The organism is Nocardia sp. NPDC001965 (assembly GCF_053594175.1).
This window is the reverse complement of sequence record NZ_JBSFDZ010000010.1, coordinates 56,132-170,531: the sequence shown is the minus strand read 5'-3', so window position 1 is coordinate 170,531 and position 114,400 is coordinate 56,132. Positions and strand designations below refer to the sequence as shown.

The following is a 114,400-nucleotide window of genomic DNA, read 5'->3' as shown; positions in this document are numbered from 1 at the left end:
TTGCCGACGGCCGAGTCGAAATGACCCACCGGCGAGGTGTCCCGCACGATGAGCCAGGCCGGAATCGCCACGGCGACCACAACGGTGAGGACCCGGAGCATGCTGCGGAACCGCGACCGGCCGGTCCAACGGGCGCCGACGTCACCAGCGGGTCCGGCGCCGGGATCCGCACTTCGGCCGGATTCGCCTTCGGTACGCCCATCGGACGCGCCGGTGGTCACTTCTGCTGTACGACGAGTAGACATCGGTCCAGGTATTCCTTCGTTCGATGATGCAGGACACGATCTTCCGGTGGCCAGCGGCGCTCGGACCGTTCCGTCGCGCGGTACAGTTCACCGGTTCCGGCGGGTTGATCCAGGAGCGCGTACTCCGTGGTCGCCTGCCATTCCCGGCCGAGGCGACGACCCGAGCGCGAATCGGCCGGTATGTCGTTCTCCACCAGCAGCAGTGCCTGGACAGCGTGTGCTTTCCAATTGAAGTAGGTGGTGATCACCCGCTCCACGTCGATATCGAGGCCGACCGGCGCGCCGGCACCCCCACTACTCACCCCCGGGTGCCGCAGCAGGGTGCGGTCGAGACTCATGGTGGCGGCCACGACCCCGGCCGGCACCCGGGCAGCCGGATGTTCCCGCAGTACCTGCGTCACCGCGGCCAGCACTGTCCGCTGGCACCGCAGCCGCAACTCCGCGATCTCGAGCAGCCGAACCTGTTCACTGTAGGTCTCGACCAGCGGCAGGCCGGCCTGCCGGTCGAGCGCCGCACCGACCTCGTCCAGCCGCAGGCCTGCGCTGGTCAGCAGCTGGATCCGGCGGAGCCGATCCAGCTGCTCCGGGCCGTAGCGCCGGCGTCCGCTCTCGTCCCGCTCCGCGACCAGCAGCTCGATGCGGTCGTAGTACTGCAGCGTGCGCACCGTGGTCTCGCACCGCCGCGCGGCTTCCCCCACGGAGATCCGTTCCGCCGCGTCTCGACCAGGCATGACAGCGAGCCTGGCATATGACGTAACGTCACCTGCAAGACCCGGCCGACGACGCCGTACCGGAAGAGGCGGTCCGCCGACCACCCGAGCTCACGAACGGTGCGGTGCGGTGCGATCAGGGAACGAACACTTCGGCCGTGGCCGGAATGCCCGGGCGGTCGGTGCGCACGGTGAGCGCGACCCGCCCCGGACCCGAGTCCACGTGTACGTAGAAGGGCCGGGAACCGGTGTTGCCCGCCGGGATGAAATGACTCACCGAGCCGCTGCGGCCGGTGTCGAGGTTCCGCCAGTCGACAATCGCCGTGACGTCGCAGGCCAGGACGGTCGGCGCCCAATTGCCCAGCGGGGAGAAGCCCTGCGTGATCCGCAGTTCTATGGAGTGGGCGGTTCCCGGGAAGGCGTGGTACTGGGACAGCGGGCCGTCATAGGCGACTCCGGCCGCATTGAGCATGCCGACGCAGATACCGTTGCCCATCGTCCACGCCGGGGCCGTCCGGACCTCGGTCGTTGCGCAGGTCCGTGGTCCGACATTCGATGCCCCGAGCTGACAGGGATCGGCGGCGGCGGCGATCCCCGGCCCTGTCACAGCCATCGCCGCACCGACGAGTCCGGTAGCTGCTGTCGTGGCCAATTTCCGTGCGATCGTCATGCGCGGATGATCGTGTGCCCCTTGGCATTCATTACATTGCGCATCGCCGCCACATTGCGCATCGCCGCCGATCGCGATCGAAGATGCTCGCCTCGGGTATCTTCGCCGGTCGTGGACATAGATCCCGGGCAGTTGTGGAGGCCGGAATCGAACCTGCTGTTCCCAGTGGTGACACCGTAGAATTACGGTATCGAACCGCGCATTCTACCGGCCATCCGGAAGGTAGGTAAACCGATGACGCATCACAACGACCCCCTGGCCGCCGGCATGCACACCGCACACACCTGGTTGCGGACCGTCGCCGACGCTCTGGGTACCGAAGATCTCACGTTCACATTGCGCGTACTGCGCGCGTGGATGCATACCGTCCGGGATCGGATCGGCGTGCCCAACTCCGCACATCTCAGCGCCCAGCTCCCCGATTTCCTGCGTGGCATCTGGTACGAGGGCTGGGTACCGAGCCGGGTGCCGGGAAACCACAGCGTCGCCGAATTCGTCGACGAGTTCGCGGAGCGCGCCGGGATCTCGGCGGGTGATGTCGCGTTCACCGCCGGCTGCGTCACCTCCGCCCTGGACGAGATGATGTCTCCCGGCCAGCTGGATCACGTGTTCGCCGTATTCCCGGAGCGCCTCGGCCTCGTGCTGCGCGGCGCCACGCCGATGGCCGAAGCCTGACCCACGCCGCCGGCCCCTGCGAGCGAGCGACCGCTCGACCACCGGGCACATCCAGTATCGAGTGGTCGCGTTCGGCACCTACCGGAACGGCCTGTGCTCGCGCCGTCCGACGAGCTACAGGCATGTTCCCCCGCCGTCAGGACTTGCCAGCCATCTCTCTCCTGTACAGCAGATATTCCCGGGGTAGCAGCTTTCGCCGGCTGCACAGCACTTGTCACCACATTTTCCGCGTGGTGGCACACAGCAATCCGACGAGGTCGCCAGCCTCGGCAAGCAGCATCCGGCAGGTGTACAGACATTTCCTCGTGGGCACAGGACGCCGTTACAGATCACCGCATCGGCCGGGATACACCCGTACTGGGGATGACATCTCTCCCCGACTTCGCAGCATTCACTTCCGCAAACCGTCTGGTCCAGGGTGCACAACGCATATTGTGAGCAGTTCATTTCACCGGGGACATAACAACCGTTGCCGTGGCAACATGTCTTTCCGGGCGGACAGCACACATTCCGGCTGGGTACGGTTCCGGTCCAATCGAAAACCGTGCAGCATTCGTTGTCCTCGGGGCAACACTCCGGCTGCCCAGTATTCAAGCGACGGCACAGCTTGTTCCCGGGACCGCATTGCGGCAAGTGCTGTTCGCGGCAGTACTGCACACACATCGGCTTGCACTCACGCTCCAGGAGCGAGGTCGGGGTATCCCAGCCGTCCGCGTTTTTCACGCAATCACGAATACACTCGTTCACGCAGGAATCGGCAGGACGGACCACTCCGGCATACCCGCGGAACGGAGACCCGACGGTGCGGTACTGCTGGTCCGACCGGTACAGCGAGAATTCGGCTGTTGGACTCGGAACGGACATATCGATTCCTTCCGGCTCACTATCTATCGTAATATGGCGAAAGTTTCGTCACCAGGAACGGAAATTCCTCTGTTACGTCTACCCGGACAAAGAATTTTTCCGTCACATCCGTGGCCCGATTCGTGTAGGAAAATATGACGTCGAGGATGTTCCGCACGGTGCCGAGGCGTGAGGGCCGGGTCTCGATAGCCGTCACCGAGGAGCCGGAGGCAAAGGACTCCGCGCTCTTTGCGTAGATACTCGGATACCTTGCGACAAGATAATTTAGCGCGCGATGTTCGTCGGACGAACCGGCATTGTCGGCCAATTGCATCACTCGATCGAAAATCTCCTGTGCCGCCGTACGAAACCGCTCCTCCTCGACAGCTTCCGGCTTGGGTAGAGCTTGTACGAGTGTCGTGGTGTCGAACGCATATATCTGATCGAATGCCACGACCGGGAGGACCAGCCCGTTGCAGTAGCTCTCCGGCGCCAAGCCCCCGAGCAAGCCGATCAGGAGATGAAGATCTGTCGGGTGCGAAGCTTCACTGAGAGCATCTATAAGCAAAGTCAATTCGGTGGGATCCCGGGGCCGAACAATATAGGTTTCAAGTCCTTGAATGGTGAAAACATAGCAGGCCAGCCGTGCCAGATATCTGTTCTGCGGGTCGGAGAGCACGGCATGCAGAGCCTCTCGATCGGTCAAGTTCGTAGTCGCCGCCCGTCCGGTTGCCTGCGCGAATTCTTTTTCGATGCCCAGGCTTCCCAGCCGGGGCTCGATCCGGCCCAGTGCGTACACATAGGGTGAAGAAAACCCGGGGTGCGCTTCCGAGGATTCGGCAGTCGAGCTCTCGCGGTCACCGCAAGACCCGCATCCACAGGTAGCCGCTGCGCGCGCGGACACGGGATCTGCCGCTGCGGCAGGTTGCCGCGCCGGTGTGGTCTCGCCGCCTCGGCGACCGGATGAGAATTCCGCCGAATCCTGCTTCGACACATCACTTTCCTCCATGCGTACGTTCCCTTCTCGATCGCTGAACCGAACAGGGTTCCTGCCTGGATTCGGCTCATCGTTTCCGGTTACGTCTCCCCGAGATCACGACCCAGCGATTGAGCACCTCGGCGCGCCGCTCGCACCCTCGGCACGGCCGGATTCCGGCGGTGCCGCTCACCCGCTTCACCAGATCGCCGAAACCGATGTCCTCGTCGTTGACGAACCCGGGAAGGCGCAGACCCGATCGCGGCTGTGTTCCTTCGGCTGCATAATCGAAGTCGGCTCCCTGCCGGTCAGCCATTTCGATATCCTCGATCGCTTCGTATCACCTGTAACGTCTCGAATGCCAGCCAAGCGTCCAATAGTGGTGGAATCACCGAAACACGGCTACCCTTCGATCGGCGGAGCGCGAATTTCACTTCTGCCGGTGAAGCCTCCGGGAATTCCGAGCACAACAGCGCGATCGCCCCGGTTACCACCGCCGCCGCGACACTCGTTCCACCAAACGGCCTCGAGCCGCCTGCCGGAGCGAGACTCGATATCCCCACGGCCGGAGCGCCGATCCCCCGGCGGCCGATCGAATGCCCGAAATTGCAGTGATCGGAAGGCTTGCCGTGGAAATCGTAGCCCACGACCGGGACGACGGAGCTGTGCCGGGTCAGGAACGAACCGGCCACCGTGTTCTGGTTGCCTGCTGCCGCCACGATGATCGCCCCGCTGCGGTGCACATGATCCAACGCCTCTTGTAATGCCCGGTGCTCGGGAACAGTTTGCCGATCCACCGCCAGGCTCATATCGATGATCCGGGCACCGGCGTCGGCAAGCTCCACGATCGCCGAGGCGAGTTCATCGAATGTGGCAGTGGCCGGCCCCTGAGATGCTGTATCGGAAAAGACCGAGCGGATCAGGAGAGTGGCCCCTGGACAGATCGCGGGTGCACCCGATCCACGCCTGGCCACCAGCACCCCGGCCACCGACGTCGCATGAATCGCCCCTTCGCCATCTGCTTGCGAAAGCAGTCCGTCGTCCTCGTGCAGAAACACCATGCTGGCGTCGGCGAGCTCCCGGTGATCGGCGTCGACGCGTCCATCGACGAGTCCGACTCGGACGCCCCGCCGGCCGGACGTATGGGACATCAGACGGGGAAGTGCTACCGAGGCCAGAGGATCCACCTCGGCCTCTCCATTTCTCGTGGCCATACCGCGACTCACTTCACGGTGACGATGCTGCCGACGGATTGTGTCCAATTGTCGTGTTTCCGCGCCGGATACCGGACCGGCCCGCCCCACTCGAGCCCGGTCTACGGATCGAAGTCTCCACGCCCGGTGAAGGCAGCGCGGTCCGCACTGCTGTCGTTGGGATTCGTATCGGGGTCGGGGCCCAGATCAGGTTGGCCCGGGTTGTTGGATGAGCGCAGGTATATCCGGCCGTACAGCCGCTCATGCCCCGACTCGGTATCCGCCATATCCCTGGGCACGACGATCTGAAATGTCCGGGGCACGATCTCCTGGCCCGGAACGAATGTGGTCGGGGCGAACTGTGCCGTGATCTGGTCGTCGTCGCCCCCGAAAGGCTCGTCGTCGTCGCTTTCCCAGATCTCGACGACCTCGCTGAAGGTATCCGTTCTTTCCGGCGGATCGAAAATCGCCCTGTACGTAACCTTCAAGTAGTACTTGTTTTCCGGATCGGGTCCGAAAGGACCGCCCTCTATCTTCGCATTCTTGATATCGACCATGATCTTCCCCTCTTCTCCGTCAACCGTGCCGTCGGCTTCGACCAGCGAAACTCAGAGCCCGGCCGACCGAGGCCGACGCCCCGGCAACGACCGCCGAGCGAATCCGAATTCGATCATGTGCGCGATAGCACCCCTGCGCATACCTGACACCCCTGCCGTAGCGGCACGCCGGATATCTTGTCGTCGAAGATATCCGAGGCCGCATATTCGGGACGTCGCCGACACAGCGGCGCGGCTGCCCCGAGTACCTTCAGCACATCCCGCGGAGATCGTCATATCTTCGTTTCCAGCGGCGGACCGATGATCCACCGCTGAACTACTCGTTCTCGAAGACGTTCGTCGCGACCGGTCCCTCTCATCGTCCTCCTCCCGGCGTCCCGTGTCACTGATCGTTAGGGCACGAAAATGCTTGGGTATCAACGGTGCACGGACCGCCGGCGGAGCGGTGGACGCGTGAATCCGGGCATCGAACCGGGCGGCCGCCCGAGCATCAGGTGCGTCCGATCGTCTTCCGGTCGATGCGGAATCCGGCAGCCGTGCCGATCTCGGCGGGCGGAAAGGGCCCGCATCCGACCGATACGGGCCCTTCCATCCGGCGCTGTCACCCTTCGATCAGCCTGCGGCGCAGGCCCTCGGTGGCCACGACCAGAGCGGGGACCAGCGTCAGGTGCGTGATCGACAGCGCGATGGTGGACGCGGTATCGAAATCTGCGTTCACGGTCAGACCGATGGTGGCGACGGCGAGCACCGAACCGATCACCGCCGCCACGCGCAGCACACCGATCCACCTGTAGGACAGCAGCGCAGCGGCGCCGAGACCGATCGCCATCGGGACCACCGTCATCGTGATGATTCCCCCGGGGGCCACGCTCTGCACCCGCCCCGCGTCGGTCATTTCGAATGTGCCACCGGCGGCGGCGCCGACCAGCCAGACGACGAGGTTGGCCAGTAGAGCGGCGCCGATCGCGCCGACAAGAGCAGCGGGACGATTCAGTGCGGGGATGCGGACAGCGGTGCCGAGGGCAGGGGTCGCGGTGCTCATGATGATCTCCTGAAGCTGTGCGGTTCGTATGAGATCATCATGAAACCTAAACTATTGTTTAGGTCAATACGTATGCCGCAGGTCACCCGGCACACGCGTCGGCCCACCCAGCAGATTCCGTCCGCCCGTTCAACCCATGGACGTAACAGTCCATATCGCCGACTCGGCCTCGGGAGAAGGAGTCCCGTTCCACGGATGGTTCCGGAATTCCTGATCGCGGAGGTATTCCAGATACCCGACGGGGTATGAGTTGACGACCCTCAGTTCGTCCGTCCGCTGCCCGAGCTCGCTCGCCTTCCACAATTGCGCGATGATCGTGGCAACCGGGCGCAGATCATCCGGCCGCACCGCCGCGGGGGCGTCGACGCCGATGAAGAACGCCAGGTAACCGTCCGGTACACCGACGCTCTCCACCGGACTCACCACGGATACGCACGCTCCACCCGGAAGATCCGCGGTTGTCACCGCAATCTTCAGGTCATCGAAACCCGGGGCACCGACAATCCCGGACATTCGGCGCCGGAAAGTCTTCGGGCTCGACTGCCGTCGCGGTCGCGGTCGCATTCGGTACCGACGAAGATACCGATGTCCCGACCGGCTCCGCCACTTCGCCCACCGGATCCCCGGAACCGCACCCCACCAGCACAGCGATTCCGGCGACGGCAACCATCGCACGGGACCCGGCACGAACCATCGACATCGTCGCACTCCCCTGTTCCCGGCCGGCCCGTCCACGACAGCAGACCGCCGCACCGAAGGCACTGACAGCGGCCGGGCCGCCGCAAGCCCCGCTCCCGGCGGCCCCGAAAAGGCCGGTGGCCGACTGTCGCCCACCGACAGACCGGCACGCAAACCGTTCCCGGGCCAATGGGTTCCACCGTAGCGACCGCGGGCACCCGGATGTACCCACCACTTTCGGGGGCCGCACCGGAGAGCCCCGCAGGCCACCGCGAAATACCGGCGTGACAGCAGGCGATACCGGCCGGCGGCTCACCGGGCGAGTCGAGGAGGGCGGTCCTGGAGTCCCGGAGCCCCAGAAGACGGTCGGCTCGATCTTTGCGCGCGGCGCGTTGCTACGGCTGCCGAACGGCAGCGAAGGCAGGCAGGGTGAGTGCCGAATGCGCGGCTCGACCCTCGGCGGCCGGTAGCGTGACGAGATCGCGCAGGGCGGCATTCCGCTGCTCCAGCGCCTCGGCGGTATTCGGGAACAGGCTCGCCGAGCCCTCGGTGACCAGCGCCTGGTTCATCCGCACGAATTCCCGCATCCCGCGTTCGTACGCGGCGAATGCGGCCGAGTGACCGGCATTCGTGGCGAGTTCACCGGCCAGCATGTACGCGCCGACCAGTGCCACGCTCGATCCTTGACCGGTGAGGAACGACGGCGCGTAAGCGGCGTCCCCGACCAGCCCGACCCGCCCCGACGACCAGCGCGGCAGATGGATCTGGCTGACGACGTCGAAGAAGAGGTCGTCGGCCCCGCGCATATCGGCGATCATCCGTGGGATCTCCCACCCGTCGTCGGCGAATACCGCGGCCACGAGGTCACGCTGGGCCTCCGGATCCCGGAACGCAGCGAATGGAGGTTCGGGGAGAGCGAAATTCAGGAAGCCGTGCAACTGTGGGCGACGGCCCACGGCATAGAGGGCCGCGGACCGGCCGGGAGCATTCCACAGCACGCCCTCGTGCGCGAGGCCGAAGTCGTTGGGCATGGTGAACCCGGCGAAGCAGTATCCGAGGTAGCGGTGGAACTGCTCCTCCGGACCGAAGACGAGGCTCCTGGTATTCGAGTGCAGACCGTCGGCACCGATGACCAGATCGAAGGTGCGCCTGGTCCCGCTGCGAAAGGTCACGTCCACTCCACGCTCGTGCTCGCGGAGGGCGAGGACGGAATCCTCGAAGAGGAATTCGACCTCGTCGCGCACAGTGCTGTAGAGGATTTCGGTGAGGTCGCCGCGGCGCACCTCCAGATCACGCCCCTCGACGCCGCCGACCAGGGCGTCGGGCCGGACCGAGGCGATCGGGCTGCCGTCCGGGTTCAGGAAGGTGATCCGATGGGTGTCGATATGAGCGGTTCGGAGCTGCGGCAGGATCCCCATCCGTTCGACCACTCCCAGGGCAGTGCCACGAATGTCGATGGGGTATCCGCCGCCGCGGGGCGCGCTCGCCCGCTCGACCACCGTGACATGGAATCCGTACCGATGCAGCCAATACGCCGTCGCGGGACCGGCGATGCTCGCTCCGGAGATCAGGACCGTGCGTCCCATGGAGACTCCTAGATAGCTAAGTTAGGTAGATGTATTGCGAATACGATGGGTCTCCGTCGATATTCGGCAATACGACAACTATATACCTAACTTAGGTACTTAATGGAGCGTGATGGACGACACATCCGACCGCGGGGTCGACCCGCTGGTGGTCCTGCCCCGCCTGACCCAGCTCGGCGCGGTACTGAACCGCAGCCGTCTGGCCGAGCGAGCAATCGAGCAGATCGGGATCCCACTGGATCGACCGGCAGTGTCCGTCCTGGTCACCGTGCAGATGGCCGGGCAGCCGCTACGCGTCGGGGATATCGCCAAACGGATGCAGGTCGTGGGTCCGCACGTCACCCGGCTGCTGCACGATCTGGAGCGGCGCGGACTCGTCCGCCGGATCGCCGACCCGCACGATCAGCGGGCCCGCTTGATCGAACTCACTCCGGACGGCACGGCCGCAGCGGACCGCTACCTGCAGGGGATGCTCGGATGGTTCACCGGGGCGATGGCCGACTGGTCCGAGGAAGACAGGCACACTTTCGGCGTGCTGCTCGGCCGATTCGTCGACGATCTCACCGAGCATCTGAAGGTCGTCGAAGACGGTCCGTAGACCGTGGATCCATCGACCGAACACATCGCACCGCGGCCCGGCATTTCGCACACCGCCGGCACCGGACGCAGGCGGGCGGGCGGCACCACAATGCTCTCCCCCACTCGTATCGACGAAGGGCCGGGAGACGACCACCGGAGCATATTCGCTCGACGTGGCTCGCGCGGGCGCGTTGTCTCCGGTGACCTTTCAGCCGGGCCGGAAGAACTCGAGCATTCTCCGAGCGGGGTCCGGGCCCATCAGCATTTCCTGCAGGCGGGCCGACATCCGGGCGGCGGCGCTGGTGCGGTCGAACATCTCCCGCTCGTATTCTTCGACGGCGGCGGGAAAGTCGTCCGGGTTCGCGGCCAGCGCGAGACCGAGCAGGGCACCGTCGAGCAGCGCCATATTGGCGCCCTCGCCCACCGGTGGCATCAGGTGCGCGGCATCGCCGAGCAGCGTGACGCCCGGCGTCGACGGCCAGGTCAGACCGACCGGGAGGGTGGTGATCGACCGCGGCACGATCGTCTCGTCGCAGGCCGCGATCAGCGCGGTGAACCGTGGGTGCCAGCCGGGGAGCAGTTCGATCAACCGCGCCCGGGCGGCAGCCGGGTCGTCGAACGGGATCCCGCTGGTGGTGAACCAGTCCGCGGCTGTGTTGTAGAAGCTGATACCGATCCGGACGCGGCCGTCGCCGTTGCGCTGCGCGGCCAGGGACAGTCCGTTGCCGAGCACCCAGTAGTTGCCGCGGCCGACCATCGCCGCGAGCTCGGGGTGCGTGCGGTCGATATCGGGAATGCCGAGTTCGACGACGTTCTGGCCGATATGCGCGGGGCGGGCGTCGGTGAGCAGCGCGCGAACCCGGGACTGCGCGCCGTCCGCACCGACGAGCAGGTCATATGTCGCACTGCTGCCGTCGGCGAAGCACAGCAGGCCGTTACCTGCGAATTCGACCGCGTGCCCCCAGCGCACCGCGTCCCCGGGGAGGGAGTCCAGCAGCAGGTCGCGCAGATCGGCGCGGTCGACTTCCGGCCGGTCCAGCGGGGCATCGTCGGGTGTGTCCTCTCGGAGCAACAGGGTGCCGCCGGGTTCCAGTAGCCGCATGTCCTGGCCTTGGCCGCGGGCGATCGCGTGGAATCCGTCGATCAGCCCGGCCGCACGCAGTGCTCGCTGCCCGGAATGTATGTCGAGCATGCCGCCTTGGCTGCGCGCGTCGCGCGAGGGTTCGCGTTCGTAGACGACCGAGGCGATGCCGTGCACGTGCAGCACGCGAGCCAGGGCCAGCCCGCCCGGTCCCGCCCCGACGATGGCGATGTCCACATCTCTCCCTTGATACAGCGTATTTATCGATACAGTGTATCGATATATGCGATGTACTGTCAGCGGCATGTTGGTGTGGGAGCGGCCGGAGCCGCCGGATCGACCGACGCCCGCCCCGCTGAGCCGGGAACGCATCGTGACGGCGGCGATCCACCTGGCCGACGCGGACGGCTTGGCGGCGGTATCGCTGCGCAAGGTCGCCGCCGCACTCGACGTCGGACCGATGCGGCTCTACGGCTACATCGCCACCAAGGAAGAATTGCTCGACCTGATGGTCGATGCGGTCTACTCCGAGATCCGGCCGACCGGAGACGACTGGCGTGCGGTGCTGCACTCTCTCGCCGAAACCACCCGGTACGCCGCCCATCAGCACGAATGGCTCGCCGATCTGATCGGCGGGCGACCCCAGCTCGGGCCGCACGCGCTCGCCAGGGGCGAAGCGGTGATGGCCGCGATGGCCGAAATCGACGTGGACCTCATCACGCCGGTGGTCGACGCGGTCAACGCGTACGTGGTCGGCGCGGTCCGCCGCGAGATCACCGAACTGCGCGCCGAACGGGCCACCGGACTGGACAAACGGCGGTGGCAGGAGACCTACGGGCCCTATCTGGTGCGAGCATTCGCCACCGGCCGATACCCCGCACTGGCCAGGGTCGTCCACGACGGCGCCCACCTGGACGCCGACCGGACCTTCCGGGTCGGCCTCGACTTCCTCCTGGACGGTATCGGAGCCCATCTCCCGGGCTGATACCCAGCGAGATCCGCCGTGCTACGACTGCCACGAGTCCACCACGGCGGCAACCGGCTTCGCGGCACCGGGAAATGCTCGCCATGATTCTGGACCTGGGTCTCCGGCCGGACATGCCATACGGTTCGGTCGCCCTGCCTGTCGCCGGCTACCGGACCTGAGGGACCGCCTCGTCGTCGCGGCGGTCCCTCGTCGCCGACCGGGTGGTGCGTTTCGCAGTTCGAAATCGTCGCCGGCACCGCGCCACACATCGCACGCCCGATGACGAAACCCCAGAAGGAGTCCGATGTCATCAGTGCGTGGCCCCGCAATCGGGTGGTCCGTCTTCGGCGTCGTGGCAGTGTGCTGCCTGAGCCTCGTCCTGACCATGGTGCGCGAACCGGCCGCCGAGGTCGACACCCGGTACGCCGCGATCTTCAGCGATACCTCCGGACTCACCTCCGGAAGCGGTGTTCAGCTGGCCGGGGCCAGGATAGGAGCCGTCACCTCCGTCGACGTCGCAGCAGGCGCCACGTCCCGGGTGGAGTTCTCCGTCGGACACGACCGGCCGGTCCTGGATACCACCCGCGCCGCGATCCGCTATCAGAGCGTGCTCGGCCAGTACTACCTGGAACTGTTCGAAACCCGGCCCGGCGGAACACCACTCGCCGCTGGGGCGACGATCCCGCGCGAACGGACCGTACCCGGTTTCGACCCGTCACGGCTCTTCGACGGATTCGAACCGCTGTTCACCGCGCTCGATGTCGAAGAGCTGGGTCGCTTGGCGGAGAACGTGATTCGCGTCCTCCAGGGTGACGGTGCGGCTGTCGGTCCCGTACTGACCGGCCTGGGCGACCTGCTGCAATACGCGACGAACGAGCACGCGGCTGTCGCGGTACTCATCCACAATCTGGGCAAGATCGCCGCCGAGATCGGCGGCATAGTCGAGCAGGTAGCGGTGCTTATCGAACGGATAGCCGGCCTGGTCGGGCTCTTCGACCACGCCACCGACCTGGTGAACTGGCTGTTCTCCGAGGATTCGACGATCGAGGGCAGCCTTCTCGCCGAACCGGAATCGCGCACCGAACGCACCTATCCATCGCTGCACGAGCAATTGCGCATCCTCGCTTCCCGTCCCGACCAGCTCGTGGAAGTCCTATCGCTGAAACCGGAGCTCATCCACGGATTGAACACGACCGTTCCCGCGGATGGCCGGGTATCGGCTTCCACCTGTTCGGCCTGGCCGTTCACCCCGGCAGGCCTCACCGGAACGAAGAACCGGGCGGTGTGCCGATGAAGCCCAGCCGGACACAGCAGAGCGGACTCCGCGCCATGTTCCTGTCCGCCTGCGGCACAGTCACTCCCGGAACGAGCGAGGGCCCACAGTGAGCGAGACAGCAGAGCACAGCGACGAACGCGAGCCCGGCCGGCAGCGTGCGGCCGGGCCGTGGGCCACACTGTCGGCGTGGGGACTCGCCGCAGTGTCGGTCGTGGCGTTGGCGGTTCTGCTCGGTTGGCGCTGGTATTCCGCCGAGAACGAACTGGACGAACTGCGCGGTCGCATCACCGACGGCGACCGGGTGGCCGCCGTCGCGGCCGACTACGCGAAACGTTCGCTGACCTACGACTTCCGGAGTCTCGATACTTTCTTCGCCGGTATCCGACAGGGCACCACCGCGGGACTGTCCCATCGCTACGACACCGTCAGCGCCACACTCGCCGATGTCATGACCGAGGCCGAAGTCGTCGCCCAGGCCGAGGTCGTGAGCACGGCCGTCGACGCTGTCGACGGCGACAACTACATCGTCACCGTCTTCGCGAACCAGCAGACCCGCAACGTCCGGCATCCGGAACCGGTCGGCGCGGCGACATTGGTGACCGTCAGTGTGCAGCGGGTCGGCGGTGAATGGCTCGTCGCCGACTATCGTCCGCGCTGAGCACTTCCGGCGCGGATCCCGGGTCCCGGACCGCACACGGCTTCCACCGGGTTACACCTTCGCCCCGATGAGCTGCTGATAGTCCGCATTGTGGGCAACCAGATCGTCGTGCGGACCGCTGTCGACGATCAACCCGTCTTTGAGATATACGACGGTATCCGCTTCACGGATGGTGGACAGCCGATGAGCGATGACCAGAAGGGCGCATTCTTGTCGCACCGTACGAATGGTCGCGTGCAACGCCTGCTCGGTCTCGGCGTCGAGCATCGCCGTGGGTTCGTCCAGCATCAACAGCACCGGACGGCGTATCAACGCCCGTGCCAGCGCGACACGCTGACGTTCGCCCCCCGAGAGCAACACACCGTGTTCGCCCACCGGAGTATCGAGACCGTGCGGAAGTCGTGCGACGAGATCGTCCAGACCCGCGAGTTCGGTCGCTCGGCGCAGGTCGGCCTCGGCGAGACCGGGCTGCCGGTAGGTCAGATTGTCCCGAAGACTGCCGAACAGCAGTGGCGCGTTCTGTTCCAGCAGGCTGACTTCGGAACGCCAGGCCCGGCGCGGACGGCCGGTGTAGGACCGGCCGCCCAGCAGAATATCGCCGTGGTCCGGATCGTAGAACCGGCTCGCCAGCGAGAACACCGTGGACTTTCCGGCACCCGACTGCCCGACCAGGGCAATATGCCCGCGCGCCGGAACCGAAAACGACACGCCACCGAGCACCGGCCGGTCGGCATAGGAGAAATGCACATCCCGGAACTCCAGCGCGAAGTCTCCGGCTCCCGTGCGATCGGGTTCACCGGACGTCGGGCTCCCCGGCCCGCCACCTGGTTCGACGCCGTTGCGCCGGCCGTCCTCGACGTCCTCACCGGGCAATTCGAGTGTCGACCGTATCCGGCTGAGGGCCCCCAGGGCCTGCTGGAGCCCGACGAAGCCGTTGAAGAGATCGCCGACCGGAATCAACAGATTCATCGCCAGGAGCATCATCGAAACGAGGCTGCTCAACTCCATCTGATGATTCGCCACCCGGACTCCGCCGACGACCAGGGAGACGACGAACGAACCGGTGACCGCGAGATGCATCGCCGGATTTCCCAGCGCCCGCAACCGGGCGGCACGAACCCCGACGCGATACGCTTCGCCGGCCAACTCGGTCAACCGCTCGTGCTCACGGCCTTCGGCATTGTTCACCTTCACCGTCCGCACCCCGGCGAGTGCCCGTTCGATATCCGCGGAAAGCGCTCCGACACTCTCCTGCAGTTCGGTGGAGGCTCGTTCGATCCTCGTCATCACCAGCAGCATTGCGGCCGCGGCGATTCCGACGGTCACGAAGACGATGGAGAACAGGAGCCAGTCGAGATAGAGCATCACCGCGACCGTCCCGACCAGGGTCACCGCTCCGGTCAACAGCTGGACGAGGGTGGATCCGACAACGTTTCGGATCACCGTCGGATCGACGGTCACCCGTGAGATCAGGTCCCCGATTCTCAGCGAATCGAGGGTGGGGATGCTCAGTTTCAGCAGATGTCCGGACAAGCGGTTGCGCACCGTCAAGAGCACGGATTCACCGGAGCGCTCGAGAATGTAGAGCCCGCAGGTGTCGGTGACGGCATGCAAGAGGTAGGCGGCTACCAACGCGGCAAGGGACCACGCGATCGCGTCACCCGCGCTCGCATCCCGGATCACCTGCCCGGCGAGGAGCGGCTGCACCAGCGAAAGCGCCGTACCGACCAGCAGCAGCGCCGTCGCTCCCAGCAGGGCTTTCCGGTGTGGTGCGATCAGCCGGAGCAGAGCCTCGACCCGGCGCGGCCACGAATCACCGGACCGGAGTTCACCGTTGCCCACGGACAACCTCACCCACGTTCGCATGACTGCCGACGACGATCAGTCGACTGAAAGTGTTCATATCTCCCGCCTCACCGACGAGTCCGCCTTCCGCTTCGACCCACGCGTGCGCGGCGAACGGGAGTTCGTTGCGCACCCCGACACACCACGTGGTCCACGCACCGTATCGCCGACTCAACAGGACGGTGGCCACCGACCTCGGCAGACACCCGAATCGGCCCGCTGCGGCGGGGCTCACCGCCACCACCTGCCGGCGCCATCTCTCGGCCTCTTCGAACGAGGCGGGACGGCTTCCCCGGTGTAGCTGTACCAGTAACCATTCGATCCGGCGTGGGGACAGTCCGACCACGAGTCCCGCGATTCGCACCGCCCACCGGGCGGAGAACCGCTCCCACCTTCCGCCCGCGGCGGGGAATCCGGTCCCGAGCGACATGTGGTAGCTCATGCGACCACCAGCCCGAGATCCCGAAGGCGATCCAGGAGCTCGTCTATATCGCGCCGAGCCGTCGTCACGTCGATCTCGAACTGCGTGGTGATCGCGGCAACCGGATCGGCGCCGCCGTCGGCGACGAGCGCGGCGACCACCGCCGCACCTACCGGGTTCAACCGCCAGTAGTCGCCCCGCCGCATATCGAGAATCACGCCCCCGTATGCCGTTTCCGCGAAGGACAACCCCCGTCGCAGTGTCAGCTCACCCATGATCCTGCTGTCCCCCGCCCTATCCGTACTGCCGTGCCGGTTCGACGAAATCACGTTCCAGGTCGCGTAGCCAGAGCTCACACGCGATCGTCGTATACATCGTTCCCTCTTCCAGCTCGAACGAACTGGGACGCGCGCAGAGCTCTTTCAGTTTCGCCGAGTCGATGAGGCCGATTTCGCCCAGCCGCGAACCTTCCCACAGTGCGACGAGTTCGTCTCGGTGCATACGCAATCCGGCCTCGACGTCGTGCGAACCGTCGTCCTTGGTCTGTCGTTGTAGCACCGGATCGGGAACGAGCCCCCGTACCGATGCACCGAGCAGTGGTTTGTATGTCCACGCGCTGACCCGATGCTCCACAGCTACCGACAAGGCAGCGGTTATCACCCCGTCATCGAAATAGGGCGCCGTCGACGGGGGCCCACCCGAGGCCGACGACAGACGATTCAGTACGGCCACCGTTCTGGCACCCTCGATGATGGTCTCCAGTTCGACGTGGCCGCCGCGCTCCGGCGCCAACGGTTCGGTAGCCGACGCCATCCAGGAGATGCCCTCGCCGATCGCCCCGAAGGCCGCCTCGGTTGTCCATACCGGCACCGATGGCGGAATCGCCCAGCCCAGCATCGGTTTACGTTTGACCGGTCGGCCCACGATCGGCCTGGTGTTCCTCCTCCACCACGAATGGAAACCGGTGGGATCGACGGAGTCGCGCACCACATCTCGCAGGCGCCATCCACCGAGGGCCGCGAAACCCCGCAGCCCCCGCCACGCGGTGAACGGCCGTTGCCACAGCAGATCGCGAAAGCGGGTGGGCAGGCCACCGAAGACATGGTCGCCGCCATGTCCGGTCAGATGCACGGCCGGACCGGATTCCGACGCCAGCCGTGCCAGCGCACCGACGCGACTTCTGCCGACGATCAGTGGTGAAGGCTCGTTCAACCAGGTCGGTCCGTCCCATAACCCGGCGTAAGTGTGCGGTAGGTCGGCGGCCGGGAGAATCACGTGCGCCACGTCCGGTAGGTACCGGGCCGCCCGCGTGGCCCATGCGAGGTCCTCGTTGGCGGAATCGCGTCCTTGCGCGGTGACCACCTCGACCTGCGCCGGGCCCCGCGCGGCGAGGAACCCGAGCGCTGTGGAGTCGTACCCGCCCGAGAACTCCGACGTCACGGTATCGCCCGCTGTGGTACGCGCCGATACGGCGGCCACGAGCCGGGCCCGGACCTCGCTCGCCCCCTCGGTGAGATCCCGGACCGCGGCCGGTGCCCGGACACCACCGATCGGCCGGGAGGCGCCGCTCGGCGCGATCACCAGCCCGGACCCCACCGGGACCGGCTCGATGCCGGCGAGCAATGGACGTTGGGCGAGGTGATGGGGTATCGGCTCGAGCAGATGCGCGGCGAGGGCGCCGGGATCGAGTTTCGTCCCGGCGAGATGCCGAAGCGGATGCACCGTATCCGCGGCGATATCGATTCCGCCGACCCGGGCCCGGTACAGGCCGCAGGAGCCGTAATCCGCACCGCGGATGAGGGTTTCGTCGTTCACGTCGACGACGGCGTGGAAGCATCCGTCGATTGATTCCAGTATCGTTCGCCAGCGGGCGACCGAATCGATCGACATCACATGATCGAGAAGGGTGTCCTCGTCGACCAGGGCATATCCGAGCAGCACCACTCGCGCCGCGCGGCCGACCTTGTATCTGATCGGCCGGTCTCGGCAATCGCCGACCACCAGCGGTCGTTGCGAAGGATGCTCGGCCAGCACCCGCCCCCAGGGGAGGAGACGCCTGGCGATGCCCACACCCGCACCGTTGTCGGGCAGTACGACAAATCCTGTCCGCGCATCACCAGGCATCCGTGGTCCCCCTAGTCCTCGAGCTCGGGTACGAGCCGGATCAGATCATTCCCCGGCGTCCGACCAGAAGGTCGGAGGAAGTCGTGAAAACTCCGCCGGTAAAAGTTCGGAAGTCACCGGAAGCGGCGATTTCCGGCTTCTCGTACAACTTCTTCTCAGGGTTCTTCCCCATGTGATTTCCTTTCTTCTCCCCGCTCCCCTCGGAGGGGTGTCTTTCCTGGCCGATCAGGGTGAGAAACCAGGTATGAATCCGAATTGCCCGATTGCGATCGCCACAGCACGAACGGCTCGCGAATCGCCGGACCGATGGCGCAGTGGCATATACTCCCTGCTCATCGCACATCAAGGACTGCACCGACACTGACACCGAACATCCCACCGAACTTGCCGGTGAAATTACCCCACCCGTCCCGAAATGATTTTTCGGCGTTTTTCGGGCACACGGCATCATTTATCGACGTCGCGTAATCCGCCGATCTCCGTGAAAACCGCTGTTTCGCCCACCGGCGATCCGAAACCCCCTTACCCCGACTTCATGTTGCGCTACGGGCATGCCACCCGTCAAGTGGATTTCGATCCGAATTCCGCCGCCGGCCGCCGGGTCCCGGAATCACCGGTGGCGGCCAGGGCGGACCGGCCGCGCGGCGCCGACCGCCGAGCCGATCGGCACGATCGCTGGCCGCCGGATCGGTGTTCGGTGAGAGCTCACAAACCCGACGCATCGTTACTCCGGGTACGGTATCTAGCGCCCCCGATCACGGTGTGGTGTTCCTGCGGATCAACATGGAAGTAATAGATGAGTTCTACCGCCGAAAAACTTGCCGACCTGCGTAAGAAGCTGGAGATCGCGCAGGAACCGGCCGGCGAGGCGGGAGCCGCCAAACGAGCGCGTAAGGGCATACCCTCCGCGCGGGACCGCATCGGGATGCTGCTGGATCCGGGCACCTTCGTCGAGGTCGGTGCCCTGGTACGCAACCCCGCCGACAAAGACGCTCTCTACGGCGACGGCGTGGTCACCGGACGCGGTCTGGTCGACGGCCGTCCGGTCGCGGTGTTCTCCCACGATCAGACCGTGTACGGCGGCACCATCGGCGAGATGTTCGGCCGCAAGGTCGCCGCCATCATGGATCTGGCCGGAAAGATGGGCTGTCCGCTGATCGGTATCAACGACTCCGGTGGCGCGCGCGTCCAGGAGGCTGTGACCTCGCTGCGCTGGTACGGCGAACTGGCGACCATGATGGAACCGCTCTCGGGTGCGGTGCCGATGGTGTCGCTCATCCTGGGCAACTGCGCGGCCGGAGCCGTGTACCAGCCGATCTGCACCGATGTCGTGGTGGCCACCGAGAGCGCGCATATGTTCGTCACCGGCCCCAAGATCATCGAGGACGCCATCGGCGAGAAAGTGGATATGGAGGAGCTGGGCGGCGCCTACAACCAGGCCGGATACGGCAATATCCACCATGTCGCCGCCGACGAGCAGGCCGCGTTCGCCTGGGTCCGCAACTATCTGAGCTATCTGCCGTCGAGTGCGGTCGAGCTCCCGCCGGTCGTGAACCCCGGCCTCGAGCCAGAAGTCACCGAATCCGATCTGATGCTGAACACGCTGGTCCCGGACTCCGACAATGCCGTCTATGATATGCACGAAGTGCTGTTGCGGATCTTCGACGACGGCGAATTCCACGAGATCGGTGCGGCAGCCACCCAAAATCTGATCACCGGCTTCGCCCGGGTCGACGGCAGGCCGGTAGGCGTTGTCGCCAACCAACCGACGGTGCTGGCCGGGGCGCTCGACGCCAAGGCCAGCGACAAGGCCGCGCATTTCATCCACATCTGCAATGCCTTCGAGATCCCGCTGGTGCTGGTCGTCGACACTCCCGGTTTCCTGCCCGGCGTGGAGCAGGAGAAAGTCGGCGTCATCAAGCGCGGCGGCCGGTTCCTGTTCGCCTACGTGGAGGCCACCGTCCCGAAGGTGACCGTGGTGGTCCGCAAGGCCTACGGCGGCGGCTGGGCAGTTATGGGCGCGAAGGCCCTCGGCTGCGATATCTATCTGGCCTGGCCCACCGCCCGGATCGCGGTCATGGGCGCCGAGAGCGCTGTCGGGCTCACCCAGCGCAAGGTTCTCGACGCCACCCCCGAGGATCAGCGTGGCGCGCTGCGGCAGCAGATGATCGATTTCTACAACGCGACCGTCGCTACGCCGTGGATCGCGGCCGAGCGCGGCTACATCGACAGCGTGATCGAGCCGTCGGCCACCCGGCTGGAACTCCGGCGCGCCCTGCGGCTCCTGCGCGACAAGAAGGTCATCCGCTACCCGCGTAAACATCACCTGCTGCCGCTGTGACGCCGTTCCACCGGCGCGCCCGGACTATCCGGTCACGCCGGTGAACGCTCGCGGCACGGATCGGCGGTCCGGCGCGGCGATGTAACACTCCGGCGGCGTCGAACGAAAGTCGTAGCAGCGCACCCGTTCACGGGTGTCGCGAGAATCGACGGGCACATCATGTGCCGATGCCGTCGACGCTCGAGATCGACAACGAGAGAGATCGATATGCCTGGCTTTCTGAAGTACATCATTTTCCTGAACATGCTGAGCATGCTGGCAGGCGCCTACAACTACTGATCGGCCCGTAGTCGGGGCCGGGAGGCCTCGCGAATGGGCGCTCCGACCCGATGCAGGTGTTGCAAGGCCTCTCGGTACGAGGAGATCAGCCCGGTCTCGTGGTAGGGCACGCCGATCTCGGCGCAGTAATCGCGGACGATCACCTGGGCATGCCGCAGGTTCGGCGTCGGCATACTCGGGAACAAGTGGTGTTCGATCTGGTAGTTGAGGCCACCGAGAGCGAAATCCGTCAGCGCCCCGCCGCGTACGTTGCGGGAGGTCGATACCTGCCTGCGGAGGAAATCGGGGCGGTCGTCGCCGGTCAGGGTCGGCATCCCCTTGTGGTTGGGTGCGAAGATGCAGCCCATGTACAGGCCGAACAGCGCCTGGTGCACCGCCAGGAAAGCGAGGGCCTTGTCCGCCGGCAGGACCGCGAACACCACGGCCAGATAGGCGGCGAAATGGCCGAAGAGCAGCGCACCTTCGGATACGCGATGCTTCAGCGATCGATTCCCGAGCGCCCGCACACCCGCCAGGTGAAGGTTCAGGCCCTCCAATAGCAGAAGCGGGAAGAACAGAAAAGCCTGTACCCGCCCGACGAGACGGGGCAGGCCCCGGCCGGCCCGGGCCTGCCGTTGCGACCACAGCAGAATATCGGGCGCGACATCGGGATCGAGTTCCTCATGGTTCGGGTTGGCGTGATGCCGGGTGTGTTTGTCCTGCCACCAGCCGTAACCCAAACCTATTCCGGCGTTGCCGGCGATCCGGCCCATGATCTCGGTGGGCCGCCGCAGCCGGAAGACCTGGCGGTGCGCGACATCGTGCATGACGAGGGCGATCTGGGCGAACGTCACGGCCAGGAACGCCGCGACCGCGAGCGTCCACCACGAGTCACCGACGAGCACGAAGGCAGCCCAGCCGCCCGCGAACGCGATCCCGGCCAGGCCGAGCCGGACGGTGTAATAGACGGGCCGCCGCTCCATGAGTCCGGCCGCGGAGATCCGGCGGAGCAGGCGAGCGTAGTCACCGTCGGCGCCGCTGCGCCGTGGTGACCGGGGAGGTGATCCGGGGACCGAGGCCGTTGTCGTCATGGGTCCTCCTGAGGGTCGAGGCGGGATCCCCGCCCCCGCTCGTCCGGGCTGCCGGCGGATCGGCCTCGAACGGAGATCCGGTCCGGCGGGTGCTGCCCGGAGTGCGGGGGCGGGCTGAAGTATTCGATGAAACCGAAGCTATCGGCCGGTTTCTCGACGCAGGTAATCCCCTGGTATGACATCGAATCGAACTGCAGTACCGGATCTCCGCCGCGGCATCCGCGCTCCGGGACCAGACCGATGACACCGTGACCCGGCCGGGCAGCACCACGCCGGCGGGGCTCGACCGCGAGCGACCACTCAGGCCGAGGTCCCGATATCGACCACTCGCGCCCACGACGGTGGCCTGTCCGGAACGTAATCGGGATCGTGCTCGCTCCACGCGACTGTCCGGCGGAACAACCCGACCACCGTCCGGCAGCGCGGTGGGCTGCTGGGCCAGGGTGTCTGACCGTCGGTCATCACCACGAGCACATCGGGGGCGGGCCAGCTGCGCAGTGCGCGGGTGAATCCGGTGCGCAGATCCGTACCCCCACCACCCACCAGCGGTATCTTCTCCGCCCGGCACAGCGGATGCACGACCCGGGCCGCCGCATCACACGACAGCACGCTCACCAGGTCGCGGCGACCGCCCACCGCACGGGAGATGGCCGCAACCTCGAGCAGTGCGCTACCCAGTTCGGCGTCGCTGACCGACCCCGAGGTATCGATGATCACGCTCACCCTGGGCGGTGTGCGCCGGAGGCTGGGCAGTACAGCGCCGGGCACCCCGGCGCCGCGGCGGGCCGGGCGGCCGTAGCTGTAGTCCTCGCCGACCCCGGGCGCGGAGGCCGCCGAGCGGATGGCCGCTCCCAGCAGGTCCCGCCACGGCTGCGGCGGGTGCACCGCCTCGGATGCCCAGCGCCGCCAGCCTTCCGGCGCGTTGCCCGGACGGCCGATTATCCCCTGCGCCACCCGGAATCGGACCGCGTCGCGTTCCTGTTCGGTGAGCCCGTTCGCGCCATCGGGCCCGAGCTCCCATTCCCGGTCCAGTCCGTCGGCGCCGCTACCGCAGTCGAGCCAGGCCAGATCGCCGCGGAAGTTCCCGAGCCGGAACTGCCGCAGATAGTCCTCCATGAGCTCACCGTCGGACAATCCCAGCGTCGCCGGCAGCACCGCGTCGGCGGGCCGGACCAGCCCGTCACCGAAGGCATCGTCGTTGATCTCGGCGTCGGCGGCGATATTCATTCGCAGCCGTTCCGCTGGGTCGGTGAGGCCGTGTGCGCGGGCGAACCGGTCACTGCGACCGTGATGGTCGCGCAACAGATGCGACACCTCGTGCACCAGCACCGAGGCCAGTTCTTCCACCGGTGTGCAGTCCACGAAGGCCGGCGAGACGTAGCACCGCCAATATCTGTCCACGCCCATTGTCGGTACTCGTCGTGATTCGACGATATGCAGTGCGTACAGCGCGGTGGCCAGGTATGGCCGGGCCCGGGCCGCCTGCAGGCGGGCGGTGCAGAGTTTGCCGGAGTCGAGCTCCGGGTCGCCGTTCATCGCCCCGCCTGCGCGGTGACGCGGGCCGCGGCGCGATCGGCGCCCTGGGATATCGAGACCATTGCGGCGAGTTCTTCGATCGATGCCGGCACCTGCCAATCGTCGCGCCGCAGGGTAGCGAGTGTGGTCGCGGGCACCACCACCAGATCCGGCGCACCCGTTTCCACCGCCCGGACGAGTACCGCCCACGCCGCCTCCCAGCGCGACTTCTCCGGGCGCCGGCGGACGGCCGCCACCACCCCGTCGAGCACGGCCTGACGCAGATCGCCGCGTTCGGGCAGGTCGGCGGCGGCCGGGTCGGCCAGCAGTGTTTCGGGATCCGCCAGGTCCATCCGGTCGATACTGCTCAGCAGTTCGAAGCCGGGGCCGTCGCCCACGGTGCCGCGGACCAGCAGTGAGAGCACGTCTCGGGACGCGCCGGTCGCGGTGGCGAAGGCGATCAGCCGCAGTGTCATATCCCAGCTGCGTGGTGACGGCCAGGCACCGCCGCGCCGGGTTTCGCTGCTGGGTATCCGATGGACGAGGTCGGGGCGGGCCGCGAGGAGTCCACACACCGCGTCACGGGCGAAAGTGACCGCGCCGGAAAGCTTTTCCGGATCGAGCCGGGGCAAGGTCGCACGCGGCCAGGTACCGCCGAGCCCGCGCACGACCACCTCGTGGTCGTGGGTCCATTGCAGATGTACGAACCGGTTGGCCAGCGGCGGGCTCAGCTCCCAGCCGTCGGCCGCCGAGGACCGCGGGTTGGCGGCGGCCACGATACGCACCTCGGGCGGCAGTCGCAGCGCGCCGATCCGTCGTTCGAGGACGACACGGAGCAGGGCGGCCTGCACGGCGGGCGGCGCCGTCGACAGTTCGTCCAGGAACAGCAGTCCCCGGCCCGCCCGGACCAGCCGGACGGCCCAATCCGGCGGAGCCATCGGGACTCCCTGTTCCGCGGGATCGTCACCGACGATGGGCAGCCCGGAGAAGTCCGACGGTTCGTGCACACTCGCGATCACCGTGGTCAGTGGAAGATCCAGAGAGTCGGCGAGCTGGGTGAGCGCCGCGGTCTTGCCGATTCCCGGTTCTCCCCACAGCAGCACCGGCAGATCGGCGGCCACAGCGAGTGCCAGGGCCTCCAACTGGATGTCGGGGCGCGGTTCGGTGGTCGACTCGTTCAACAGAGTCAGCAGGTCGGCGGCGATATCGAGGTGGGAGATATGAGCTCGGTCCGAGACAGGAGCGCATTCGAGGTATGCGGGCATGACTGAATCACCTTTGGGTAGAGGAGGAATCGGGTGGGCGCTGGACGCGCTACTCGGTCAGTGCGAGGTCGCGTGGCGCGGGTGCGCCCGACGGTCCCGGGGGCGCCGCTCGGTTTCGTTACGGGTGGGCGAGGTTCCGGCCAAACCTGCCCGGAACAGTCCGTAGGTGATCCGCCGCCGCGCGGATGCTTCCAACTCGTCCCGGAGCGGACCGTCACGCAGGACGGCCCCGGGGCCGAGCAGACCTTCGACGACGGCCAGCGCACCGGCGGTATCACCGTGGTCGAGGCGTTCCCGGACGCCGGCCAGGCAGTCCGGGCGACGATGAGCTCGATCGATGGCCCGCAGACACGGCAGCGGCGTACCGGACAGGGCGATCAGCAGTTCCTCCCGCCGGATCTCGGCCGGGTCGTGATCGAGCGCGACCAGCACACCGTCGACCAGACCGATCCGGTGCCGCTCCCCCCGGCACTCCACCAGATGCGGCTGATCCGGCCGGGCCGGAGTCCGGTATGGATCGGTGCGCGAACAGTCCGGTGCCAGCGCGGCGGCTACCAGTGGATGCAGTCTGTCGGCTGCGATCGCACCGGCGCGGAGCAGGCCCAGATCCGGCGCCGACCAGGTCGCCGCATTCGGCAGCACGGGTAGCGTCGGCACCGCACCACGCGGGTACGACGCGGCGATCCGGACCGTGGGCATATCGTCTCTGCCCGCGGCGAGTTCCAGTACGAGGCCACGACGTGCGCCGCACCGCACCCGGAAGAGCCCGTCTCCGCGCTTCTCGGCGCGCAGCAGTATCCCCGCCTCGGCGGCCCACCGGCCGACAGCGCAGCCATCGGGTACCGCCGCCGGGAGTGCCGGGTGCGCATCCGAATCATCCGCTGATTCGTCTGCGCCACAGCGCATCCGGAGTTCACCGGCCCGGCTCGCGTCCCACAGGTGACGGTGGAGATCCAACCGGAAACGCCTGTCGGGGCGAGGATGCGGATGCAGACCGGCACCGGATCCGTCCCACAGCGCGAGTCCGATCCGCTGACCGGCATCCGCCCATGCCGGGGCGGTTCGAGCCACCAGGTGGACAGCGCCTGCTCCGCTGCCCGGCGGTCCGTATCGTGCCAGCGAGACGGTCAGCCCCGGCCGCAGCAACCCGTCGGGAGCGATTCTGGGCAGATGCCAGCGCAACAGGTCGGGAGCCAGTCGGCCGAGATCGGCCCGGATCCGATCGGCGAGGTCGCGGCCGTAGCCGCGGACCATCGACCGCATATCGATATCGACATCGAAACCCGCGGCGGCACAAGCCCCCGCCCAATCGCCGGCGAGGCGGCGGACAGTCGCGGTTTCGATCATGGAGGGCGGTACGGCGAATCGGCGCACGCGCCGCCAGAAGGAAAGACGGGAATCGTCCCTGTACGTGATCGGAGTGCGCATCAGCACTCACCTTGCACGGACAGGACCTCCGATCTCTGTTCGAAGAGAGTCATCACGGAGACGATCATAACGCCCTGCCCGGGTCACGGCCGTGTGGTCCACGGAAGATCCCGTGAATACGTTGTCGACCAATGTATTTCGTCGCACTCCCGTGAATTGCCGGGCACGCTGGCGTCAGCGGGCGCCGAGCGCGTCGAGAATCATCGGCCGGGCGGTGGCGATCGCCTGCCCCCAGTAGGGCCAGGTATGCGTACCGGCGACGATATCGACACGAGCCGGGATGCCCAGCGAGGCCACTCGATCCCGGAAAATTCCGGCGGCGGCCGCTGCCATCGATTCCAGGGCCACCGCGTTCACCGTGTTACCGACCCCGTAGGGCACGTCCGGAGCACCCGGCAGACCGTTTCCGGCCGAGACGTACATCGGCAGACCGCGCAGCAATTCGGCCTGCGCGGTCGGATCGTTGCGATGCCAGGCAGGATCACCGGCCGGGCCCCACATATCGTCCACATTGAACCGGCCCTCGTCCCAGAGCGCGGCGCGGACCGCCTCGTTCCACAGCGGGAACGTCGGATTCACGAAACCGGAGAACGATCCGGCGAAGGTGAACTGGTCACGGTGGTGCGCGGCCAGGGTCAGGGCCGCACCGCCGCCCATCGACGCACCCACGATCGCGTTGTTGGTCCGCGAGACCCCGTATCTCGCCAAGTAGGCGGGAAGTTCCCGGGTGAGGAAAGTTTCCCATTTGTACGTCGTGGCCTGACCGTTGGTACTGCTCGGCCGGTACCAGTCGGCATAGAAACTGGAATGTCCACCGACGGGGAACACCAGGGTCACATCGTCGTCGGCGAACTGCCGCAATACATCGGTGTCGGTGGTCCACTGGCTGTGATCGTGTGGTGCGCGCAGTCCGTCGAGCACGTACAGCGCCGATCGGCCACCACGCGCCGCCCACTGCACCTGGACCTCGATCGGCCCCATCTGCGACGGCACGACGAGTTCCTGGAACCCGCCGGCGGGAGCCCGCAGGGCCGGGGTGGTGATCGGCATCGCACCGGCCACTGCCCCACCCGCCAGCATCGGCAGCGCTACTGCCGCGACAACCGCGCCGGCTCTCCGTAGCCGCGCCGACCAAGCTCGCCGATTCCCTATTCGCACCCCGTACCCCGTCGTCAGTTTCGTATCGTGCCCGTCCGAGTACGCTACCGATCGATTCGGATGCTACGTGCCCACGGTATTTCCACTGCTGACGAACGGCACATGGACCGTTTGCGATCCGCGCGCCGATACATCGCCGGGCGGCACTTCGCCTCGCGTCGGCAGCCTCCCGGCCCGGCCGACCGTTTCCGTCAGCGGCGGACGCGATACCTGAGGTGCAGCACCCGGTCGCCCTGGACAACCACATCGGGATCCTCGAGCAGGTGCCGGCTGTCGACCGGACCGAAAAATTTCTTACCCGAGCCGAATACGACCGGCACCACATCCATCGCGACCTCGTCGACCAGTCCGAGCGTGAGAGCCTGCCCGCCGACGGCACCGGCGCAGACACCCACCACACGATCACCGGCCCGACGTTTCGCCTCCGCCACCGCCGCGGCGATATCGTCGAAGAACGGTACATCGGCCTCGGGATGCCAGCCGTCGGGTTTGGGCCGGTGTGATACTACGAGCAGATGCTCGCCCGCGGGCGGCGTCGCCTCCCAGCCGTTGGTCAAATCGAACAGGTGCCGACCCTGGATCGTAGCTCCGATGCTGTCCCAGAACGGGCCGACGTAGGCATGGGAACGCCGGGTGAGACGGAACGGGGGGTGGTTGCGCTCGAGCTCCGCATCCGCGCCGAGCGGCACGTCACCGTTGAAATACCAATCGAACAGCGGGCCCACCTCGTCGTTGTCGTCGGCGATGAAGCCGTCGACCGATACCACTGCGTGCATGATCACGGTCGCCATGTCCGGTAGACGCCGGCCACCACCCGAACTCATCGGCCTGCGGGTAGATCGCGGCCCGCTGGAGGCGGGCGCGGATAATCGTTCGGTCGTGTCCGCGCGGGGGAGGATACTGCCGGCATGATCGACCGTGAGGTTGCCGTCGAACTGGTGGAGGCGCAGTTGACGGTCGAGTTGCCGGGGCAGGAGCTGGTGACGTATGTCGAAGAGCACGAATTGGTCTGGATCGTCTCCTACCAGTCCGCGGAATTCGCGCGAACGGGCGACCATTCTCGGGCGCTGGTCGGCAACGGCCCGTTTCTCGTCGATCGCGTGGACGGCGGACTGCACTCGATCGGAGTGGTGTCGGCGGTCACCGGCGCATGGGAATCGGACTACCGGACCCGCATCCGGGGAATGATCACGCGGACGGCGGTCGACGAACTGCACGACGAACTGCGCCGGACAGCGGCAACCCGCGGTCGGGTCTTCGCGATGCGCGCGCTGCGACAGCAGGTTCCGGCACTCACGCTCGCGGAGGTCGTCGAATACGTCGATGCGCTGGGACGCGGCCCGGCACCGGCTCATCTCATGGCGATCGCCGCCGAGATTCTCGTTCCCGAACCGGACCCCGTCCTCCGCGTCCACACCATTCGGCCGGGAGGGCATACCGTCACCGGCTGAACTCGCGTCGTGGTCCGGGTGGATCGGTGGCACCACGCGACGCCGTCACGCCCTAGTGGAACGCGCGCCCTTGCTCCCGATCGAGTGCCGTCTCGGTCTTGTTCTTCAGGACGAAGAGGTAGACCAGCAGCGAGGCGAAGATGACGGCGGTGACGTACACGATGAACCAGGTCACCTGTCCCCCGTTCTTCGCGGCCTGATAGATCATCGGCGCGGTGCCACCGAAAATCGAATTGGCCAGGGCATAGCCGACGCCCACACCCAGCGCCCGGATGTAGGACGGGAACAGTTCGGCTTTGACGATGGCGTTGATGGACGTGTAGCCGGTGAGCAGGATGTAGCCGACGCAGGTCACCAGCAGGGCCGCCGACACCGAGGTCGCGTTCTGGAGCGAGGTGATGAGGAACCAGGTGTAGAGGACGCCGCCGACACCGAAGAACACCAGGACCGGTTTGCGGCCCACCCGGTCGCTGATCAATCCACCGACCGGCTGCAGGACCATGAGGAAGATCAGTCCGGCCAGGTTGATCCAGGTGGCCGTCATCCCCCGGCCCTCGAACGCGGTCTTGATCATCGCCGGGGCATTCACGCTGTAGGTGTAGAACGCGAGGGTGCCGCCCATGGTGACCAGGAAGCACACCAGCAGCGGGCGCCAGTGGTCACGCAGCAGTACCCGCAGCGAGCCCGATTCGGAATCCTCGCCCCGGCGCACCGCGTCGAGCTGTTCGTCGGTGAGCGATTCGTCCATGCTCCGGCGCAACCAGAACACCACGACAGCGGCCACGCCGCCGATGAAGAAGGCTATGCGCCAGCCGAAATCGGAGATCTCCTGTTTGTCCAGGAACACCTGCAACACCAGCAGGGTGAGCTGCGCGAGCACATGGCCGCCGACGAGGGTCACGTACTGGAACGAGGAGAAGAACCCGCGGCGTTCCCGGGTGGCCGCCTCGGACATATAGGTCGCCGAGGCGCCGTACTCGCCACCGGTCGCGAACCCCTGCACCAGCCTGCACAGGACCAGGATCACGGCGGCACCCACGCCGATCGTCTCCCGACCCGGTACGAGCGCGATCACCAGCGAACAGGCGGCCATGAGCGAGACGCTGAAGGTCAGAGCCGCGCGCCGGCCGCGCCGGTCGGCATAGCGGCCGAAGAACCACGAGCCGACCGGACGCATCAGGAATGTGACGGCGAAGATCGCGTACACGTAGACGGTGGAATTCTTGTCCGCCGAATCGAAGAAATGGCTCTCGAAGTACGAGGCGAACACGGTGTAGACGTATACGTCGTACCACTCGACGAGATTGCCCGAAGACCCGCGCAGCGTATTCCAGACAGCGCGCCGGGTCGCCGCGCGGGCGGAAATGGGCTCGGTAGCCGCTGCCCGCCCGGCGGACAGGTCGGGGTCGGGGGTGGTGATCTCCGACATTCGTGATCCCTCTCGTTCACTCGTGCACAGAGTGCGCGGTGACCGGAGTCACGCGCCGCTCGCCACTCAGTGTGCAGGGCGGAACGGCTTCGTGGTGGCGAGGTCCGACATATCGGGACCGGCCGAAGTCCTCACCAGCGGTTCCGTGTCTCCTCCGCCCAACCGACCACACCCTCGAGATCCAGCCATCGACCGTCGTCGGCGCGGACCCGGCCGGAGAATTCGCCGAAGCACTGGTGCGTGTCATTGGCCACCAGCAGGAGCTCGGTCTGCGCAGTGCGGACATGGAAGGGCCGGAATTCTGCCTCGACTCGCTCCCCGGTGATCTGCCAGGGGCGCAGCCAGTCCGCCCGGTCGTATACCCAGCGCAGTTCGTCGCTCAGTTTGTGGATCCGCCCGTCCACGATCAGGGCGTTCTCGGTACTGCCGGTGCCCTCGGTCCACTTGCCGCCGAACTGGACGCCCAGTCCGGGCCGGCTCCCGGCGGCCCAGTTCCAGGTGATCGCGTAGGGCCATTTGCCGCGGCCGTGATCCAGCACCGCGAACGCGTCGTCGAAAACGTACTCCCGGGTTCCCAGTGTGAGCGTCCCGGCAGCCGGTCTCCCCACATCCTTGACCGTGTACTGGAAACGCCGCGCGCTCCACGGCACGACCACGCCCAACGATTCGTGCCCGGGTGGCCGAGCGACCAGGACCGACAGTCGCACCCCGGGCGCCGCGGCCTCGATACGGGTTCCGGACGCGTCGTCGGTCGATTCGATCTCGATCCCGCCGCCGCGCACCGCATCGACCCCTACACCGCTGCGCTCGCTGAACACCGCGCCGCGCGCGAACGGCACCACCGCGTCCCGGGTGACCTCTTCGCCGGTCACCCGGTCGAGCACGTAGATCCCGTGCACTCCGGCGTAGTCGAGCGAAGACGCCACGATCCCGACGATATGGCGCGGTGTGACGATGCCCCAGTACTCCCAGCGCTTACGCCGACCCCAGCCGCGTAGCGCGGTGTGATGCAGCGGCCGCCGGGTCCAGCCGACCGCCTCCGGGTTCAGCCGCCCATCGGAGTGGCACAACTCCACGGGCGCGGTGATCTCACGTTCCGTTGTCATCTCCGTAGTCAGCCACTCCGGCCCGCGGCGGAAACTACCGGGGTACGTCCGGCCGTCCGACGAACGGTCGCGCAGGGCGTCCCAGCCTGTGCGAGTCGTCGGGGCCCTGACCGCCGATTACATCGATGCCCTGCCGCAGGTACAGGTCCCGTCCCTGATCATCAATCCCCGGGCACGACGAACTCATCGGCGCGAACACCGCGACGATCATGCACGACGGAATCCCCGACTCGCGCGAAGTGGTACTGCCACGCGCTCAGTTTCGAGGTTCGCAGTAGGAGTTGACAAATACGCAGTAATGTAAACTGATCGAGGATCCGGCTCCACGGTCTGCGCGTCGAATCAGCAACCACCGCCGGGCGTTCCACCCGAGCACCGTGAACGAGCCGGCAGACAACACAAGGGGAGAACATGTCGTTCGTCGTCGAGGTGAGCTGCCGCGACTCCCGTTGGCTGCTACGCGCGCCCGCGTTCGGGGTCTCCCGGTTCGTCGACAACGTGGAGTCGATCCGGGAGGGAGCGCATACGATGATCGCGCAATGCGGCTCTGCCCCGAAGGATTTCGATATCGAGCTCGAATTCGGTAGCCCGCGCGACGACACCGACGCCCGGAACCTCCCAGCGAACTCACCCGCGCTTTCGGCAGCACCGACCGACCCGATGGCACGGAGCCGATACCGAACCGTCAGCGCCCTCTTCCGCGGGCCCACGGCCGATGCGGCTACGCGGCCTGTCCGCGGCCAGGATCGCTGACACGGTCCGGTCGTACGGCCACCGCCGGTCGCGCCTGCCGGCCGCTGGAATCATGCGGACCGGCAGAACCGTCGTGGCCACCGCAAGCACGCGCCGCCGTTCGATCCTCGGTTCCGTTGAGCAAGAGTCCGACACGGGGCGGGCTTCGCCACCGGGACGCGCCGGCACCTCCAGCGAACCTCGGCGAACAGTAGCTCAGCGGAGCAGGAGGTCGACAGCGACAGCGAGGCGCGCAAGGTATGCCTCTCTGGTGTCGACCTGATATTTGATCCCGATCGCGACGCTGATCATGGTTTGCGCAACCGCCACGGCTACTTCCGGGTCCCCGTAGGTGGTCTGTGCGGCAACGGCATTCGTGATCAGTTCCGCGAAACGCCTCGGGAAGACCTCGACGATATCGCCGAGGAGTTGGGGGTTGTTCTCGATCACCACCGCAACGTCCCGCGTCATCGATCCGATGTAGCGGCCGGCCCAGCGGTCGAAGGAGTCCAGCAGCCGGTCCCTCAGGGGTCGGTCGGTCTCTGCGAGAAGCCGCCGCACTTCGGCGACATCCTGTTCCAGGGCCTGCACTACGGCAGCTCGGAAGAGTTCCTCCTTCGAAGCGAAGAGGAAGTAGAGACCCGGCCTCGAGATATTTGCGACCCGGGCGACTTCATCCATCGAGGTCTTTCGATAGCCGAATCGGGAGAAGGTGACCAGCGCCGATTCCAGCACCGCAACCCGACGATCACCACTGCCGGAGGACCGGGCCTGCTCGCTGCTCATAGGCGCGATTCTAGGCGGGAGTATTCCAACTATACTATTTGAGTATATTGAGTACAGTTACTTGGATGCCCCCGCGCGAACTCATCACGACCACCTTCACCGCAGCCGCCACCGCCGACGAAGTACTGTCCGGTATCGATCTGACAGGCGTCAGAGCCGTCGTCACCGGCGCTTCGTCAGGACTCGGCGCCGAGACGGCCCGCGCACTCGCGGCAGCCGGGGCCGAGGTGATCCTGGCGGTCCGCGACACCGGCGCGGGAGACACGATCGCCGCGGCGATCGGACAATCGACCGGCGCGCCACCACCTCACGTCGCCCGGCTCGACCTCGCCGACAGACGAACCATCGCCGTCTTCCTCGATGCATGGAAAGGCCCGCTTCATCTCCTGATCAACAATGCCGGCCTTGTCACCAGCAGCCACGAACGCACCGTCGAAGGCTGGGAATTGCAGTTCGCGACCAACCACCTCGGCCATTTCCGCCTCGCCGTCGGTCTCCACGACGCGCTGGCCCGCGGAGCCGCGGAACGGGACGGAGCACGGATCGTCGCCCTCAGCTCCACGGCTCATATGCGGGCCGGCATCGATTTCACCGACCTGCACTTCGAGCGGCGCCGATATGATCCACAGATCGCCTACGCGCAGTCGAAGACCGCGAATTCACTGTTCGCCGTCGAAGCGACGCGGCGGTGGCTCTCCGACGGGATCGTCGCGAACGCGGTCAATCCGGGCGGCATCGCCACCGGGTTACAGCGCAATTTCTCCGCCGGGCAGCGGGCATCGCTGGACGCGGCGGCCGCTGCCGGCCTGTTCCGGTACAAGACGATCGAACAGGGCGCCGCCACCACCCTCGTCGCCGCAGTCGCACCCGACTTCGCCCACACCGGCGGGCACTACCTCGACGACGCACAGGAGGCCTACCCCGTCCCCGACAGCGCCGACCTGGCCGATCACCCGCACGGAGTCAAAGAATGGGCGCTCGACCCCGATACCGCAGCGCGCCTCTGGACAGTCTCGGCCGACCTGATCTGCAGCTGACAGTCGACGACTGCGCGCGTACTTCCGCACCAGGTCGGGTCGAACCGAAGCCTGCGGCGCAGGCCTAGGGTGTGTAATCCAGTATCGAGCGGGCGAGGGCGGCGCAGTCCTCGAGCATCGCCATATGCCCGACTCCGCGAAGGTATTCGAGCTCGGCACCCGGCACCGCCTCGTACTGGTGCGCCGAGGCCGGATCCCACCGGGGGTCGGAATCCCCGAAGATCACGAGGAGGGGCTTCCCGGCAGCGATGAGGCGCTCAGGCACGGTCCTCGCGACGATGTAGTCCATATTGGCGGCCAGAATCGCGCGGAACCCTCGATAGGTCATCCTGCGCAGATCGGCCACAGCTGTATCGGGCACCATGATCGGGGCCGCCGCAGTCGCCGCCAGTCCACGGCGGATCATCGAATCGGTACGAATCGCCCACACGAGCGGGCCGAAGGGCGGCGAGGCGAGCGCCTTGATGATCGCCGGCTCGGCCGACAGCGCTGCGGGGCTCGGCCCTGTGCTCACCAGGACCAGCTCGCCGACCAGGTCCGGACGACGCTCCACGAGTGCGGTAGCGACGTATCCCCCGCTGGAGTGACCGACCACTCGCACATCCCGGACCCCGAACTCGTCCAACACCGCCGCTGTCCGATCCGCCTGCTGTGGAACGGCGTACGTGGACGCGGGTTCGGATTGGCCGCATCCCGGAAGGTCGATCGTGATCACCTGATAGGCCGTGGCGAGCGCCGGCACCACCGGCGCCCACATCGAACCGGTTCCGCCCGAACCGTGGATGAGCAGCAAGGGCGGTGCCGCCGGGTCCCCGTCGACGACAACGTGCAACCCGTGGACTGTCGTATCGGCACGTGTCCGGCCGGGGATCGATTCGCTCATACCGAAAGCTTCGTCGACGGCACGTCGCACCATCTTGTACGAATGTCACGTTGTCCAGGCCATGGCTAGCCTGGGATACATGACCGCTGCTGGCGCCCTGGACTGGAGCCGGGTCGAGGTTGCTGTTCCGGCCGGACTCCCGACTCCAGGAGTCCGGATGGCGGGTTTCCGTTACTACGAGATCGGCCCCGTGAACCTCACGATGATCCCGCATCCCTCGGTCACGCTTCTGCTCGATCTCACCGAACGCGGAATCGTCCACAACGGTCCCGCAGGCCCGGTCGCGGGGAACGCGATCATCGGCCTCCGCGCCGGCGCCTTGCGCATCACCAGCGCGGGGGTCGGCGAGGTCCTGCAGATCCGCCTGTCCCCCGTCGTCGCCGCAGCGATTCTCCGGGACACCGAAGCCATCGGCGGTACCGTGACACCGCTGCCGTACCTATGGGGCGGCAACGCTGCCATCCTGACCGAGCGGCTCCGTTCGACACCGTCATGGGACGACCGATTCGCCCTCACCGGCGCGTTCCTTCGAAGCCGGGCGCTCGGTAAATTCGCTGTAGCACCCGAATTGGCGTACGCCTGGGACCAGACGGTCCGGACCAGAGGGCAGCTCCGCATCGAGACCATCGCCACTGAGACCGGCTGGACCCGCCAGCGACTCTGGGCTCACTTCCGGACCCGGATCGGAGTCTCGCCCAAGCGTGCGTCCGACCTTGTCCGCTTCGACCATGCCGCCCATCTTCTGGCGGCAGGTCGCTCGCCCGCAGATACCGCGGTCGAGGCAGGCTATGCCGACCAATCCCATTTTCATCGACGCACCAAGGCGATCACCGATATGACCCCGACCCTCGTCGCGAGCGCACCGTGGCTCGCGATCGACGAAACTGCCTGGCCGACGGGCTGATACCGCCGCCGACGTATACCGACGGGCACATGAGACCGAGGGACCCGCGAGCCGGCGGGCAGTCCGCTTCGTTCAGACCACGCTTCGCGCCGGCGACATTCCGAGTGCGCGTATGGCCTCCGCGGTCGCCCACTGGGCTTCCGCCTGCGCGAGGGCAGCATGTGCCTGTGCCTGAGCGATCACGTTCCGCCGCTCCGCCCCGCCGACCGCGTCGGTGGCGGTGAGGCCACTGAGCAGTGCCTCGGCGCGCTGCTTGTGAGTGGTGTAGTCATCCATCACTCAATTCTCACACCCCTGAACGAGCGGATTTCCCGACGACTGCGGGAGATAGATCGAAGGCGACCCCGAACTCCCGCTACTGCGTCGCCGACGACTCGGTGGCCGTCAGTCGGGTGAGCGCAGTCATGACCGCGACACCGCAGCTCGGATACCCGGCCCCACAGCGTGGGCCGAGCAGGTGGATGCCACTTCGGCCGAATCGGTCCAGCTGGTTCCCACTGCCCTCACCATCGACAACATTCTGTTCGTGAACGGCCGTGTATCCGGCCGGCCGCCGTTTCCGGCATGCTCGGGCGTGCATCGTTCACCGCACCGAGCGGCCCGAACATGGTTGAGTGCACATTCGACCGGCCTGGCTCGGGTGAGGTTGTTCGGGTCAGAGGACGGGGGCCGATCCGGCAGAGAACCTATCGCGCCGTCGGCATCTCCGGAGGCGGACGATCTTCTCGACCCACCGCGCGATCTCGATCATCCGATCTGCGCTGTGCAGCTCCGCTCCACGGCGTGGGGCGCGCCGGAATGCGAGGCTCGGACGCCGTCGACGCGGCACCGTTGTCGGGCGGAGTCTCGACGTCCGTGTCGGAAACCGGCCTCTCCGTCGGTTTACTGCCGATCCGGCCGGTATCGCGCGCTGCCCCGGTCTCGGCGGCAGCACCGTCGGTGCGAGTCGCGTGCTGCCGAGTACGCCGGTTCATAGCGGATACCGTTGCCGTCAGGAACCGCTCGATTCTGCCGTTATCGGTTTCCGCACCGCCCCGAACTATCTCGTCGGTGGAGGTGTCAGGGACGTCGGCCGACGGCGTCGAGTCGGCGTCGACCGCGTCGATCGTCTTCGCGATCAAGTGTGCGACGGTGCCACTGCCGGTTGCCTTCCGCAAGCGGACCACTGCTGTCCGCACGACCTTCGAGGGCACCTGCAGTTCGATCGCGATCACGCGGTCGGACTTGCCCTCGGCTTTGAGGAGAATGATCCGACGTTCCTGTTCATCGAGGCTCAGCTCGGTCGCGATCGGCGTGGGTGCGAGGATCCTTGCGCGGATGGCTGCGGCGGCCAGCGCCGCTTGGTGGTCCGGAACCCCGAAGGTCTGCGCGAGCGCGGTGAATCGAAGATTCACCCAGGCCAACGACCGGCCGAACTCTTTCGCGATATCCTGCCGGCCGTGACCGGTCGCGATCATGGCCAGAATGCGGATCAGTTCGGTATGCCGAGTGGCGATGGTGTCGGCGTCGAGCTGGTGGATTGTTTTCGCGACCAGTTGCGCCGTGGTCGCGCAATTGGTGGCGTCTCGCAGCCGGGCGAGACGGAGTCTCGTTTGGCTGGGCGACAGGTTCACGACGGCGCCCGCTTGCGCTGTTGTTCTGCCCTGCGATTTCGCCGCGAGGATGGCTCGATCCACGGGTGCCGGCAGGATCGGGAACTGCGGGGGCGCGTCGATCAGCCCGCGTCTGATCCCGTCGGCCACCATTGCGGTGCTGTGGCTTTCGGTCCACATCGTGACGGTATCGTCGACCACGGTTCGCAGCCTGGTGGCGAGAGCGGGAAGTCGGGCCAGTAGCCAATCGTGTGAGCGGTCCATGGCGGCGGCGGCGCTGGGCACGGTGTGGCCGGCGGCGAGCAGCAGCAGGATGTTTCTCCACAGTTCCTCTTCGGGCGCTTCCTGAATTATCCCCTCGGCGACCGCGAACTCGAATACCTCTCGCCAGTTGTCCGCGGAAGTCTTGTAGAAAATATGCCTGACGGCCACCGAGACAGAATCAACGGAGATGTCCAGTTGTTCAGCTGTTTCGGCATAGGTCATGCCCTGCGCTCGTGCTGCGACAATTTGCGCCTCACGGCCGGACAGCCGTGGTCCAACAGTTATTTCTGCGGGTTCCTTTACAATGCCCAACTGGATGCCGCGCCGAAGTATCGCATCGCGATTCCCGAAGCCCAGCCTATCGCCGATTTCTCGCGTATAATTATTGATCGTCTTGACGGATAATCCCATTATTTCGGCGCACTGCTCGGGCGTTTTTCCCTGTTTGTAGAGCGCAAGCAGTTCGGCCTCGCGATCGTTCAGCAGTCCCCGCGAGAGTCTCGGTTTCGCTACTTCGGTCGCAACCGTTGCGTTCGACTCCATCCGTTCCGCGGCGACTTGGGCCAATGCGCGATTGTAGTTTATATTCAACCGCCTGACCAATTCGGAATAGTACTTGCGCAGCGCCGGTGCGGTGGTGCCCAATTCTTGCGAAATGCGCTCGTCGGTCGATCCGCTGAGAAGCTTGTATATTCTGGAATCGACAGCGACGAAATCCAGCTGATCAATCGTACGAGCGACCAGTTGAGCCGTCGTGCGGGACTGCGTCCTACGCTGCAGTAATTCGACCGTGGCCTGCACGAATTCGAGTGATCGACCTGTCTCGTCGGCAGCCTGCCGATCCGTCATTCCGTATGCTTTTGCGGTGAGTACCGCCCGCTCGCCCGGAAAGAGAGCGAGCGGCGACTGCTCGGGCTTGTCTATGAGTCCGCGTCGGATGCCGGTCGCCACCAGGGCCGCGCTCTCATTGGCGGCTCCGAACTCGTCGGCGAGATCCGCGCAGCGGGTTTTCAGCCGGTTCAGCGCCCGCTTCGAATCGGCGGCAATGCCGGAAACGGTGTGTCCGTCCGCCAACATTCGAAGAATTGTTGACGGCATTTCCTTATCAACGGCCAATTGACGTGCGAGAACGCGAGTAGCGGCCAGTAATTCCATCTGACGGAACGGTCGGTTTCCGGTTCCGGTCGTTTCGGCGCTCGGGCTGCGCGGCATCGTCCGGACAGTGTTGAGCAACGCCCGCTGGGTATCGTTGAGGCGATCCGACCGCAGGGCGTGTTGTATCTGTGCGGCTGTCGCTTGCTCGAGAATCTGTGCGAGTTGCGCACCATCGGTAGCCGGATCGTCGGCGGGGGCCGAATCATTCACGCTTGTGGCCACGTGGACGAGCCGCCGCCGGAACTCGACGAACATATCGTAATGCGGCATGCGTTCTAGCACCTTGGCGACGATCCACTGCTCGATATCGAGATCGTCGGGCATGCGGTGCAGGGTGTCGAGCGCGCGTTCGATCGCATCGTCGACGATATCCCGTGCCAGTGGCGACGCACCGTACCGTCGCGAAAGCCAACGATACAGTTTCTCGCCCAGCCATGTGCGCAACATATCGAGCGCCGGCTCCGGGTTGCCCTGTGCGACATGATTCTTGACGATGTGGGTCCGGTCCTCCGATGGCCGCCGGTCGTGTGGGGCCCCGTCGTCCGGGCTCGCAGCCGGTTTGGCACCGATCCGGTCGGAATCGGAACCTGTCGCCGTCGCCGACCGTCCGCCATCCCCGGTCCGACCACCGGTACCGCGTTTGCGGACCCCGCTCGCCGCGGATTCGCCCGGCGTATCCACGTACAACACGCTCGGATCGAGCCCACCCGGGCGCCACCGCCCCGACCGGTCCCGCCTCCGAGCGCGGGTGCCGCCGAGGCCGTCGCCGCCTGGATCGTCGAAGGACAAGTACTCCGGTGGTAGCGCCGCCGCCGCTCCACCGCCCCGCGATGGACCCGCAGCCGATCCGTCCCGCGCCGGCGCGGGGGCAGCGGGCGGCTGCCCTTCTCGGGCAACAGTATCCGAGCCGAGAACTCGACTGATCAGGCCAACAGCGGAATAGGGCGCTTGTTCCGCCTCCGCGAACTCCGACGGTTGCAGCACCCCCGGATAGTCGCGCACCAACCGCCGCAACCGCACCACAGCCTCGAACGCAGCGAACCGCACCCCCACAGCCGGAGCACCGAACTCCCTGGCCACCGCAGGATCCACCACCGCAGTCAACGCCTCGACCAAGCCACGCACCGCGGTCCGCTCCAACTCCCGGACCACGGACTCCGCCATACCCGACAACGCCGCCGTCTCGGCAACCGACCGCAACTCCTCGAACCGCGATTGGATCACCCGCTGCTCGGCCTCACCCAGGCGGCCGATCGCACCATTCAGCTCGTTGTTCGTCGCCGCGGCCAGCACGCGGCCATCCAGTCCCCAGGTCGCCTGGCGGTCATGGAACATGAACGCGCACAGCAACTCGCGGCGCAGCAGAACGAAATCGCTGCGCTGGTACCCGAGCCGATCAGCCGCCGCGAACACCTTCTGCCGCATCTCGGGACCCACACCGGGCGAACCGTTGAGCGCCCTGCTGATCCCGGCAGGACTTGTATCGACCTCCGCCGCCAGATCCGCGGTGGTGGGTGTGCGGTGCGCACCGGCAGCCCAATGCCTCGCCACTATCTCCGGGGGAAGCTTCGCGACCGACAGCTGGGCGAAGTGCGCGAGCCGGTCGTAGACGCTTTTCTGGTCGACGCCCGTGCTTGTCGCGATCCTGCGGATGGGCCAGCCGTACCCGAAGTGCAATTCTGCATACAGTGCTTCCGGCCCGGACAGATCCGGAGAACGCGGTACCGCAGGATCGGGGTCGCGAAGGGCGACCCGCAGTAGCGCCAGGGCCCGCGACGCCGCACCGACGGAGTCGTCCTCCTTCGAGACCATGCCGTGAACTCGGTTGATCAGGCCAACAGCGGAATAGGGCGCTTGTTCCGCCTCCGCGAACTCCGACGGTTGCAGCACCCCCGGATAGTCGCGCACCAACCGCCGCAACCGCACCACAGCCTCGAACGCAGCGAACCGCACCCCCACAGCCGGAGCACCGAACTCCCTGGCCACCGCAGGATCCACCACCGCAGTCAACGCCTCGACCAAGCCACGCACCGCGGTCCGCTCCAACTCCCGGACCACGGACTCCGCCATACCCGACAACGCCGCCGTCTCGGCAACCGACCGCAACTCCTCGAACCGCGACTGGATCACCCGCTGCTCGAGCAGACCCAGCCGACCGAACGCACTCGCCAGTTCGGACGTCGTCGCGGCGGCCAGCACGCGGCCATCCAGTCCCCAGGCCGCCTGGCGGTCATGGAACATGTATGCACACAGCAACTCCCGGTGGTACCTGAGCCGATCAGCCGCCGCGAGCACCCTCTGCCGAATCTCGGGGCCCGCACCGGGAGATCCGTTGAGCGCATCATCGACCTCGGCAGGACTGGTCCCGGCCTCCCGCGCCAGATTCTCGATCGTAAAGGCGTGGTCTGGACGGGCATCCTGATAACTCGCCACCGTCACCGAGGGAAGTTTCCCGACCGACAGCTGGGCAATACGCTCCAGCCCGTCGTGCACCGCGCTCTCGGCGTCGCCCGTGCTCGCCGCTACCTTGCCGATGGGCCAGCCGTACCCGAAGTGCAATTCCCCATACAGTGCCTCCGGCCCGGACAGGCTCGTGAGATGCGGTATCACCAGATACGGGTCGCGGAGCAGGGCAACCCGCAGCAGTGCCGGCGAAGGCGGCGCGGCATCCGAGTCGGAGCCTTCATCCGCTCGTTCCGATATTTCTCCGAGTTCTTCCGGCAGCGCCGGAACGTCCTTGCCGAGAGCCTCTGCCACAACGCGCAACAGCTGTGGAACGGCAGCGTGATCGAACTGTGGAAGATCCGCGCCGTCCGCCGGGCCGCCGCCCGCCCAGAAATTCTGCCGCAACCACCGGTTATACCGCGTGTCGGCCAGCGCTGCCATTGCCTGCCGGGCGGCATCTGCCGGGATCGGTTCCACCAGCAGGCGGTATGCCGGGCTCGACTCCATCCCCCTGCGCGCCAGCACGGCGGCGACACCGGCGCACACATGGCGGAACACCATGCGGTCGACTACGTCCCGAGCTATGGCACGCAGCCATAGCTCGACATCCCGCACAGGCGCAGCGGGCCCATTCGGATCGAATGCGAGATCGAAGACCTCCCGCAAGGTCTGCTCGGCCAGCTTCCGCTGATCGGGTCGGTCGGGCATCGCCCCTGCGACCAGCACAGCGATCCCGCGGTAGAACCTCCGCCACAGTTGTTCTCTCGCCGTCTCGTCGCCGGCACGGGCAGCCGACAAGAGGGCCAGTGGTCCCGCAGCGGCAGCGGACCCTCGGTCCGAGGGGCCCGGGCTGGGTCGAGATCCGATGCGCCCGGTCGGCCGTACCTGCGGCCCCGCGCGGGTGAACGCCGGGTCGATCCGGCCGTTCCGGAGCGCCCCGGCAACTTTTCTGGCCAGCGCCTCCTTCGAGCGGGCCCGCAGACCGCCCGCGAACATCCACGCCACGGCCTTGCCCGTTTCCGCGGCACGATGATCATGAGCGAGTTCGAACCGGTTCCACATGTTCGCCGCATGGTTCTCGCGCATCTGGATTTGGATCACCACGCCGCCGACCACGATCTCGTGCGAGGTGGTGGCGACCGGGATGTCCGGGGGTGTGTCCCGCCACTGTGCGCGGGGATGATGCTCCTCGGTGAGCATCCGGATCACGGCCGCACGGGCGCTGGTGCCGTCGACGTCCTCGGTGATGTCGATCCGCGCTTCCAGTTCATCGAGGGTGGTCGAGGAACTGAACCCGCCGAGCGACTCCATCCAGGCGTCGAAACCGATCGGCCCCGCCGGCCGACCCGCGAGCAAGCCCTCGGCGTACGCGGTCATGAGCCGAGCGCCGATCTCGGTGTTGCTCGGGCGGTACTCCTTGCTCTCGAATCGGAAGTCGACTTCTCCGTCCGCATACGGGCTGACCGTTATATATGCGACGTTGTAGGGCGACGAGCGCGCCAACGCGCCGGCGAACTCCGCATGCTGGGCAATCAACTCGCGCCGAGCCCGGTCATGCCGGCCCTGCATGGCAACGATGAGCAGCGTGGGCTTTCTGCCACGCTCGGCCGTCGGCACCAGCTTGGCATGGTCGGTGAGCCAGGTGCCCGCTTCATGCTTGCGATACCGGTGCTCGTGGTGGCGGCGGGTCGCTTCGTCGTCGAGTACCTGCCGTGCCTCGTCGAGTTCGGCGACCACCGCGTCGAGGCGGACGATTGCTTCGGCCCGCTTCCGGACGGCCGCCGCGCGCTGTCGATCCGCCGGTCCCAGCCGTTCGACCCGCAGCCGTATGGGATCGGCGGCGGGGAGACGGGCCGGGTCGTCGAGGACGGTCGGCGACAGGTCCGCCAACTGCGCCGGATCAATTTCCAGCGCCGCGGCCAAGGCGCGCCACTGCTCGTCCACTTCCCGGCGCGCGTCCCGCCGCGTCGCCGAATCCGGCGCCACCCGGGCGTCGTCACTCGCTTCGCCGACCTGCCCGAGCAGCAGCCGGATCCGCTCCTGTAACAACCCGAAGTCCGCGACAGCCGGGCCGTTGTCGCCCAGCGCCGGCTGCGGTGGCATCGGCATCGGCTCGACTGGATCCGGTTCGTGGCGAAGCACCCGCAGTTGTCGCAGAATCTGCGCCAACCGCGCCAACTCGACCTGATGGCGCCGGAGCTCGAGCCGTTTCCGTTCCTCGGCCTCGGGCAACGTCACCTGGTCCAGACGCGTCAGGCCGGTCCCTGCTCGGACAGCCAGCCGGTCGAGTTGTCCGTCGATGAATTCCTGTCGCCGCGTGAACCGCTCGAGCATCTCTGGAGAGCCGGGTGCACTCCCCGGCTCGGTCCGCGCTCCCCCGGGTGTCAGACCGTGTCGTTTCATCAGCTCGTCGCGCTCCCGCTCCAGCCGGCCGATCCGGTCGGTGATATCGGCCGTCTCGGCCTCCTCGGCGGCGACCGGCCGCGCGGTGACTTGCACCCAGCCCTGCTCGGTCCACTGCACGCTCTGTCGGGCGAGTTCGAGGTCGGCGCGCACCACCGCTGCATTGCCCGCATCTCGGTCGAGCTCGGCGAGTGCGGCCAGGCCCCATCCGCTCCAGCCGGCACGAGCCAAGGCCGGATCGAGTGCCCGCAGCTGTTCGCGCAGGTCGTCGATCTGCGACCAGGACATACCGTCGGTATCGAAGGACATCTCACGGCGCCCGTCGATCTCGACAGTGCGCAACTGCTCCCACAGCCGTCCCAGCGGCTCCGGCAGCACGGTGATGTCGAGATTCCCGAACGGCGACCGATCGGTCCTGCGGTAGCCGGTGCCATACTGCACGGGCTCACTCCGGCCGGGGCCGTAACACCACACATCGGCCGCCTGACGGACCCGCTCCGCAGTCTCCGGATCCCCCGCTCTCGATGCCGTGGCATACTGGGCGGCCAGCTCCGTCAGCTGCGCGCGTGTGTCTGCGGCCATCGGGTGTACGGCGGTTTCGACCCCGCTGAAGACGAAACCCGCCACCTCCGAAATATCGCCGGGTATGTCGAGCTGCATCTCCTTCAGCACAACGCCGTCGCGGCCGACGGCCACGATCCGATCGCGGATATTGGCCAGCGCGCCGATCTCACCGGCGGCACCGGACAGGACCACGGCCGCGCCGTCACCCAACGCCTGCACCACCCGCGATATCTGCTCGATGCCGCCGGTGAAGGTGCGCGGTTCGGAACCGAGCGCGGCGGCAACCGCGAATTCCGGGGCGCCGTGGTCGCCGCTGTCCTCGCCGAGCGGACGGATATCCGGGTTGCGGGTCAGCGCCATGGCCAGCGCTACTACCGCCGGACCGTGGAACCGGGCTCGGTCGGCCGGGCCGGGCTCGGACTGCGGCCGTCCCGCGAGCCCGGCGGCGATCTGCTCGTCCAGCTCCCGCACCTGCCGGGCCAGCCGGTCGAGTTCGGCGACGATCCGGACCAACTCCGGCAACCGCTCGGCGAGAGGGGCCGGCGCCGGGAGGTAGAACCTACTCTCCGGCTCCACCGGCGGGGACGGGGTCTGCGCCATCTGGTCCAGTTGCTGCCGGCTCAACGTATCCGGGTCCAAACCGAGCCTTGCCGCCAATTTCCGGTATTCGGCGGTGGTGACATATTGCTTCAGCATCACCGACGACCGACGGGCGGCCAGTTCGGACAATCCGTCCTGCTGCTGGGCGGCGGTCGCTGTGTGCAGCCGAACGACTTCCGCACCGCGCCGTCGCGCCGCGCCCGGCTCGAACAAGGCGATGCGGTCCCAGGCCCCGCCGACAGGGTGCACCGGTCGTTTGTCCGGCCCGAAGAAGGCACCCTCCACCGTCGAACGGAAATCGTCCTCCGGAGTGAATTCCCGCAGCACTCCGGTGCTGCGTTCGATCTCCATGATCGTGCCATCGATGTTCGACAGCACATACTGTTCCGCGCCCCCGTGGTACGTATCCGACACCAGCGCGACCGCGCCCGGGCCCAGTCGACGCAACTCCCAGACCAGGTACGTCTGCCCCGGGTAACGCAGAACCCGGGCGCGCACACTGTCGGCCAGATCGTCGGGTGCGTCGCCGAAATCCGGGTGGTCGGGGCGGCGAACCCAGTCCGCACCGACCAGGTCGGCAACCGTTTGCAGCGCCCCGACAAGGCTCGCATGCCGTCCGAGAGCGGCCTGTCGCGGGTCGATCCCCGCTGCCTCCACCAGCCGCGTCAGATCGCGGTCCGCCTCGGCCAACCGATCGCGCGCGTCCCGGTACTGCCGGGCCGCTTCCCGCTGCCGCGCGCGTTCGCCGGTGTCGGCCTGCCGGTAGGACAGCCAGAACGAATCATTCTCCGCGATATCGTGATCGCGCCATCCGCTCAGGTCCACGGTCCGGGTGTCCCAGTACCCATACCGCAGCAGCGCCGCGGTGTGCTCCCGGCGCGCATCGGCCAACCGCGCGGAGGGCTGGTCGGTCGCGTCGAGATCCCGCAACCTGTACGGCGTGTCCGCCGACTGCCCGGTGGTGGCCGGCTCGGCGCGCTCTTCACGCAGCTGCCGCTGGGCGATATCTGCGGCGAACTGCGCACCGGCCAACGGCACCGTCCGCTCCGGCTGGTGTGGGACACCGTCGTCGAATCCGAGCGCGGGAAGGATAGGACCGATCCGGCCGAACGGATCCGGGCGCGCTGGGGCAGGCCTTTCCTCGGCGGGGTTGCGACCCCGTTGCACCTCACGATCGTTCGACCCGGAGCCTGGTTCCTCGGAAGGTGGCCTCGCGCCGATGCTGTCGGAGCGCGGAAGCCCGGTGGATTGGTCGGGCAATGATGCGGTGCGTGCCTCGCCCTCGCCCTCGCCAGGTCGTTCCCTCGAGGTGGACCATGGGGCCGAACCGGCCGTTTCCGTGTCTTGCGCCGGTTCTGTCTGCTCGCCTTCGCCCGGGGGCTTCCTCCGCCAGCGCCATGGTGTTGTGCCGTTTCCGCCAGCGCGATGGGCGCCACCACCATCGATATGAGCGATGCCGAGGTCACGGAACTGCTTCCGCATTTGATGTTTGAGACCACGCCAGTCGTCCACACCGCGACCATCGATATCCACCGCCAGCGGCACGACCTCACCGCCGCTGAGCGCGATCATGCGCCGCGCGCCCCGCCCGGGCTCACGCTCCCCACCAACAGGAACCGCGCCCTGCATTCGTTCCTCGTGACCGGACACGCTCGCGCTCTGCGCACCAGGCGCAGAAACCTCGGACGTCGACAGCAGGTCCTGCTCACCCATGGGAGCGTGGGGATTGTGTGATCTCGGTGAAGTGTTGTCGGGCGGGGTGGGGGCGTTGTGATCTTCGGTCTGTGCGTCGCCAGGTGTGGTTGGTTCGGGTCCTTCGGGTTGTCGATCGGTGTCCAGAGTGCCTGCGGCGCCGGGCAGTTGGCCTGGGCGGAAGAGTTTCAGGGCGCCCTGGATGAGTGGTGTGCCGGTCATGGCAGTCAGGGTTGCGGCGATGGTGCGTGGAAGTCGGCGCAGCGCTCCGAGGATGGGTCCCAGGGTTGGTGGTATGACGACTGCGCCCGCTGCCGCGGCGGCGGTCCACCATGCTGCTGGGGCTGCGCTGAGCCACCAGTCGACAGCCGGCCTGGCAGCCATGGCGGCCAGGGTCGCGGCGATATCGGGCGGGAGTCGGCGCAGCGCTCCGAGGATCGGTCCGGCCAGCGGCAAAGCGATCCCGGTGGCGACCGCTGCGGCGGCGGTCCACCATGCAGACGGTACTGCCCCCAGCCCGGAAAGCGTTTGTCCGGCGAGCAATCCTCCAGCGGCATACGCGATCGAAGTTCGCATATTCAGCAGGGCGTTCGTCCGTCCGTCCATCGCCAATGCAGTGGCCGTCTGCCTGTGCGCGTTGACAGGTGCTGCTGTGCTGCCGAGGACAGTCCAGCCGGCGACATTGGCAGCGGCGGCGGCCCAGGGGTGGGCGATTGCTGTGTCTCCTACCAAGAGCCCAGCAACCGCCGCCGTTCTTGCCATGAGAAGCACTCTGACCAGTTTCGTGTCGTCCTTCGCACGGATACGTTCGATCTTTTCTTTCAGGTGCTTTTCCGCCCCGATCAGTGCGCCGAACACACCGCCCATCGCTGCGGCAACCATCAATACACTGGTCTGCCCGCCAGTGACGAGACCTTCGGTATGAGCATCGTAAACAAGTTTGCCGTATGATAAATAATGAGCTCCCAAGAAAAAGTTTTGAGCATTGCCGCTTCTGACGATATATTCCAACATCGGGTTGTTATGGAGAGCGATATTGGCTTCCTTGGCACGATCGCGGAATCGGTGTGAAGCATCTGCTTTTTGCGGAGTATTCTGTTTTGAATCGGTCGCATCCCGCCCCTTTATTTTTCGTGAGATCGTGAGTGCTCCCATATTCAACACGGAACCGATTGCATTGAACGCGAGAGGAATAACGGGGGCAATGAGGAACAATGCCGGGCCGACTCCCTGGCCCGCTACCCGGATCACGCGCCATTCGACCTCGCGATAAGCCTGATATGAAAGCGCACGCTCGTCGCCGGTCTTGATCCGCATTGCCTTACCGAACGCCGTGCTGTACAGGATTCCGAAGCTGCCCCCGACGAAAGAGGTTCCGACCAGTATCGGAATCAGAGGCTGAGCATCGAGCCCTAGATATGCGAGTGCTCCGAGTCCTGCGATGCTCGTCGCGACCATTGCAGCTTCGGTCCCGCGCAGCACTCGCCTGAGGTCTGTGCCGGGCTTGTCCACAATATCGCCGGCGAGTTGAGACCAAAGGATACTCGGGAGCGTCGCAGATACCTCTACCAAGCTGGCGGCCGTTGCACCGTGACCTTGCGCCAGATAGAAAGTTGCCGAATAAGCTGCCGTCCCGGCCGTTGCTGAAATAATATTACCTGCAAGGAGTCGTCCGAGGTCGTGATCGGTGCGAGCCTGGTGCAAGATAGATTTTTCTTTGCCTTTTTCCTCGCTGTCGGTGGTTTCCGAGGGTGTTTGCGTGTCGGTTTCGGCGGGTGATGTGGTTTCAGTGTTTGCCTCCTCCCGCTTCCCGGACCACCCGCTTCTGCCTCGGATCCACTTCCAGAAGGCGAGTTTCTTATTTGTTGCGCTGCGGTCGGCTTCCGAACCCGGCTGCTCGCCTCTCGGCTGGGATACCGCATCCGCCCCAGCTTCGTTTTCCGCCGAGCGGTTTTCCGTGGCTGCCGATGCGTCGTCGAGATCGGCGGCGGTAGGGTCGGATGCAGGCGTATCGGCCTGTGTGACTTTCTTGCCCGACCATGGCGTGCCGGCCGGTCGATGGTCGGGGGTTTGCGCGTCGTGCCGGCCGGCCTCGAGTAGCCGGTCGAGCGCACCACGCTGCACCGCCGTGAGGCGGCCTCCGCGCTGCGCCGCGGCAAGGCCCTCGGCAGCGTGGCGGCGTTGCGTAGCATTCATTTCGAACCAGCAGGTCACCAGATTGCTCGCGATGCCGTGCAACCATTCGAGCGGGGAGGCATCCTGGACCCGCCAGCGGTACTGGTCCGCGATGTCGAACGCCAGGCGGTTGAGTCCTTGCGCTACACGCACCAACGGCCGTAGCTCGGACGTGACTGCGGTTGCCGGGACTCCGAGATCGGCAAGCACTTTCGCGAACAAGGCATGTCCGTACTCCCCGCGCAGTTGCTCGAATGCCGCATTATCGTTGTCTCGAGCGCGCTGTAGGACGTTGCGAAGGATAGGCGCCGGTAATCCACCGGCGCGTTCCCCCTCGCCCGGTCTCGCGCCGATCGCATCGTCGGACCCGGCGACGGCTGCGAACGCGGCGTCATCCGCCCAGACGATCCCCCGCAGAAGCGAACGACCGTCCGTGTTTCGTCCCGGCGCCCCGGTGATGTCGATTCCTTCGAAGGAAGGGGCGAGTTGGGATCGGTCGGGCGTGGTCCGGGCTTCGAGAGCGCCACTGCCAGTGGGCTCGAAGTAGGCGATGTAGGTGTGCTCGGGCTCGGTATAGGTCGCTTTCCAGTCGAGGTAGGGGCGAGGGTCACCGCCGGTGAGCTGGTCGTGGACGTAGGTGGTGGTGAGTCCGGTTCCTGGGTTGGTTCGGCGGGTGATGATGTACGCGTGCGCGTGCTCGCCGCGGCCGACGACTGCGACGGCATAGGTGCCGACCGGTTTCGTGCGCAGGTCGTCGACGGCCTTCCACATCGGGTCGTCGGACCGGACACGGGGGGTGATCGGCTGATGTTGCAGCCCGGAGCCGGTGGCGGTCTGGAAGTGGACGGCCCGGCGCCCGGTGACGGGCAACACGGGCAGGCCGTTGCGCTGCAGGATGTCGACAACCCACGGCAAGCATGTGCGGACCTCTGCCGGAAGGACGGGCGCCGGTGATCCACCGGTGCGTTGCCCCTTCTCGGCCCATAGTGATGGCGAATCGGATTCCGCGACCTGTGGGCGCGCAGTTGCCGCCGCGTCGGACGAAAGGGACTGTGGTGGTAGCGAGTTCGGTCGGTGTGGCTTGCTCCCGATGGCGCCCTCCGGTGCGCCCGCCAAGTCGATTCCTCGGGCCGCGGCCTCCGCCACTGCGGCCGCTTCTCCGCTGGTGCGCCCGTCGTCGAGCTCATCCTCGGCGCCGAACATATCGAAGAATTCTTCGTAGAATACGGCCTCCTCGGAATCGACATGAGAAATGTCGTAGCCGAAAGCACTGAACACTGCCCGGTAGAACGCAGTCACATTGAAATCGGTAGCGTCCAATATCGACTCGTCCACGATCGACACGCCTGCCATCCGCATGGCCTGCACAATCTCGTAGTCGGTATGATGCGGGTACAGTGCTGCCATCACTGCGCCGGCGAAATCACGCTCAACTACCCCAGGTGGGCGCAGCCAAGCGAAGCGTGCCATCATCCGGGCAGTCGTCCCCGATATACCGGTCAACGCTGGAATTCCGTGCTCGATGGCCTTCTCCCGGAACCACGCACCATTCGGATCGAAGTCGAATCGCGCCCCGCCGGGCCGCCACGGGATCCGGACCGCATACCGGCGGGGATCCAGTCGCAGGGCCGTCGCGGCGTCAACGATACCGTGATCGTGGTAGACCAGTACGGTCCGTATCACAGCTTTTCCTGAATCGTCCCGTACACGTCGGCCGCGCTCGTCGTGGACATAGAGCGGCAGCACATTCTCGACCGTGCTGTCCTCGGATTTCAGCTGCGCCTCCAGCGCATCCACATCGACCCGTCCTGTGTCGTCACGCAGTATGCGATCGGGATCGAGCCGGTTTATCCGAAACGCACGCAATCCACCGGGTACCGCTTCCAATTCCCGGTGCGAAAGCGGCATACCCATCAGTGCCCAGTCCTGCACCGTCAGCAGCCTGCGCCGTCGATTCTCGTCGGTCCGGGGCCGGACATCTGCCCGGCTGCGGCGATCATATTCATCGAATACGCGGAGCGCCGCATCGGTACGCAACGTTGCATGCCGGACCAGATGCAGATCCTTGACCGTAAGGTCCGCCAAGGGCGTGTTTTCCAGCATCGATGCCCGGACGCCACGCAACGCGGGGACATCGAGACCCAGGTCCGCTGCCGCTGTTTCCCATTCGGGTTGTCGGAACAGCTTGATCAGGCCCGCGTCCAGTGTCGTGCTACACGGCGGTTTACGCTCCCCGCCACGAAGCATGGCATTGAGCAGCGCAGCCATGAGCTCACGTGGGTTGCCATCTCTCAGCAATTCCTCGAGCGGCACACTCCTGGGGACTATGCCGTCCCAACGATCGATCTCGGGCGCGAAGAACGCCTCGTCGATCTGCTCGGAGCTGGCCTCGGGATGCAAACCCGTCAATACGTCGCGCAGTAGCCGGAGGGTCTCGACAATCGCTCGACGCGTAATCGGGCTGTTGTACAGATACCGCGCCAGCGCCAGTTCATACCGTCCCCGCAGTTGCCGCCACTCGTAATTCTGGTCATCGGAGATCGTCTCACCGCGGCGCACCCGCCGCGTTTCGCCGGAATCCCGGTCGCTCGGTCGTCCGCGGACCGGCGCATTCGTGCCGTCGTCGGGCGGGGCGTTGTTCGCTGCCGGGGTGTTCGGCTGCGCCGGATTGCCGGATGCCGCCGCGGCGCTCCCCGGCGTCGTACTCGCGGTCGGGCGGGCAGACGCGGGGGTTGGTCCAGGGTTGTCCGTGATGTGGTCAGGACCGTCGTGGGGGCGACTGCCGACCAGCCTGAATTCGTCACGGCGCCTATCGTTCGATATATCCCCGGCGGATCCCCAGCGACCGAGCACCGCTTCGTCCGGGCCCTGTTGTCCAACGGGTATCGCGTTGATTTGGTCCTGGATGGACGGAACATCGACTCTCCGGGATGGTGGCAGCCTCTCGGCGTCGGGTGCCTCCGCGGGCGATCCGGAGACGAGGTTGCCGTCCCGGTCGAACTCGATGGTCTCGAACCGCCGCTCGCCGGCGGGTATCCGGTTGATGAATACTTCCTGTTCGCGGCGCCAATCATCGAATCCGACGGCCTTGTTCAGCAAGGTTCGGCGGTTGCGCAGATCTCGCGGGCCGTAGTCGTTGTCGGTGTTGCGGTCGCGCGACGCGGCCAGGTCGACGACGACCAGGTTCGGTTCGTCGATCGAGGTGCTGTCGTTGACCAGCAGCACCATATGGTCGTCGGCCTCGGTGCTGGTGCCGTTGGCTCGGGTGTCTTTCCATTTGTAGACCAGGACGCTGATTCCGCCGGGCCGGTATTTCAGCGATTCGACCACTTCGTCCAGCGATCCGGTCTCCTCGAGCCCGGCGCCGAATATATCGCGCACCGTTTCGCGGCCGTATCCGTCGAGGCTGGTCGGCGGAGTCCAGAAGCGGCCGGCGTTGTCGGGACACAGTACTCGCATTCCGGTTACAGCATTGTTGACACAACTGTTGGGACTACGGCGATGGATCTGCACGACCGAATCGAGCAGCGCCGAGAGTGCCAAGTAGCGTGACGCGGCGGCAACTATGTCGTCGGCTGTCGCCTCGTCGGCATCGCTGTTCTGCGTGTCGGACTGCTGAGCAACGGCGTCCTGGGATGTTTCATGCCGGGTACCGTGGCCCACAGGCCCGGATTCCGCGGCAAGCGAGTCGGTATCGTCGCGTGCATCGGATTCGGCGATGTTCACGGCGGGCAGGTGATCGCCTACCGATTCACCGAGGATGTCGCGGGCGATGCCGGGGTTGATGCTGGCGACGGGATAGCCCAGCGCTGCGGCGAGCGCGGCCCTCGCCTCGGTCAGCTCGGGATCGAGTGTGCGCATACCTTCGGCGCCGTCGACCGCGGCGATCGGCAGGCCGAGTTCGGCGGCGAGCCGATCCCGCAACGGCATCATGTGGTCCAGCGCCTGCTCGTCGGTGAACAGCGCACGCTGCAATGTCGACGCGGGGGCGGTGGCCTCGACATGTTGCCGTAGTGCCTCCGCCGCGGCGGGCGTAATACCCGTCCGCTGCAGCAGTTCGCGGATCGGGTCGAGGGAACCGCTGCGTTCGAGTGCGGTGATCTGGTCCGCGACCTCGGGAGCTGGGACTCCCAACAACCCGGCCAGTCGTGCGGTCCGATCCGCCGGCCCGTCCGGGCGGGTGAAGTCGACGTCGCCGCCGTACTGCCCGGTCTCGGCCTCGGCGAGGGTGAGGGCGGGCATGATGGTCGAGAAGGCGTGATGCCGGACGAAATCCGCGGTGGAGTGCCGCAGCGCCCGCTGCTGTAGTTCGGGCACCAGCTCGCGGACGGACTGGCGTGCCTCGACCATCGCGTCGTGGGTCCGGGGGGTGGGATCGGCGGCGTGCGCGGCCACGGCCTGTTCGTAGTGGACCACCGTCTCACGTACTCCGCGCAGGTGCATGGCATTGCGTATCAGCGCGTCCTCGGGTGACATCACCACTTGCGCGCTGCCGAGCTGACCGTTACGTGCCGTGCGGTTCTTGGCCTGCTCGTGGATGTAGGACTGCTCCGGGGCTTCGGTCATCCAGGCATGCATGCCGCCCATGGCCTTCACCGCATCCGACACCGAGATGTCGACACCGCGTTGGCCCTGCCGGTTGATCACCAGGATCTTGCCCTGCTCACCGGCCTCGTCGAAAACCTTTTGCAACTGGACTTCCCAGTCCGCACCCCAGCCGACGATTCGCTTGGCGTCGACCGCTTCGATCGCCTCGCGCGGCACCCCCGCGCGCACCAGCGCCTCCACCTGCCGCTCGACCAGGTCGTTGCGGTGACACAGGATCTCCTGGAACCGTCCCGCACCCCCATCCCGTAGCTCGTTCGCGTACTCGGCGATCGTGCGCAGCTTGGCATGGGTGTTTTCGGCCACATCGTGCTGGCCTTCCACCAACCGATGCGTCTGTGACCGTCCGACCTCGTACGCCGGTTCCAGACCGTAGATCTTCTGCAGCACCGGGTTCAGGTCGGTGAGCGTGCCGGACGCACCGGTCACTTCATCGAAGAAGGATCCCTCTCCGACACGGTAGATTTCGACCGAATCGATGCGTTTGGCGGATTCCGCATCCGCGCGCACCACGATCTGATGGTTCTCGGCCTTCTCCCCTCGGGCCTCGGCCGCGCGGAACTCCTTCGCCTCGATGGCCTGCGCGAGGCTCGCCTTACCCGGCTCCGCGCTCCACCGGGATTCGCTCGAGGTCTTCGGGTTCCGTTGCAGCCCGTGCTCGGCCTGATCGATGATGACGATCTTGCCCGCGTCCATTTCGTAGTGGACACCCGACCGGACGAGAAATTCGGCGTTGGCGGCGGTCTCGAGCCGGGAGGCGCCCATTCCCTCCAGCCAGTTCCGGCCGTCCGGCAGCGCCTCGACCTTTGCCCGCCCCGCGGGTGTGAGCTCGGGTTGACCGTCGTACCAGTACACGAACTCCGGTGTGCCGTCGGCCTGCACGCCGATTTCCTCGGCGATTCGCCGGAGGCCGAAATCTTCGTGCGACAGTGCCCCATCCGCGAGCGACTCGGCGAGGAAATCGTGCGCATCGAACACCTGACGGGCCGTGGCCTCCGGAGCAGCCTGTTCGGCACCCTCGGACCGCAGGAACTGTCGCTCGCCGCGGTCGATGATGCCGTCCATCTCGTCGATCAGCACATGCCGCGGGGGCTCGATGCCGGCATTACACAAATGCCCGACCGTTTCACCGGTCGCCACCACGATCGCCGGCCGGCCTTCCGCGATCGGCCCGAAGCCGTTCTCCTGATCGGCGCGGAACACGTCGATCCCGAAGTCGGCCATCAACTTCTGATTCGTCGAGTCGGTCAACAACTTCTCGTACGTGACGACTTCGCGATTGGCCAGCCCATCGGTCGTTGTCACCAGCAGAACCGAGCCATGGTGCACCGCACGTTGTATTGCGGTCGCCATGAATGCCAGCGATTTACCCTCGCCGGGTTTCATTTCCACCGGACGCGATTTCATCGCGTAGACGGCTTCGGCCTGCTCGACCCGCAGCACCATGCCGCCCGGCACCGCGTCACTGACCGTGCCGCGCCGGATGAGCTCCACTGTCGCCAGCAACGACTGATGCTCATCGCCGCCGTGTAGTCCAGCCTTCAGTACGTCGTCCGGAAGGTTGGACAGGCGCTGACTTTCCGGTACATGCTCGGCGGAGGCCTGGTGGAAGTCGATCAGCAGATCGACCGCCCGGTCGCGGTCACTGCGTGGCAGACCGGCGGCTTCGGCGAGACTGTCATGGTCGGTGGCCGCAACATTCTGTTCGTCGTGCACGGATGCCGAACGGTCGCCCGCAGCAGACGTATCGGTGCCGTCCGCTTCGGTCCGGTCCGAGCTCTCAGGTCTTTCCTGGCCGGACTGCTCGGGCGTCGCATCCCGCTGCGCGGTCACGTGCTCCTCACCACCCGACGCTCCCTGTTCGGCGCGGGCGCCCGGCGATCCCGCATCGCCCTCGGCGACCGGATGGGGCCGCGCCGATGCCTCGTTGCCGGCACCGTCCGCGACCGCGGCGTGTGCTCCGTCCGGAGCACCGGCCTTCTCGGGAACCTCGCCGACCGGTCGTACATCCGTCGGGACCTTCGGCGGTGGCGCGGTGTCGCCGGCCGCCTCGACCGACCGCGGCGCGGGCGCCCGGCCAGCAGCGCCCTGCGTGTCCGCCGGTGGCCGCTCGACCGTTGCGGTCGCCTCCGAACGCGGCCGCGCCGGGGCGGCGTCGGACGAGGCACCGGCAGCTGCCTGTGATCCCGGCGCTCGACCGCCTGTTCCCTCCGGCGCTCTACCGGCGGCTCCCTCCGGCGCTCGACCACCGGTCGCGGTGGGTGTTCCACCACCCGCGCCGTCGGCCGAAGCCGATGCCTGTTGCCCACTCCGTGCTTGCGGCTGCGCGGCCGCTGCCTCCCCCACGACCTCGGCGAGAGGCCCGCTGCGCTCACCTGCGGTATTCGCGGTCTCCGCAGCCGGGTTCCAGGTCTGCCTTGCAACCTCCCATGCTCGTTTCGATTCCGCCGAGATCTCGATCGGTGGGCGAGGCGCCGCGGTATTCGCGTCATGCCCTGCCGAAATCGGATCGGGCGGCGTGAACGGTGCGCCGCCGTCGATCGCCGACGGGCCGGCGCTCTGGGCATAGACGCCCCCGGCGACAGCACCGTTGAGCAGTGGCCCCAGCACCTCCGTGTAATGCTGCGGCCAACCAGCCACCAAGGCCGCCGCACCCAGGCCGGAGAGCGCCCCCGCCGTACCATGCACCAAACCCATGGCCACACGACTGGTGGCGATCTGGGGGAACGCCATCGGCGCGAACCGGCCTGCGAGCCTGGCGCCGGCCGCTCCGCCCGCGGCGGACACGGCGGCGACCTCGATCGACTTCAGATCGATGCCCGTGGGGTCGGAACCGTCCTCCCCGATGATCTCGAGCGCTCTGTCCCCGGTGGCGACCTGTAGCGCCTGCACACCCACTTCGACACCCACGGGCAGCGCGACTGCCGTGCCCATCCACTTGGCGAACTGCGCCGACCCCATACCGCTCAGCTGGGCGGCCGCCTCGGCCCCACCCGCCTGAATGGCCCGCTGTAGGTTCGCGCGCATCACGGCGACCTCGGCACGCCCCTGGACCAGCGTGGATTCGACCGCCGGCGCGGCCGAAACCTGACCGGCCGGCCCCGCCGCCGCGGCGGCGGCCAGCAAACCGTAGATCTTCCACGCCAGGTGGATGCCGAACGTGAACATCACGCAGAGCCATTTCTCCGCGTCGTTGGCCGCCGCCTGTCCCTGATCGGCCAAGGCATTCACGTCCTTGCCGAGCTGAGCGGCGCCCTGTCGATAGGAACTCAACGCCTCACGCAACTGTTCGGCCGTCTCACCTACCGAATCCTCTTGCGTCAAAAGGCTGTCGATATCGGCTGAATGGCCCTCCAGTTCCAGACTGCGGGCACGTAGCTCGGCCGCCATCCGGCGCATCCCGGAAATGTCGGCGCCGGGAAGCTCCCCGCCGAACACCACCATCTCGATCGGAGCCCGCAAGAACCCGGGCAGATATTCGAAGGCGTTGCGCAACTGCACGACCGGGCTGAACAGTGAACCGTCCACCGCCCGACCTACCCCGGCCGGATTGCTGCGGCGACCAGCACCGCATACAGCAGTCGTGCCGGAATACCGGCATTCTCGCCGTGCCGGACCACCTCGGCGAACGCGACGCCGAGCGCCTCGTCCACATCGAACCCGCCTCGTTCCGTGGCATCCCCGGACAACTCGGCACGCCACTCCCGATAGCCGCGCACGATCTCCGACAGCGCAGGCCGCGGGCGCGGCTGGGTGTCCAGGTACTCCGAGATCAGGATGCGTTGTGCCCGCCGGTGTGCGACACCGCCACCGGCAGCGTCGAACGCCCGGCCGAATGCTCGCAAGGTGGACGTGTAGATATCCGGCTGTGTCGTCTCGACCGTTTCCTCGGTATCGGCGGTGTCGTCCTGCGGGGGTGCGGGTGGCCGGGATGATCGGTCAGGTGGCTGTGGCTGTTGCGAGGCGCGGCGGTCGAGGGTTATCGACCGGGCAGCGCTTCCGCTGTCCGGCTGCGCACCGACCCAACGCACCGGACCGAGCTCGTCCTCGACCTCGGCGACCGCCACGGTCTCCAGCACGATCATCGGGTAGTCGGTGAGGACCCGGTCCACCGCGCTCACGAACTCATGTACCGGCGCGAGCTGAAGATCGGGGGCATCGAAACCTGTCACCTCGAGGCCGTGCCGCTCGGCCAATGCGCGTGCCAGCTGTTCGATTGCCGGATCGGCCGGCGACCGCTCGCGGCCGCCGCGCCGATCACGGTCGCGGCCATTGTCACCGGCGGGTGAGTTCGGTCGTGGTGGGGGACTTTGTTGCGGAGCCGACCCAGTGTTCGCGGGCCTACCAGCGTTTCCAGGGGAACCCGGCATGCCGGGTCGGCCGGGCGTGGGGGGCGGCGTCGCGGTCCACGGGGCTCCGGCCCGTCCCGTCGGCCCTGCGACCGGGCTGCCGGACGGTCTTCCCGACGGCTGGGGCGTGGTACGCGATGGGGCTGCTACCGGTGGGGGCGAGACCGCGGAGGACGGTGGCGGCACCGCCGATCCGGACGGCCGGCCGGGGGTGCCGGTCGCCTTGTTGCTCACCGGAGGGGATTCGGGCCGGGAACGACTCCACGGCGAATCGGATCGTGATCCGTTGTCCGCAGCGGCACGCCCCGCGGATCCGTCCGGTGCCGATGCGCTACCGGGCCGGTTGTGCCCACCGGCCGGGAGCTGGTCGGTGCTCCGTGGCCCCTCGGCGGGATAGACCGGCGAATTCTGCTCCGGTGTCACCGTGGCCTGATCGGTTGGGTTCGGCCGGATGCCATCGACCGGCGATTGCGGGCCGACCGCACCCGCCGGGGGCGACTCGACGAGACCGACCGGTCCGGGGCCCGGATCCTGGGCAGACCCGGCCACGCGCGCGGCGCCGTCGATGTCCTGCGCACCGAGGTTGTGCGCGGTGCCGATGATACCGGCCGCGTTACTGCGCATTCCTTCCGCCATGGCCTGCACGGTGGAAAGCACTTGTTCGGCGCGCGGCGTGAACTGCTCGGCGAAGGTGCGCCCCATGTAGTCGTCGCCGAAGCTGCCTTCCGCCTGCTGCAAGCAGTACCGCAGCCCGGCGTGTGTTTGCTGCACCCGATCGGCGATATCGGCCAGCCGCGCACCGCGCTCACGCAGGCCATCCAAGTCCAGTCGCAGTTCGCCGCTCATCGCCCACCTCGGGCAGCGGGCATCGGTCCGCCGGTCCGCAGCCGGAACCGGCGCTCGAAATCGGTGATGAACGCCGACAGCGGCACCGACGAACTCGACCTCTCCACCACGCCATCGTCGGCGATATAGAAGACCGCCCGGTCGAGCGCGATCTCACCATCCGGCACCGGTGATCGCACCATCCAGCCCACGCTGATCCGCTCGGCCCGCAACGTCGAGAGCGGGAACCCGGTCGTGTCGTAACCCCGGCTGCGGATGTGATCACCGACGAGGTTCAGCGCCTCCTCTTCCCGGATCCCCACGACGTCACCCGCGACCAGATCAGCGAGCACGAACTGGAACAGGGCGCCGTCGAGATCGACCTCGGCGTCTTCACCCACAACTTGCGCGACCGCCGCGCGGGTCACCGCCCCGGCCTGCGCAGCCGACACCAGCACTTCAGCGGCATCCGGCGACGGCCCGTCCAGCACGCCCGCCACCACCTTCGCCACCGTATCGACCGTCCATACGGCGGGCAACGCAGGTGCGCATTCCGCCATCGGAGCGGATTCGCCGCGGTACCACCGTCCCTGATCCCACCAATAACAAAACGACAGCATGCCGGTCATCACGCGCGGATTGAGTACCGGGTCGGTCACCCAATCCGGGGCTCCGGCAAATAATTTCGGCATCGCTGCGTGCCCGTTGTAGGCGGCTTCCAGCACCGGCGCATCCCAGACACCGCCCGACAGCACCGCCCGGTCGCCGGGCAACAGCGTCAACGTTGAACCGCTGTGTCCCGAACTTTCGAAGATGCCGACCGACGGGCCGATCCGTGGGCCTCGTTCCGATCCGGCCGCCACGAAGGCCGCGGCCAGCACCGTCCACCGGGCCCACACCACCGCCAGATCCGGCAACTCGCCGATCACCGGGGTTGCCTGCACGCCCGCACTCCGATCAGCGCGCACACCGTCCGCGGCCGCGCGCGGTGACCTCGACTGGGGTTCACCGCGTCCGAGGTATGCGGCCAGCCAGACAGGCAGCCTGCTACGCGGATACCGTTCCAGGTCAGCCAGATACGCCTGCGGCGCGAACAATTGCTCACCGGGAAACGGCTCCGCGCCCCGATCGGCGACGACCCTGGCCCCCTGGGTATCGACGTGCACAACCAGCCGCCACCACGGCCCGTTCTCGACGGCGACAGACAAGGCTCGATGCCGGCGCACCAACTCCCACACCGCGTCCGACACCTGACACCGGACCGGGTCGGCGCCGTCATCGGCCAGGAACAGCGCCGATTCGGCGACAACGGTCATCGCGAACGCGGCCTCGAACCGGCGTCGCCTGTCCGGCACGAGCTCACGCAGCCCAGCGATGATCCGATCGGCCAGATCCGCGAGCTCCGGACTCTCGGACCCGATCACAGCACACTCCCACCTCAGCGGATCTCTGTCCTGCACGCCGATCTGCGAACCTCGACCAGAGAGCGTTGTTCGGCCGTCAGGATCACACTCGGGTCGAAGATTTTCGCAATCCGGGCGCGAGCGCAACCGACCCTGTTGCCAGCCATGACAAGGACGCCGACGCGCATGCTCTCGTCGAGCTGTTTACTCCCGCTGAACTAGAGGAGATCCACGTCGACCCGGACGAATTCTGTTCGGAATGAATGGTTTACGCCGGCGCCGTCAGCGCGACAGTGGCCGTAACCCTGCCGCAGACCAGCAGCAGGACGTTACGCATCCAAGCCACGGCCACACGACGTCGGGCGGCGGGCATGACACACTGATCCCACCCGACCTGCCACAACGACTCCCCGGTCCGGACATCCACCCGGATCAGGTCCCGCTGTTCCGCCGGCAGCATCATCCCCGACATCAACACCAGTTTCGGGCCGGACTGTGAGGCAAACGCGAGGTCGGGTCGAAACAAACAGGTCAGGCCCGGTGCTAGCACCGGGCCTGACCTGTGGTTGAAGTGGAGCTAAGGGGACTCGAACCCCTGACCCCCACACTGCCAGTGTGCCAAGGGCTTTCCATCTAGTGTTGCCCCGTCTCGCCCGTGCTGGTCAGGGGCGCAACACCGTCTCGTCAGTGTCGCCCATTCTATGCGCTGATTGCATCCCTTGGCACGCTGGTGGCAAGTTCAATCCGTGTTGCAACCTGCAATGATGTGATCGGTTGGTGCGCTGGCGTGGCGGAAAGAGTGTCGACCACTGCGCAGCGCAGCGGCCGGGCGAAAACTCCCACGGGCCAGGAGAACCGCCGGTGGACTGGTAGCAGATGCTGTAGTTCCTCGATCGCAAGGTGCCCCGCCCGCTGGGCCAGGGTCGCGACCGTAACCCCGAGTTGCCGCGCCATCTCCTCCGCGGTTTCGGTGAACGGCAAGAGCGCGGCCAGATCGGCAACGGAAATCAGGAGACGCGCGGCAAGGCGTTCCGCGGCGGACTCGCGCTGTGTCGCGGCGCCCGGTTCGGCGTGGTGGTCGAGCAAAATGTGGGCGTGCATGTGGGCGCACATGCTGCGCATCTGCTCATCGCTGAGGTCCGCGGACAGGAGAACGGTCTGTTCGTCTCGGATCAACCACGCATCCGCGGCGAGATCAGGGGCAACGCCGAGCGTGTAACCGGCTCTCAGGACATCAGCAAAAGGGTCGTACACCGTACCGCCTACTTCCGTGCTCAACTCTCTGGGATTGTTCGGCGGTGTTGCTCCTGTGACTCTCGCTCGCTGCGGAGACCTCGCCTTGAATCCAGGGTCGTTGGCAAGCGACGAAATGTTACGCCCGGTTTGCTAAGACTTTTACTGACCCTTTTCCTGCGCCTTGATGAACTTTACGTATTCGCGCACCTTATCCACCGATTCCGGGGACAGGCCGGAGACGTCGACAGTCTCGACGCCCAAACCTTGCGGGGTCGCGCCGACCACTTCCGGGTTGAACCCTGCAAGCTCCAGCATTTCGTTGATGTCGAGGCCGACCGCGGACGCCATGCGGGCGATGGTCTCCGGGGTGGTGCGGACGTCGACCACGATGCCGCGCACTCTTTCCCAACCTAGTTCGAGCTGGCGCCAGCGCGATTCGGAGATGCCGGCGCGCTTGGCGGCCTCACGCTTGGATAAGGGGGCAGCTTCGCGTGCCTGCTGTACTCGCTGCCCGAAGGCCCATTGGGGTCTCATGCGATCAGTATGGACACAAATGCGCGCGAAGTACAGATCCTTAGGTGACACACACTGCGCAGTTTGTGTAGGATGCCTCTCCTTTAAATTTGGTTTGTCTCAGTTGGGCAGCCTGCCCTTATGTCATGTCACGCTGCGCACTCGCCTCGACATTCCTCGGTACGCCTCGACCCTCTTGGTTGCACTGCGCACGCACTGCGCGTAGTGTGATTGGCGTCAACGAGACACCGGCCCGGCCGCCACCGGGCCACCCGAAAGGAACCAACCCCATGTCCGCGGAAGTCGCGAAATCGACTGCAATACCCCTAGATCGGCGAATCGCGCTGACCGCCGAGGAAGCCGGCCTACTGGCCGGATTCGGCAAGACCTTCATCGAGCGGGAGATCGAAGCCGGACGGTTGTCCGTCGTGTTCCCCTCCGGTCACAGCCGCTCTCGCAGGATCCGGCGCGTCGACCTCGACGCGTGGCTCGACGCGGCCCCCAACCAACCGGCCGCCTAACCCCTCATCTGCCCCTGAAAAGGGGTTCGGCCCGCGTCTCTCCGCCAAGAGAACTGCGACACGGGCCTTCGCACCCGAAAGGAACCAACCCCAGATGCCCTCCGAGCATATCACCCTGGATGCCGCGTTCGCGGCCCTCAACGCAGCCGCTCCCGTCTACGACCGGTTCGGTAGTCGCGGTGTCCGGATGTCCTGGCACGTGGACTACTGCACGGTGTCGGTGGACGTCCCCGAAGCATGGACCGGACTTCCCGGCGCCCGCTCCGTTGCAGATGGCCGAATCGTGATCGTCGAGTACCGCGGCGTGACCGCGGTCGACGCCATGAACGGCTGCCTGGCCGCGCTCGAAAACGTGAGCCGCGCTGCTCACTCCCGCGCTGCCGCTGAGTTGTCGGCATGAACCGGCCGGAGCGGCGCGAGCCGCTGACCCCCGCTGCTGCCCACTTGATCGCTGCCGCGGTCGGAACCGTGCTCGTCGTGCTCATGCTCGGCGTCATCTACCTGGTGCGGGTCGGAGTGATCGCGTGACCACCATCGAACAACCGCTGTCGGCTCTACTTCCCGGCAGCGAAGAGTGGTCCCGCAAGATCACCGCAAGCAAGATCCCCGGCCTGTTCAACGCGTCGAAGTACTCATCCCCGGTGAAGGAGTATCACCTCCTCCGCGGCGAGGTCGACCCGGACGGTACGAACGAGGCTATCGAGCGTGGCAACGATTTCGAGCCGGTCATCCTGAAACGGTTCTTCCGCCGCCACCCCGAACTGGAGCGCCTTCCGGCGGGGTCGTTCTCACGGCCGGGTCTGGAGTCGTGGGCGGCCGGGACACCCGACGCGATGGCGCGGCATCGCCAGACGGGCGAGGTATTCACCGTTGAGGCCAAATCGGACGGCAGGGGCGACCACCAGTGGGGCCCGCCCGGCTCCGCCGAGATCCCGCTCGGCTTCTATCTACAGAAGCAGTGGCAGCTGCACATGACCTGCTGTCTACGCGGCTATGTGGCTTACCTGGGTCCGTTCTTCGACGATGCCGACTACCTCATCGAGTACGACAGCGGCCTGGCCGCCGATATCGAGGCGTTTGCCCGGGACTTTCACGCAAACGCGATGAACCCGAACGGTGTCCCGCCCGAGGTCGACGGACACCGGGAAACCTACAACGCGATCCGGCGGGCACACCCGGAGATCGACCGCGGCGAACATGAGGATTGGCCGATCTCGCTCGACCTCGCGCACCAGTACGAAGACGCGGTGAACGGTCTGGCCGCCGCCGAGGAAGCGTTGAACCTTGCGTCGTCGACGGTGCTGCGCGTCATGGGTAACGCGCGTCGCGCTGTCATCCCCGGCGGAACCACCGCCAGGGGCAAACCCAAGGTTCAGGTTGTCGCGACGCGACGGCCGTCGAAACGCGGTGTTGCGCTCTACAAGATGAGCAAACCGCTCGACTGGTCGCTCACCGAGAGCGCCCAGTAACCGACCTCGATTCGAGGTCACACCCCGTACGCCCGGCATCGGCCGCCACCGGTGCCGGGCACCACGAAAGGAACCAACAGCGCATGTCCGCAACCCTGAAAACCCGTCGCCCCACCGGTGTCGTCCCTTGGCCGCTCATCCTCGTTGAGGGCGGCGAGAAATGCGGCAAGTCCTGGGCCATGGCGGAACTCACCGCCGATGAACGGATCGGGCGCGCATTCTGGCTCGACCTCAGCGAAGGCGCAGCCGACGAATACGCAGCCGTTCCGGGCGCCGACTACGAAGTCGTAGACCACGATGGGACCTGGGGGGACATCGTCGGGCAGGTCGCAGCCGTCTGCGAGGAAGCCGCGCGGGCCGCCGCCGCGGGCGAGCCGCCGGTCGCGCTGCTCGTCGACTCCATGACCGCCGAATGGGAGATGCTGAAGAAGTGGGTGCACGAGCGCGCCCGCAAATCCCCTAGCGGCCAGAAGATCCTCGCCAAGGACCCGGACGCCGAGATCAAACCGGCAATGAACCTGTGGAACGACGCCGCCGACCGGCACAACCGGCTCATGCGGATGCTGATGTCGTTTCCCGGCGTGGTCGTCATGACCGCCCGCGGTAAAGAAGTCGCCGCGCTCGACGCCTCCGGCCGCCCGATCCCCAATGAGAAGGACTACAAGGTCGAGGGGCACAAGGCGCTCGCGTTCGACGCGTCGGCATGGGTGCGGTTGTCGCGTGACGTGGCGCCCCGCATCATCGGCGCGCGATCGGTGCGGCACGGTATCCGCCCCGGTGTCGACAAGCCGAAGCCCGCGCCTAACTTCTCTCTTGCGTGGATGATTTTCGATGTCCTGGGCTGCGACCCGAACACGGCGAACGTGCGGGACCTGCGCGCCCTCGACTCGACACCGGACCCGGCGCCCGAGCCGCCCGCCGGCGGCGCCCCGGTGTCGAATGTCGCGGACCGTGCCCGCGGCATTGTCGCGTCGGGTGCGTCGCGTCGCGGCCCGGCCCCGGACGCCGTCGCGCGTCGTGCCGCGGAGTTGCGCCAGCAGACCGCCGACGCCAACGACCGCGCCGCACTCCAGAACATCTGGAAGCTCGCGGGCGAACTCCCGGACGCCGAGTGCGACGCTATCCGGGCCAAGGTTGAGGCGAAGGTCGCGACGCTACCCGCTGCGAGTGATGCCGCGTGACGGGCCTCGAACACCACGGCGCACGCCGCGGTCGCCGCCGGGCTGTGTGCGGCACCGATGCCGGATATCACCGGCACTACCGGGATAAAAAACCGCCGTGCGACGCATGCCGCGCGGCCCACGCCGCGACCAATCGCGCCGTACGGGCACGCGGCGACCTACCCGGAACCCTCCGCATCGACTCGCTGTTGTTCGCGTCGATATACCTCGAAACCTCCCCGGAACGGCAGGTCGACGCGGAAGCCGCAATCGGACGCGACACGCTCGACCTGCTCGTCGCGGCGCTCGATCGGCTCGCGTCATGAGCCGCGCCGGGTCGCACTGGGTGACGTGCCAGACCTGCGGGAAACGCCGCTACTTCTCGCGACGCGACGCCCGACGCGTCGCACGAAACACGCCCGGCCACCGCCTCAACACCTACCAGTGCGACGAGCAACCTGGATGGCACATCGGGCACCTGCCCAACCGGGTCCGGTTCGGTGACGTGACGCGTGACGAACACTTCGCGTCGAAACACGTAACCGGGCTCCGGTTCCTCGACGTCGCGTGACCGTCCCGATAGCGGCCGATCTCAAAGCGTGGATCCTGGTATCGCGCTGCGAGGTCGGCCGCACCATGTGGCGGACCCGCCCGCCCTGCGCCACGGCGCCGCGGTGGGCGATCCGGCGCCACGACTGCGACGCCCGGCCGCCCTGGCTATCGCCCGCCACCGTGTGCCGCGCGCACCTGGTCGAACTCTCCCACCTCCCCTACCCGTCGGTGACCTGCTCCGCATGCCGGACGCGGTTCCCCGCCTTCCGCCACCTCGTACCCGAGATCGGGCCGCTATGAACAAGTTCCTACCCCACCACTACGCCGACCAGCCCCGCGCATACGAGGACGCCGCCGCCGGCGTTCTCCCCGCCGAAGCTCTCACACCCCGAGACCGACGCCTACTCGTCCGCGAGCTGGTCGCCGACGGCCTCACCGACGCCCAAATCGCCCGCCATACCGGCTGGACGCTCTACACCGCCGCGCGGATCCGGGACTCGATCAGCCTGCCCCCGAACCAGCCCAAGCAGGAGACCGCACATGCGTAAAGACTCCCGGCCGTTCATCACGATCAACGTCGACATGCCCCGGCACCCGCGGTTCGCCAGCCTGTCCAAGGCCCAGAAATGGACCATCGTCGAGGCATGGTGCCACTGCGGCGAATACCTCACCGACGGAGTGATCGACGCCGCAACATGGCGCGGTCTGGCGACCAAACGGGACCGAGACGCGATCCTCGCCACCGGCGCCGCAATCGAGTTCCGCAAGGGCCAGCCGGTCGCCCAATCGAACGGATTTCAACAGGATTTCAGCAAAATTCGATCCGATTTCGAGTCCGCCACAGGCCGACCACTCCCGGCGGATTGCGTCATTTTTCCCGGCTGGATGGACCACCAGCGGACCCGCTCCGACGTCGAGGAAATGAAAGAAAAGCGCAGGTCAGCAGGCCAAAAAGGCGGACAGGCCAAAGCTCGGAACGCTACCAAACAGGGTAGCGGGAACGTAGCAAGTGCTACAGCAGATGCCTACCAAACACCTACCAAAAACGTGCCAGATACAGATGCATATACAGAAGTAACTACTAACGTAGTTACTCCCCCCAACCCCCCAGAAGGGGCCACCGCTCCGCGTCCGGTGAGTGTCGACCCCGCCGGGTTCGTCGAGTTCTGGGCGGCGTACCCGCGGCGAACCGACAAGGGGGGCGCCCGGAAGGCGTACGCGAAAGCGGCCCGCAAGGTCGACCCGTCCGTGATCGTCGCGGCTGCGCGTCGTCTCGCCGACGATCCGAACCTGCCCGAGCCGCGGTTCATCCCGCACCCCTCGACGTGGCTCAACGGTGAACGCTGGGACGACGGTCCGCTGCCGTCCCGGTTCGCCTCCGCTGCCCCCGCCGACGGGCGCCCGACGCTCACCCCGGGCGAGATGAAGTTCGCGCGGGCCGAAGCGCTCAAGAGCAACCCGGACCCGCGGATCCTCGCCGCCGCCGGTATCCCGATGCCGGAGCCGCGGGCCACCGTGACCGCGCTCGACGAGTGGAGCCGGACCGCGCTGGAGATCGGTGAGGCGTCGTGAACGCTGACGAGATCATGGTGTTGTTGCAGGTGGCGCAGTCCTACGACTCCCGGAATATCGACCGGCTCATGCAAACGGCGTGGCTCGACGCAGCCAACCGGGCCCGCTGGGAGCGCGACGCCGCGCTGGTCGCGATCCGGGAGCACTACGCCGAACGAACGGATCGGATCATGCCCGGTCACGTCACAGCGTTGATCCGGACTTTCCGGCCGGTGTCCTTCGCCCCGGAGTATCAGCGTGCGCTGCCGTCCGCTCCGCCTGCGAGCGCTGAGACGCGAGATCGGCTCTATCGGGCGCTGTTCGGCGAGCGGGGGCGAACACAGGAGTTGCGGAAAGGGGTCCTGTCGCGACGCTGGCGGCGTGAACCGGCGGTCCGCATGACGGAGGGTGGTCCGGAGCCGCAGAGGGCGTTTACGGGCGATCTGGGGGCAATAATCAACGGCACGAGAAAGGACGCGCAGTGAGCGACCGCGAGCGGTACATCGTGGGCCACATCGACGGAGATACCTTCTACGGCGACATGTGGGAACCGAACGACTTGGCGGCGAGCCGCGAGGCTGCCCTGCGTGACGTGGCAGACCGGAACGGCGACGGTGAGCCCGGATGGAGTGCCTATCGGCTCGTGCCCGTCGACGACGTCGAGTCCGAGCCGGCCGAACCCGTCAAGGGGCCCGCTATGTCGCGGATCGCATGCCGATTCGGTCGCGACGAGTGGCAGCCGGTCCCGCTCCTGGACGAGCGTGCTGTGTTCCCGCTGGATCCATGCTATTGGACCGATCAGCAGAACCGGAAGCGACTCTGGCTCACACTCGCAGACGGGACCGGTTGCACGTTCCTTTCGGCCTGTGGCGGGACCGCAGTCCCCGAGGCGCTGATGATCGAGTCAATCTCACCTCGTTGCGGCAAGCACGCAGCCTCCGAACGATGCCCGCAATTGGACGGCTGGCGCGGGTTCACCCATCAGGAAGGATCGAGCGCATGAGCGACGACGAGTACGGCCTCGACTGGGACGCGCCAGCGATCGGCGAGGACTACGCCGTATTGCCAGACGGCCGCGTGCCGGTGTACGTGTTCGTGACCGTCGAGGACCAGGCGTATTGCGTGACGCCCTGGCACACACGTAAGGCACCGTTGATCCTGTCGGCCGCGCAGATAGGCCGGGACTGCGATATTCCGGCGGGTGAGGTGATCGGCAGGGAGTTCACGGCTGCCGGCGGCGAGCATGAGCCGCTGCACGACTTCCGGCTGGTGCATGATCCGCGCCTGTAAGATGATCCACGGGAAAGACCCCGGCAGGTTCCGACTGCCGGGGCCTTTCTGTCTTACAACTCGTCGTCGAACCTGAGCACTTCCATCGTCGCCGCGAATCGTGTCAGGGCGTCGTCTGCGGCCTCACCGCACCACACCTCGAAGTGACTCATTCGAGTAAGCACCATCGCGGCCAGCCAATCGAGCGCGAGCTGGTCGACCAGTTCGACGCGGTGGGGGTCGGCGGGCATATCCCGGAGGATGTCCCGTGCGCCCACCACGTCGGCGCGGAGCGTGTGGGGCCGCCAGCTGTCGAGTTCCAGGTCCGGAAGCTCGATCGGCAGCGGAAGCGCGGTGAGAAACACTTTCCGCATTGCCTGGTAGGCGTCGTGGAGGCGTTTTGCGCGGTTCTCGGTCATCCGAGTTACCTGCTCTCTGTTGAGTTCTCAATGTGGTTGCCAGCGTTGCCGACTCCTCTACTATAAACCCCGGGGTTGAATAATGTCAACCCCGGGGTTTATAGTAGGTTCACCAGCACGAGAGGACCCACAGTGACCAGCAACCCCTGGCAGACACTCGCCGCCCGCGCCCGAGAACTCGCCGAACTCGCAGACCGATACGCGACCATCGCCCCCGCCGGTCTCGCGCCCACAGAGGCCGGCGACCCCCTCGCAGACCTCGACGCGCTCGCCCGCGAGATCGCCCGCGATGCGTCCGCCTGCCGACGCGCCACCTATCAAGCGCTGACAGACATCGGGATCCCCAAGGCTGAAATCGGCCGCCGATGGGGTACGACCGGCGCGGCCGTGGGCAAGGTGCTCAACCGCAGCCAATCGGACCCGCGCGAACGCTGACGACGCCGGTCAATCCTGCCCGTGCCCGCACTCGGGACACCGGGGCGGCGTGAAGATCACCGCCCCGCAGGTCCGACATGTGTGAGTGCGATGGAATCCCCCGACCGCAGGGCAAGCCATGGAACCGACCAGCACCCGGCGCGCGCCGAGCCTGTGACCGTTCCGGCACCACACTGGCGCGGGTTCCGCCATTCCTTCGGGCACCGGGTACAGCCGCAGCGGATCGGAGACGACACGCCCGCGGACCTCATAGACCGGCTCCCACAAGTCGCACACACGTTCGATTATGCTCCGATCTGTGATCGAAATCGGCGACAAGGTACGTATTGGAGAGTCAGGCGGGGCCGTGTTCGTCGTGCAAGAGGTCGACGACAGCGAGGACCGTGCAGTGATCGAGGCTGCGGACGAAGCGCCCGGCCGGTATCCGTTCTCCATGCCACTCGCCGCCCTGGTCCCTGCCAGCGAATAGGCGGAGGTCAACGCTCCAACGACGGGCCGCGCGAGGAGATATGGTCACGGTGTGATTCGTGAATGGATCAGCGACCAGGCCGAACTCGCACGGATCAACGTGCAACTGGCTAAACGGCGCCTATCGAATGTGTCGCGGGACCAATACCGCAAAGGATGGGAAGAGGGCTACCTCATCGGCCGAGAACACGAGCGTGATCACCTGCCGAACGCTGTGGACCGGCCGCGGGGCATGCCAGACCATCCGCAGGTGGAGGTCGACGGGATAGAGGTCGACGAAGGTATGCGCGACCTCCTCGTAGCCTTGTGGAAGCTGGAGCTCGACACGCAGTTCTCATGTCAAGGCGAGCCAGACTCCTTCACTCCCAATCAGCCATACTCCGGGAATAAGGCAGCCCATATCGTCTTCGGCGATATCTCCCACGCGTACAAGTTCCTCACGAAAACTCTTGAGTTGCTGGAGATGCCGCCACACTATGAGGGGGGCTTGGGTCTCCACACCATGACCCGGCTGTGGCCGGAAACTTCCGACCGGGCGAGCGTCGAGTTTTCGCCGGAACTTCTCCCGCAGATCACGCAGGCATGGATCGAGTTTGAGAAGACCGTTCCACCAGCAGTCACGGGCGCTTAGGCGCTGGTAGGTCGATTTTCTGACCGCCGATAAGGGAATGTTATCGGCGGTCAAGATCAGGTTTCAGCGCATCGTTCGCCCGGGGAAGAAGTCGGGCGCCAACCGCTACCGGGCCCGCTCCCCACCCTCCGCGGCAGAACAGCAGGGGCATGCTAGGTTCGGTGCCAATTCCGCGTCGGACAGGGGAGTCATGGGCGTCACACGCGTACAGGTAGCACCGGCTAAGCCGCGGACTGCGAGTGCTTTACGCGACGCCGGACCGGGCGAGGAGTTCGCCGACGAGTTGACGGTGAGCGGGTTCCGGTACACGGGGACCGATGCCGGTATCGATGGCGGAGAAGCCATCGCCGTGAGCGCGTCGGAATTCTCGGGCGCGCGGATCGTCGGCACGCTGGCCCGGACCACGTTCGACAACTGTGTGTTCTCCTCGTGCGACCTGTCGAACCTGCGCGCGGACGAGACTTCGCTCCTGGAATCGGAGATCACACAGTCCAGATTGACGGGACTTTCGCTGAGCGACGGTGTACTGCGAGATGTGTCCGTAGACGACACCCGCGCGGACTTGGCGTCGTTTCGCGGCAGCAAGTTCCAAAAGGTGGTGTTCACCGGCTGCAACCTGGCAGGCGCGGACTTCCAGAGAGTCAGGTTCCGCAGCGTCCGGTTCGAGGGATGCGACCTCACCGGCGCGCAGTTCTCGCAGGCGAATATCGAGCACAACACCACGTTCGTAGACTGCCGACTGATCGACGTGCGCGGGGTGCGCGGCCTGAAAGGCGCTAAGGTGCGCGGTGACGACCTGCTCGGGCTGGCCGGCAGCCTGGCCCGAGAGGTCGGCATCGACGTGGACTGGTAACTCAGGCCGCGACCGCGTAGGTAGAGAATCTGTCCCCAGAAATCGACTCCTCGACGTAATCCCAATCGAGGGAGAACGCGAACTCCGCAAGCTGATGCACGAGAAGCTGCCCGTAAGGCGTGAACAGCTCTCGCTTGTTGTTCAAACCGTCACAGCATTCCCGCAGCGAGCCCGTGAACTTATCGACCAGCTCCGTCTCGCCACGCTGGTGCTGCATCCACATCAGCGGCACCGCAACGACAGCCGAATGGAAGGCCCGATCGAGCGGCCGGAGCTGACCGAACTTCACCGCAGACAGCACGCGGTACCGGTCGGCAGCGAGTTCGGCCACAGGCTTCGTGTAGAGCCCATGCACCATGTCACCGACGAACAAGTTCAGGTGTGTGGCCTCATGGACGAGAGACTCGGCGAAGTCGTACACGTTCCAATCCGGCCCCGGGCTCAGGGCCACCAGGCCGGGCAGGTGCGCAGCCGATCCGCCACCGGTGCTGTCGGAGGGCAGCAGGATGACATCGGTGACCAGGAGGTCGACGAGGCGCCCGAGATCTGTGTTCAAGTCGCGGACATACTCGACGGCTTGCGAGACGCGGCCGGGCCACAGGTCGCGTTCTTCCGCCGTCGACGGCCGCAGGCCCTTGAAAATCCCGTCGAAAACGTCGGCTTCGTGCAGGTAGTCACCCCAACCGCCGTCCTCGTAGTGGATTGCTGAACCGTGCAGTGGCGCGTCGATCGGCCGGTGTCGGCTGACCGCTTCTCGGTAGGACGAGGGCAGCACCGCGGGGTCGGGGGCTTCCCCGATCACCGCCCGCGTGTACCTGGCGACGTTCTCGTAGGCGTGGCCGACATTCAGGAAATGCATTGCGAAAGTCCAATCAGAAAGTGTGTGTGAGACGAAAGCGGGCGGGCGGCGGAGTACCCGCCGCCCGCCCTCAGATTTCGGTCAGCAGACCTATCAGGTCCAGCCGCCCATCATCGCCGCGTTGTCGTCGCTGCGGAACCGGGCGATGCGCTCCCGCACAGCCGCGTCGGCTGCCTCGGAGTCCTCCGCGGCCCGCTGAACCGCGTCGCCAACGATCGAGCCGTTCTTGAGATTACTCATGGCATTCCTTCCACTTTTCGATTTCTTGATCCCCTGGCCAGGGCTTGACGACGGGCTAAATGCCCGCCAGCTTTTCCCGCGCAATGCGGAAGTTGTTTGCGTCGAGGAGTTCTCGCCGCCTCTGATCTATCCGCGCTCGTCGTTCATGGGCGAGCGACACCGGCGTCGCTGTCCGACATCACGCCATCGGCACCGACGACTTCGAAGAGTTCGGCCAGCGCGCGCCATTCACGATCGGCCCATGCGTCCTCGGCGGTGAGATGGGGCACGACCACCACCTCTGCGCGATGGTCGAGCGCGTGCTCGACGGCGATCATCACGGCCAGCCGTGGCACGGCCGTGTCAGTGACGGCGGTGTACACAACATTGAGGCGGTGCTGCTGAGTCAGTCGCTCGATATCCCGACGGTCGGCGTCGGCATGGCGTAGGACGATCGCACGCTTCGGTTCAGCAGACATGACGTACCTCCTCGGCCGGCGCGGACCTCAGGGCCTCGATCGTGGTAGCGAATTCGCGCCGCAACCGCACTATCCGCTCGTTGTCTCTGTGCAGCTTCCCGGCGATGCGCCGGAGCGTCGTAAGGTCAGCAGGCACGCCGCACCTCGCCGTGCGCCGTGGCTTTTGGCTCGACAGTCAAGGGCGCATTTGGAGCACGTAGCCCCTCCAGAACCTCTTCGACAGTTGCACGGTCGTAGCATTCGCTGTCGCGCCAAAGCCGCAGGGTGGCGGACATTGCCCGGTTGGTCGGAGCCCTGACTGGCAGCGTCGGGATCTCTGTCATGCAATTCAGAGTGCGGGTTGCGGATCAGGGAATAACAGCCCTGTAATGGGTAGAAACGGGTAATTTCGGTTCAAACCGTCTGGGGTGAAAGGAGCGGGGCTATGGTGGGGATCGACTGGACAGCGCAGGACATACGCGCCCTCCGTGAGTCTCTGCGGCTGAGCCCGACAGAGTTCGCCCGAGTGGTGGGCGTAACGAAGCGAACTGTCCTCCTTTGGGAGCAGGAGCGAACGAAAACGCTCCACGCTTCCAGCCGCCGACTGCTGGACCAGGTGCTGACGCAAGCCGAGCCCCGCACTGTCGAGCGGTTCGAAGACGCGACAGGTCGAGGCCAGCACCTGGTTTCGGCTGAGCCGGAGGTTAAGGACGATATGAGGCGGCGCGATCTCATCGCGTGCATCGGGGCCGGGGTGGCCGGCCAGATGGCGGATTCGCTGATGCACGAGCCCGGCCGGATGACTGCGGCACTCGATGTGACATCGGTCAGCGAACGACGACTCGACTACTTCGATGCCCTGACATCAGATCTCGGAAGACGGGTTGTGCAGGTCCCGCCGCGGACATTGCTTTCGTCGGCATTGGACAATTTCCGCGCTGTGCGGGCGTGCCTGTCGGAGCGGCAGGCCACCTACAACCAGATTCGGCTGGTGCGTGTTGCGGGTCGGCTGGCCAATGTGGTGGCCGAGATCCTGTTCAACGAGGGCTATTTCGACGAGGCACGTCACTGGTACATGACTGCGATCCACGCCTTCCAAGACATCGGCGACCGCTACTCTGAGGACATCGCCCTGGCTGGGCTGTCCTACCTGCCGACCTACAGCGCCGACCCGATCGGGGCCCTGGCTGTGCTGTCGCCTCGACTGGCGCAGAAGCCGATGTCAGGCGCTGCGGTGGCGTGGCTGTGGGGTATGGCTGGCCGAGCGCATGCAGTGATGGGGGATGAGGACGAGTTCCGGTTGTGCATTGCCAATGCTGCGACTGCCCTCGATAGCGCGAGTCCTGACGAGATCGAGCTCGGGATCTTCTCCTTCCGGCCGGAGAAGTTGGCGTTTTACGAGGCGATCGGCCATTCCCGTTTCGGGCGCACCGATCAGACCTCCGTTGCAGCGCACCGGGCGCTGTCCATGTACGACCCAACAGAAACCACCGAACCTTGCCTGGTTCGCCTGGAATACGCATCCGCCCTGCTCGCGGCTGGCGAGGTGGACGAGGCGTGCGCCGTGGCGACGCAAGCTCTCACCAACGACCGAACCTATCTGGCAACCAGCGTCACCGGTCGAGCGCGACGGTTCGACGCAGACCTACGGGGGGTAAACAGTCGGGCTGTTTCCGCGTGGCGGGAGCAGGCGCGACCAGCATTGGAAGCGGTGAAGGCGTAGTGAGCGAACGGCAGTTACTGGAGGAGTACGTCGCCGGCGGAAAGCTGATGCAGCTGGCCACGGTCGACGAGATCGGGACGCCTCGCGTGTGCAGCGTCTGGTACCTCGCTGCGTTCCGCCCGGACAAGTTGTGGTTTCTATCGCGCAGGGACCGTGAACACTCCCTGAGTATCCGTCGCAACGCCCTCGTGGCCGGTGCCATCGTCGATATTGTATTGGACGAACTTGGGCAAACTGCGCGCGGTGTGTCGTTCTCGGGGCGTGCGGAGGAGCTGCCCGGCGTAGGGATCGAGGACCGGGCGCGGGCATTCGGTGTTCGCTGGCCGAATGCAGCTCCCGTTCTTGAGGCTATGCCGGAGGGCGCGTCGCGCCTATACGAGATCGCTGTCGCTGAATGGGTGTTGTTCGACGAGGAGAACTACCGGGGCGATCCGCGCCGCGTGATTCCCGGACTTTGAACGGTCCTCACCCTCCTTCGGCCCCGCCATTGCGCGGGGCCGTTTTTGTTCGCCGAACGAGGACCGCGCAGTTAGGGTGCGTAGTGCGCGCGCAGTGTTGACACTGTGCGGGCTGGCCCGTAATGTCAAACGCGTTGCACCGCAACCCCCGGACCGCCGCCACGGTCCACCCCACCGCCCGCGCCAACGGGCACCGAAAGGAACCACACGATGCGCACGCACGTGCTCGAAACATCTTCCGCCGCATATCAGTTCGCCGCACTCGCCATTGACGACGGCGACCTCCTGCTCGTCCCCTCCGAGGGCGTCGCTGGTTGGCTCGAACAGGCTTGGCCGATCGCCGCAACCGTCACGGTCGGCGACTTCCACCACCTGTCCGCCGCAACCCTGCTGCTCGCCGAACACCCCGACCGCGACCACGCCCACGTCGAACGCAAGGTCCGGGCCGCGCTCGCCGCGCTCAAGGAAGCCCGCGAGAACGCGCTGGAGGACGAGGCATGGGACCGAAACGCCAGCCTCGACCGCGCCGCGTGAACCGGGCGCGGCTGGCCGACGCACTCCGCGAACCGCGCGACCAGCCCACCCTCGCGCTGATCTTCAACGTCGACGACGGCGGCCACGAATACGCGGCCGACCTGCTCGACCTCGCCGAACGCCCCTGACCGCCGCCACGGTCAACAACCCGAAGGAACCACGATGCACGCCAACCGTGCCACGACCCGCCGCCGAACCATGATCGAACACTGGGGGCTCTGCCAGCCCTGCAACGGGCTCGGCTGCCAGGACTGCGCCTATACCGGCGAGATCTCGGTGTCTATCCCGGTCGATCTCCACGAGATGCCCGGATACGAGGCCACCGCGTAACCGGACCCACCCCATTGCTGCTGGGTGCCGCGCCAACGGCACCCAGCAGACCGAAAGGAACCCACAGTGCTCGACCTCGACCCGCCAACCGTCCCCATCCGCGCCTACGCCCCACCCGCCCGGGTGCGCCCGTACGTACGCCCGGCCTGCCCGCACTGCTACGGCCGCGGAGGACTCCACACCCGCCCCGCCGACACCGGACGTCACGGCCGCTGCCCGGCCGCCCGCCCGTTCCGACCGGGTGTGTCGTGACTGAATCCGACGCTGACCGCTACCTCGCGGAGGCCAGGCGCCTGATCATCAACCTGCCAGCCGGAGGCGAATTCACCGTCGCCGCACTACAGCACCGCATGACCGCGGAAGGCTGGCCGCGGCTCGCAGAACCCCGCGCGCTCGGCGGAATGATGCTCAGCCTCCGAGCGCGGGGAATAGTACGCCGGATCGCCGTGAAGTCGACTGCGTTGCGGTCGCACGGCGGCACCGCGTCAGTGTGGCTGCGGACGGACATCACCCCGGCCGCGTACCGGCCGTTGCTCGCTGAGGCCGCGTCGTGAGGGGCGAAGAGGAGTCGTGGCACGGCACCGTCGCCGGGTATGTCCGGCACCGGTGCCGCCTCGACTGCTGCCGGAAAGCTCTCGCCGCCTATACCGCCGGGCGTCGCGAAGTCCGCCGAGCACTACTACGCATCGACCGGAACACCGGACGCCGGGTCGCCGTCTACGACCGGCGCGGCCGACTGCTCCCCCACGGAGTGCACGGCACTTACACCAATTGGCTGTGCCGGTGTGTGCCGTGCACGTCCGCGAACACCGTTGCATCCGCCCGAACCGGAAGGACTACCGCGTGAACCCGCCCACCCTCGACGGACAGCGACCACGAGACGAGCACGGCCGCCCGATCTACAGGTCATCCGAGACACCCCCGGCAAACGAACCATTCGCCCTGTGGCATGGCCGGGTCACACATCCGGACGCGGTCGCAACCTTGCAGCCCGACAAGCACCGCACCGCCTGCATGGGTGGCTGGATCGAGTCCGGGGACTGGTGGCTGCACTGCGGTGTTTGCCGTCCAGACCACGCGAACGGAAGCGGCCATGCCTGAGCCGGATATCGAGCGGACCGCCGCGCAGGTAACCGCGCTGTGGCATGAGGTACGGCAACTGCTCGCCCTGCTCCACCTCACCCTGCCAGACATCGTCGATATCGCGACAACCCGCGACCCGACCGCCGAACTCGCAGCCCGGATCAACGCGCTACCGGACGGATACGACATCCCCGAAACGACTCGCCGCTTCCGGCGGATCGCCGAGCTTGCCCGCGCGGCAAGTCGCGAAACCCCCACCCGCACTACCTTTAGGAGACCGCCATGGCTGGCGAGACCTCGCTGCCGATCATCGGCAACCTGACCGCAGATCCCGAACTCCGCTTCACGCCCGCGGGCGCCGCGGTCGCAAACTTCACCATCGCCTCCACTCCCCGCGTGTTCGACCGGCAGACGCAGGAGTGGAAAGACGGCGAACCACTGTTCATTCGCTGCAACGTCTGGCGCGATACCGCGGAACACGTCGCCGAGTCCCTGACCCGGGGCGCGCGCGTGATCGTCTTCGGCCATCTGAAGCAGCGAAGTTTCGAGACCCGGGAGGGCGAGAAGCGAACCGTGGTCGAGCTGGAGGTCGAGGAGGTCGGCCCGTCGCTGCGGTATGCGACCGCGAAACCACAGAAGGCCACCAGCGGTGGCGGTGGCAACGCGGGCGGTGGCGGTCGGGCCCAGCGCGCCAACGACGGCGACCCGTGGGGCAGCACCGCCCCCAGCCGCGCCAACGACGAGCCCCCGTTCTGAGCTAACCAGGAGGGGCGCCCAACGATGGGCGCCCCTCCACCCTGCGACCCTGCCCCCAAGGAACACGCCCATGATCCGCACCCTTGACCCGTACGTGGTCGAAGAGGACATTTCCACCGCTGAGATCCAGCGGCGGCGACGCCCCGGCACGCGAGCCGCGACGATCTCCGAGGAGGAAACCAATCTGATCGGCGAATACTTCTGGCTCGCCGAGGACGGGCTGCCGTTCGAGATCATCGCCCGCCGACTCGGCAAGACCGTCGACGCCCTCGAACAGACGCTGCACCGGGCGGGCCTGCATCACCGCACCCCAGAGCGGGCCGCCGTCGACCGAGCCCTGGACGCGCTCATCGCTCGCGGCGACGGATACCAGTTCACCTCCGATGACCTTCCGCAGGTTGACCTAGCAACCATTAGCCACGTGTTGAAGACTGCCAAGAGCGCCGGCCGCATCCAACCGGCCGGGAAGACCAGCGATAACAAAAAACTGTGGATCGTGTGCGCCGCGAAGGAGGACCAGTCGTGACCGAGGAACCCCGCATCGTCGACCGGGCCGCGCACACGGAACGTTTGGGTCTCGACCAGCAGATCGCCGCCCTGACAACTGAGCTCGCCGCGAAGATTCGACCTGATGAGCGGATGGAACATCACCGCGGATTGCTGGAGTTGCAGGAGTTGCAGCGGCTCCGCCGGGACGCGTTCCGCCGCGAAGTTGGCTGGCGACCACAATAACGGGCCGACCAGTCTCTCTGACCTGCCGACTTTTCACAGTCGGCAGGTCCTTCTTTTGCCGAAAGTCCGTGAGGTATTTAGCGTTTAAAACGATAAAGTCGGGAGCATGCTCCGATTTCCCCGCGTCATTCTCGCCGCTCTGGTAGCCGCCGCCGCTGCTTCGGCGGTCGCGGGATGCACCACCACCGACCGGGACGCAGCCGCCGCCACGGCGACGACGAGCACCCGACCCGCGACCGCCACGTCGACGTTTCCGGAACCGCCGGCCTACACGCACGAGGTCCGCGGTAGCGAGATCATCGTGTGGACGACGTCGGCGGACCCGACCGACCTCCTGAACACATACAACACGGTGGCACGGACACTGCGCGGGAACTTGCCGGATGGCGGTTACTGGGTGCGAATCAATTGCACTACCGGCAGTCAGGGCGAAGCGCCAAACAGGTTGGCGAACGGGCACTTTGCCGTGGGAAAACTGGGCGTCGCACAGACCGGGGACCTGGGCCGATTCGACGGCGTCGTACCCGGAGCACGCTGCCCATGATTCGAACGCATATTCGAATGAATGCGGTACGCTCGGCGAAAACCGCAAACCTCACCCGTACAGGACATAGCCCGAAGTCCACCCCGGCCCGCACTGCGCACAGGAGGAAAGCCGGTCATATGGTCCTCCACGTGCCCCACTACCGAATACACGGCGCGAACGACGACACAGCGATCATCGAAACCGCCGACGGCTTCAGCATCGAAGTCGAGGAATACGACGCCTACCACGGCGCCGCATTCCACATCGTGTCCCGCACCGGGGGACACCTGCGAGTCTGCCTCGACCAGGACAGCGACACCGGCTGTTGGTCCGTCGCACTCGGACCGGTCGACGAGACGAAACCTGTTCCCGCGTGGCCGATCCACCTCGAACCATCGTCACGTGACTACAGCCCGCGTCTCGTCATCAACGCACCTGACGACGCCCGCCTGCATGAGGTGACCCGCTGACCTACTGCACGACCGGGGCCGCCAACCCGGACCACGAGGAACCAACCCCAGCCACAGCCACACCGAAGGAACCGCCCGTGACCACCTCCGCTGCCGCCTCCTCCGCTATTGACGCAGTTCTCGCCGCCATCGAGCAGGAGGCCAAAGCGATTCATGGGCCCGCCTCTGGCTCTCGGCTGGAAGAGTTGGCGAGGACGCTCGATTCGCTGACGTCGCATGTGCACACAAAGGCGATAGCGGAGTCCACGAAGGCACTCGCCGCCGCTCTCGCCGCGTTCGGCCCGTTCATCAAACCGGGCAGCAAGACCCACGAACCGGTCAACGAGTGCGGGCCCCAAGTAGTCGAGGCGGACCCGGAGGCCGTTGCCACCCTCGATGGCTACGGAAACGAAACCGTGGTCGAATTCCGCGACGGCTCAATCTGGCACAAATCCGACGGCTGGTGGTGGACGACCGGCTCCGATACTTCGCTCACCAGCAGCGAACTCGCCGCCTGCGGCTCCTGGCGCGTCATCCGCGCCCGCTGACACTCTCCGCACCCGAGAACCGCCGGGGCCGCGCCCCCAACCTCGACCCGCCGCCGCGTGCCCTCATGCCGTGCACAGGAGTCGACCCAGGCGCAGCCTCAGGCCCCCCTTGCCCGAAATGGAGGGCTCACGCATGAGCCTATTCGCTCAACTCGAAGCGACCGCGCGACCGCCGGTCCGCTGCATCGTCGGCCGCTGGTTCGACACCCTCGCCCCCGACGACCTCGCCGACGCCGACCGATGGCTCGCCGCCGGCGGACAGAAATCTGCGCTGCTGCGTGTCTCGCGAGACCGCGGATACGCCGGATCGTCGGCCATGTTCTACTCGCACACTCTCGGCACCTGCCCGTGCGCGGTGTCGCAGTGACCGCGCCGGGAGCGTACCACCGAGACGACACGGTGACGCTGTATCACGCTGACGCGCTGCGCATCCTGCCCACTCTCGACGTGACCGTGGACGCGATCATTGCCGACCCGCCGTATTCGTCGGGCGGCCAGTATCGGGGCGACCGCACGCTGTCGACGACGCAGAAATACGTCCAGACCGATACCGTTGCCAAAGGGACCGCGCCCGTCGCGTTCACCGGCGACAACCGCGACCAACGCGGACACCCGGTCTGGTCGCACCTGTGGATGACCGAAGCTCTGCGGCTACTCGCCCCGGGCGGCATCATCGGCGTGTTCTCCGACTGGCGGCAACTACCTTTGACGACCGACGCGCTACAGGTCGCGGGCGTCGTCTGGCGCGGCATCGTCCCCTGGCACAAACCGAACGGACGCAGAGCAACCGGCCGGCTCGCGAACAACTGCGAATATTTCGTATGGGGCACCAACGGCCCCCGCTCCCGCGTGCAGGACGCGGCCGGAATCACGCTCGGCGGATTCTGGCAGGAAAACACCCCACGCAATCGGGTACACCAGACGCAGAAACCAGTCGGGCTGCTGTCGTGGCTGGCCGACATCGCCCCCGCCGCCGGGCTGATCCTCGACCCGTTCGCAGGAAGCGGAAGCACCCTGTTGGCCGCGCGGGAGACCGGGCGTCGCGCAATCGGAATCGAGCTATCGGCCGAGCACTGCGAGACCACGGCCGGACGTCTCCGCGGTGAACTGGAGGCAGTCGCGTGAGCCTCGCCGACGAGCTGGCCGCGACCAGCACCACCGAACCGCGTCACACGCCGCGCGTCGAGTTCGACGGACGGAGCGGATTTATCGACTCCGAACAGCATCCGGCCGGCGAGAAACCCGTGCCATTCTCCGATCTGCTGGCGAAACACGAACTGACCGGTGTTCGGCTCGACCCCAACCGGCCCGTGCGTATCGCCCGGTGGCAGAACTTCCACAAGGAATGGCTGCAGTCTGACCGGTTCTATATCGTCGCCGACACCGGCGAACCGGAGCCCGGCGACCGGCTGATACAGCAGATCATCGACCGTGCTGCGACTCCGCGCCCAGTGCCCGCGATCGACTCCGCTGTGTTCAATTTCCAGGCGTCCGACCTGCAAATCGGCAAGGTCGACAACGGCGGAACCGAGAAGATCGTCGACCGATTCATGACCTCGCTCGAACGCGGCGTCCGGGCACACCAGCAAATGCGGACCCTGCGCCCGCTCGGCATCGTGCATCTGATGTTCCCCGGTGACTGCGTCGAAGGGAACCAATCACAGTCCGGCCGGAACATGTGGCGAACCGATCTCACCATCACGGAACAGGTGTCCGTGTTCGAGCACCTGCTTTACGCCAGCATCGACGCGTTCGCCGACGTTGCCGACGAGGTGCTGGTGGATGTCGTGAACGGGAACCATGACGAGGCGCAGAGGTTCCAGACAACGCGGCCCGGTGACGGGTGGGCGACGCACGCCGCGAACAGCGTTGCCCGCGGCCTGACGCGCAACCCCGACGCATACGAACACGTCACCATCCGGACCCCCGACCCGGAACGCGCAGCCATGACCGTGCCCGCCGGCGACACCGTGTTCACGGTCGCGCACGGGCACCAGTGGCGCCGCGGCAAGGCCATGGACTGGTGGCAAGGGCAGACGTTCCACGGGCAAGGCCCCGGCGGCGCGCACATTCTCGTGCACGGCCACTATCACACCTTCGAGCTGGAGACGACGCGGACGCGTACCCGCATCCAGTCCTCCACCCTCGACGGCGGCTCGAACTACTTCCGCGACCGGCACGGCGCGGAAGCGCGACGCGGTGCCCTCGTCTACCTCACTCAGGCCGGGGACGTCTCGGACCTGTCGCTCGTCTAGGAGGCGTCCATGCCGCCGATCCTGATCGACTTCCCACGAGACCAGGCGATCTGGCTCGTCTTCTGGGGCGTGTTCATCTGCGCCACCTACCTGCTCGGCACCTTCCTCGGATGGGCTGCGCGACGCGACAACCAGGAGCGCCCCGAATGACCCCGATCACCGTGCTCGCCGTCGGCGGCACCAGCGAGTCACACCCCGGCGACACCCGCAGCGAGGTCTCCGGACTGCTCCGGTCGGTGACCCGGCACCTGCCCGCCGAGCGGTTCGTCTCCCGCTGGGTCGGATACCCGGCCGACTACGGACCGGCGACCCGGCCGCACGGGCTGTCGTTCCGGGAGTCGGTGAACATCGGTGCGGACAACCTCACCGAGGCCGCCCTCGCGGTGGGCGGGCCGGTCGTCCCGCTCGGTTACTCGCAAGGCGCTGCGGTGGTGCGGGAGCTGCTGCACCGGCACGCAACCGGCGTCGGCCCTCATCTCGATATCCGGGCGGCCGGATTCGTGGCCGACCCGCAGATGTGGCGGGGCGCCGCCTACGGCAAGGCCCACCTTCCCGGGTCCGGTATCGCGGGTCCGGGCGGCCGCATCACTGTGCCGGCCTGGTGGATCGCCAACGACCGCGACCCGATTCCGTGCGCGAGCCCGGACTCTTTGCTGCGGAGCCTGGCTGACCTCACCGAGTTCATGACTCTAACCAATGTGGTCGAGTGGGGCGCCGCTGTGTTGGAGCGGGTGCGTACGCACCGCTGGCAGAACGTCCCAGACCCGTCACTGCTGGCGCTGCTCAATGCGAAGCGTCGTGTTGCCACGGCGACTGCCGAGATCTCGGCATATCTGCCGTGGCTGCCAGCCGTGAACGAGCAGGGCGGACAGCACACCTCGGCGTATATCGGGAAGCCGTATATGCCGGGTAGCAACGAGACCGGGTGCGAAGTGCTCGCGAGGCTACTGGACGCCCACGTTAAGCCGTGAAATAGCTCCACACCGGCGTCTACACAACATGCAACACGCGGCCGACCATTGCGCAGTGCATGCGCAGTGCAGGACCATCTCCGCGTGGAACAAGATCGCGGCAACCAACCGGCAGCACCCTGCCGACTCGACCCCCGATTCTTGCAACCCGGCGACTGCGAGGACTGGCACCTCCACCCCGACACGATCGCCGCGGTAGCCATCTGCGAAACCGAATGCCCGATAAGTCACGTCGTCGGGTGCGCACGTGCCGCGCTCGGCGCCGGACAACTGGCAACAGAACCGGAAATCACGCTCCCCGCAGACGGGGTGATCGCCGCCGGAATCGTTTGCCGCGGCGACAACAGCACCGTTCTCGCGCTCCAGGCCGTCATCGGCGAATACGGGCGCGGCGATGACCGGATCCGGGTGTGCGCGGGCTGCGAACGCCGGCTCGTCCCGGCTGGGCAGACGCTCGGCGTCAACGAGGCACACACAGCGGCGCGCGGATTGTGCCGGGGCTGCTACTCGGCAACCGACCGAAGTGGGCAACTCGCTCGCGTCTACCAACTGCGTCCGGCCGCGTGTGTGGACTGCGAGCGCCCGATGGTCGGCAACCGCGACGCCGTCCCGGACGGGCATGTCCGCCACCACTCGCAAGGCCGCTGCTCAGGCTGCCGCGCCAAATACCGCCGCGCTACGAGGAAGACCGCATGAGGACCAAACCGTTCGCCGAGATCGACCGCGACGACGTCGGCCAAATGCTCACCTGGAGCAACAAGCGCAAGAAACACCGCGTCAAGCTCGTTGGGCTCGAACGGAAGTCCAGCTACGTAGTCGCCTACGTCGATTCGGGCCGCGGCACCGACCAGCCGCTCACTCTGCCGAACGACACCGCGGTAACGCTCGAACCCTGAACCGGCCGCCGCCACGGCCCACCGAACGGAACCAACCCATGATGAACCACGCTGTTCTCCCTCTGCCCTACGTCACGCCGCCGCTGTCCCTCAACGACAGCGGGGCGACCCGCGGCGCCATGTTCGCGAAAGCGCGGAAGCGGAAGAAGGTCCGCGAGGACGTTTGCCGCCTCGCCGCGCTCGCCTACCTCCCGCGCGACGTCGCTCACGTGACCGTGCAACTGCACTACCGGCCCGCAACCAATCACAGACGCGACACGGACAACCTCGTCGCCACCCTCAAGCCTGCGGCCGACGCGCTCGCCGCCGGGCGGCCTGCCCGGACCACCGGAAACGGCCGAAAGATACCCGCTCTGGTCGGGTACGGGATGGTTCCGGACGACACTCCGCAGTGGATGAGCAAGCCGGAACCGATCATTCACCGCGCGGAGCCCGGCAAGGCCGGCCGGTTGTGGCTGGAAATTACGTGGACCGACAATCCTGCCGCGGAAACCGTTCCCGCATGAGCGCCGCGACCGCCGACGGATCGGCGGCCGGGCTGCGCGCCGCGTGATCCGGCTCCGCCTCCGACTCCCCGGGCTGCGGCTCGATATCGAGACCGGCCACAACCCCGACCCCGCGGACTTTGTCGCCGCCATGTGGTCGGCGGAGTACCGCGAACCCCCATACGACGAGCCCGACAGCGACGCCGACCACGGCGACGATGACGAATGAGAGGTACCGATGTCCCCCACCGACGCCGTGTCCGGCATCACCAAAGCCCAGTTGGACGCCCAGTTTCAGGAACTCGCGAAGGAGATTCCGGACGGGCCCGTGAAGGACGCCATGCGCGCGCAGTTCGACCAGGGGATGGCGCGGATACCGGACGACGCGCGGCTCCCGTTCGCGGCCCCGCCTGCGCCCGACCCGGACCCGTTCGACGAGGGCGCCCCGGACCCGGAGGAACCGCAGAATGACCCCGGGACGGTACCGGCGCCGGATGTCCTCAGTGAAGCGCACGCGCTCATCTGGGGCGACCGTGAAAACACCTACGGCGACCCCCGCGAATCGTTCGCCCGGATCGCGGGCATGTGGTCTGCGTACCTCGGACACCCCGTGACTCCGCTCGACGTCGCGAACCTCATGATTTGCATGAAGGTCTCGCGTACCCGGACCGCCTACCACCGGGACAGTTACGTCGATATCGGCGGCTACGCGGCGTCCGCGGAACGTATCGCGTCGTGACCGCGGTACCCGTCGCAGACCTCACCCCGTACCCGGGCAACCCGCGCCGCGGGGACGTCGAGGTGATCGCCGATAGCCTGCGCGCGAACGGCCAGTATCGGCCGATCGTCGTACAGACCAGCACCGGGCACGTCCTGGCAGGAAATCACACGCTCGCCGCGGCGCGGTCGCTCGGCTGGAAACAGATCGACGTCCATTACGTCGACTGCGACGACGAGACCGCCCGCCGGATCGTGCTCGCCGACAACCGCACCGCGGACAAAGGGCACTACGACATCGAAGCGCTTACCGCCCTGCTCGCCGACGTCCCGGATCTCGACGGCACCGGCTACACCGACGACGACCTGGCCGCACTGCTGGCCTCACTCGACACCGAACCGGAGTTACCGGCCGACGACGACACCAAACCGGCGCCGGCGGCCGGGCTGTCCTACGCGCTGGCGTTCGACAACGAGAAACAGCAGGACGAATGGTTCGCGTTCGTGCGGTGGCTGCGCCTCACCTACACCGACCGCGACACTGTCGGCTCGCGGCTGACCGAATATCTGCAAGCGACCGCGGGCAACCGCGACTGACCGGAGGAGTTCCGCCCTGTCCACCCCGACCGCACCGACCGTCGAACAACCGACCGTCGAACAGTTGGCCGCCCGGCTCGCCCGCGACCTCGAACGCATCGAGGAACTGTTCGAGCAACTGGACGTGACCATTACACGCACCGACGTCACCAGGCGCCCCAGCGCCGACGGGGTGCGAGGCGGCGGGGATGAGCAGCCGATGCTGCACAACGACCGCGCCAGCGAGCGACGCCGCGCGCTGCAGCGTGAACTCCAGTACGCGGCGGCTCATCCGCCGCACGCGTTGCGCGCCCGCACGCCCTACGCGGCAGCGTCGAAAATTCTCGACGACCTGGAATGGACGTCCCGCGGCCCGCGTGCCCGGGAGTGGATACAGCGGCTGTCGACCGCGATCACCCGCGGGTGGGGCTGCGTCGACACAGCACCGGTGCGCGAGTTCGCCGGACTGTGCGATAACTGCGGGGCGTCGGTGTCTGGCCCGTCGTATCTGCGCGTGCTGACCTGTCCGCAGTGCCAGGCCGAACACCCGGCCGCGCTCATGCGGCAACTGATGAAGGAAGCGGCCGACGAGTGCACCGGCACCGCTGCGGAACTCGCCCGTCTGCTGCCGCATTTCAACGGGGCGCCGGTGAAGGCTGCGACGATCCGGAAGTGGCACGAGCGCGGCAAGTTGATCGGCTGCGTAACGCCGCGCGGGATCACGTTCCGTATCGGCGATGTGCGCCGGTTGCACCGTGAGCAGCAGGGACGGGTGAAACTGCGGCCGGTGCCGACCGCTGCATGAACAGCAGGACGCCCCCGGACTCGGGTCCGGGGGCGTCGGGAGCTGAATTGCCGGATCTAACGTGCGAGGCACTTCTGGCAGTTGACTTCGAGGGGCGTGTCGTGGACCCCGAAGTAAGAGCGTCGGTGCGACTGCCCGCAGACGGTCCGCACTCGGCGGTACGGAGTGCCGACCTCGTTCTTGGTGTAATGGACTGTGAGCGTGTTCTTGATGTAGTGGCCGTTGTCTGCGGTATTCATCACTTCGGTTCCTTTCGTTCGGGGTGGCGGCCCCGGTGGGTTGATACTCCTCGACATACATCGTGACAATGTATGATGCAAGCGGGCATTATCCGCAGCGCGGGTCACGCGCGGCCCGCACTGCGCACTGTCGCGCACCCGGCAATAGGCTTGTGCCATCGGCGCGAGAAGTGAATCGAAACCACGAGCCTCGCGGCGATATCGACTAGAGGGTTGAGCCGCTTCGCGGACCCTCGCCCGGCGCCCACGCTCCCTCAGCGGTAGAGCGTGGGCGCCCTTTCACTTTCCCGAAGGAGGTGAACCCCCATGACCGAATGTCTGATTCGCCTGCTCGTCTTCCTGGTCGAGACAGGTTCCGCCGCCCTCGTGTGAGGGCCGCGCCCCGGCGCGTAAACCGGGCACACACGCCCTCGGGCGCGTCACCCCCGCACACAACACAAACCGATTGGCGGTTGAGGTGACGCGCCCGGCACGGGGCGACCAGTGAAGGAGGCCCGACAAGTGCCGAAGGACACCACCGGGCCGGAAGCCATCGCCAAACGCGAACGCATGGCGCGCGCCCTGAAACTACGCAAGTCGGGCGCGACGTATCGGCAAATCGGCGAACAGCTCGGCGTCTCGATATCGACCGCGCACGAGTACGTGCGGGATGCTCTCGCCGAAGTGACGAAAGAGCCCGCCGAAACCCTGCTTGCGCTCGAACTCGAACGGCTCGACGGAATGCTGCTCGGCATTGCGAAACAGGCCAATTCCGGAGACCTCAAAGCTATCGACCGCGCCCTGCGGATCATGGTCCGGCGTGCCCGGTTGACCGGTCTCGACGCCCTGGCGATTCTGCGCATTCAAGGCGAAGGCCGGGAAATGTCCGCGGTCGACCAGTTCCACGCCACGATGCTCGGCGAGAAGGCTGACGACGACGGGGACGGCGAGTGAAGCTCACCCCGCTACAGGGCAAGGCTCGCACCGCGTACCGGCATTCGACGGCGTCTATCAACATTCTCGAAGGCTCCGTGCGGTCCGGGAAAACCGTCGGCACGTTGCTGGACTGGACACAGACAACCCGCACCGGCCCTGGCGGAAACCTATTGATGGCAGGCCGTACCGAGCGGACCGTAATCAACAACCTGTTGTTGCCGATGCAGGAGATCTACGGGCCGGACCGCGTCGTCATCAACACCGGCTCCGGCACGGCCACGATCGGCGGTCGGCCCGTGATGCTGGTCGGCGCGAACAACGAGCAAGCACGGACGAAAATCCAGGGCTTGACGCTGGCCGGCGCGTACGTCGACGAGGTCGCCACCGTCCCCGAATCGTTCTGGGACATGCTCGTTACCCGCATGTCGGTCGAGGGCTCCCGGATTCTGGCGACATGCAACCCCGAAGGCCCGCGCCACTGGTTGAAGAAGAAGTGGCTGGATAAAGCGAAGCTGTGGGTCGACGGCGACGGCGTATTTCACGATCGGCGCGCCGAGTTCCGGATGCTGCCAGAGGGTCACGAAGACCGGCCGCTGAATCTGCACCGGTTCACGTTCACGCTCGACGACAACGCACACAATCTGCCCGCGGAGTACATCGCCAACACCAAGGCGAGCTACAGCGGCATGTTCTACCTGCGGATGATCCTCGGGCGATGGGCCCTCGCCGACGGCGTCATTTATGACGCGTTCGACCAGGCACGCCACGTCGTCGCACACAAGAAGCTCCCCAAGATGGCGCGCGTTCTATCGCTCGGCATCGACTACGGCACGACCAACGCGACCGCGGGAATCCTGCTCGGTCTCGGCGTCGACGGGCGGCTGTACGCGATCGACGAATGGGCGCCCAAGCGCGCGACCGACGCCGAGTACTCCGCGGCGCTCACAACGTGGCTGCGCAAGGGCGAGTACGAACCGGAATGGACGTACGTCGACCCCAACGCGGCGAGTTTGAAACTCCAGCTTTTCCAGGACGGGGTGCGGGCAACGGACGCGCTGAACAGCGTGAACACCGGTATCCACACCACGGCGTCACTGTTCGCGTCCGGGCAACTGCTCGTGTCCGACCGGTGTACGCATCTGCTCGACGAGATCCCCGGCTACGTCTGGGACCCGAAGGCATCGGAAAAGGGCGACGACAAGCCCATCAAAGAGGATGACCACTTCTGCGACGCGCTCCGGTATTCGGTGCTGTCCTCGCAATTCGTGTGGATGAACCACCTAGCCACACCGATACCCGCCGCCGCGAAGGAGGCAGCCTAAATGCCGTTGCCTACTTCAAACACCCCGTGGCCGCCCCGGCACCTCGCCGACGCATTCGGCCAGTACTCGACCTGCCAAGTGTGGTGGGAAGGCGACGCCGACAAGCTGTCCGCGTCCAGTGGGGAACCGTCGCGCGCCACGGTCGGCGGCGGCGGATTCATGCAACGTATCCGCCGCTTGTTCTGGGGCACCTCGCGGGACGCGGCGCAACAGCCGCGGCAACTGCACGTGCCGGTGGCCGCCGATATCGTGCAGACCGCGGCGACTGTGCTGCTGCCGGAACCAGTCACGTTCCGGCCAGCCGACGACGACACGATCGCTAACCCGGCGGCCCGGGAACGTATCGACAAGATTCTGAACAGCCCGCAGACACACGCCGGCATGGTGTCGGCCGCGGAAGCATGCTCGGCGCTCGGCGACGTCTACGGCCGCATCGTGTGGAACGCCGATATCTGCGATCACGCGTGGATCGATTGGGTTGACGCGGACGCGGCCATACCGGAATTCATGTACGGGCGGTTGTGGGCGGTCACGTTCTGGACGGTCGTCGACGAGAACACCGACGAAAACCGGGTCTTGCGTCACCTCGAACGGCATGAGGCCGGGTATCACACGATCGACGAGGACGGCGAGCGTGTGCCGGTGTGGGGGCGGATCTATCACGGTCTGTATGAGGGCACTGCGGTGTCCCTCGGCCGTCGGATCGACCTCGCAGCGCACTCGGAAACCGCGTCTATCCCCGTCGTGGAAGGCGCGGACTTTGTGTACACGGGGTCTATGCGGCTCACTGCGTGGCATATCGCGAACGGCGGCCGTAATCCTGCGTTCCGTGCGCAACCTGTTCTGCAGCACCTCGGGCGCTCCGATATCGGCGACCCTGCGGTGATCGGTCTCATGGACCAGATCGACGAAACGTATTCGTCGCTGTCGCGTGACGTCCGACTCGCGAAAGCTCGGCTGCTGGTGTCGGAGTTCCTGCTGGATATGAAGTCCCCTGGCAAGCCCGCGACATTCTCCACCGAGCAGGAGATCTACGAAAGGGTTGGCGGCGCACCGTCGGCGACCCCGGTTCTGGAAGCTCATCAGTTCCAGATCCGCGTCGCCGATCACCTCCAGACCGCGGAGGGGTACCTGCGGGCGATCCTTCGGCGTATCGGTTTCAGCCCGTATACGTTCGGGCTCGCCGACCAGTCGGGCGGTCCGATGACCGCAACGGAAGTCGACGCCAAACGCGACGCGACAACCGCGACGTACAAGGCGCGTTCCGGGGCGTGGCGAAGCGTTCTCGCCGGTGCCGCGCGAACCCTCATCGAGGTTGACGCGGCCGTGTTCGGGACCGGGGCGACGCTCGGGCAAGACCTCGAAGTGAACTGGCCGCCCGCGGCGCGTGAGTCGCTGGAAACCAAGGCGCGCAACCTCGGCGTACTCGCATCGTCGCGTAGCGCGTCGATGGAGTGGCGGGTCCGGTACCTGAACCCGACCTACGACGACATTGCCGTGGCCGATGAGGTCGGCAAGATCAGAGCCGACGAGGCCGTGGCCGACCCGCTCGCCCTCGGCGCCGACCAGCCGTTCGGCAAGCCGGAACCAGAACCCGACCCCGAACCCGATGAGGGCGGGGCGGAGGACGACACCGGCGACGACGAGACCGGCGACGAGGACGACGACGCATTGGCGGACGTCGCATAACTGAAAGGTGGGCTCGGGGATGGCATTCGAGCCCACCGCGGTCGAAGGCATGCAGGAGGCGGTCGCGCAGATCTACGCGGACGCCGAAAAGCAGCTACTCGCCCGCGTCGCCAAGGCGATACAGCGCGGTATCGACACCCCGCAATGGGTGGCAATGCAGCTCGCCGAGATCTCGCGGCTATCCGTCGAGGCCCGCGGGTTCCTGCTGTCCCTACAGCCGGAAGTCGCGGCCGAAATCCGGTCGGCGCTCGCCAACGCGCACGCGGCCGGCACTCTCGCCGCGGACGCGGATGTGCCCGGACCACCGGCGACCACCCCGGCGCCGATCGTGGCGCAGGAAGCGGTGGCCGCGCTCGCCGCGGAAACCGTCGCCGCGGTAGTGGGCACACACTCGCAAATTCTGCGTTCGACGGTCGACGGATACCGCGACGTCGTCGCGCAGGTGTCGGGACGCGTCGTGACCGGTGTCGCGACACGACGCGAGGTGACGCAGCAGGCACTCGACGAGTTCGCGGCCCGCGGCATTTCCTCGTTCCGCGACCGCGCCGGGCGTCGCTGGAAGATCGACACCTATACCGAGATGGCGGTCCGTACTGCTGCGCTGCGCGCGTTCAAACAAGGGCACACGGAACGGCTCGTGCAGCGTGGGTATGACGTGGTGGTGATCTCGGCGCACCCCGCGCCGGCGCCGCAGTGTCGCCCGTTCGAGGGCGAGTTGGTCTCGCTGACGGGCGCGACTCCGAACGGTCCGATTGAGACCGTCTCGCGGATGACCGGCCGCCCTGTGCGGGACCGGGTCGTCGCGTCGATGGCGGAAGCCGAAGCCAAGGGCCTGCACCATCCGAATTGCAGGCACGGCCATACGCTCTGGGTGCCGGGCGCGCCCCGCCCGGCGATGCCCCCGTACAACTCGCAGGACTACCGCGACGAGCAGAAGCTGCGCCGGTTGGAACGGGACGTGCGGGAGGCGAAACGGCAACAGGCCGCCGCCATCACCCCCGCGGCCCGCGCGAAGGCCGGGGCGAAACTGCGCGCGAAGCAAGCCGCGATCCGTGACCATGTCGCCCAGACCGGGGTCGGCCGGAAACGGCACCGCGAGCAGTTGCGCACCGGGAACGCTGGCAACGCGCAGTCCCCGACGCAGTTGATCCGCAACCCGAAACCGGTCACGGATGACGATCTCGCCGCTATGTCCCCGGATGAGTTGTCGAACCTCGCGGTTCGTGCGGTCGAGTCGGAGGATTTCGACTTGCTCGACCGCGTCGAGGCAGAGGACATCCGCCGCCAGGCCGCGAGCGCATCCGCCCCCGCACCGGAGCCGACACCGGAACCGGAGAAGAAGGGCCGGAAAAAGCGGGAGTTCGAGCACCTGACGGAGGACGAAATTCTCGACCTCGCCGACGCCGCGGTCGACCGCGGCGACCATGACCTGCTGGAACGGCTCGCCGCGGAGGACCAACACCGCCGCAAGCTCGAAGAACAGCAGGCGGCGCGGTGGGCGCGCAAGGAAGCCGAATACGAACGGCTCATCGCTGAGGGCGTAGACGACGAGACCGCGGTGGAAATGGCCTACGGTGTGTCCGTGAAAACGCAGCGCTCGCAGGCAGCGATTGCGTTTCTGCGTGCCGAAGGGCACACCGGCGACTCGTTCGACGAACTGTCCTCCAATGCGTTCCGGGCTCACGCCTATGAGCATTGGCTCGCCGCGGAGGACGCGACAAACGGCTACATGCTGTCAAAAGCTGGAGAGGCCGCCGGGGTCGATCCGCGCGACCTGTGGTTCGGCAATGCGACGACCACGGAAAAGCATGCGTCGGAGGAACTTCGGGCATACTGGGACGAATACGGACGGCTCACACTCTCGGAGTTCCGGGCCGAACTACTCGATCCGCAGAGCGCGCAACGGATGCGCGCCGCACGAGGGGATTTCCTACGATGAGCCGCGCTCAGGATATGGCCGACGCCTATCGGGCCGGTCTCGCTGCCGCTGCGGACCCGCGAGCGGTCAACCCGTACACCCCGGCCGCGCCGGGTAGCGATCGGGTGTTGCTCGCCCGGCTGTGGTGGCGGGGGCGGCTGAAACACGCCCGGCCCGTCCCCGACGACGAGTAGCCACACACCACCGATTCACGGCCCGCAGGCACCCCGCCTGCGGGCCTTTTTCATGCCCGCAGCACTGGCGGGCGCACACACACCAGGAGTGTTCGATGCCCCCTGCCCTGCCCATCCATCCCCTTACCGGGCTCCGGGCGCTCGGCGTCACCCGTCGCGGTCCGGTGTGGCCGGTCCTCGGCGGAGACGGCACCGGCGACGGCAACACCGGTGACGCGCCCCCTGCCGACGCGGCCACCGGTGACGCGCCCCAGGCCGACACCACGGACTCCGGCGCCGGCAACACCCCGGCCGCCAAGGGCGACCCGTCCGCGGGAGACACCGCCGACAAGGGCACCACCCCGAAACCGGACGCCGACGACGGGGCGAAGCTCAAGACCGACCTCGCGGAACAGCGCACCAAAGCCGCAGACCTCGAAAAGCAGTTGACCGAACTGCGCGACGGTCTCGGCAAGGCGCTCGGTTTCGTCAAGGACGACGCCCCCGCGGACCCGAAACAGCTCACGGCGCAACTGACCGCGAGTGTCCAAGAGGCGCGGGAAGCAAGGTCGGAACTCGCTGTGTTCCGCGCGGCCGGACCCGACATCGACGCGCAGGCACTGCTGGACTCGCGGACGTTCGTACGGGACGTACACGCTCTCGACCCCGCCGCCTCGAATTTCGACGCGAAGGTGGCCGCGCTGATCGCCCAGCACGTCGAGAAGAACCCGAAGTTCAAGACCGCGCCGGCCGCGCCGAAACCGCCCGGCCGATCGGGTGGCGATACCGGGTCCGGTAAGGGCGAGACCGGGCAGCTTACCTACGCCCAGTATCAGGCGCTCTCGCCCGCCGAGCGGATCAAGGCCACCAAAGAGGGCCGCGCAAATCAGATTCTCGGCCGCAAGTAGCGCGCCGACCTCCCCTCATCATCCCTCCAACCAAGGAGTAAGCCGCTATGGCTATCAACTTCGTTCCCGAATTTTGGGCCGACCAGGTCCAGGTCCCATTCGATTCGGCGCTGATTTTCGGGCAGCCCAAAATCGCCAACCGAAACTACGAAGGCGAGATCCGGGAGCAGGGCGACACCGTGCACGTGTCGACCATCGGCGACCCGGAGGTCCGGGCGTACGACAAGACCACCGACATGACCACCGATCAGCTGTCCGACACCACGGACACGATGGTGATCGACCAGGGTGAGTACTTCTCGTTCTACGTCAACGACATCGAGAAAATCCAGGCCGCCGCGAATTTCGACGACCCGGCGCTCGCTCGGGCCGGTGTGAAACTCCAGAACGCTGCCGATCTGTATCTCTACGGTCTGCTCAAGGCTGGCGTTCTGGCCGCGAACCAGATGGGCCGCGTTACCGTGGTCGACGCCAAGCCGGACAAGGCGACCACGGGGCAGCTCGACATGTACACGGTTCTGGTGAAGCTGCGGGAGAAGCTGGAACGGCAGTCCATTCCGGAGGTGGGCCGTTATGTGGCACTGCCGCCGGAGCTGGTCTCGCCGCTGCTGCTCGACGACCGGTTCGTGCACGCCGACAAGCTTGGGGCGACTCCGAATAACCCGCTGCTGAATGGGCAGATCGGCCGGGTTTCGGGGTTCGACGTCCTCGTGTCGAACAACATCAACAAGGTTGGCGGCTCGTCCGCGAACAAGGACGACTACGTGATCGTCGCCGGTGTGAATGCGGCTCTGTCGTTCGCGAACCAGATCAACAAGGTCGAGCGTCTGCGGGCCGAGAAGCGGTTCGCCGACATTGTGCGCGGCCTGAACATCTACGGCGGAAACGTCTTCCGGCCCGAAGCTCTGGCGTCAGCGTCGGTGCTGCTGGCTCCGCCCGCCGCTCCCGCCCCGTGATCTGAGGATCACCCCTTGACCACGCCCCCGCCCGCAGCCCGATAGCGGCGCGGGCGGGGCCGTGGTTCCAATCGAGGAAGGGCCGCAAGTGCTCACCTATGCCAATGTCGGGCAACTCGCCGAACACGTGTCGGCCGCCCAGCTCGACAAGCTCGACGACGGCGACGACGTCCGATACCTCGCGGAAGCGTCCGCGCTGGTGCGGCTCGCCACCAAAAACGACTGGTACGAGGTCACCCCCGCAGGGTTCCCGGCGGATCCTGTCGTCGCGGACGCGTTCGCGGTCGCAACCTGCGTCCAGGTGCGGGAGTGGATCGCGAACGGCATCAACCCGCTTGCGGGTGCGGCCGGTCTCGCTCCGGTCACTGCGTCGGCGTCGACCAACGGGTCGTCTGTCGCGTACCAGGTCGACGCCCAGGCCGCGGCGCGGGCGGAACTGCTGACGTGCTTGTCCGATTCGGCGCGGCGAGTGCTGCGCGCGGAACGCCTCGCGTCGGCCCAGGTGGCGCGGCGATGACTGACCCGCTGGCCGTGTTCTGGCGGCACACCGTGACCGTTCGCCGATTCCTCGGCGACGGCGCGGCCGGGCCGGTGCACGCCGACCCTACGGCGGAGGTCGGCAATGTGGCCGCGAAAGCGCAGATGGTGCGCGACACCTCGGGCGCCGAAGTTGTTTCGTCCGCGTCGGTGTCATTTCCGCCGGCGGTCGCGCAGATTCCGCCCGGCTCGCTGGTCGAGTTGCCCGCGGAGTTCGGCGGTCGCGCAACGAAAGTCGTTGCAGTGTCGGCGTCGAGCATGGGGCCGCCGTTCCCCGATACCCAGGTCTGTTGGCTGGAATAGGAGGCCGGTATGGCTGTGTCTGCCCAGTGGAACAGTGGCGGGCTCGACGGCGAGATAGCCGCGGGTGTCGCCGATGGCCTGTTCGAGGCGGGCGAAGTGCTGCTGGCACATTCCAACGCGTTGGTTCCGCTCGCTGAGGGGATCCTGGAGAACTCCGGTACCTCGGAGGTTGACGGCAACACGGTCCGGGTCGGCTACAACACCCCGTACGCGCTGCGGCAACACGAGGACTTGACGCTCAACCACCCGAACGGGCGGGAAGCGAAGTACTTGGAGAAACCGCTCAACGCGCTCGGTGCCGATTTGGTGGCGGTCGTGGCCGCGGCGATCGGTAGGCGGCTCACATGATCGACCCCGTCGGTTTCCTCGAATCGCTCGCCCGGTACCTCGACGCGTCTGGGGTCGCGCGATACGTCCCGGCCGGTGCGTATACGCCCGGAGAACTCGCGGCCGTCACGTTCGCTCTACTGCCGACCAAGCCGGACACCGCGGTCGCGCTCACCGTGTACGACGAGTCGTTCCAGCGCGACGACCACAACCCCGACGTGTACGTCCAGTTCCGTTGGCGGGCTGCGGGCACGGATCCGCGCGTCGTAGACCGGGCGGCCGACTCGGCGACCCGACTGCTGCACGACGCGTCGCGGTTCCAACTGCCGGGCGGGCCGCGTGTCCTGCTGTGCCGGCGCCGCATTCGCGGGCTCACCACCCCGGACAGCAACGGCCGCTACGAGCGGCCCGATTCGTATCTCTTCACCTTGAACCCAGCCCCAGGAGGCACCCCGTGACCAGTCCCACCCCGTTGCAGGCTCCCGACTCGGCGAGCATGGCAACCGCGCTCGCTCGCGACTATGCCGTCCAGATCGACCTCGCCCACGGCACCGCGCAGGCGGGCACCCCGGATTGGGCGTTCGTGATGGGGCTCAACAAGGTGAGCCCGACCACCGACACCACGATGCAGGACGACGGCGATATCCACTCCGGCGGCCGTAAGTCGCAGATCGCGACCGCGATCGGTGAAAACCTGGAACTCGGAGGGCTGCGGAAAGGCACCCTGTCCCCCGGTTACGTGCCGGACCCCGGGCAGGAGAAGCTGCGCGCCCACGGCTCCGAGATCGGATACGCCAATATCGCGCATGTCCGGTACTGGAGGACCGACGGTATCGACGAGGCGAAGGAAGGCTATTTCGCGGTCAACTGGGTGAGTTCGGCCGACGACAAGGAAGGGCTGTACGCGTTCACTGCGACGCTCACCGGCCGCGGCAAGCACACCAACATCGCGAAGCCGACGACCTCGACCGTCAAGACGTTCACTCTCCCTGCGGGCACCACCGGCGGAACGTGGACGGTCACTGTCGACGGCCAGACCACCACCGGTGTGTCCAACAGCGCGACCGGCGCGGCGTTCCAGTCTGCGCTGGAGGCTCTGTCGACCGTCGGCGCCGGTAACGTCACCGTCTCCCTCACCGGCGGCGTCTACACCGCGACGTTCCTCGTGCCGGTCACCTCCGTGACCGCGTCGGGGACCGGCCTCACCCCGTCGGGCACGGTCGCTGTCGGATGACCGACCGGCCGCGCACCCTCGCAGACTACGACGCGTTCGCTGACCCGGACCTGTACCTGCCGGTGCGCGGCCAACGCGTACGCATCCCCTCCCCCACTGCGCGGGAGGGGCTGCGGCTGCGTCGCCTGTTCTGCGATATCGACGCGCTTACTCCCGACGTGGAACGCGTCGAGGCGCGTCGCATCCTCGGCGACGCATGGGACGCACTCGACGCACTCGGCGCTGACGCGGCAATCATCGGGCTCGCCGGACGTACCGCCCTGTTGCACTATGGCAAAGGGCCGGACGCGGCGGCGCGGTTCTGGAACCAGGAGATCGCGCCCGATGCGAAGCCTGAGGCACCCGTGCCCGCCGATCCGGGCGCACCCGGATTCCTCGGCCCCGACGATCCGGGCGGCGGTCCGATAGACCCCGTGTCCGGGCTCCGGCTCTGGTTCAACCCAACCGAGATGGCACCGGTGTACCGAGTCGCGCCGACGGTTCCGTGGCGCGATATCGCCGCGTGCTGGGCTGCATTGGAGCTCGATTTGCACGACGTGTACGGCGTCGACGTGTGTTCCGAAGTGTTGGACCGGCGCCCGTGGCGGTGGCTGGAACTGCGGATCCGCGACCTACTCACAACCCCGGGTACGCGGCTGCACACGGCCATGTTCCCCCCGAAAACGACGTAAGGACAGCCGCTATGGCCGCGCTGCGGGACCTCGCAGAGTTCTACGACCCCGACCTGTACTTGCCGATCAACGGGCGCACGTACCGCATTACGTGCCCTGGTATCAGTGAGGCCGACCGGCTCAGGCTCCTTGTCCTCGACGCGTCGCTGGACGCGGAGCAGGAGGCAGACGAGATCCGGAAAATCCTCGGCCCGGCCCGCGATGAGATGGCCGCCCACGGTGTGCCGTCCACGATGGCGATTCATGCCGGCCGTACCGCCCTGCTGCATTTCGGGGCGACTCCGGCTCTGGCACGCACGCATTGGCAGCTCGGGCAGCTCGGCGACGTCGCCGACTTGCAAGCAATCCTCGACGCCGCCGCGGGCGGCTGACCTCCGCACAGATTTAGGGGCGCGTCATGGCCGAAGAAGGCGTCAACGTCGGTTCGATTTACGCCGAACTTTCCATCGACGACAGCCGGTTCCAGCAGACCCTCCAAACCTCGGAGCAGGGGTTTACCAACCTGCGCACGGCCGCGACGCGTGCCGCGGCGGAACTTGACCAGAGTTTCCGCGGCACCGATGCGCAGATTGCGCGCTCGGGCGATGAGGCACGCGGCGCGGCGACCGATCTCGGGCGCGTCGGCGACGCGGCACAGGGTGCGTCCCGTGACGTGCGTCGTGTCGCGGACGCGTCGGAGGAAGCGGCGCGGGCAACGCACCGTATCGAGATTCCGGCGGAGTTGGCGCGGTCGGCGCAACGCGCACAGGACGCCGTCGCGGGTATCGGCGACGCAGCCGCGAGCAACGACGGTGCGGGCGCGTCGATGGGCGACAACTTCCTCGGCGGATTCACCGAGAAAATAAAGGGGTTGGGCGGCAAGGGCGGCCCGATCGCTATGGCGCTGGTCGGTGTCGCCGGTATCGGGCTCGCGGCCGGTGCAGCGTTGGTCGGCGCGATTGCGGACGGGATGCAGCAGGAACGCGACCGCGACCTCATCCAGGCGCGTCTCGGTGTGAGCGATGAGGCGATGAAGGTCTACGGCGCCGCTGCTGGTGCTGCGTTCTCGAACGGGTGGGGCGAGAGCGTCAACGCGAACCTTGAAACGGTGCAAGCCGCGATGGGTGGCGGGCTGCTCGACGGCGAAGAATCCGCAGCAGAGATGCAGCCAGTTATCGAGAAATTGACCGCGGTAAACGATCTGCTCGGTGCCGATATGGCGCAGACTATCGCCGCAACCCGGGCGCTCATGTTGAACGGGCTCGCCCCTGATGCAAGCGCAGCGTTCGACCTCATCGTTCGGGCAGCGCAGCGGGGCGGCAACGCGGGCGATGACCTTCTCGACGTGGTCCGCGAATACGCGAACGGTTGGAAGCAGACGGGGTTTTCAGCCCAGTACTCGCTTGGGCTGATCAACCAGGCCATGACTAACGGTGTCGATGTGGCAGACCGTGCGGGCGACGCAATCCGAGAGTTCGGGCGCAGGATGTCCGAAGAGGGCGACACCATCAAAGAAACGCTCACCTCGCTGAACCTCCCGGCCGATGAGCTGTTCGACAAACTCAAGGCCGGCGGACCCGAAGCAGAAGCCGCATTCGACCAGGTATTCGACGCTATCCGCCAGATCGAGGACCCGCTGGAACGGGCCGCGGCAGCACAAGCCCTCCTCGGCGATACGGCGGGCGACTTCATCAACGCCTTCACCCAGTGGGACCCGTCCGAAGCTGCGGCGTCGATGGGCGACTACGCGGGCGCTGCGGAGAACGCGATGGAGGTAATGGGTTCCAACTCGGCGGCTCATTTCGAGGCAGCGAAGAACTCCATCACCGCGTCGGCCGATGACATCAAGCTCGCGCTGGCAGAGGCGTTCGGTCCGACGCTGACCAAGATCGCGGACTGGGTGTCGACCCACAAGCCGGAGATTGTCGAGTTCTTCACCGGGCTTGCCGATGCCGGGTTCGCCTGCCTCGACGGGCTGATTGCGTTCGCGTCGGGCGCTCTGCGGGCGTTCGCGTCCATGCAGGAAGGGATCGGAGACACCGTCGGTAAGGCGCTGGTCGCGGTCGGTGGGTTCACCGAAACGCTGGGCGGTCTGATCAAGCACATCCCAGGTATGGAAGAGACCGGTGCCGCCATTGAGGGCGCTGGCGCGGCTGTCGAGAGGTACGGGGAACAGACCGACGCAGCGGCGGATCGGGCGCGTGCCATGGCCGATGTGTTGGACGCGGCGCGACCGAAGATCGACGGTATCCGGGAATCGGTGCGCTCGGCTGGCGAACAGGCCAGCGCGGCAGCGGAAATGACGCGTCTGTTCGGTGGCGAGGTCCAGGCGGTGCCGGAAGGTAAAACCCTGGTGGTGCAGGCGTTGACCGATGACGCCCGCGCCCGGCTCGACGAGTTCGGGTTCAAGGTGGAAACGCTGGACGATGGGACAGTCCGGATCACCGCCGAAACCGCGGACGCGCAGCAGACGCTCGACGATTTCGTGACCCACAACAACGGAAAACCGCTGGTCATGGATCTGCAGGTTGATTGGACTCGGGTTCAGGCTGGCATCGACAATCCGCAATTGCGCGCGAACGCACCCGCCTACACTCCGGAGTCCGGGTACGTGCATTACGCGGACGGCACGGAGAACCATCGCGCGGAGATCGCGCCCGCCGGCGCTATGCGGGTGTGGGCTGAGCCGGAGACCGGCGGGGAAGCCTACATACCGCTTGCAGAAGCGAAACGTAGCCGATCACTCGATATCCTCTCGGCCGTCGCGGACCGGTTCGGTTACGGGCTGATGCAGATGGCAAACGGCGGCATCACCGCCGACGAATTGGCCGCACAATCCCGCGGTATCGAGGGCGCCCACTACGTGTGGGGTGGCTGGGATGACTCCTGGAACACCGACTGCTCGGGCGCGGTCTCGCGGGTGGCGAACATGGCGGCCTACGGCGATCCAATGGTCGGCGGCCGATTCGGCACCGGCAACGCGGAGTCCGCGCTCTCGTCACGCGGGTTCCTGCCCGGTGCGGGCCCGGATGGTTCCGTGCGAATCGGCTGGATCAACGACCCGAACATGCCCGGCGGAGGACACGCCGCTGCCACCCTGCCCGACGGCACCAACGTCGAGATGGGAGGGAAAAGGGGCAACGGCCAGTTCGGGGGGCATGCCGCGGGCTGGTCAGAGTTCCCGTCGGTCATGCACTACCCGATGCCCGGCAGCGTCGGTACCGGCACCTCCCGGAGGTACACCGCCAAACCGGAGGACTTCAACGCAGGGAACGACCCTGACGGGCTTCGCGCGCTCAGTGAAGCGGGCGATTTCACCGACAGGTTCGGGAAGAAGTACGGCGTAGCGGAGGACGATCCGCTGGCCGCCGCGTTTCTGACCGGTGCGTATGACTCGGAGGTCGATCCGAACAAGTTGAACGTAGGCAACGACCCCGACGGGTTGAAGGCGCTGATGGGCGCCGGAGACTTCACCGACCGGTTCGGCCACGCGTTCGGCGTGGCGGAGGACGACCCTCTGGTCGACGCTCTGCTCGATACCCGGGACGCCCGGAAGAAAGCGGCGGAGGAAGCGAAAAAGGCTGCTGCGGGCTCGGCGAGTTCGCGGTCCGGGTCGGGCGGTGTGCAGGATGTGCGCGTCGTCAACTGGCCGGTCGCCTTGGGCGGGCAGCCCAAGGAGGAACGCCAGCCCAAGGCGACCGTTACCGCACGGTGGTTCGCCGACGGCGGCGAGGACCATACCGCACAGATCGCGCCCGCTGGCGATCTCCGCGTCTGGGGCGAGCCGGAGACAGGCGGCGAAGCCTATATCCCGCTCGCAGCAGCGAAGCGAGTTCGGTCGCTCGGGTTGCTTCGCAGGGTGGCCGACCGGTTCGGGTTCGGGCTCACCCCGTACGCGTCCGGCGGGTTCGGTGGTCTCGGGTCCGCTGGGGACAGCGGCGTGCACACCGGTTCGTGGAAGGTGGCGGCCCTCGGTGAACAGGGCGATATTCCGCTGTCGACGCCATCACGTGACGTTCCGTTGGCGAACCTCGGGGCCGGACTGTACCGGCTCGCGGCGTTCGGTGTGGGCGCTGCGCTGACGGCTGCGTCGGGCTGGGACAAGGACGGCAAATTCCAGGGGTTCGACACCTCGAACACCTCTATTCCCGGACTCGAAGAGGGTCTCGGGCGCCTGTCGGAACAGCTCACGGTCCTTATCGAGGCCGTGCGCGACGGCAAGCCGGTCGACGTCCAGGTCGATATCGACGCCGGGCGCCGCACAGCAGATCTGAAAATCACACAGCTCGGGGTCTGACCCCGAAAGGGGACAGAATGTCGATCCGGTATGAGCTGCACGGCGTGCAGCGCGCAGGCTCGCCGCGGTCGGTGTGGCGGTTCGGGCAGCCCGATTGCCCGCTCCGTCTCGCCACCTCCCCGAAAGGGGTCGGCGGGGCGCCGACCGAACATATCCGGCAGGGGAACGCGCGGCAGGCCGGCGCGACATGGCGCGGGATGAACCGCGGCGTCAACCCGATAAAGCTCGACGTGCAGGTCGGGCCGGTCGAGGCGGGCGAGACCGCGGTGGACCTGTGGTCGACGTGGCGGGCGAGTCTCGGCGACGGCTCGAACCTCGCAGAGTTCCACGTGATTTCACCAGGCGGCGGCGACCGCTACCAGTTCGTGCGGCGCGAGTCCGAGATTCCGGATCCTTCGCTCGAACTATTGACGGACGTCGGGTGGTGCATGGAGTCGGTTGTCATCGGGTCGGACGAATCGTGGTGGATCGGTGAAACCGTCCATCTCGGGCCGCTCGCCCCAGACCAGTTCGCGGGCCGCACCATCCGCAACGACGGGGACGCGGACGGCTGGGTCTTTTGGCGGCTGACCGGTCCGGGCGCGTTCACGATCGGTGTCGGCGCGGAAGCGGTCACGCTCCCGATGCTCGACCCCGGCGAAGTGTGGACCGTGGAAACCGATCCGCAGTTCCCGCATATCAAGGACGGCGCCGGGGTGGACACCTGGGAGACCGCGGGCAATGTCGCGTGGTATTCGCCGGTCGCGCCCGGGGCAACTGTGCCGCTGAACATCTCGGCGGCCGGGTCCTCGGCGGCGTCGCGAGTCGAACTGTGGCTGCCACAGAAGTACGAGAGGGCTGCCGCATGACCGCGCCGAATACGCTCTGGCGGCCGAATACGAAGACACCGCCCGCGTTCAACGTCACCGTGTTCAACCAGGATTACACGAAAAGCCGCCCGCTCGGGCCGTATATGCGGGCCCGGTTCGGGTGGTTCTGGCGCGTACCCGGAACCGCGGAGATCCAGGTGCGGGCGGATCACCCGCTCGCAGCCCGGTTGATGGCGTGCAAACGCGACGTCGTCCCGATCCGGACCTACTACAACGGGATCCCCTGGTCCGGGCGCGTGATCTCCGCGAGGATGCGCGGCAAGCCGGGGCAGGAAATCGTTACGGCTACGTGTGTCGGCAATCTTTATTGGATTCTGACGGCGCTAGCGTGGGTCAACAACTGGTTTCCGGCTGAGGTGCAAATCGGGATTACCGGCAAGCAGGACGTTCGATTCGGTCCGGTCGATTTTGTCGCAAAAAGCTACCTGACATCCGTGATGACGCGGCTACAAAAGCCGGTCTACTCGGCGCTGCCGGTCGACTATCAGATTCCAGAGCTTCCGCAGTTGGAGGACTTGAACAGTCTCGACGACATTCTGGAAGCGCTCGGCGCACTGACCGACGACCTGTGTGTCCTCTCGGCGCGTTTCACCCAGCTTGACGAGCTTGTCAAGGGCCCGATCGAGAATTCGGGTCGCGGCATGTCCTGCGAGTTGTGGATCCCGGAAGACGGACCGTCGCCGGATGTGTTCAACTCCGACACCCTGGCGCGGCTCCAGAACATCATCGACCTGACCGGCGACAATTTTTTCTGGTTCACCAACCCCGACAATATTCTCGGGCTCGCCGATCCGGATTCGTGGCGGAAAATGGATCGCGCCGGATACGTGTTCGACACGCACAGAAAGCGTGATCGGCGGTGGATGCAGTGGCGCACCGATTCCGGGCATATCGAGGAATACGACCGGGGCGTAAGCCACCCCACGGCACACTCTGCGGTTGTCGGCGGTAAGGCTCCGGAATTCGCGAATCAGCTTGTGGAGTGGGCCGCGAATCTTGCATTGCAAGCGCTGCTTAACCTGCTAGTTCCCGGCGCAAACCTGGGTTCGATCCTGGTAGGCGATCTGTTCGACAACATATTTTTTGCCTATCAGAAGTTCGACGACAACCAGCTGAAAGCTGATCTCGGCGAGCACGGTTTCGGCGAGGTATTCGCAGACAACACAGCCGCCTATTCTCTGGATTCCTGGGCGGTCGGTCTGTCCGCGCTGAAAAAGGCAGGCGGCGGAGAGTCGCTGAAACTCACCGTGAAAGCGGGCGGCATCGACGGTCGCGGATTCTCGTTCGGCGTCGACGACGGCTCCGGCCGACGGTTCCAATTGGGCGACATTATGACGTTCTGGGATCGGGGAACGATCGTCGAGGATTACGTGTCCGCGGTCGAGGTCGAGGACGCTCGCGATGAGCGCTGCACGGAAACCGTCACGATCGGCGACGACGAGGAACTGCAAGACGCGTGGGAAAAGCTCATCGGCCGAATGAAGGGCCTTGCCGGGCTGACTCGCGCTATCGCCAACGGCACAAACTGATTCGCTCTAGGAGGCGGTCACATTGACCGAAATTGTGCTGCCCTACGATCGTGGGATCGTCGCGCAGGAGACCTTTTATTTCTGCGGACCCGCATCCACGCAGAACGTGCTCAACTCGTGCGGAATCCGGGTGAGTGAAAATGATCTCGCCGCGCAGATGGGTACCAGCGTCAACGGTACCGATTATGTCGGGCTCATTACGCCTGTCCTGAATCGGTACCTTCCGGAAGCGCAGTACCGGCACACCTACATGCCGAACGACCCGCCGACCGACTCGCAGGTCGAAACGCTGTGGACCGACATCCGGCGCAGTATCGACGCCGGGTATGGGGTGATCGCGAATATCGTTGCGCCACCGGGCAATTTTCCGCGCGGCGTCAAGGGCAGCGTATCCCCGGCGTACTCGGGCAGCACCGTCTACCACTACATCGCGCTCATGGGCTACGACCTCGCAGCGCGGGCGGTTTGGGTGGCGGATTCCGGGTTCTGGCCGTACGGGTACTGGATCGCGCTGGAACAACTTGGCACGCTGATACCGCCGAAGGGCTATACCGCGGCGACCGTCGAAGCTGAGTTCCTGTCCAGCCTCGACGACGCGGGCCGGGCGCGGGTGCTCGCCGGGTTCTCGCAGTTGTGCCCGTGGGCTCCGTCGGAGGCTGCGGCGTGACGATATTCGGTATCGACGTGTCGTCGTGGCAGCGCGGCGTCGATATGCGGCTCGTTCGCGCTGCGGGGTTCGAGTATGTGATCGCCAAGGCGTCGGAAGGCTCGACGTACATCAACCCGGAGTATCGGGCGCAGCGGGACGGCACCCGCGCCGCCGGGCTCGCGTTCGCGGCGTACCACTACGTCAACAGCGATGCGCTGGCGGCCGGGCAGGTCGATTGCTTCGAGCGCGCCGAACCGGACAAGGCCGTGCCGGTGATGCTCGACCACGAAATCGGTTCCGGCGGCGTCGAAGTCCTGCGCGGCGTGCACAACGAGTTCGTTGCCCGCGGGCATCGAGTGATCCTCATGTACGTACCACGCTGGTATTGGTCCGGCGCGATGGGCTCCCCGGACCTGTCCGGGCTGCCGCCGCTCATGTCCTCGGACTACGGGCTGGAACGCGCCGGGCTCGCAGCGTTCATCTATCCGGGCGACGTCGACCGCGGGTGGAACGACTACGGCGGGCAGAAGGTCGCCATATTCCAGTTCACGCAGAGGGCGAAAGTGGCCGGGCTCTCGCTCGACGCAAGCGCGTTCCGCGGCACTCGCGCCGAACTGGATTCCCTGTTTTCCGGGACACAAAGTGAAGGAGTCGCAATGTCCCTCTCCAAAGCTGACCAGGAGAAGATTCTGGCCGGCGCAACCCAGTTGACCCCGTGGCCGCCCACTCCGGAACGTCCCGGTCTGCGGCGCCCGCTGCAAATAATCTACAACGTCCGCGACGCCGTGACCGGCGGGTGGGCGTGGCTGATCCTCGCCGACATCTGGAACGAAGTTGTGTGGGACGGCTACCCGGACCCGGTCGACGAATTGGACGGCAAGGCACCGGACAAGGTGCGGCGTCGGTCGCTGGTCGGCTACGTCCTGGAGGTCTACAAGCAGACCGTTCTCAACGGCCGCAAGCTCGACGCGCTGCTAGCCGCGCAGGGTGGCGCGAAGTGAGCGCGGCCGATATCGAGCACCGGTTCGCGTTCCACGCGGCCACCACCGCGGAGAAGCTCGCCGAGCACGGCTCTGTCCGCCACGCCTGCAAGGAACTCGCCCTGTTCCTGGACGAGACCTTGCCGGAGGGCCGGGAGAAGGCCCTCGCGATCACCAACCTGGAACAGGTCATGTTCTGGGCCAACGCGGGCATTGCCCGCAATACCGAAAGGACTCCGCTGTGAGCCCTCTGCTTCCGTCGCCGATGGCGACTCAGTCCGCGCACCCGTGGCGCGCCACCGTCCGAACCCTGTTCGCCAGTCTGGTCGGTCTCGCGGCCATGCTGCCGCTGATCGTCGACGCGACCGGCCTGCCGGACACCACTCCCGGGCTGGCCGGCGCTCTGGCGATCTCGGCGGCCGTAACCAGGCTGCTCGCCCTGCCGGGCGTGAACGACTGGCTGCGGACCTATGTGCCGTGGCTGGCGGCCGACCCCGCCTGACCGACCCCGCAGCACCGAACGGCGCCCCAATATTTCTGGGGCGCCGTTCGTGCTGTCCGACACCTTGGAGGCGCGGTGAGCGTCATAACCCCCTACCTCGGGCACCTTTCCGGGCTGTTCGGCGGCATGGTCGCTGCGTTCGCTGTGTGGCACGCAACACGCACCAAGACAGCGGTCGAGGCTCGCAACGCTGCCGTTGATGACGAGCGAGAGGGCGACCAGGCCGTCGACGCGCGTTGGCAGGCGATGCTGGAGCAACAGCGCGCACATTTCGAGGTGATCATCACCCCGATTCAGGCTGACGTCGAGAGTCTGCGCCGAGAGGTCCGGGACCTGCACACCGCTTTGGATGTGCTGCGCAACCGGTACCGGGCTGCCATCGACTATGTGCGTGTCCTGCTGCGGTGGGGACGCACGCAACCGGACGCAGATTCGATGCCTCCTGTACCGACTCAAATCGCCGACGAGGTGTGACACATGAGGCTGACGAAACCGCCCGAAGTGAAATTCGACTTCCTCGCCGCGATCGAGCAATTCATCCGCAGCCTGTTCGGGCTGACCTCGGCGCACGGTACCGCCATCGCAGAGCTTGAGACTCGCATCTCCACCGGGGCATCTCACTCAGACAAGTTCAACCGGCCGAGCTCCGCACTGCTGGGTGAGGGCTGGATCCAGGGCGGCGCCGGGCAGGGGCTCGGCATCATCGACTACGCGGCCCGGCTCGACAACACCGGCATATCTACCGGCATCCGGTATGCGATTTGCCCGCAGGTGATGACGTCTGACGATCATTCGGTCGCGGCGATCGTGAACCCCGCCGGCGTCATGGATGGATGCCCAACCACCCTGTTCGTCCGCGCCAACGCCGATTTGACGCAGTTCGTGTACGCGCAGATCTGGAAACGAGCGCTACGAATCGGGCGCGGCACCAGGTCCGGTAACACGTGGACGTTCACGGAGTGGAAGAACACCACCGCACGCGGTATCAACGAGTCCGACACCGTCGAACTGGTGGCAGAGGGAACTACGTACCGGCTGATCGTGAACCGGACCACCATCCTCGAACACACGGACACCTCCGGGTATCCGGTCGACGCCGCACACCGGACCGTCGGCTTTTCCTCGGAGACTAGGTTTCAGGGCATCGTTCCGAACTGGTCATGGGGGCTCGCTGGCTGGTCTGCCCGCTCGGGGCTCGGCTCGCTGGCCGCAACAGCGTCGGTCGCGCAGACTGCGCAGACGACCGCAGTTACCGCACAGACGACCGCGGTTGCCGCGCAGGAGACCGCCGACGCGAAGCCCGATTTCACGGACGTTCCAACGGATGTACCTCTGTGGGTGAACATCTCCGCATCCGATGACCCGACGTGCCCGCTGGCGAACCTGGTCAACTGGACCGTCGACAATCAGGAGACCGAAAACCCCGCCGTCCGTCCCGGTACGCGCCAGATCATGATCGGCCACATTCGGGCGACCCGGAACCGCACCTACAGCACGGTGGGCATGATCACCGGCGCCGGAGACTGGGGGCTGGGGCCGACGGCGTTCTATGTGGGCGTCTACAAGATGACGCCCGGCACAGGTGCTCTAACGAGGTTGTGGGGCTCCGGGGACGTCAAGGGATCGATCGCCGCGCCCGATACACAATTCCGGCTGCCCATTCCGACGATCACCGCACAACAGGGCGACGTGTTCGCGGTGGCCGTACTCCAGATCGCGCCAACGGTCGGTACGGCGGTGCGGCCCCTGCTGTGCGTCCGACACTCGCAGCCCGCGCAACCGGCGGGCATCTATCCGCGGGCGATCTTCGCCTACGTCAATAGCCAGGACACGTTACCCGCCACCATTGCCCCCGGGTCGCTCATGACCGACCAGGACTTCCTGCCGTGGTTTGTCCTCGGGTGACCTCATATTCCGGGAGTCGTTATGACCGTCCTGTTCGACAACTTCTCTGACCTCGCAGACGGGCCGGTGTCCGGCACTGTGGAAATCTGGCGCCCGGAACTCGGTCCCGACGCGGACGGCCCGGGTTCAACGACCACCAATCGAATCAGCGTGCCCGTGGTCGCGGGTGTGCTCACCACACCGGATCTCGACCCAGGACCCGCGCGGGTGGTGCTGCGGTTCGGTACATGGTCGGCGCCGCGACCGATCGTGATCCCGGACTCTGCCGAACCGGTGCAGTTGACGCCGCTGTTCGGACAGTACGAGCCACAGCCGCCGGCGGTGGTGTCACAGGCGTGGCAGGCGGCGCAGGCCGCGCAGGCTGCCCGCGACGTTGCGGTGGCCGCGGCCGAGGGCGTCTCGGACATAGCGGAGGATGTCGCGCAGGTCGCCGCCGATCGTGTCGCGGCGCAAGTCGCGCGAGCTGGCGCGGAAACGGCCGCGGCGGAGGCAGATACGGACCGCCTTGCCGCGCAGATGTCGGCGGCGTCGGCGACCGCGGAAGCGAGTGCTGCCGCGGCCGACGCTGACACGGCGAGTTCTGCGGCGGCGTCTGCGTCGAGCGACGCGGCAGCCGCGCAGGCGGCATCCGGCGACGCGACCGCGGCGGCGGCCGGGGCAACCGCCGCGCGTGACGCCGCGTCGCTCGACGCGGCAGCCGCGTCCGCTTCCGCCGTTGCCGCTGCGCAATCCGCGGCCGAGGCGGCGGAAGTAGTGTCCGACGGGATACCCAACGCGACAACGACCCTCAAGGGCGGCGTCGTGTTGGCGGGCGACCTGGGCGGCACGTGGAATGCGCCGACCGTGCCCGGTCTCGCGGACAAGGCCGACGCGACGCACGCGCACGCGATTGGCGAGGTATCCGAGCTGCAGGCGGCGTTGGACGGCAAGGAGTCGACGGCGCGCCGAGGTGCCGCGTCGGGGTATGCCCCGCTCGACGCGTCGGGGCTGGTTCCCGCGACGCACCTTCCCAGCTACGTCGACGACGTGGTCGAGTACGCGTCTACCGGCTCGTTCCCCGCGCCGGGCGTTGCGGGCGTTATCTATGTCGCATTGAACAGCAACCGCGTGTATCGGTGGGGTGGGTCCAGCTATACCGAGATCTCGCCGTCTCCGGGTAGCACGGACGCCGTTCCCGAGGGCTCCGCGAACCGGTATTACACCGACGCTCGCGCGCAAGCGGCGAACGCTGCGGCACTCGCGGCGAAGGCGGACAACTCGACGGTTGTCCACTTGGCTGGCGCCGAGACGATCACCGGCGCAAAGGTGTTCGATGCGTCGCCGACTGTTCCCGCGCCGACCGCATCAGGGCATGCGGCACGCAAACAGGATGTCGACACGAAGATCGGATCCGACGGGTCTGTCGTGACGCTGGTCAAGATGACGCAGGCGCAGTACGACGCGTTGGGCCCGGGGCGTCCGTCGACGACCTGGTTCGGGATAGTGGGGTGAGTCATGCCGCAACGCATCGGTGACGCGACCCCGGCGCGCGTCTACGCCGGAGATTCGCAGCTGACGCGGATATACAACGGGGATTCCCTGATGTGGTCGAGTTTCGCACCGTCGCGGATGACGCATAACGCAGCGTTCACGGTGACCACTGGAGGCTCGATGGTGACCGGATGGGCTGCGGACACCGCGACGCATCCGGGCTCGACGGTGGTCGGCAACAACGGGCTGGCGGGGCAGGGCGCCGGGGCAGGCGTGACCGCGACGACTACCGTACTCGTCTCGAATGGCTCGTTTCAGTCGCGAACGGTGGATATCGTGCTGCGCCGGAACGAAACCGAAGACCTCGCATGGGTTCTCGGGGCGCCGCTGGCGGCGTTCGCGTCGCTGGTGGCGGTCACGGTGACCGCTCCCGGCCTGTCGCTCAACAGTGGAGACCGGGTCGGCGTGTTTGCGCTGGCGTCGGGGGCGAGCATGACGATTCCGAGCAATACGGGCTCGTTCGTGCGGCTGTTCGTGCCGTAGACGCCCGACGCCCCCTCCGTTGTGGAGGGGGCGTCGGGCGGGTGCGGCCGGTCAGGCAGGGATCGGCTGATTCTTCCACCGGCGCACTGTCGCCTCGCTCACGCCGACTCGTTCGGCAATCGCATAGTTCGACATGTGCGGGTGGTCGGCGATGAGCGCTTCCGCTTCTGCGCGGGCATCGCTGGGGGCGGTGCGGGTGCGACGGGCGGCCGGAGCGGGCGCGAGCTGCGGTTCCGGCGTGGACTCGACCGCTTGGGCCGGTTCGGCGACCATGGGCGCGGGGGCGGCGACCGGCGCGACCGCAGGAACCGGGGCGACGTCGGCGGCATATGCGGATTCGGAGAGGGGAACGAGCATCTCGAAGTTCGCGGCCGGTTCAGCGGTCTCAGCGGGCGCGGTCTGGTCGGCGGTCGCGAGGATTACGGCGAGGTGGATCACGGCGAGCATGGCGACTGGCGGGACGACCGCGACCGCCGCGGCGACCTCCGGGGCGACCGGCCCGGACGGCAGGAGCGCGTGAACCACGTTTCCAATGATGGAGATCACGGTGGCGGAGCCCAGTAGGAACCAGGCGTACGCGCTGCGGCGGAGAGCGACGACGGCGACCGTGGCGACGATGCCGAGTCCGTCGACGATGAGCGGCCAGAGAACCGGGTAGGTGATTCCGGCACGGTCGGCAAGATCGGTGAGCGCGGAGAACGACAGGATGAACGAGAGCACGGTGAGCGCGACGGCTCCGGCGAGTGCGATCCGTGCGGGTGCAAGCATGCTGTTGGTTCCTTTCGGTGCCCGTTGGCGCGGGCGGTGGGTGGCCGTGACGGCGACCGGTTCAGATAACACCATACATTGTGACGATGTATGGAGCAAACAGGACGGACGCAGAGTGCGCGCCGGGCTCAACTACCAGCGGTCGGAGCATTCACGACAGGGCTACCGGGGCGCCGCGCATCCCACTCTTTGACCTCGCGCGCAGACCACAATGGGGTCCGGCCGACGTACCGTTTCGGTTTCGGCGCCGGATTGTCGCGCGTCGGCCGGTGGGAGTACGACCGCCATGTCACAGGCTTGACGCCGACATACTCGGCGCACTGCTCCGCGGTCCATTCCTCATCCGCGGTCGACTCCAGATCTGCGCTCATCGCCGCACCTCCATACCCGTAATCGTATGACCGTCCCCGGGCCTGGACGCACGAGCGCGCACCGGCCACGACACCCGCGGTCACGCTGCCGTGCCCACTACCGCGGGCGACTCGACGAGTCCGGACGGCTGCAGCACATCCTGCGCACGGGTCACGGCCACATAGGAGAGCATCAACTCGGCGGCCAGCGAGCCGCGTGCCGACCGGATGCGCTGCGAGTCGCCCTCTTCCTCCGCTTCCGACAACCGGGTCCGTGCCTTGTCGAGGTGCCCGAGCATTTCCGCGGCGAGTTGCACCCGCGGCCACTCGCGGCCCTTGCTCTTGTGTGCGGTGACCACAAGGACATCGGCGTCACGCTCGGAGACCACGCCGCCCAGCGCGGCGCGCACGGTGTCGGTCTCGTGGTTGTCGATAAGGGTCACAAGCGTTTTCCAGTCGGAGGCGTCGGGCGCTTCCTCCGCATACTCGACGACTTGCCCCCACGTGGTGAACGCGGCGAGATCCTCCATGCGGACGGGGCGTCCGGCCCGGAGGTCGTCGGCGGCGTCGCAGAACCGCAGCGCGTAGGCGTTATCGGCCATGAGGTGCACCGACCGCCCGGACGCCTGCATATCGATCACGGTTTCCAGGGCGCCGCCGTTGGTGCGGCACAACACGGTGTCGGCGTTGGTCATGGTTTCGTCGATCCGGGACGCGCGGCCCGGGTTGCCGGTCAGCCGAAGATCGTCGCCGAGTTCGGCAAGCAGGCCGTTCGCCGCGTCGGCGATCACCGGACCGAACCGCCACGACTGGGTCAACCGGCCCTCCGCCATGTCGACGAATCCGGCCATTGCGTTCACAGCGCCCGTGAACCCGTAGATGGCCTGCGCGCTGTCGCCGACGTACACCCGCTGCAGGTGTGTTTGCTCGGCGATCACACCCGCGAGAACGGGGCTGGTGTCCTGCGCCTCGTCGAGCATGATCACGTTGCCGTCGCGGCCGATCCGCGGGTGTTCGAGTGCCCACAACTTGAGGTAGTGGCCGTGGCCGAACGTGACCGCGGTTCCGTGCGGGTTCTGGAGATCAGCCCACACGCGCAGCGCATACGGCAGTACCGCCTCGGCGAGTACTCGATTGTTGGTGCGGTTGCCGTCGACGTCGAGCCCTTTCATGGCGGGCACGTGCCGGACCGAGAGTTCATCGTCGGCAGTTTTGCAGAACTGGTCTATGGTCGCCAGGGCGTGCCGGGCGATCTTGCGGTCGTCGAGCCAGCATGACTGACCCGCGGCGGTAGGCACCGACAGTCCTTCGATTCGCAGGGCGCGCGCGGTCTCGTAGAACGGGATACGGCGCGTGTTGCGGCACATCTTGTCCAGCAGGGGCTCGTGGCGGGTGTTGCCGATGCCGCGGTAGGCCATGGCGTGCGCGGTGGACGCGGTCACGCACTGCGGCATCTTGCGCCCGGCCTCGACCGCTATCGCCTTGTTGAACGACAGGTACAGACCGAGTCGCCCTTGCGCGCCGAGGATTTCGGCGAGCTGGGTGAGGGTGGTTGTTTTGCCGGTTCCTGCGCCGGCGCGGACGCACAGCGGGTTGCCGGTGCGGAACAGGTCGTGGATGTGCAGCTGTTCTGGGGTTGGCGCGAAGGCCATCAGTGGTTCCTTTCGGTGGGCCGTGGCGGCGGCCGGGGTGGTTCGACGCAACCATACATTGTCACGATGTATGGATCAATTGGGGCAGGTACAGAACAGCCGGGCGCCGATGGTCGACGCCCGGCCCGCGGGTCGGTTCAGGCTGCCTCGTCGACCGAGATCAACCGACGCAGATCGGCGGACACCACGCGATACCGGCGCCCGGCGCGGATCACCTTCGCGGGGAACTCTCCCGCACTGGCGAGTTTGTAGGCGGTGGACCGGCCGATGCCGAGGACGTCGGCGGCGGTATGCAGGTCGACGGTCGGGGCGGAGAGATCAGGAGACACGGGCACCTCGCGGGTTGTGGGGAATGTTGAGGTTTCTCTCGCGTGCTGCGGAGTGTGACGCAAGCATGGCAGTAACCTATGAAACCCCGCAATCATTCGATATTCTGCGTTGTGTGACACAACACGACTGGCAAGAGTCGACGACGCGTCGAATCGCCGAGGAAATCCGGCGCTTGCGCGGCACCCGGTCTGCGCAATGGCTGTCCGACCGGACCGCGGAGCTTGGCCGGCGGGTGACGCGGGCGACGATCACCGATATCGAGATCGGGCGCCGCTCTCGGGTCGAGGTCGCCGAACTCCTGGTGATCGCTGCCGCGCTCGACGTTCCGCCGCTGCTGCTGCTCTACCCCGATATGCCGCACGGCCGCGTCGAGTACCTACCCGGCGAGACGATCACCGGCACGGAAGCACTCGACCGATTCACCGGTATAGGCGTCGGGCTCGCCGAGACCCCATATCCCGCCGACACCGTGACCGCGCTGCGGCTCATGCGTGAAGAAGAGTTCTGGATCCGCCGCACCGAGTACCACCAGAGCGCCTACGACCGGTCGTTTCAGCGCATGGCCGAGGTCACCCCCGCCGACGCCGAGTTTGCGACGCTGCGCGCGGAGTGGACGGCCGACGACCGAGACCTGGCGATAGCGCGGGAGCACCTGCGCACAATCCGGGAACAGCAACGCGCGGCCGGGCTCACGGTCGCCGAGGAAGAACAGCAGGACAGATAGAGATGGCAGAGAAGAAAGCCCGCCGGGCCGAGCCGATCAACAAGCACACCGCAAAGAACGGCGCGGTCACCTACTGGTTCCAGATCGACGTGGGGACACGCCCAGACGGCAGCCGCGACCGGCCGCGGTTCACATACCGGACCCTCACCGAGGCACGCCGCGAGTATCGGCGAATCTCGTCCGAGGTAGCCGCAGGCAAGTTCGTCGGCCGAACTGATCTGACCTTCGCCGATGTCGCCGACGAATGGCTGGCCTCCCGCCGCGACATCCGCGCGAACACGAAACGGAACTATCGGGATTCGCTGAAGTACTCGAAGCGCGACCTGGGCGCGATGAAGATTCAGAAGCTCAGGCAGGCGCATGTGGACGAGTGGGTTTCCACGATGCTGGAAGCGGGCTCGATGAAGGGCAAGCCACTGAAGCCGTCAACGGTCCGGTTGGCGCTCGTCATGGTCCAGGAGGTCACCGAGTACGCGACCCGGCAAGGGATGATCCCCCGTGACCCTGCCGAATACGTGGAGGCTCCGCGGCAGCGACCGAGCAAGGTCACTTCCGGAGATGTGTGGACCCGCGAGCAGGTGCACACGTTCGCCGAGAAGGCCAAGGAGGATCGGCTGTATGC

Annotated in this window: 114 protein-coding genes and 1 pseudogene (2 of these 115 cut by a window edge); 75 read left to right on the top strand and 40 right to left on the bottom strand. The window is 66.6% G+C overall.

Annotated elements, in window-relative coordinates:
- The 3 genes from ACWCPQ_RS17235 to ACWCPQ_RS17225 all read right to left on the bottom strand — a co-directional run.
- A protein-coding gene (locus tag ACWCPQ_RS17235; protein WP_449899748.1) for an alpha/beta fold hydrolase crosses the window boundary here: on the bottom strand, positions 1-245 show its start. The gene continues 868 nt to the left of window position 1, outside the view; the window shows 245 of its 1,113 coding nt (coding positions 1-245); its start codon is at positions 243-245; its stop codon lies beyond the left edge, outside the window.
- Positions 218-976, bottom strand: coding sequence for a MerR family transcriptional regulator (locus ACWCPQ_RS17230; protein WP_449899745.1), 759 nt, complete (start codon positions 974-976; stop codon positions 218-220). The genes ACWCPQ_RS17235 and ACWCPQ_RS17230 overlap by 28 nt, the downstream gene beginning before the upstream one ends.
- A 115-nt stretch (positions 977-1,091) precedes the next feature.
- Entirely contained in the window at positions 1,092-1,625 is a 534-nt protein-coding gene (locus tag ACWCPQ_RS17225) for a hypothetical protein (RefSeq protein ID WP_449899743.1), read from the bottom strand.
- 234 nt (positions 1,626-1,859) lie between these two features.
- On the opposite strand from ACWCPQ_RS17225, the gene ACWCPQ_RS17220 reads away from it, so the two are divergent.
- Positions 1,860-2,300: a DUF2267 domain-containing protein gene (locus tag ACWCPQ_RS17220; protein WP_449899741.1), complete on the top strand. Its 441-nt coding sequence runs from the start codon at positions 1,860-1,862 to the stop codon at positions 2,298-2,300.
- 883 nt (positions 2,301-3,183) lie between these two features.
- Here the strand turns inward: ACWCPQ_RS17220 and ACWCPQ_RS17215 are convergent.
- The 7 genes from ACWCPQ_RS17215 to ACWCPQ_RS17185 all read right to left on the bottom strand — a co-directional run bounded on the left by ACWCPQ_RS17215 (position 3,184) and on the right by ACWCPQ_RS17185 (position 9,175).
- Positions 3,184-4,152, bottom strand: a complete 969-nt coding sequence (locus ACWCPQ_RS17215; RefSeq protein ID WP_449899738.1) for a cyanobactin maturation protease PatG family protein — start codon at positions 4,150-4,152, stop codon at positions 3,184-3,186.
- 55 nt (positions 4,153-4,207) lie between these two features.
- Positions 4,208-4,435: a hypothetical protein gene (locus tag ACWCPQ_RS17210; RefSeq protein WP_449899736.1), complete on the bottom strand. Its 228-nt coding sequence runs from the start codon at positions 4,433-4,435 to the stop codon at positions 4,208-4,210.
- On the bottom strand, positions 4,428-5,306 hold the full coding sequence (locus tag ACWCPQ_RS17205; protein WP_449899734.1) for a S8 family peptidase: 879 nt from the start codon (positions 5,304-5,306) through the stop codon (positions 4,428-4,430). The genes ACWCPQ_RS17210 and ACWCPQ_RS17205 overlap by 8 nt, the downstream gene beginning before the upstream one ends.
- A 128-nt stretch (positions 5,307-5,434) precedes the next feature.
- Positions 5,435-5,869 (bottom strand): hypothetical protein, encoded by a 435-nt coding sequence (locus tag ACWCPQ_RS17200; RefSeq protein WP_449899732.1) that lies wholly within the window; start codon positions 5,867-5,869, stop codon positions 5,435-5,437.
- A gap of 601 nt (positions 5,870-6,470) precedes the next feature.
- On the bottom strand, positions 6,471-6,911 hold the full coding sequence (locus ACWCPQ_RS17195; protein WP_449899729.1) for a DUF6069 family protein: 441 nt from the start codon (positions 6,909-6,911) through the stop codon (positions 6,471-6,473).
- A gap of 129 nt (positions 6,912-7,040) precedes the next feature.
- Positions 7,041-7,325 (bottom strand): hypothetical protein, encoded by a 285-nt coding sequence (locus ACWCPQ_RS17190; protein WP_449899727.1) that lies wholly within the window; start codon positions 7,323-7,325, stop codon positions 7,041-7,043.
- Between the two features lie 659 nt (positions 7,326-7,984).
- Positions 7,985-9,175: an FAD-dependent monooxygenase gene (locus ACWCPQ_RS17185; protein ID WP_449899725.1), complete on the bottom strand. Its 1,191-nt coding sequence runs from the start codon at positions 9,173-9,175 to the stop codon at positions 7,985-7,987.
- A 112-nt stretch (positions 9,176-9,287) separates the two neighbouring features.
- Here ACWCPQ_RS17185 and ACWCPQ_RS17180 point away from each other — a divergent pair, with 112 nt between their 5' ends.
- On the top strand, positions 9,288-9,773 hold the full coding sequence (locus tag ACWCPQ_RS17180; protein WP_449899723.1) for a MarR family winged helix-turn-helix transcriptional regulator: 486 nt from the start codon (positions 9,288-9,290) through the stop codon (positions 9,771-9,773).
- Positions 9,774-9,962: 189 nt separating this feature from the next.
- Here the strand turns inward: ACWCPQ_RS17180 and ACWCPQ_RS17175 are convergent, their stop codons facing one another.
- Positions 9,963-11,072, bottom strand: coding sequence for an FAD-dependent oxidoreductase (locus tag ACWCPQ_RS17175; RefSeq protein WP_449899720.1), 1,110 nt, complete (start codon positions 11,070-11,072; stop codon positions 9,963-9,965).
- Between the two features lie 67 nt (positions 11,073-11,139).
- Between ACWCPQ_RS17175 and ACWCPQ_RS17170 the strand changes: the two genes are divergently transcribed.
- The 3 genes from ACWCPQ_RS17170 (at position 11,140) to ACWCPQ_RS17160 (ending at position 13,736) form a co-directional block, all read left to right on the top strand.
- Positions 11,140-11,820: a TetR/AcrR family transcriptional regulator gene (locus tag ACWCPQ_RS17170; protein WP_449899717.1), complete on the top strand. Its 681-nt coding sequence runs from the start codon at positions 11,140-11,142 to the stop codon at positions 11,818-11,820.
- A gap of 286 nt (positions 11,821-12,106) precedes the next feature.
- Positions 12,107-13,096 (top strand): MlaD family protein, encoded by a 990-nt coding sequence (locus tag ACWCPQ_RS17165; RefSeq protein WP_449899715.1) that lies wholly within the window; start codon positions 12,107-12,109, stop codon positions 13,094-13,096.
- Positions 13,097-13,184: 88 nt separating this feature from the next.
- Positions 13,185-13,736, top strand: a complete 552-nt coding sequence (locus ACWCPQ_RS17160; protein ID WP_449899712.1) for a hypothetical protein — start codon at positions 13,185-13,187, stop codon at positions 13,734-13,736.
- A gap of 51 nt (positions 13,737-13,787) precedes the next feature.
- Here the strand turns inward: ACWCPQ_RS17160 and ACWCPQ_RS17155 are convergent, their stop codons facing one another.
- From ACWCPQ_RS17155 to ACWCPQ_RS17140, 4 genes are read right to left on the bottom strand one after another with little or no spacing between them, the layout of a single operon-like run.
- Positions 13,788-15,590 carry an ABC transporter ATP-binding protein gene (locus tag ACWCPQ_RS17155; RefSeq protein ID WP_449899710.1) on the bottom strand — a complete coding sequence of 601 codons (1,803 nt, stop codon included), beginning with the start codon at positions 15,588-15,590 and terminating at the stop codon, positions 13,788-13,790.
- On the bottom strand, positions 15,565-16,023 hold the full coding sequence (locus ACWCPQ_RS17150; RefSeq protein WP_449899707.1) for a lasso peptide biosynthesis B2 protein: 459 nt from the start codon (positions 16,021-16,023) through the stop codon (positions 15,565-15,567). The genes ACWCPQ_RS17155 and ACWCPQ_RS17150 overlap by 26 nt, the downstream gene beginning before the upstream one ends.
- Positions 16,020-16,277 (bottom strand): lasso peptide biosynthesis PqqD family chaperone, encoded by a 258-nt coding sequence (locus ACWCPQ_RS17145; RefSeq protein WP_449899705.1) that lies wholly within the window; start codon positions 16,275-16,277, stop codon positions 16,020-16,022. The genes ACWCPQ_RS17150 and ACWCPQ_RS17145 overlap by 4 nt, the downstream gene beginning before the upstream one ends.
- Positions 16,278-16,296: 19 nt before the next feature.
- Positions 16,297-18,126, bottom strand: coding sequence for an asparagine synthase-related protein (locus tag ACWCPQ_RS17140; RefSeq protein WP_449899703.1), 1,830 nt, complete (start codon positions 18,124-18,126; stop codon positions 16,297-16,299).
- A 796-nt stretch (positions 18,127-18,922) separates the two neighbouring features.
- Here ACWCPQ_RS17140 and ACWCPQ_RS17135 point away from each other — a divergent pair.
- Positions 18,923-20,467: an acyl-CoA carboxylase subunit beta gene (locus ACWCPQ_RS17135; protein ID WP_449899701.1), complete on the top strand. Its 1,545-nt coding sequence runs from the start codon at positions 18,923-18,925 to the stop codon at positions 20,465-20,467.
- Between the two features lie 272 nt (positions 20,468-20,739).
- Here the strand turns inward: ACWCPQ_RS17135 and ACWCPQ_RS17130 are convergent, their stop codons facing one another.
- From ACWCPQ_RS17130 to ACWCPQ_RS17105, 6 genes are all read right to left on the bottom strand, one after another.
- Positions 20,740-21,816, bottom strand: a complete 1,077-nt coding sequence (locus ACWCPQ_RS17130) for a fatty acid desaturase family protein (protein ID WP_449899699.1) — start codon at positions 21,814-21,816, stop codon at positions 20,740-20,742.
- A 300-nt stretch (positions 21,817-22,116) separates the two neighbouring features.
- Positions 22,117-23,352 carry a vWA domain-containing protein gene (locus ACWCPQ_RS17125; RefSeq protein ID WP_449899697.1) on the bottom strand — a complete coding sequence of 412 codons (1,236 nt, stop codon included), beginning with the start codon at positions 23,350-23,352 and terminating at the stop codon, positions 22,117-22,119.
- Positions 23,349-24,596 (bottom strand): AAA family ATPase, encoded by a 1,248-nt coding sequence (locus tag ACWCPQ_RS17120; RefSeq protein WP_449899696.1) that lies wholly within the window; start codon positions 24,594-24,596, stop codon positions 23,349-23,351. Before ACWCPQ_RS17120 ends, ACWCPQ_RS17125 begins: the two co-directional genes overlap by 4 nt.
- Positions 24,597-24,653: 57 nt before the next feature.
- Positions 24,654-26,024, bottom strand: a complete 1,371-nt coding sequence (locus tag ACWCPQ_RS17115) for a hypothetical protein (protein WP_449899694.1) — start codon at positions 26,022-26,024, stop codon at positions 24,654-24,656.
- A gap of 174 nt (positions 26,025-26,198) precedes the next feature.
- Positions 26,199-27,182 (bottom strand): alpha/beta hydrolase, encoded by a 984-nt coding sequence (locus ACWCPQ_RS17110; RefSeq protein ID WP_449899692.1) that lies wholly within the window; start codon positions 27,180-27,182, stop codon positions 26,199-26,201.
- Positions 27,183-27,373: 191 nt separating this feature from the next.
- A complete protein-coding gene (locus ACWCPQ_RS17105) occupies positions 27,374-27,973 on the bottom strand; it encodes a dihydrofolate reductase family protein (protein ID WP_449899897.1) in 600 nt (199 codons plus the stop codon).
- 117 nt (positions 27,974-28,090) lie between these two features.
- Between ACWCPQ_RS17105 and ACWCPQ_RS17100 the strand changes: the two genes are divergently transcribed.
- Positions 28,091-28,633, top strand: coding sequence for a YrhB domain-containing protein (locus tag ACWCPQ_RS17100; protein WP_449899690.1), 543 nt, complete (start codon positions 28,091-28,093; stop codon positions 28,631-28,633).
- Positions 28,634-28,685: 52 nt separating this feature from the next.
- Here the strand turns inward: ACWCPQ_RS17100 and ACWCPQ_RS17095 are convergent, their stop codons facing one another.
- Entirely contained in the window at positions 28,686-30,062 is a 1,377-nt protein-coding gene (locus tag ACWCPQ_RS17095; RefSeq protein WP_449899689.1) for an MFS transporter, read from the bottom strand.
- A gap of 131 nt (positions 30,063-30,193) precedes the next feature.
- A complete protein-coding gene (locus ACWCPQ_RS17090) occupies positions 30,194-31,168 on the bottom strand; it encodes a DUF2804 domain-containing protein (RefSeq protein WP_449899687.1) in 975 nt (324 codons plus the stop codon).
- A 411-nt stretch (positions 31,169-31,579) separates the two neighbouring features.
- On the opposite strand from ACWCPQ_RS17090, the gene ACWCPQ_RS17085 reads away from it, so the two are divergent.
- A complete protein-coding gene (locus ACWCPQ_RS17085; RefSeq protein ID WP_449899685.1) occupies positions 31,580-31,921 on the top strand; it encodes a hypothetical protein in 342 nt (113 codons plus the stop codon).
- Positions 31,922-32,116: 195 nt separating this feature from the next.
- On the opposite strand, the gene ACWCPQ_RS17080 is transcribed toward ACWCPQ_RS17085, so the two are convergent.
- Positions 32,117-32,686: a TetR/AcrR family transcriptional regulator gene (locus ACWCPQ_RS17080; protein WP_449899683.1), complete on the bottom strand. Its 570-nt coding sequence runs from the start codon at positions 32,684-32,686 to the stop codon at positions 32,117-32,119.
- A gap of 65 nt (positions 32,687-32,751) precedes the next feature.
- Here ACWCPQ_RS17080 and ACWCPQ_RS17075 point away from each other — a divergent pair, with 65 nt between their 5' ends.
- A complete protein-coding gene (locus tag ACWCPQ_RS17075) occupies positions 32,752-33,723 on the top strand; it encodes an SDR family NAD(P)-dependent oxidoreductase (protein ID WP_449899681.1) in 972 nt (323 codons plus the stop codon).
- 64 nt (positions 33,724-33,787) lie between these two features.
- On the opposite strand, the gene ACWCPQ_RS17070 is transcribed toward ACWCPQ_RS17075, so the two are convergent.
- A complete protein-coding gene (locus ACWCPQ_RS17070; RefSeq protein ID WP_449899679.1) occupies positions 33,788-34,606 on the bottom strand; it encodes an alpha/beta fold hydrolase in 819 nt (272 codons plus the stop codon).
- A 79-nt stretch (positions 34,607-34,685) separates the two neighbouring features.
- On the opposite strand from ACWCPQ_RS17070, the gene ACWCPQ_RS17065 reads away from it, so the two are divergent.
- Entirely contained in the window at positions 34,686-35,510 is an 825-nt protein-coding gene (locus ACWCPQ_RS17065) for a helix-turn-helix domain-containing protein (RefSeq protein ID WP_449899677.1), read from the top strand.
- Between the two features lie 72 nt (positions 35,511-35,582).
- On the opposite strand, the gene ACWCPQ_RS17060 is transcribed toward ACWCPQ_RS17065, so the two are convergent.
- The 7 genes from ACWCPQ_RS17060 to ACWCPQ_RS17030 all read right to left on the bottom strand — a co-directional run bounded on the left by ACWCPQ_RS17060 (position 35,583) and on the right by ACWCPQ_RS17030 (position 61,352).
- Complete coding sequence (locus ACWCPQ_RS17060) at positions 35,583-35,786, bottom strand: hypothetical protein (RefSeq protein ID WP_449899675.1); 204 nt, start codon at positions 35,784-35,786, stop codon at positions 35,583-35,585.
- 410 nt (positions 35,787-36,196) lie between these two features.
- Positions 36,197-56,533 (bottom strand): LuxR C-terminal-related transcriptional regulator, encoded by a 20,337-nt coding sequence (locus ACWCPQ_RS17055; RefSeq protein ID WP_449899672.1) that lies wholly within the window; start codon positions 56,531-56,533, stop codon positions 36,197-36,199.
- 8 nt (positions 56,534-56,541) lie between these two features.
- Positions 56,542-58,200, bottom strand: a complete 1,659-nt coding sequence (locus tag ACWCPQ_RS17050; protein ID WP_449899670.1) for a hypothetical protein — start codon at positions 58,198-58,200, stop codon at positions 56,542-56,544.
- Positions 58,197-59,603 carry a hypothetical protein gene (locus tag ACWCPQ_RS17045; RefSeq protein ID WP_449899668.1) on the bottom strand — a complete coding sequence of 469 codons (1,407 nt, stop codon included), beginning with the start codon at positions 59,601-59,603 and terminating at the stop codon, positions 58,197-58,199. Before ACWCPQ_RS17045 ends, ACWCPQ_RS17050 begins: the two co-directional genes overlap by 4 nt.
- Positions 59,604-59,850: 247 nt before the next feature.
- Positions 59,851-60,054, bottom strand: a complete 204-nt coding sequence (locus tag ACWCPQ_RS17040; protein ID WP_449899666.1) for a hypothetical protein — start codon at positions 60,052-60,054, stop codon at positions 59,851-59,853.
- Between the two features lie 227 nt (positions 60,055-60,281).
- The gene (locus tag ACWCPQ_RS17035; RefSeq protein WP_449899664.1) at positions 60,282-60,860 is read right to left on the bottom strand and encodes an ImmA/IrrE family metallo-endopeptidase; all 579 of its coding nucleotides are present in this window, start codon (positions 60,858-60,860) and stop codon (positions 60,282-60,284) included.
- Between the two features lie 117 nt (positions 60,861-60,977).
- Positions 60,978-61,352, bottom strand: a complete 375-nt coding sequence (locus ACWCPQ_RS17030) for a helix-turn-helix domain-containing protein (protein WP_449899662.1) — start codon at positions 61,350-61,352, stop codon at positions 60,978-60,980.
- 269 nt (positions 61,353-61,621) lie between these two features.
- Here ACWCPQ_RS17030 and ACWCPQ_RS17025 point away from each other — a divergent pair, with 269 nt between their 5' ends.
- The 10 genes from ACWCPQ_RS17025 (at position 61,622) to ACWCPQ_RS16980 (ending at position 67,874) form a co-directional block, all read left to right on the top strand.
- Complete coding sequence (locus tag ACWCPQ_RS17025) at positions 61,622-61,852, top strand: excisionase family DNA-binding protein (protein WP_449899659.1); 231 nt, start codon at positions 61,622-61,624, stop codon at positions 61,850-61,852.
- Positions 61,853-61,946: 94 nt separating this feature from the next.
- A complete protein-coding gene (locus ACWCPQ_RS17020) occupies positions 61,947-62,252 on the top strand; it encodes a hypothetical protein (RefSeq protein ID WP_449899657.1) in 306 nt (101 codons plus the stop codon).
- Positions 62,249-62,380 carry a hypothetical protein gene (locus tag ACWCPQ_RS17015; protein ID WP_449899655.1) on the top strand — a complete coding sequence of 44 codons (132 nt, stop codon included), beginning with the start codon at positions 62,249-62,251 and terminating at the stop codon, positions 62,378-62,380. Before ACWCPQ_RS17020 ends, ACWCPQ_RS17015 begins: the two co-directional genes overlap by 4 nt.
- Positions 62,377-63,321, top strand: a complete 945-nt coding sequence (locus tag ACWCPQ_RS17010) for a YqaJ viral recombinase family protein (RefSeq protein WP_449899653.1) — start codon at positions 62,377-62,379, stop codon at positions 63,319-63,321. The genes ACWCPQ_RS17015 and ACWCPQ_RS17010 overlap by 4 nt, the downstream gene beginning before the upstream one ends.
- An 83-nt stretch (positions 63,322-63,404) precedes the next feature.
- A complete protein-coding gene (locus ACWCPQ_RS17005; protein WP_449899651.1) occupies positions 63,405-64,502 on the top strand; it encodes an AAA family ATPase in 1,098 nt (365 codons plus the stop codon).
- An 827-nt stretch (positions 64,503-65,329) separates the two neighbouring features.
- The gene (locus ACWCPQ_RS17000; protein ID WP_449899649.1) at positions 65,330-65,581 is read left to right on the top strand and encodes a hypothetical protein; all 252 of its coding nucleotides are present in this window, start codon (positions 65,330-65,332) and stop codon (positions 65,579-65,581) included.
- Positions 65,574-66,605 carry a hypothetical protein gene (locus ACWCPQ_RS16995; protein WP_449899647.1) on the top strand — a complete coding sequence of 344 codons (1,032 nt, stop codon included), beginning with the start codon at positions 65,574-65,576 and terminating at the stop codon, positions 66,603-66,605. Before ACWCPQ_RS17000 ends, ACWCPQ_RS16995 begins: the two co-directional genes overlap by 8 nt.
- Positions 66,602-67,069, top strand: a complete 468-nt coding sequence (locus tag ACWCPQ_RS16990) for a hypothetical protein (protein ID WP_449899645.1) — start codon at positions 66,602-66,604, stop codon at positions 67,067-67,069. Before ACWCPQ_RS16995 ends, ACWCPQ_RS16990 begins: the two co-directional genes overlap by 4 nt.
- Positions 67,066-67,587 (top strand): hypothetical protein, encoded by a 522-nt coding sequence (locus ACWCPQ_RS16985; RefSeq protein WP_449899644.1) that lies wholly within the window; start codon positions 67,066-67,068, stop codon positions 67,585-67,587. The genes ACWCPQ_RS16990 and ACWCPQ_RS16985 overlap by 4 nt, the downstream gene beginning before the upstream one ends.
- The gene (locus tag ACWCPQ_RS16980) at positions 67,584-67,874 is read left to right on the top strand and encodes a hypothetical protein (RefSeq protein ID WP_449899642.1); all 291 of its coding nucleotides are present in this window, start codon (positions 67,584-67,586) and stop codon (positions 67,872-67,874) included. Before ACWCPQ_RS16985 ends, ACWCPQ_RS16980 begins: the two co-directional genes overlap by 4 nt.
- A 53-nt stretch (positions 67,875-67,927) precedes the next feature.
- On the opposite strand, the gene ACWCPQ_RS16975 is transcribed toward ACWCPQ_RS16980, so the two are convergent.
- Positions 67,928-68,272, bottom strand: a complete 345-nt coding sequence (locus tag ACWCPQ_RS16975; protein WP_449899640.1) for a hypothetical protein — start codon at positions 68,270-68,272, stop codon at positions 67,928-67,930.
- 132 nt (positions 68,273-68,404) lie between these two features.
- On the opposite strand from ACWCPQ_RS16975, the gene ACWCPQ_RS16970 reads away from it, so the two are divergent.
- From ACWCPQ_RS16970 to ACWCPQ_RS16955, 4 genes are all read left to right on the top strand, one after another.
- The gene (locus ACWCPQ_RS16970; RefSeq protein ID WP_449899638.1) at positions 68,405-68,707 is read left to right on the top strand and encodes a hypothetical protein; all 303 of its coding nucleotides are present in this window, start codon (positions 68,405-68,407) and stop codon (positions 68,705-68,707) included.
- A gap of 298 nt (positions 68,708-69,005) precedes the next feature.
- Complete coding sequence (locus ACWCPQ_RS16965; RefSeq protein ID WP_449899636.1) at positions 69,006-69,176, top strand: hypothetical protein; 171 nt, start codon at positions 69,006-69,008, stop codon at positions 69,174-69,176.
- A 51-nt stretch (positions 69,177-69,227) separates the two neighbouring features.
- A complete protein-coding gene (locus tag ACWCPQ_RS16960; protein ID WP_449899634.1) occupies positions 69,228-69,806 on the top strand; it encodes a hypothetical protein in 579 nt (192 codons plus the stop codon).
- A gap of 289 nt (positions 69,807-70,095) precedes the next feature.
- Complete coding sequence (locus ACWCPQ_RS16955) at positions 70,096-70,659, top strand: pentapeptide repeat-containing protein (protein ID WP_449899632.1); 564 nt, start codon at positions 70,096-70,098, stop codon at positions 70,657-70,659.
- A gap of 1 nt (position 70,660) precedes the next feature.
- On the opposite strand, the gene ACWCPQ_RS16950 is transcribed toward ACWCPQ_RS16955, so the two are convergent.
- The 3 genes from ACWCPQ_RS16950 to ACWCPQ_RS16940 form a co-directional block, all read right to left on the bottom strand.
- Positions 70,661-71,518 (bottom strand): aKG-HExxH-type peptide beta-hydroxylase, encoded by an 858-nt coding sequence (locus tag ACWCPQ_RS16950; protein WP_449899630.1) that lies wholly within the window; start codon positions 71,516-71,518, stop codon positions 70,661-70,663.
- A gap of 93 nt (positions 71,519-71,611) precedes the next feature.
- Positions 71,612-71,758, bottom strand: a complete 147-nt coding sequence (locus ACWCPQ_RS16945; RefSeq protein ID WP_449899627.1) for a hypothetical protein — start codon at positions 71,756-71,758, stop codon at positions 71,612-71,614.
- Between the two features lie 143 nt (positions 71,759-71,901).
- Complete coding sequence (locus ACWCPQ_RS16940) at positions 71,902-72,216, bottom strand: hypothetical protein (RefSeq protein ID WP_449899624.1); 315 nt, start codon at positions 72,214-72,216, stop codon at positions 71,902-71,904.
- Positions 72,217-72,640: 424 nt separating this feature from the next.
- Here ACWCPQ_RS16940 and ACWCPQ_RS16935 point away from each other — a divergent pair, with 424 nt between their 5' ends.
- The 24 genes from ACWCPQ_RS16935 (at position 72,641) to ACWCPQ_RS16820 (ending at position 86,039) form a co-directional block, all read left to right on the top strand.
- A complete protein-coding gene (locus ACWCPQ_RS16935; protein ID WP_449899622.1) occupies positions 72,641-73,918 on the top strand; it encodes a helix-turn-helix domain-containing protein in 1,278 nt (425 codons plus the stop codon).
- Positions 73,918-74,376: a pyridoxamine 5'-phosphate oxidase family protein gene (locus tag ACWCPQ_RS16930; protein ID WP_449899620.1), complete on the top strand. Its 459-nt coding sequence runs from the start codon at positions 73,918-73,920 to the stop codon at positions 74,374-74,376. Before ACWCPQ_RS16935 ends, ACWCPQ_RS16930 begins: the two co-directional genes overlap by 1 nt.
- A gap of 210 nt (positions 74,377-74,586) precedes the next feature.
- Positions 74,587-74,910 carry a hypothetical protein gene (locus ACWCPQ_RS16925; RefSeq protein WP_449899618.1) on the top strand — a complete coding sequence of 108 codons (324 nt, stop codon included), beginning with the start codon at positions 74,587-74,589 and terminating at the stop codon, positions 74,908-74,910.
- Positions 74,907-75,038 (top strand): hypothetical protein, encoded by a 132-nt coding sequence (locus tag ACWCPQ_RS16920; protein ID WP_449899616.1) that lies wholly within the window; start codon positions 74,907-74,909, stop codon positions 75,036-75,038. Before ACWCPQ_RS16925 ends, ACWCPQ_RS16920 begins: the two co-directional genes overlap by 4 nt.
- A 34-nt stretch (positions 75,039-75,072) precedes the next feature.
- Positions 75,073-75,240: a hypothetical protein gene (locus ACWCPQ_RS16915; protein ID WP_449899613.1), complete on the top strand. Its 168-nt coding sequence runs from the start codon at positions 75,073-75,075 to the stop codon at positions 75,238-75,240.
- A 248-nt stretch (positions 75,241-75,488) separates the two neighbouring features.
- Entirely contained in the window at positions 75,489-75,794 is a 306-nt protein-coding gene (locus tag ACWCPQ_RS16910) for a hypothetical protein (RefSeq protein WP_449899611.1), read from the top strand.
- Positions 75,795-76,333: 539 nt separating this feature from the next.
- Positions 76,334-76,645 (top strand): hypothetical protein, encoded by a 312-nt coding sequence (locus tag ACWCPQ_RS16905; RefSeq protein ID WP_449899608.1) that lies wholly within the window; start codon positions 76,334-76,336, stop codon positions 76,643-76,645.
- Positions 76,606-77,079: a single-stranded DNA-binding protein gene (locus tag ACWCPQ_RS16900; protein WP_449899606.1), complete on the top strand. Its 474-nt coding sequence runs from the start codon at positions 76,606-76,608 to the stop codon at positions 77,077-77,079. Before ACWCPQ_RS16905 ends, ACWCPQ_RS16900 begins: the two co-directional genes overlap by 40 nt.
- 70 nt (positions 77,080-77,149) lie before the next feature.
- Positions 77,150-77,605, top strand: coding sequence for a hypothetical protein (locus tag ACWCPQ_RS16895; RefSeq protein ID WP_449899604.1), 456 nt, complete (start codon positions 77,150-77,152; stop codon positions 77,603-77,605).
- Complete coding sequence (locus ACWCPQ_RS16890) at positions 77,602-77,811, top strand: hypothetical protein (protein WP_449899602.1); 210 nt, start codon at positions 77,602-77,604, stop codon at positions 77,809-77,811. The genes ACWCPQ_RS16895 and ACWCPQ_RS16890 overlap by 4 nt, the downstream gene beginning before the upstream one ends.
- A 675-nt stretch (positions 77,812-78,486) precedes the next feature.
- Complete coding sequence (locus ACWCPQ_RS16885) at positions 78,487-78,807, top strand: hypothetical protein (RefSeq protein ID WP_449899600.1); 321 nt, start codon at positions 78,487-78,489, stop codon at positions 78,805-78,807.
- 77 nt (positions 78,808-78,884) lie between these two features.
- Complete coding sequence (locus ACWCPQ_RS16880) at positions 78,885-79,334, top strand: hypothetical protein (RefSeq protein ID WP_449899597.1); 450 nt, start codon at positions 78,885-78,887, stop codon at positions 79,332-79,334.
- A 133-nt stretch (positions 79,335-79,467) separates the two neighbouring features.
- Positions 79,468-79,701 (top strand): hypothetical protein, encoded by a 234-nt coding sequence (locus tag ACWCPQ_RS16875; RefSeq protein WP_449899595.1) that lies wholly within the window; start codon positions 79,468-79,470, stop codon positions 79,699-79,701.
- 80 nt (positions 79,702-79,781) lie between these two features.
- The gene (locus ACWCPQ_RS16870; RefSeq protein WP_449899592.1) at positions 79,782-80,459 is read left to right on the top strand and encodes a DNA-methyltransferase; all 678 of its coding nucleotides are present in this window, start codon (positions 79,782-79,784) and stop codon (positions 80,457-80,459) included.
- Positions 80,456-81,589: a hypothetical protein gene (locus ACWCPQ_RS16865; protein WP_449899589.1), complete on the top strand. Its 1,134-nt coding sequence runs from the start codon at positions 80,456-80,458 to the stop codon at positions 81,587-81,589. The genes ACWCPQ_RS16870 and ACWCPQ_RS16865 overlap by 4 nt, the downstream gene beginning before the upstream one ends.
- 9 nt (positions 81,590-81,598) lie before the next feature.
- On the top strand, positions 81,599-81,739 hold the full coding sequence (locus ACWCPQ_RS16860; RefSeq protein ID WP_449899587.1) for a hypothetical protein: 141 nt from the start codon (positions 81,599-81,601) through the stop codon (positions 81,737-81,739).
- Complete coding sequence (locus tag ACWCPQ_RS16855) at positions 81,736-82,560, top strand: PE-PPE domain-containing protein (RefSeq protein ID WP_449899585.1); 825 nt, start codon at positions 81,736-81,738, stop codon at positions 82,558-82,560. The genes ACWCPQ_RS16860 and ACWCPQ_RS16855 overlap by 4 nt, the downstream gene beginning before the upstream one ends.
- Before the next feature lie 84 nt (positions 82,561-82,644).
- A complete protein-coding gene (locus ACWCPQ_RS16850; RefSeq protein ID WP_449899582.1) occupies positions 82,645-83,256 on the top strand; it encodes a hypothetical protein in 612 nt (203 codons plus the stop codon).
- Positions 83,253-83,456 carry a hypothetical protein gene (locus ACWCPQ_RS16845; protein WP_449899579.1) on the top strand — a complete coding sequence of 68 codons (204 nt, stop codon included), beginning with the start codon at positions 83,253-83,255 and terminating at the stop codon, positions 83,454-83,456. Before ACWCPQ_RS16850 ends, ACWCPQ_RS16845 begins: the two co-directional genes overlap by 4 nt.
- Before the next feature lie 38 nt (positions 83,457-83,494).
- A complete protein-coding gene (locus ACWCPQ_RS16840; protein WP_449899576.1) occupies positions 83,495-83,962 on the top strand; it encodes a hypothetical protein in 468 nt (155 codons plus the stop codon).
- Between the two features lie 43 nt (positions 83,963-84,005).
- Positions 84,006-84,170: a hypothetical protein gene (locus tag ACWCPQ_RS16835; protein WP_449899573.1), complete on the top strand. Its 165-nt coding sequence runs from the start codon at positions 84,006-84,008 to the stop codon at positions 84,168-84,170.
- A 9-nt stretch (positions 84,171-84,179) separates the two neighbouring features.
- Complete coding sequence (locus ACWCPQ_RS16830) at positions 84,180-84,680, top strand: DUF6378 domain-containing protein (RefSeq protein ID WP_449899570.1); 501 nt, start codon at positions 84,180-84,182, stop codon at positions 84,678-84,680.
- Positions 84,677-85,255, top strand: a complete 579-nt coding sequence (locus ACWCPQ_RS16825) for a hypothetical protein (RefSeq protein WP_449899567.1) — start codon at positions 84,677-84,679, stop codon at positions 85,253-85,255. Before ACWCPQ_RS16830 ends, ACWCPQ_RS16825 begins: the two co-directional genes overlap by 4 nt.
- Before the next feature lie 64 nt (positions 85,256-85,319).
- Positions 85,320-86,039: a hypothetical protein gene (locus ACWCPQ_RS16820; RefSeq protein WP_449899565.1), complete on the top strand. Its 720-nt coding sequence runs from the start codon at positions 85,320-85,322 to the stop codon at positions 86,037-86,039.
- Positions 86,040-86,095: 56 nt separating this feature from the next.
- Here the strand turns inward: ACWCPQ_RS16820 and ACWCPQ_RS16815 are convergent, their stop codons facing one another.
- On the bottom strand, positions 86,096-86,281 hold the full coding sequence (locus ACWCPQ_RS16815) for a hypothetical protein (RefSeq protein WP_449899562.1): 186 nt from the start codon (positions 86,279-86,281) through the stop codon (positions 86,096-86,098).
- 498 nt (positions 86,282-86,779) lie between these two features.
- On the opposite strand from ACWCPQ_RS16815, the gene ACWCPQ_RS16810 reads away from it, so the two are divergent.
- From ACWCPQ_RS16810 to ACWCPQ_RS16690, 25 genes and pseudogenes are all read left to right on the top strand, one after another.
- Complete coding sequence (locus tag ACWCPQ_RS16810; RefSeq protein ID WP_449899559.1) at positions 86,780-87,211, top strand: hypothetical protein; 432 nt, start codon at positions 86,780-86,782, stop codon at positions 87,209-87,211.
- Entirely contained in the window at positions 87,208-88,515 is a 1,308-nt protein-coding gene (locus ACWCPQ_RS16805; protein ID WP_449899557.1) for a PBSX family phage terminase large subunit, read from the top strand. The genes ACWCPQ_RS16810 and ACWCPQ_RS16805 overlap by 4 nt, the downstream gene beginning before the upstream one ends.
- Positions 88,516-88,782: 267 nt before the next feature.
- Entirely contained in the window at positions 88,783-90,204 is a 1,422-nt protein-coding gene (locus tag ACWCPQ_RS16800) for a hypothetical protein (RefSeq protein WP_449899555.1), read from the top strand.
- Positions 90,205-90,223: 19 nt separating this feature from the next.
- A pseudogene (locus ACWCPQ_RS16795) lies at positions 90,224-91,258 on the top strand (phage minor capsid protein); the annotation flags it as partial.
- Positions 91,259-92,139: 881 nt separating this feature from the next.
- Positions 92,140-92,316: a hypothetical protein gene (locus ACWCPQ_RS16790; protein ID WP_280244944.1), complete on the top strand. Its 177-nt coding sequence runs from the start codon at positions 92,140-92,142 to the stop codon at positions 92,314-92,316.
- Between the two features lie 95 nt (positions 92,317-92,411).
- Positions 92,412-93,203 carry a hypothetical protein gene (locus tag ACWCPQ_RS16785; RefSeq protein WP_449899552.1) on the top strand — a complete coding sequence of 264 codons (792 nt, stop codon included), beginning with the start codon at positions 92,412-92,414 and terminating at the stop codon, positions 93,201-93,203.
- 47 nt (positions 93,204-93,250) lie between these two features.
- Entirely contained in the window at positions 93,251-94,159 is a 909-nt protein-coding gene (locus tag ACWCPQ_RS16780) for a hypothetical protein (RefSeq protein WP_449899551.1), read from the top strand.
- 61 nt (positions 94,160-94,220) lie between these two features.
- Positions 94,221-94,676: a hypothetical protein gene (locus tag ACWCPQ_RS16775; protein ID WP_449899549.1), complete on the top strand. Its 456-nt coding sequence runs from the start codon at positions 94,221-94,223 to the stop codon at positions 94,674-94,676.
- Complete coding sequence (locus ACWCPQ_RS16770) at positions 94,673-94,999, top strand: hypothetical protein (RefSeq protein WP_449899547.1); 327 nt, start codon at positions 94,673-94,675, stop codon at positions 94,997-94,999. Before ACWCPQ_RS16775 ends, ACWCPQ_RS16770 begins: the two co-directional genes overlap by 4 nt.
- A 9-nt stretch (positions 95,000-95,008) precedes the next feature.
- Positions 95,009-95,347 (top strand): hypothetical protein, encoded by a 339-nt coding sequence (locus ACWCPQ_RS16765; RefSeq protein WP_449899545.1) that lies wholly within the window; start codon positions 95,009-95,011, stop codon positions 95,345-95,347.
- The gene (locus ACWCPQ_RS16760; protein ID WP_449899543.1) at positions 95,344-95,784 is read left to right on the top strand and encodes a phage tail terminator protein; all 441 of its coding nucleotides are present in this window, start codon (positions 95,344-95,346) and stop codon (positions 95,782-95,784) included. Before ACWCPQ_RS16765 ends, ACWCPQ_RS16760 begins: the two co-directional genes overlap by 4 nt.
- Positions 95,781-96,560: a phage tail tube protein gene (locus tag ACWCPQ_RS16755; RefSeq protein WP_449899541.1), complete on the top strand. Its 780-nt coding sequence runs from the start codon at positions 95,781-95,783 to the stop codon at positions 96,558-96,560. Before ACWCPQ_RS16760 ends, ACWCPQ_RS16755 begins: the two co-directional genes overlap by 4 nt.
- Positions 96,557-97,231, top strand: coding sequence for a DUF7426 family protein (locus tag ACWCPQ_RS16750; RefSeq protein WP_449899539.1), 675 nt, complete (start codon positions 96,557-96,559; stop codon positions 97,229-97,231). The genes ACWCPQ_RS16755 and ACWCPQ_RS16750 overlap by 4 nt, the downstream gene beginning before the upstream one ends.
- 11 nt (positions 97,232-97,242) lie before the next feature.
- Entirely contained in the window at positions 97,243-97,602 is a 360-nt protein-coding gene (locus ACWCPQ_RS16745; RefSeq protein WP_449899538.1) for a DUF7426 family protein, read from the top strand.
- 26 nt (positions 97,603-97,628) lie between these two features.
- The gene (locus tag ACWCPQ_RS16740; protein WP_449899536.1) at positions 97,629-101,507 is read left to right on the top strand and encodes a phage tail tape measure protein; all 3,879 of its coding nucleotides are present in this window, start codon (positions 97,629-97,631) and stop codon (positions 101,505-101,507) included.
- Between the two features lie 17 nt (positions 101,508-101,524).
- Complete coding sequence (locus ACWCPQ_RS16735; protein ID WP_449899535.1) at positions 101,525-102,355, top strand: hypothetical protein; 831 nt, start codon at positions 101,525-101,527, stop codon at positions 102,353-102,355.
- Entirely contained in the window at positions 102,352-103,905 is a 1,554-nt protein-coding gene (locus ACWCPQ_RS16730; RefSeq protein ID WP_449899532.1) for a Gp37-like protein, read from the top strand. The genes ACWCPQ_RS16735 and ACWCPQ_RS16730 overlap by 4 nt, the downstream gene beginning before the upstream one ends.
- Before the next feature lie 22 nt (positions 103,906-103,927).
- Positions 103,928-104,572 (top strand): C39 family peptidase, encoded by a 645-nt coding sequence (locus ACWCPQ_RS16725; RefSeq protein ID WP_449899530.1) that lies wholly within the window; start codon positions 103,928-103,930, stop codon positions 104,570-104,572.
- A 17-nt stretch (positions 104,573-104,589) separates the two neighbouring features.
- On the top strand, positions 104,590-105,555 hold the full coding sequence (locus tag ACWCPQ_RS16720; RefSeq protein ID WP_449899528.1) for a glycoside hydrolase family 25 protein: 966 nt from the start codon (positions 104,590-104,592) through the stop codon (positions 105,553-105,555).
- Entirely contained in the window at positions 105,552-105,779 is a 228-nt protein-coding gene (locus ACWCPQ_RS16715; RefSeq protein ID WP_449899525.1) for an Acb2/Tad1 domain-containing protein, read from the top strand. Before ACWCPQ_RS16720 ends, ACWCPQ_RS16715 begins: the two co-directional genes overlap by 4 nt.
- Positions 105,776-106,036 carry a hypothetical protein gene (locus ACWCPQ_RS16710; protein ID WP_449899523.1) on the top strand — a complete coding sequence of 87 codons (261 nt, stop codon included), beginning with the start codon at positions 105,776-105,778 and terminating at the stop codon, positions 106,034-106,036. Before ACWCPQ_RS16715 ends, ACWCPQ_RS16710 begins: the two co-directional genes overlap by 4 nt.
- 75 nt (positions 106,037-106,111) lie before the next feature.
- Complete coding sequence (locus ACWCPQ_RS16705) at positions 106,112-106,510, top strand: hypothetical protein (RefSeq protein WP_449899520.1); 399 nt, start codon at positions 106,112-106,114, stop codon at positions 106,508-106,510.
- Positions 106,511-106,513: 3 nt separating this feature from the next.
- Positions 106,514-107,941, top strand: coding sequence for a hypothetical protein (locus tag ACWCPQ_RS16700; RefSeq protein WP_449899518.1), 1,428 nt, complete (start codon positions 106,514-106,516; stop codon positions 107,939-107,941).
- A gap of 21 nt (positions 107,942-107,962) precedes the next feature.
- A complete protein-coding gene (locus tag ACWCPQ_RS16695) occupies positions 107,963-109,432 on the top strand; it encodes a hypothetical protein (RefSeq protein WP_449899516.1) in 1,470 nt (489 codons plus the stop codon).
- A gap of 90 nt (positions 109,433-109,522) precedes the next feature.
- Positions 109,523-109,954 (top strand): hypothetical protein, encoded by a 432-nt coding sequence (locus ACWCPQ_RS16690; RefSeq protein WP_449899514.1) that lies wholly within the window; start codon positions 109,523-109,525, stop codon positions 109,952-109,954.
- 51 nt (positions 109,955-110,005) lie between these two features.
- Here ACWCPQ_RS16690 and ACWCPQ_RS16685 read toward each other — a convergent pair whose 3' ends face one another.
- The 3 genes from ACWCPQ_RS16685 to ACWCPQ_RS16675 all read right to left on the bottom strand — a co-directional run bounded on the left by ACWCPQ_RS16685 (position 110,006) and on the right by ACWCPQ_RS16675 (position 113,053).
- On the bottom strand, positions 110,006-110,722 hold the full coding sequence (locus ACWCPQ_RS16685; protein WP_449899512.1) for a DUF2637 domain-containing protein: 717 nt from the start codon (positions 110,720-110,722) through the stop codon (positions 110,006-110,008).
- A 451-nt stretch (positions 110,723-111,173) separates the two neighbouring features.
- Entirely contained in the window at positions 111,174-112,724 is a 1,551-nt protein-coding gene (locus ACWCPQ_RS16680; RefSeq protein ID WP_449899511.1) for a UvrD-helicase domain-containing protein, read from the bottom strand.
- A gap of 137 nt (positions 112,725-112,861) precedes the next feature.
- On the bottom strand, positions 112,862-113,053 hold the full coding sequence (locus tag ACWCPQ_RS16675; RefSeq protein WP_449899509.1) for a helix-turn-helix transcriptional regulator: 192 nt from the start codon (positions 113,051-113,053) through the stop codon (positions 112,862-112,864).
- A 113-nt stretch (positions 113,054-113,166) separates the two neighbouring features.
- Between ACWCPQ_RS16675 and ACWCPQ_RS16670 the strand changes: the two genes are divergently transcribed.
- Together ACWCPQ_RS16670 and ACWCPQ_RS16665 are read left to right on the top strand one after the other, a co-directional pair.
- Positions 113,167-113,778, top strand: a complete 612-nt coding sequence (locus ACWCPQ_RS16670; RefSeq protein WP_449899506.1) for a hypothetical protein — start codon at positions 113,167-113,169, stop codon at positions 113,776-113,778.
- A 2-nt stretch (positions 113,779-113,780) separates the two neighbouring features.
- Positions 113,781-114,400: the 5' portion of a tyrosine-type recombinase/integrase gene (locus tag ACWCPQ_RS16665; protein ID WP_449899504.1), read on the top strand. 550 nt of this gene lie beyond the right edge of the window; the window shows 620 of its 1,170 coding nt (coding positions 1-620); its start codon is at positions 113,781-113,783; its stop codon lies beyond the right edge, outside the window.

What these genes read in the sequence shown, in the direction of transcription:
- ACWCPQ_RS16730 (WP_449899532.1), top strand. Translation starts at nt 102,352, where the DNA reads ATGACCGCGCCGAATACGCTCTGGCGGCCGAATACGAAGACACCGCCC.
- ACWCPQ_RS17185 (WP_449899725.1), bottom strand. Translation starts at nt 9,175, where the DNA reads ATGGGACGCACGGTCCTGATCTCCGGAGCGAGCATCGCCGGTCCCGCG.
- ACWCPQ_RS17000 (WP_449899649.1), top strand. Translation starts at nt 65,330, where the DNA reads ATGAACAAGTTCCTACCCCACCACTACGCCGACCAGCCCCGCGCATAC.
- ACWCPQ_RS16740 (WP_449899536.1), top strand. Translation starts at nt 97,629, where the DNA reads ATGGCCGAAGAAGGCGTCAACGTCGGTTCGATTTACGCCGAACTTTCC.
- ACWCPQ_RS17100 (WP_449899690.1), top strand. Translation starts at nt 28,091, where the DNA reads ATGATCGACCGTGAGGTTGCCGTCGAACTGGTGGAGGCGCAGTTGACG.
- ACWCPQ_RS16845 (WP_449899579.1), top strand. Translation starts at nt 83,253, where the DNA reads ATGAGGACCAAACCGTTCGCCGAGATCGACCGCGACGACGTCGGCCAA.
- ACWCPQ_RS16690 (WP_449899514.1), top strand. Translation starts at nt 109,523, where the DNA reads ATGTGGTCGAGTTTCGCACCGTCGCGGATGACGCATAACGCAGCGTTC.
- ACWCPQ_RS16770 (WP_449899547.1), top strand. Translation starts at nt 94,673, where the DNA reads ATGACTGACCCGCTGGCCGTGTTCTGGCGGCACACCGTGACCGTTCGC.
- ACWCPQ_RS16895 (WP_449899604.1), top strand. Translation starts at nt 77,150, where the DNA reads ATGATCCGCACCCTTGACCCGTACGTGGTCGAAGAGGACATTTCCACC.
- ACWCPQ_RS17030 (WP_449899662.1), bottom strand. Translation starts at nt 61,352, where the DNA reads ATGAGACCCCAATGGGCCTTCGGGCAGCGAGTACAGCAGGCACGCGAA.
- ACWCPQ_RS16935 (WP_449899622.1), top strand. Translation starts at nt 72,641, where the DNA reads ATGGTGGGGATCGACTGGACAGCGCAGGACATACGCGCCCTCCGTGAG.
- ACWCPQ_RS17020 (WP_449899657.1), top strand. Translation starts at nt 61,947, where the DNA reads ATGCCCTCCGAGCATATCACCCTGGATGCCGCGTTCGCGGCCCTCAAC.
- ACWCPQ_RS17210 (WP_449899736.1), bottom strand. Translation starts at nt 4,435, where the DNA reads ATGGCTGACCGGCAGGGAGCCGACTTCGATTATGCAGCCGAAGGAACA.
- ACWCPQ_RS16685 (WP_449899512.1), bottom strand. Translation starts at nt 110,722, where the DNA reads ATGCTTGCACCCGCACGGATCGCACTCGCCGGAGCCGTCGCGCTCACC.
- ACWCPQ_RS16790 (WP_280244944.1), top strand. Translation starts at nt 92,140, where the DNA reads ATGAGCCGCGCTCAGGATATGGCCGACGCCTATCGGGCCGGTCTCGCT.
- ACWCPQ_RS17130 (WP_449899699.1), bottom strand. Translation starts at nt 21,816, where the DNA reads ATGACGACAACGGCCTCGGTCCCCGGATCACCTCCCCGGTCACCACGG.
- ACWCPQ_RS16940 (WP_449899624.1), bottom strand. Translation starts at nt 72,216, where the DNA reads ATGTCTGCTGAACCGAAGCGTGCGATCGTCCTACGCCATGCCGACGCC.
- ACWCPQ_RS16925 (WP_449899618.1), top strand. Translation starts at nt 74,587, where the DNA reads ATGCGCACGCACGTGCTCGAAACATCTTCCGCCGCATATCAGTTCGCC.
- ACWCPQ_RS17170 (WP_449899717.1), top strand. Translation starts at nt 11,140, where the DNA reads ATGTTGGTGTGGGAGCGGCCGGAGCCGCCGGATCGACCGACGCCCGCC.
- ACWCPQ_RS16760 (WP_449899543.1), top strand. Translation starts at nt 95,344, where the DNA reads ATGATCGACCCCGTCGGTTTCCTCGAATCGCTCGCCCGGTACCTCGAC.
- ACWCPQ_RS17075 (WP_449899681.1), top strand. Translation starts at nt 32,752, where the DNA reads ATGCCCCCGCGCGAACTCATCACGACCACCTTCACCGCAGCCGCCACC.
- ACWCPQ_RS17025 (WP_449899659.1), top strand. Translation starts at nt 61,622, where the DNA reads ATGTCCGCGGAAGTCGCGAAATCGACTGCAATACCCCTAGATCGGCGA.
- ACWCPQ_RS17225 (WP_449899743.1), bottom strand. Translation starts at nt 1,625, where the DNA reads ATGACGATCGCACGGAAATTGGCCACGACAGCAGCTACCGGACTCGTC.
- ACWCPQ_RS16780 (WP_449899551.1), top strand. Translation starts at nt 93,251, where the DNA reads ATGGCTATCAACTTCGTTCCCGAATTTTGGGCCGACCAGGTCCAGGTC.
- ACWCPQ_RS17195 (WP_449899729.1), bottom strand. Translation starts at nt 6,911, where the DNA reads ATGAGCACCGCGACCCCTGCCCTCGGCACCGCTGTCCGCATCCCCGCA.
- ACWCPQ_RS17125 (WP_449899697.1), bottom strand. Translation starts at nt 23,352, where the DNA reads ATGAACGGCGACCCGGAGCTCGACTCCGGCAAACTCTGCACCGCCCGC.
- ACWCPQ_RS17080 (WP_449899683.1), bottom strand. Translation starts at nt 32,686, where the DNA reads ATGAGCAGCGAGCAGGCCCGGTCCTCCGGCAGTGGTGATCGTCGGGTT.
- ACWCPQ_RS17115 (WP_449899694.1), bottom strand. Translation starts at nt 26,024, where the DNA reads ATGCGCACTCCGATCACGTACAGGGACGATTCCCGTCTTTCCTTCTGG.
- ACWCPQ_RS17150 (WP_449899707.1), bottom strand. Translation starts at nt 16,023, where the DNA reads ATGAGCTACCACATGTCGCTCGGGACCGGATTCCCCGCCGCGGGCGGA.
- ACWCPQ_RS16680 (WP_449899511.1), bottom strand. Translation starts at nt 112,724, where the DNA reads ATGGCCTTCGCGCCAACCCCAGAACAGCTGCACATCCACGACCTGTTC.
- ACWCPQ_RS16975 (WP_449899640.1), bottom strand. Translation starts at nt 68,272, where the DNA reads ATGACCGAGAACCGCGCAAAACGCCTCCACGACGCCTACCAGGCAATG.
- ACWCPQ_RS16950 (WP_449899630.1), bottom strand. Translation starts at nt 71,518, where the DNA reads ATGCATTTCCTGAATGTCGGCCACGCCTACGAGAACGTCGCCAGGTAC.
- ACWCPQ_RS17070 (WP_449899679.1), bottom strand. Translation starts at nt 34,606, where the DNA reads ATGAGCGAATCGATCCCCGGCCGGACACGTGCCGATACGACAGTCCAC.
- ACWCPQ_RS16745 (WP_449899538.1), top strand. Translation starts at nt 97,243, where the DNA reads ATGGCCGCGCTGCGGGACCTCGCAGAGTTCTACGACCCCGACCTGTAC.
- ACWCPQ_RS17095 (WP_449899689.1), bottom strand. Translation starts at nt 30,062, where the DNA reads ATGTCGGAGATCACCACCCCCGACCCCGACCTGTCCGCCGGGCGGGCA.
- ACWCPQ_RS17220 (WP_449899741.1), top strand. Translation starts at nt 1,860, where the DNA reads ATGACGCATCACAACGACCCCCTGGCCGCCGGCATGCACACCGCACAC.
- ACWCPQ_RS16905 (WP_449899608.1), top strand. Translation starts at nt 76,334, where the DNA reads ATGCCTGAGCCGGATATCGAGCGGACCGCCGCGCAGGTAACCGCGCTG.
- ACWCPQ_RS17215 (WP_449899738.1), bottom strand. Translation starts at nt 4,152, where the DNA reads ATGGAGGAAAGTGATGTGTCGAAGCAGGATTCGGCGGAATTCTCATCC.
- ACWCPQ_RS17065 (WP_449899677.1), top strand. Translation starts at nt 34,686, where the DNA reads ATGACCGCTGCTGGCGCCCTGGACTGGAGCCGGGTCGAGGTTGCTGTT.
- ACWCPQ_RS16945 (WP_449899627.1), bottom strand. Translation starts at nt 71,758, where the DNA reads ATGAGTAATCTCAAGAACGGCTCGATCGTTGGCGACGCGGTTCAGCGG.
- ACWCPQ_RS16830 (WP_449899570.1), top strand. Translation starts at nt 84,180, where the DNA reads ATGTCCCCCACCGACGCCGTGTCCGGCATCACCAAAGCCCAGTTGGAC.
- ACWCPQ_RS17200 (WP_449899732.1), bottom strand. Translation starts at nt 5,869, where the DNA reads ATGGTCGATATCAAGAATGCGAAGATAGAGGGCGGTCCTTTCGGACCC.
- ACWCPQ_RS17040 (WP_449899666.1), bottom strand. Translation starts at nt 60,054, where the DNA reads ATGTCGGGGATGATGCTGCCGGCGGAACAGCGGGACCTGATCCGGGTG.
- ACWCPQ_RS17230 (WP_449899745.1), bottom strand. Translation starts at nt 976, where the DNA reads ATGCCTGGTCGAGACGCGGCGGAACGGATCTCCGTGGGGGAAGCCGCG.
- ACWCPQ_RS17050 (WP_449899670.1), bottom strand. Translation starts at nt 58,200, where the DNA reads ATGAGCGGCGAACTGCGACTGGACTTGGATGGCCTGCGTGAGCGCGGT.
- ACWCPQ_RS17135 (WP_449899701.1), top strand. Translation starts at nt 18,923, where the DNA reads ATGAGTTCTACCGCCGAAAAACTTGCCGACCTGCGTAAGAAGCTGGAG.
- ACWCPQ_RS16995 (WP_449899647.1), top strand. Translation starts at nt 65,574, where the DNA reads ATGCGTAAAGACTCCCGGCCGTTCATCACGATCAACGTCGACATGCCC.
- ACWCPQ_RS17165 (WP_449899715.1), top strand. Translation starts at nt 12,107, where the DNA reads ATGTCATCAGTGCGTGGCCCCGCAATCGGGTGGTCCGTCTTCGGCGTC.
- ACWCPQ_RS16765 (WP_449899545.1), top strand. Translation starts at nt 95,009, where the DNA reads ATGGCTGTGTCTGCCCAGTGGAACAGTGGCGGGCTCGACGGCGAGATA.
- ACWCPQ_RS16735 (WP_449899535.1), top strand. Translation starts at nt 101,525, where the DNA reads ATGTCGATCCGGTATGAGCTGCACGGCGTGCAGCGCGCAGGCTCGCCG.
- ACWCPQ_RS17005 (WP_449899651.1), top strand. Translation starts at nt 63,405, where the DNA reads ATGTCCGCAACCCTGAAAACCCGTCGCCCCACCGGTGTCGTCCCTTGG.
- ACWCPQ_RS16750 (WP_449899539.1), top strand. Translation starts at nt 96,557, where the DNA reads ATGACCGACCGGCCGCGCACCCTCGCAGACTACGACGCGTTCGCTGAC.
- ACWCPQ_RS16875 (WP_449899595.1), top strand. Translation starts at nt 79,468, where the DNA reads ATGAGCCTATTCGCTCAACTCGAAGCGACCGCGCGACCGCCGGTCCGC.
- ACWCPQ_RS16860 (WP_449899587.1), top strand. Translation starts at nt 81,599, where the DNA reads ATGCCGCCGATCCTGATCGACTTCCCACGAGACCAGGCGATCTGGCTC.
- ACWCPQ_RS16900 (WP_449899606.1), top strand. Translation starts at nt 76,606, where the DNA reads ATGGCTGGCGAGACCTCGCTGCCGATCATCGGCAACCTGACCGCAGAT.
- ACWCPQ_RS16980 (WP_449899642.1), top strand. Translation starts at nt 67,584, where the DNA reads ATGAGCGACGACGAGTACGGCCTCGACTGGGACGCGCCAGCGATCGGC.
- ACWCPQ_RS17140 (WP_449899703.1), bottom strand. Translation starts at nt 18,126, where the DNA reads ATGCCTGGTGATGCGCGGACAGGATTTGTCGTACTGCCCGACAACGGT.
- ACWCPQ_RS16700 (WP_449899518.1), top strand. Translation starts at nt 106,514, where the DNA reads ATGAGGCTGACGAAACCGCCCGAAGTGAAATTCGACTTCCTCGCCGCG.
- ACWCPQ_RS17015 (WP_449899655.1), top strand. Translation starts at nt 62,249, where the DNA reads ATGAACCGGCCGGAGCGGCGCGAGCCGCTGACCCCCGCTGCTGCCCAC.
- ACWCPQ_RS17145 (WP_449899705.1), bottom strand. Translation starts at nt 16,277, where the DNA reads ATGGGTGAGCTGACACTGCGACGGGGGTTGTCCTTCGCGGAAACGGCA.
- ACWCPQ_RS17120 (WP_449899696.1), bottom strand. Translation starts at nt 24,596, where the DNA reads ATGCCCGCATACCTCGAATGCGCTCCTGTCTCGGACCGAGCTCATATC.
- ACWCPQ_RS16915 (WP_449899613.1), top strand. Translation starts at nt 75,073, where the DNA reads ATGCACGCCAACCGTGCCACGACCCGCCGCCGAACCATGATCGAACAC.
- ACWCPQ_RS17180 (WP_449899723.1), top strand. Translation starts at nt 9,288, where the DNA reads ATGGACGACACATCCGACCGCGGGGTCGACCCGCTGGTGGTCCTGCCC.
- ACWCPQ_RS16855 (WP_449899585.1), top strand. Translation starts at nt 81,736, where the DNA reads ATGACCCCGATCACCGTGCTCGCCGTCGGCGGCACCAGCGAGTCACAC.
- ACWCPQ_RS16840 (WP_449899576.1), top strand. Translation starts at nt 83,495, where the DNA reads ATGATGAACCACGCTGTTCTCCCTCTGCCCTACGTCACGCCGCCGCTG.
- ACWCPQ_RS16695 (WP_449899516.1), top strand. Translation starts at nt 107,963, where the DNA reads ATGACCGTCCTGTTCGACAACTTCTCTGACCTCGCAGACGGGCCGGTG.
- ACWCPQ_RS17085 (WP_449899685.1), top strand. Translation starts at nt 31,580, where the DNA reads ATGTCGTTCGTCGTCGAGGTGAGCTGCCGCGACTCCCGTTGGCTGCTA.
- ACWCPQ_RS16785 (WP_449899552.1), top strand. Translation starts at nt 92,412, where the DNA reads ATGCCCCCTGCCCTGCCCATCCATCCCCTTACCGGGCTCCGGGCGCTC.
- ACWCPQ_RS17090 (WP_449899687.1), bottom strand. Translation starts at nt 31,168, where the DNA reads ATGACAACGGAACGTGAGATCACCGCGCCCGTGGAGTTGTGCCACTCC.
- ACWCPQ_RS17060 (WP_449899675.1), bottom strand. Translation starts at nt 35,786, where the DNA reads ATGGATGACTACACCACTCACAAGCAGCGCGCCGAGGCACTGCTCAGT.
- ACWCPQ_RS17105 (WP_449899897.1), bottom strand. Translation starts at nt 27,973, where the DNA reads ATGGCGACCGTGATCATGCACGCAGTGGTATCGGTCGACGGCTTCATC.